Source organism: Streptomyces sp. NPDC021096 (assembly GCF_040641275.1).
In the GTDB taxonomy this organism is placed as follows: Bacteria; Actinomycetota; Actinomycetes; order Streptomycetales; family Streptomycetaceae; genus Streptomyces.
The window spans coordinates 1-115,343 of the sequence record NZ_JBFADG010000011.1 but is presented as its reverse complement, the minus strand read 5'-3'; the positions used below and the strand labels follow the sequence as shown (position 1 = coordinate 115,343).

Below are 115,343 nucleotides of genomic sequence, written 5' to 3'. Positions count from 1 at the left end.
GGCGCCACCGGCGCCGTCGGGACGGTCATGCTGGAGATCCTCTCCCGGCACGCGGACATCTGGGGCGAGATCCGTCTCATCGCGTCCGCGCGCTCGGTGGGGCGGAAGCTGACCGTCCGTGGCGAGGAGGTCGAGGTCGTCGCGCTGAGCGAGGAGGCGTTCGAGGGCGTCGCCGTCGCGATGTTCGACGTGCCCGACGACGTGGCCGCGCGCTGGGCGCCGATCGCGGTGGCCAAGGGCGCGGTCGTCGTGGACAACTCGGCGGCGTTCCGGATGGACCCGGACGTTCCGCTGGTGGTCCCCGAGGTGAACGCGCACGCCGCCCGGGTCCGCCCGCGCGGCATCATCGCGAACCCCAACTGCACCACGCTCTCGATGATCGTCGCGGTGGGCGCGCTGCACGCGGAGTTCGGGCTGAGCGAGCTGGTCGTCTCCTCGTACCAGGCGGTCTCGGGCGCCGGCCAGGCCGGCGTGGACGCGCTGCGGGCGCAGCTGACGGCCGTGGCCGGTACGGACCTGGGCACGCGGCCCGGCGACGTGCGGCGCACGGTCGGCGACGCGACGGGGCCGTTCCCGGCGCCGGTGGCGCTGAACGTGGTGCCGTGGGCCGGCTCGCTGATGGCGGACGGCTGGTCCTCCGAGGAGCTCAAGGTGCGCGCGGAGTCGCGCAAGATCCTCGGGCTGCCGGAGCTGAGGGTGAGCGCGACCTGTGTGCGCGTACCGGTGATCACGACGCACTCGCTGAGCGTGCACGCGCGCTTCGAGAACGAGGTGACCGTCGAGCGGGCGCACGAGATCCTGGCCAACGCGCCGGGGGTGGTGCTGTGCGACAGCCCGGCCGAGGGCGAGTTCCCCACGCCGGCCGACGCCGTGGGCACCGACCCGACGTGGGTGGGACGGGTGCGGCGCGCGTTGGACGACCCCCGTGCGCTGGAGCTGTTCGTCTGCGGCGACAATCTCCGCAAGGGCGCGGCGCTCAACACGGCACAGATCGCGGAAGTCGTGGCGGCGGAGCTGACCGCTCGGTGATACTGGGGAATACATGGGGGATGTGTGAAGGTTCTGTGATCAACTCGTTGGTCCAGACCTCTTGAACTGGGCAGATGATCTGTTCGACTATTCGCTCCCTGTCCCGCCGCAACCGCGGCCGAGGTGGGGAGCGTCTTTGTTGCCGTCTCTCGCGGCGGTACCAAAACCGGGGCATTAGGAAGAGCTGGTACGCATGAGGGCAAGGGGCGCGTCGTCCGGCGAAGCGTCGTCAATCGCAACCGCGATGCCTAGCGCGTACAACCCTGACGGGGGGAAGCGTGTCCAACAGGCGTGGCAGAGGTCATCAGCATCGCAACCGTCCCGCGGCGCGGCAGCGCCGCGGTGCGCCCGCGTTCCGGCACACCGGGCGGTATGCCGGTGATCGCTCCCTGGTCCCAGATCCCCCCGCAGGCGTCCCCGGCGTCCGCCGCCCCGGCCACCTCGCCGGCGTCCGCTCCGATGGCCCCGCCGACGGCGTCGCCGTGGGGGGACGCTGACCAGGCGATGGCAGCGGGCACCACAGTCGACCACCTCACCGAGACCTACCGGGCGCACTACCGGTCGCTGCTCGGTCTCGCAGCCCTGCTCCTCGACGACACGGCCTCCTGCGAGGACGTGGTGCAGGAAGCCTTCATCCGGGTGCACTCCGCGCGCAACCGCGTGCGCGACCCGGAAAAGACCCTCGCCTATCTGCGGCAGACCGTCGTCAATCTGTCCCGCTCCGCGCTCCGTCGCCGCATCCTCGGGCTGAAGCTGCTGTCCAAGCCGATGCCCGACATGGCGAGCGCCGAGGAAGGGGCGTACGAACAGCTGGAGCGCGACCAATTGATCAAAGCCATGCGTGGACTTCAGCGCCGCCAGCGTGAAGTCCTCGTCCTGCGCTACTTCGCCGACATGACCGAGGCCCAGGTCGCCGAGACCCTGGGCCTCTCGCTCGGCTCGGTCAAGGCATACGGCTCGCGCGGCATCGCGGCGCTCCGGGTCGCCATGGAGGCGCCGGTATGAGCCACCCCCCCAGCCACGACGGTCACCGCGACGGCGACTGTCACTCGTCCCCCCTGCCCGGCGCCGACCTCGACGAGCAGGCGCTGCGCCGCCTGCTGCAGGGAGCCGTCGGCGACCTCGAACCCTCCACCGACGCGCTGGAGCAGCTGCGCCGCGCCGTGCCGGCCCGGCGCACCCGCCGACGGCAGGCCGCCGTCGGCGTCGCCGCCGCGGTGATCTTCGGGATCGCGGCCATGCCCGCGCTCATCCACGTCGCCACGACCGTCGGCACCGCCGACGACCGCCCGGCCAACGCGGCCAGCAGCCGCCAGCGCACGCACGAGATGTCCGACGGACGGCACGGCGGCCGCGACGAGGACGGCAGGCCCGGGGAGAGCACCGCCGGGCCGGACGCCGGCAGCCACGAGGAGGACCGGCACGGCGAGGAGGGCAGGAAGGACGGCAGCACCGCCGGCCCCACGGGCTCCCCGGGCGCCGCCGCCCCGGCCCCCGGCCCCACGCTCGCCGCGTCCTCGCCCACCTGCGACCGCAAACAGCTCGGCAAGGGCGCCGGCAGCGTCGCCCCCGCGGACAAGGACGGCCGCGTCTACGGCGCCTTCCGCGTCGTCAACGTCTCCAGCACCGTCTGCGCCGTGGCCGGCAGCGCGGGCGTGGTGGCCGCCCAGGCCCAGGGCAGCGCCGAGAGCTCGCGGGTCACGGTCGTGGACCACACGGTCGGCGACGCGGCGACGGGCCTGCCCGACCCGGCCACCGAACCGACCCAGGTGATCCTCCAGCCGGGCCAGGCGTACGAGATCAAGTTCGCCTGGGTCCCGTCCGCCGACGGCGGCCCCAGCGGCTGCTCCAAGCCCACGGCCCCCTCTGCCGCCCCGCCGGCCAGCCCCTCCTCCCCGGAGTCCGGGACGGCCGCCAAGGCCGAGGAGGGCACGCAGACCACCCAGGACACCGCCCCGGCCAAGCCCCCGGCGAGCGTCGTGCTCAGCCACACCCCGGACGCGGGCGAGCCCAAGGCCGCCGACACGACGATCCCCGACGCCTGCGCCGGCACGATCTACCGCACCGGAGCCCTGGCCGCGAACCCGGCACCGTAGCCCCGCGCCGCCCCGCCGGACGGCTGTCGTGGCGTTGCCCGTACCGTGGTGGTGTGTATCGGTTCCTGCTGACTCCCCGCTGGTGGGGAATCAACGTCTTCGCGGTGCTGGCCATCCCCGTGTGCCTGTTCATGGGCAGCTGGCAGCTCAGCCGCTTCGAAACGCGCGTCGACTCCCATCGCGACCAGCAGACCCAGGCCGACGCGGCCCGCACGGCCGACTCCGCGCCGCTGGCCGATCTGCTGCCCGTGAGCACCGAGACCTCCGGCCGCCGGGCCACGGCGACCGGACGCTACGACACCGGGCACCAACTGCTCGTACCCGACCGGGACCTGGACGCCCGCAAGGGCTTCTACGTCCTGACCCTGCTGCGCACCGACGCGGGCAAGGCCCTGCCCGTCGTCCGCGGCTGGCTGCCCGGCGACGCCGGCTCGAAGGACGACACCGCGAAGATCCCGGCCCCGCCGTCCGGCCGGGTCACCGTGGCCGGCGCCCTCCAGGCCTCGGAGAGCCCCTCCTCCAAGGGCGTGCGGACCTCCGGCGGGCTGCCGCAGGGACAGCTCGGCGTGATCAGCGCCGCCTCGCTGGTGAACCTCGTGCCGTACGGGGTGTACGACGCGTGGATCACCGTGAGCGAGGCGGCCGCCCCCCTGACCGCGGTGCCCGCGGCCGCCGCCCCCAACAGCGGCCTGGACCTCAAGGCCTTCCAGAACCTCGGCTACACCGGCGAGTGGTTCGTCTTCGCGGGCTTCGTCGCCTTCATGTGGGTCCGGCTCTACCGCCGCGAGGCCGAGGCCGCCAGGGACCTGGCGCTGGGCATCACGCCCGGTCCGGACGGCCCAGATGACGCTCCGCAAAAGCGATCTCCAGCCGAAGCTGCTTGATCCGCTCCTCCACCACCAGCGAGCCGTGCCCCGCGTCGTAGCGGTACACCTCGTGCGGATGCCCGCGCCGCTCCAGCCGCTCCACGTAGTTCTCCACCTGACGGATCGGGCAGCGCGGGTCGTTCATCCCGGCGGAGATGTAGACCGGCGCCCGCACCTGGTCGACGTACGTCAGCGGTGACGAGGCCGCGAACCGCTCCGGTACCTCCTCCGGGGTGCCGCCGAGCAGCGTGCGGTCCAGGGCCTTCAGCACCTCCATCTCGTCGTGGTACGCCGTGACGTAGTCGGCGACCGGCACGGCCGCGAGCCCCAGCGTCCATGCCCCGGGCTGGGTTCCCAGGCCGAGCAGCGTCAGATAGCCGCCCCACGACCCGCCGGCCAGCACCAGCCGCTGCGGGTCCGCGAGCCCCGACGCCACGGCCCACTCCCGCACCGCCCCGATGTCCTCCAGCTCGATGAGCCCGACCCGGTGCTTGAGCGCGTCCGTCCAGGCCCGCCCGTAGCCCGTGGAGCCGCGGTAGTTGACGCGCACGACCGCGAACCCGTGGTCCACCCAGGCCGCCGGCCCGGCGGCGAACGCGTCGCTGTCGTGCCACGTCGGACCGCCGTGGATGTCGAAGACCGTCGGGAACGGCCCCTGGCCCGCGGGCTTCTGCACCAGCGCGTGGACCGTGCCGCCCGGGCCGTCGACCCAGATGTCGGACACCGGCACCGAGTCCGGCGCCTGCGCTATGCCGTGGGACACCGCGGGCGCGCTCAGCACCGTGTGCCCGGCCGTGGACCGCACCACCGGAGGCTTGGCGGCCGAGGACCAGAGGAACTCCACCGTCCCGTCGGGCCGCGGCAGCGCCCCCGACACCGTCCCGGCCGGGGTCTCCAGGCGGGTCAGCCGGCCGTCCGCCAGTTCGTAGCGCCACAGCTCGCTGCGCGCCTGGTAGCTGTGGTCGACCAGCAGGGCACTGCCGTCCGGGAACCAGGCCGCGTCCAGGTCGCCCGGCAGGTCGACGGTGAGCACCGTCTCCTCGCCCGTGACGGCGTCCCACAGCATCGGCTCCCAGCGGCCGCGCCGCTGGTGGCCGACGAGCAGCCGGGAGTCCCCGTCGACGGGCGCGAACCCCATCACGGCCAGGCCCAGCTCCTCGGTGCCGCCCCGGGTGTCGTCCAGCTCGCCGACGACCGAGCCGTCGGTCGTGACGACCCGGATCGCGTAGTGCATGGCGTCGCCGTGCTCGGTGTGCTCGACGGCGATCAGAGAACCGTCGTGGGACAGGTCCCCCACGCCCGCCGACTGCTGGTGCCGGTAGATCTCCACCGGCTCGCCGCCCGGGCGCACGACGTGGACCGTCGAGCCGCCCTTGTCCGTGGACCGGCCGATGACCGCCGTGCCGTCGCGGCCCAGCGCCAGCCCGTCCGGGTACGAGGGCTCGAGGCCCGGCGCGGCGGGCTCGTCCCGCCCACCGTGGAACGGCTGGCGCACCCATACGCCGAACTCGTCGCCGTCGGTGTCGGAGAACCACCAGATCCACTCGCCGTCCGGCGACAGCTTCCCGCCCGACGTCCCGTTCGGCCGGTCCGTGACCTGCCGCTGCTCGCCCGTGGCCCGGTCCCAGGCGTACAGCTCGAAGGTCCCCGTCGCGTTGGAGGTGAACAGCGAACGGTCCGGAGCGCCCTTGGCCCACTTCGGCAGCCCCACCCGCGGCGCCCGGAAGCGCTTCTCCCAGTCAGGCATCTTGCTCTCAGTCATGCCCCCCATTCTGCGCCGCCCGGACCGCGACCCGGCGGGGCGGAGCTCACTCCTTGCGGGCGGCGACGTACTGCGCGACGGCCGTGAACGCGGCCAGGACCGCGGCGGCGATCGCGAGCATGCCGCCCGCGGGTGCCAGCAGCTCCGCCGAGTCCGACGACGTCGCCATCAGGTTGAACAGCCGGTTGACCGGCGGCATCCCCTTGGCGAAGAGCGCGCCCATCACCAGGGCGAGGGCGGCCACCAGCGCGTACCCCTGCCGCCGGAAGACCAGCCGCGAGCACAGCACACCGATGGCGATGCCCACCAGCGCGCAGGTGAGCTGCGCCTCCATGCCCAGCAGCAGGTCGACCGGCGTGACGTCGTAACTGCCCACCCACAGCGGGAAGAACAGTCCGAAGACCATCAGGGCCAGACAGCTCAGCAGAGCCGTACCGATCACCGCCAGCAGAACCTTGAGGGACCGGCCGGAACTGACGACGACGATCGCCCGCTGCGTCGCGTCGTCCAGGCTCATCAGCGCGATGGTCAGCCACGTCGAGCAGACGAACAGCGCGCCGGCGGAGGAGGCGTAGGCCGGGGGAAGCGGGCCGCTGCCGTTGACGGTCAGCACGCCCATCAGCCCCGTGAACAGGAGCACCGGGGCGAGATAGCGCTGCGTGTGCAGCACGGTGGAGAAGGTGTAGCGGATGAGCGCGATCACCGCAGGCCTCCGTTCAGGGTGGCGTCGGTCGTGCGGTCGTCGTGGGCCGTGCCCGTCACCTGCAGGACGGACCAGCCGTGCTGCAGGGCGGTGTACAGCAGGGAGTCGGTGGCCTCGCGGGCCACGGTCATCGTGACCCGCGTGGCCTGGCGGCTCACCGCCAGCACGCCGTCCAGCGCCTCCCAGGGGAGGTCCTGGGGCGCGGGTCCCGTCTGTGGGCCGGACAGGACGACGTCGGCGGCGGGCCGGTACGCGGCCGCCGCCGGCTCCGGACCGCGCAGGGAGACCCGCCCCTCGGTGACGGTGTAGGTCCGGGAGGCGCGGGCCCGGGTGACCGACTCGCGGTGGTCGGTGAACAGCACCGTGCCCCCGCCCTCGGACACCTCGGTCATGATCTCGGCCAGGACGCCGTGGGCGTCGGCGTCCAGCCCCGACCACGGCTCGTCCAGGACGAGCAACCCGGGCTCGACCAGCAGGGCCTGGGCGAGCGCGACCTTCTGCGCGTTGCCCTTCGACAGGCTCCGCAGCGGCGCCTCCTTGCCGCCCACCAGCGCCAGCCGGTCCAGCAGCCGGTGGGCCCGTGAGGAGGCCGCCGACGTGGTCAGCCCCCGGACGCGGCCCATGTGCGTCAGATACGCCACGGCCGACATGCGCTCGTTGGGGGAGAAGCGGTCGGGGACGTAGCCGATGACCGGGGGCCGCCCGGCCACCGCGCCGCGCGTCGGCCGGGACAGCCCGACCGCTATGCGCAGCAGCGTCGACTTTCCCGAACCGTTTCCGCCCGCGAACGCCACGACTTCGCCGGCGGGGGCCTCGACATCGACGTCCCTGAGAATCCAATCGCCTCTGCCGTAGCGCTTGCTCACCGCTTCAAGACGCAACAAGTGGACTCCTCGCCGGACGCGCTGATCTCCAGATGCGTGCAGGCTACAACGCCTGTTGTTCGGGCCGTGTCAACTCCGTGGCGGGAACGCATGGGTCCGCGTCCTCTCCGTGCGCAGACCGGCCGCCGCGGTGGTGTCGGCGCAGCCGGCCAGCGTCATGTTCTCGCCCAACTCGGTGCGCAGCAGGTCCAGTACCCGCTCCACGCCCTGCTCCCCGCCCGCCGCCAGGCCCCACAGGACCGGCCGGCCGAGGAGGACGCCGCGCGCGCCCAGGGCCAGTGCCTTGAGCACGTCCGTGCCGTCGCGCACCCCGCTGTCCAGCAGGACCTCGCAGTCGCCGGAGACGGCCTCGGCCACGGCGGGCAGCGCGCGGAGGCTGGGCACGGCACCGTCCAGCTGGCGGCCCCCGTGGTTGGAGACCACGATGCCGTCGGCGCCGGCGTCCACCGCCGCACGGGCGTCCCGCGGGTCCAGGATTCCCTTGACCACCAGCGGCAGCGACGTCCTGGCGCGCAGTTCCGCCAGGTCCCGCCAGGACAGGCCCGGTGCGAACGCCGCGCTGGTGTGCACGGCGAGCGCCGAGGCGCCGCCGAAGCTTTGGTGCGCCTCGGTCCCCGGGCCGGTGTCGAGGTTGGCGGCCCGCACGTGGTCCGGGAGCGCGAAGCCGTTGCGCACGTCCCGCAGCCGGCGGCCCATCACCGGCACGTCGACGGTGACCATCAGGGCCTCGCAGCCGGCGGCCTCGGCCCGGGCGACGAGTTCGTGGTTCTTGCCCCGGTCGCGCAGGCAGTACAGCTGGAACCAGGTGGTCGCTCCGGTGGCGGCGATGTCCTCCATCCGGTGGCTGCTCAGGGTGCTCACGACGTAGGGGATGCCCGCCGTGCGCGCCGCCCGCGCGGCGGCGAGCTCGCCGTCCTCGTGGAACAGGCGCTGGTACGCCATGGGGGCGACGGCGACGGGCATGGCGGCGTCGCTGCCGAGCAGCTTGGCGCCGGTGTCGGCGGCGGTGACACCGGTGAGCACCCGGGGCACGAGCGCGACGTCGGCGAAGGCGGCGCGGTTCGCGGCGAGCACCGCCTCCGTACCGCTGCCGCCCTCGGCGAAGTCCCGGACGGCGGGCTCAAGCACGGCCTCGGCGGCCGCCCGGACATCGTCCAGGCACACCGCCGTCATGGCCGGGTTCGCCTCGGCGGCGGTCATCCCAGCTGCTCCGCTTCGACCGCTTCGTACAGGGCCTTGATGTTGCCGCTGCCGAAGGTCGTGGCCCCGGCGCGCTCGATGACCTCGAAGAAGAGCGTTTTGCGGGGGTGCACCGACCTGGTGAAGATCTGGAAGAGCTGCCCCGCGTAGTCCTCGTCGGCCAGGATGTTCAGGGCGGCGAGTTCGTCGGTGGAGTGCCGGACCAGCCGCAGGCGGTCGCCCAGCATCCGGTAGTAGGCGGCGGGGGTGTTCAGGAACTCCACGCCCCGGGCGTGCATCGTGCCCACCGAGCGCACGACGTCCTCGGTCCGGAAGGCGATGTGCTGGACGCCCGCGCCGCCGTGGTTCTTGACGAAGTGGTCGATCTGCCCGGGCTCCCGGGAGGTGTCGGGCTCGATGAGGGTGAGCGTCACGGTGCCGGAGGGGTTCTGCACCACCTCCGAGTCCATCGCCTGCGCACCGACGACGATCTTCTCCGTGAAGGTGTTGCGGAAGCCCAGGACCTCTTCGTAGAACGCGACGGCGGGCCGGAGCCCGCCGGGCTCGAGGCACACCGCGAAGTGGTCGATCTCCAGCAGCCCGGTCGGTGCGGCGGGCTCCTGGCCGTGCGCCGGCACGAACCCCGGGAGCCGGTCCTGCGGGATCCCCTCCCGACGCTGCACGAAGGTGTGCAGCACGTCGCCGAAGGCCCGCACCGAGGCCGTGATCACGCCCTCGTGCTCGACCGGCTCCGCGACGGGCACCGCGCCGCGGTGGACGGCCCCGGCGAAGGCGGCCGCGGCGTCGGCCACCGTCAGGGCGATGTCGGCGACGCCCTCGCCGTGCTGCCGCGTGTACACGGCGGCGGGGTGGTCCTCGGCCGAGGCCTCGGTGAGCACCAGGCGTATCCGCTCACGGCCGACCGCGGCCGAACGCGCCCCGTCCCGCGCCGCGGCCGTGGCGTACACCTCGAAGCCGTAGGTGCGCGCGAGCTCGCCCACCTTCGCGTCGAGGTCCTCGACGTACAGCGTCACATGGTCGATGGACAGTTCTTGGAAGTCGGTCTTCGGTCGTGCGTTCACAGCCGCGTTCTCCTGAGTGCCTTTTCGTTCCCCGCCGGTGCGCGTGCGCTACGCCGCGTCGGCGTCCATCGCCGTGACCAGGCTGGTGGGGCGCATGTCCGTCCAGTGCTCGCCCACGTAGTCCAGGCACGACTGGCGGCTGTCCTTGCCGAACACCGCTGTCCAGCCGGCCGGTACCTCGGCGAAGGCCGGCCAGAGGGAGTGCTGTCCCTCGTCGTTGCGCAGCACGAAGTAGCTGCCGTTCTCGTCGTCGAAGGGGTTGGTCGCCATGTGTTCTCCGTGTCCTTTCGTGATCACGAGCCGTCGGCCCGCGGTTCCCGGTCGTCCGCCAGGCGGGCGCCGGCCATCTTCCGGGCCAGTACCGGGCCGATGTCGGCCAGCGGCCCGGGCCGGGTCATCTCCTCGTGGCCGCAGGCCACGCGGTGTCGTTCCACCTGTCCGCCGACGTGCGGCAGCCACAGCCGGGTCGTCAGCGTCGAGGTGGCGTCCTGTTCGGCGGCGAAGTGCACGAGGTCGCCCTCGAAGACGCCCGGGGTGAACGCGCGCGCCGCCCGGGTGTTGCCGAGGTAGACCGAGACGAGCCTGTCCGCCGTCGCGTCGTCGAGGTCGTGCCCGCCGGCCTGGCCGCGGACCGCCTCGGCGACCTCCGCCCGGTCCGGCGCCGGCACGACCGTGCCCACCAGCGGGTAGGCGTCCAGGACGGCCAGCAGCGCGACCTCGGCGCCCGCGGCCCGCAGGCGCACGGCCATCTCGTGGGCGATCAGGCCGCCGACCGACCAGCCGACGAGGTGGTACGGGCCGTCCGGCTGCACCTCGCGGATCCGGTCCACGTACAGCGCGGCCGTCTCCTCGACCGTGGCGGGAAGGTCCCGCGGGTCCGACAGGCCCGGTGACTGCAGCGCGTACAGCGGGTGCCGGTCGGGGATGTGCCGGGCGAGCCCGGCGAACGACCAGCCCACGCCGCCGGCCGCGGGGACGCAGAACAGCGCCGGCCCCCCGGTCCCGCGCCGCAGCGGCAGCAACCCGTCAAAGGCGCCGGCCCCGTCGACCGTGTCCCGGCCGGGGCCGGCCTCCAGCCGTTCGGCGAGCTCGGCGACCGTCGGGGCCTCGAACAGGGCGCGCAGCCCGATCTCGACGCCGAGCGCCTCGTGCAGCCGGCCGATGAGTCCGGCCGCCAGCAGCGAGTGGCCGCCCAGGGCGAAGAAGCCGTCGTCGATCCCGACTTCGGGCACGCCGAGCGCCTCCGCGAACAGCTCGCACAGCAGTTCCTCGCGCGCAGTGCGCGGCCCGCGGCCGGACGGCGCGGCGAACCCCGGGGCAGGCAGCGCCTTGCGGTCGAGCTTGCCGTTGGGCGTGAGCGGGAACCGCTCCAGCGGTACGACGACCGCCGGCACCATGTGACCGGGCAGCGCCGCGGCGACGTGCCGGCGCAGCGCCCCGGCGTCCACCGTGCGCCCGGCGCCGGGCACGACGTAGCCGGTCAGCGTCCGTCCGCCGCGCCCGTCGTCGTAGAGGGCCACGGCGGCCTGAGTCACGTCCGGGTGCGCGAGGAGCACCGCCTCGATCTCGCCCGGCTCCACGCGGAAGCCGCGCACCGAGAGCTGGTGGTCCGCGCGCCCGGCGAAGTGCAGCCGGCCGTCCCGGTCCCAGTGCACGAGGTCGCCCGTGCGGTACATGCGGGCCCCCGCCGGGCCGTGCGGGTCGGCCACGAACCGCCCGGCGGTCAGCCCCGGCCGCCCCGCGTACCCGCGGGCCAGACCGGGCCCGCCGACGTACAGTTCGCCGGTCACGCCCGGCGGCACGGGGCGCAGCCGGTCGTCCAGGACGTAGGCGCGGGCCCCGTCCAGGGGCCGGCCGATCGACGGTGCGTCGGCGCCGGAGAGCGGCTCGCTCATCGTGGCGCAGACGGTGGCCTCGGTCGGCCCGTAGGCGTTGACGAGCCGGCGGCCCGTTCCCCACCGGCCCACCGCGTCCCGGGGCAGCGCGTCGCCCGCCGTGATCAGCGTGGTCACGGACGCCAGCGCGTGGGGGGGCAGCAGCGGCAGGGCGACGGGCGGCAGCGTCACATGGGTGATCGCGTGCCGGGTGAGCACCTCGGCCAGCGGCCGGCCCGGGGTCAGCTCGTCCTTGTCGGCCAGCACCAGTTCCGCGCCGGAGAGCAGCGCCATGCACACCTCGGAGAAGGCCGCGTCGAAGCTCGGGGACGCGAACTGCAGCACGCGGTCCCCCGGCCGGACCCGGAACCGCTCGATCTGCCGGGCCGCAAGGTTCGCCGTGCCGGAGTGGGTGACGAGCACGCCGTTGGGGCGTCCGGTGGAGCCCGAGGTGTAGATGAGGTACGCCGGGTGGTCCCGCAGCAGGGGCGCGGTCCGGTCGGCGTCCACCGGGTCGGTGGACGGCGCGGCGGCGATCCGGGCGGCGGCCTGCGGGCTGTCCACCGTCAGGACGGCGGTGTGCTCGGGCAGTTCTCCCGCGAGCTCGTCGTGGATCTCCCGGAGGGTGAGCACCAGGGCCGGGCGGGCGTCGCCGAGCATGGTCCGGATCCGCTCGGCGGGGTAGCCGGGGTCGACCGGAAGGTAGGCGGCGCCCGACTTGAGCACCGCGAGCAGGGCGGTGATCTGCTCGGCCGAGCGGGGCAGCGCGAGCGCCACCACGCTCTCCGGCCCGAGGCCGAGGCCGATCAGCGTGTGCGCCAGCCGGTTCGCCCGCCGGTTCAGCTCCGCGTACGACACGGTCGTCGCGCCGGAGCGCAGCGCCACGGCGTCCGGGGAGCCCGCCGCCCGGCTCTGGAACAGCTCAGTGACGGTGCCCTCCGGCACGCGCGCCCCCGTTCCGCTCCAGCCGGCGACGGCCCGCTGCTCGTCCGGCAGCAGTACGTCCGCGGCGCTGATCGGCTTGTGCGGGGCGGCGGAGAGGTCCTCCAGGAGTCGTGCCAGGCGGGCCACGATCCCCGTCGCGGTGGCCTCGTCGAAGAGGTCGGCGCTGTAGCGCAGCTCGATGCCGATGCCGGCGGGCTCCGTCGCGTCGTCGAAGGCCTCGCCGAAGGTGAACTCCAGGTCGAACTTGGCGACGCCCGGGTCCACGCCCGCCTCGGCCATGGTCAGGCCGGTCAGGTCGGCGCGCGGCGGCCGGTAGTTGCGCATCGTCGCCAGCACCTGGAACAGCGGGTGCCGGGACATGCTGCGCTCGGGGTTGAGCGCCTCCACCAGCCGCTCGAACGGCACGTCCTGGTGGGCGTAGGCCGCCAGCGCGGTCTGCCGCACCCGCCGGACGAGGTCGCCGAACGCGGGGTCGCCGGAGGTGTCGGTGCGCAGCACCAGGGTGTTGACGAAGAAGCCGACGAGGTCGTCGAGCGCCTCGTCGTCGCGTCCGGCGACGGGGGTGCCGACGGGGATGTCGGTGCCCGCGCCGAGCCGGGTGAGCAGGGCGGCGAGCCCCGCCTGCAGCACCATGAAGGGGGTGGCGCCGCTCTCCCGGGCCAGCTCGCGCAGCCGGCGGTGCAGGCGCGCGTCCAGGTCCGCCGTCACCGTGCCGCCGCGGTGGCCGGCCACCGCCGGGCGCGGCCGGTCGGCCGGCAGCGCCAGCTCCTGCGGCATCCCGGCCAGGGCCGCGCGCCAGTAGGCCAGCTGGCGGGCGCCGAGGCCCTGCGGGTCGTCCTCCTCGCCCAGCACCTCGCGCTGCCACAGGGTGTAGTCGGCGTACTGGACGGGCAGCGGACGCCAGTCGGGGGCCGCGCCGGAGCGCCGCGCCCGGTAGGCCGTCGCGAGCTCCCGGGCCAGCGGGGCGAGCGAGGTGCCGTCGCACGCGATGTGGTGCAGCACCAGCAGGAGCACGTGCTCGGTGGGGCCGAGCCGGAACACGGTGGCCCGCAGCGGGAGGTCGCGGGTCAGGTCGAAGCCGCGCCCCGCCGCCTCGGCGAGCGCGCCGGGCAGCCGGTCCTCGGCGGTGTCGACCAGGGCCGTCCGGGGTGCGGCCCCGGCGGCCTCCCGCACCAGCTGGTGGGGGACCCCGCGGACCTCCGGGTAGAGAGTGCGCAGCGTCTCGTGCCGGCCGACCACGTCGGCCAGGGCGGCCCGCAGCGCCTCCAGGTCGAGGTCTCCGGTCAGCCGCAGCGCCATCGGCACGTTGTAGGTCGCGCCCGTGCCGTCCAGCCGGTTCAGCAGCCACAGCCGCTGCTGGGCGTACGAGAGCGGGATCCGCTCCGGCCGTTCGGCCCGGCCCAGGGGCGCGCGGGCCGCACCGGCCCCGGCGAGCCGCTCGGCGAGCCCGGCGGGCGTGGGCGTCTCGAAGACGGCCCGCAGGGCCAGTTCGGCGCCGAAGGCCGTACGGACGGCGTTGACCAGCCGGGTGGCCAGCAGGCTGTGTCCGCCGTGGTCGAAGAAGCTGTCGTCGGGGCCGACGGAGGGCACGCCGAGGACGTCCGCGAAGAGCGCGCACATGAGCTCTTCCGCAGGGGTGCGCGGGGCGCGTGCCGTCTCGGACGCCTGGAAGTCGGGTGCGGGCAGGGCTTTTCTGTCGAGCTTGCCGTTGGCGTTGACGGGGAGGGTGTCCAGGACCACGGTCGCGGCCGGTGCCATGTAGTCGGGCAGCGTGGCGGTGATGTGGCGGGTCAGTTCCTCGTGCGAGGGATGGGTGCCCGCCGCCGTGGTGACGTAGGCGACGAGTTTGTGATCGCCGGCGGGGGTGGTGTGGGTGGTGACGGTGGCGTGGGTGATGTCGGGGTGCCGGGAGAGAACGCTCTCGATCTCCCCGAGCTCGATACGGAACCCACGGATCTTGACCTGGTGGTCGGCCCGGCCCAGGTAGTGCAGCACGCCGCTCTCGTCCCAGCGGGCCAGGTCACCTGTGCGGTACATCCGCGAGCCCGCCGGACCGTGCGGATCGGCCACGAAGTGACGGGCGGTCAGGCCCGGTCGGCCCAGGTAGCCGTCGGCGACCTTGGGACCGGCAAGGTACAGCTCGCCGGCGACCCCGGCCGGGACCGGGAGCAGCCGGGAGTCGAGGACGTAGGCGCGGGTGCCGGACAGCGGCTGCCCGATGGGCGGTGCGCACACCTGGCCGGGGGCGGTCTCGTACCAGCCGGTGGCGTAGACGGTGGATTCGGTCGGCCCGTACAGGTTGGCTATCCGCACCCCGGGGGCCTGGTGCCGCAGCCTGCGCACCAGCTGCTCGGGCAGTGCCTCGCCCGCGAGCGCGATCTGGTCGCAGTCCAGGGGCGTGCCGGCCTCCAGCAGGGCCGAGAAGACCGAGGGCACACCGCTGATCAGCGACCCGGACCACGGCCGTTCGGCCAGTGCCAGCAGGTCGGGCACCACCTCGATGCTGCCACCGGCCAGCAGGGGCGCGAAGATCTCGAACACCGACACGTCGAAGGAGAGCGACGTCGACGCCAGGACCCTCGCCAGGTCCCGTTCGCCGAAGCGCTCCACGGCCCAGGACAGGAACACCGACATGGACCGGCGGGAGACCACCACGCCCTTCGGCTTCCCCGTCGACCCCGACGTGTAGATCACGTAGGCGGGGGAGGCGGCCGTGGCCGGCCCCTGGGAGGCGAGCGGCGCATCGGGCAGTCCCGCGAGCTCCGCGACGGTCCGCGCGTCGTCCAGGACGAGGACCGGCGTCCCGGCGGCGGGCAGGCGGTCGGCGACCGACCGCTCCGTCAGCACCAGGCCCGGGGCGGCGTCGGCCAGCATGAACGCGATACGGTCCGCCGGGTATCCCGGGTCGACCGGCACGTAGCCCGCGCCGGCCTTCAGCACCGCCCATACGGCCACGACCATCTCGGCGGACCGCGGCACCGCCACGGCCACCAGGTCGCCCGGGCGCACTCCGCGCGAACGCAGGAGCCGCGCCAGCCTGTCGGCCCGGCCGTTCAGCTCCGTGAAGGACAGCGTGACGTCGCCGCAGACCACCGCCGTGGCCCGCGGCGAGCGCGCGGCCCGCGCCTCGAACGCCGTCACCACGTCCACGGCGGTCTCCGGGCCGGCCGTGCCGCCCCACACCTCGACGATCCGCTCCCGCTCGTCCCGCGAGAGGACGTCGACGGCACCGAGGGGCAGGTGCGGGTCGGCGGCGACGGCTTCCAGCAGGCGGACGAGCCTGCGCGTCATCAGGGCGACCGTGTCCCGGTCGAAGAGGTCGGCGCTGTAGGCGACCTGCCCGGCGATGCCGGCCGGGGCGCCGCGTTCCTCGAAGCGCTCGCCCAGCTGGAAGTCGAGGTCGAACTTCACCGAGGTGGACTCGACGTCGGGCACGCTCACCCGCAGCCCGGGCAGGCGCAGTTCGGGCTCCGCCGTGTTCCGCAGCGCGAGCATGACCTGGAAGAGGGGGTGCCGGCCCAGGGAACGGGCCGGGTTGAGCACCTCGACCAGCCGCTCGAAGGGCACGTCGGGGTTGCCGTAGGCCGCCAGGTCCGCTTCGGCCACGCGGCCGACGAGCCCGGCGAAGTCCGGGTCCCCGGAGGTGTCGGTGCGCAGCACCAGGGTGTTGACGAAGAAGCCGACGAGGTCGTCGAGGGCCTTGTCGTCCCGGCCGGCGATCGGGGTGCCGATGGGGATGTCCGTACCGGCGCCGAGCTTGGTCAGCAGGGCGGCGAGGCCGGCCTGCAGCACCATGAACAGGCTCGCGCCGTGCTCCCGCGCCAGGCGGGAGAGGCGGTCGTGGAGGACGGGAGCGATCTCGAAGGGCACCGCCCCGCCGCGGTAGCTGAATTCCGCCGGCCGGGGCCGGTCCGTGAGCAGGGCCAGCTCCTCGGGCAGCCCGGCGAGGGCCTCGCGCCAGTGGGCCAGCTGTCCGGAGATCCGGCTGTCCGGGTCCTGTTCGTTGCCGAGCACCTCGCGCTGCCACAGGGCGTAGTCGGGGTACTGGACGGCCAGCGGCGTGAAGTCCGGTGCGCGGTTCTCGGCGCGGGCGGCGTAGGCCGTGGCGACGTCGCCCGCGAGCGGTGCCATGGACCAGCCGTCGCCCGCGATGTGGTGCAGCACGACCAGGAGGATGTGCTCGTCCGGTGCCGTCGCGAACAGGGTCGCGCGCAGGGGGAGTTCGGCGGTGAGGTCGAAGCCGCGCCGGCATGCCTCGGCCAGGGCGCGGTGCGCGTCCTTCTCGTCGACCTCGACCACGTCGAGGCCGACCGTGACGGCGGACGGGTCGTGCACGAGCTGGCTCGGCTCGTCCCCGGCCTCGGGGAACGTGCTGCGCAGGCTCTCGTGCCGGGCCACCACGTCTTGCAGCGCGGCGGTCAAGGCCCGCCGGTCCAGTGCGCCGGACAGGCGCAGCGCCACGGGGATGTTGTAGGCGCCGCTCGGTTCCCCGAGGCGGTTGAGGAACCACAGGCGTCGCTGGGCGTACGACAGCGGCACCACGTCCGGCCGGTCCACCGGGACCAGCGGGGGCCGGCCGTGGCCGGCGTCGCCCAGGCGCTGGGCCAGCTCCGCGACGGTCGGGGCCTCGAAGACCGCGCGCACGGTCAGCTCGACGCCCAGGGCGGCGCGGACGGCGTTGACCAGGCGGATCGCCAGCAGCGAGTGGCCGCCCAGCTCGAAGAAGCCGTCGTCGATCCCGACGCCGGGCACTCCCAGCACCTCGGCGAACAGGCCGCAGAGGGTCTCCTCCCGCGGTGTGCGGGGGGCGCCGCCGCGTACTTCACCGATCAGGTCCGGCATCGGCAGCAGGGCGCGGTCGAGCTTGCCGTTCTCGGTGACGGGCAGGGAGTCGAGCACCACGAACGCGGCGGGGATCATGTAGTCGGGCAGCCACTCGCGCAGGTGGTCGCGCAGGGAGGCGTTCAACTGCCCGGACTCGCGGAAGGCGACCGGGTCGTTGGTGAGGCCGCCCGCGTACGTCTTGTCGTCGTCACCGGCGGCGTGCGTGGACAGGGGGTCGGACGCGGAGGCGGCCGAGGCGGCCACGAACAGCGCGTCCAGCCGGCCGTCGGCGTCGCCCTCGGTCCAGGTCAGTACGGTCCGGTAGCCGAGTTCCGTGCCCAGCGCGACGAGGTCCTCGGGGTCCACTCCGCGGGCGCCGTCGTAGGCCTCCCGTACGCGGGCGAGGTCCTCGCCCGCCACCAGGGACCGGGCGGCCGCCGCCTCGGCGGCGGTGCGGGCGTTCGGCACGCCCGTCACCCGGACGCTCTCCGGCCGGTCGCGGTCGAGTCGGGCCCGCAGCGCGGGCAGGCCCGCGACGTCGTCGGCCCAGCTCCACACGGGTCCCGCGGCGAAGGCGACCAGGTCCTCGGGCCGCTTGCGGTGCAGGACGACGTCGTAGCGGTACCGGCTGAGCTCGTTGTGGTGCCGGCCGCTCTTGACCCGGACGTCCACGCCGCCCACCTGGGGGTTGCCGGCGCTCAGGCGGTGGAAGAAGGCGGGCGCGACGAGGAGTTCCTTCTCCTTCAGCACGCGCCGGTCGACGTCCCGGCGCAGCGCGTCCGCGCTCTCGGGGTCCGGTGTGCGCGCGAGGGCGACCGCCGTGTGGAAGCCGCGCAGGAGCGTGAGGTTGCGTACGTCGCCGATGAACACCGCGCCGCCGGGGACGACCAGGTCGACGGCCTTGGCCAGCACGGACTCCAGGTAGCCGGCGTGCGGGAAGTACTGGGTGACCGAGTTGATCACGACGGTGTCGAAGTGGCCCTCGGGGAGGCCGTCGAAGTCGTCGGCGGCCTGGACGCGCAGTTCGACGCGGTCCTCGAGCGCGGGGTGGCGGCCGAGCTCGTCCCGGAGCGAGGCGATCGCCTCGGCGGAGAAGTCGGTCGCCCAGTAGGACTCGCAGTCCCCGGCGAGCCGGCTCAGGATGAGCCCGCTGCCGACGCCGATCTCCAGGACGCGGCGGGGGCGCAGCGCACGGACGCGCTCCACGATGGACTCGCGCCACTCGTGCATCTGCTCCAGGGGGAGCGGTTCGCCGTCGTAGCTGCTGTCCCAGCCGGAGAAGTCCTCGCCGAACCCGGCGTCGGAGGTGCGGCCGTACATGCCGTCGTAGATCTGCTGCCACTCGGTGACCTGCTCGCGGGTGCCCGTCTCGAGGCGGTCGGTCAGCCGCTGCCAGTCGGCGACCACATAGCCGACGAGCTGCGTCTCGCCCCGGTGGTCGGGGCGGGCGAGCACCTCGGCCTCGCGGACGTCCGGGTGCTTGGCGACGGCCGCGGCGATCTCGCCCGGCTCGATGCGGAAGCCGCGGATCTTGACCTGGTGGTCGGCGCGTCCGGCGAACTCCAGCTGCCAGTCGGCGTTCCAGCGTGCCAGGTCCCCGGTGCGGTACATCCGGGCCCCGGGCGGGCCGAAGGGGTCGGCGACGAACTGTTCGGCGGTGCGGCCGGGGAGGTTGAGGTAGCCGCGGGCGAGGCCGGCGCCGGCGAGGTAGACCTCTCCCGTCACGCCCTGGGGCACCGGCCGCAGGTGCGCGTCCAGGACGTAGGTCCGGGTGTCGGCGAGCGGGCGCCCGATCGGCACGGCCGCGCCGGCGGTGTAGGGGGCGCGCACCTCGTGCTGGGTCGCGCAGAGGGTGGCCTCGGTGGGCCCGTACAGCTGACGGACGACCGCGCCGGGGGCGTGTTCGAGGACGCGCTGCACCGCGACCGGCGAGACGACGTCGCCGCCGGTGAGGACTTCCCGCACGCCCGCGAGGGCGCCGGGCGCGTCCTCGGCGAGCACCCGGAAGAGGCCCGCGGTGAAGTGCACCGCGGTGATCTGCTCCTGCCGGATCAGGCGGGTGAGCGCGGCGGTGTCCAGGCGGCCGGGCGGGGCGAGCACGACCAGCCCGCCGGCCAGGAGGGTCACCCACAGCTCGTAGTCGGAGATGTCGAAGGCGTACGGCGCGTGCAGCAGGACGCGCTCGTGGTGTCCGGTGTCCCAGCACGGGTCGCAGGCCAGCGCGAGGAGCTCGCGGTGCGCGACGGCCACGCCCTTGGGGGTGCCCGTGGAGCCGGAGGTGTACATGATGTAGGCGAGCTGGTCCGGGTGGACCGGCACCGCCGGGTCGTGGGAGGGCTCGTGGGCCAGGGCGGGGTCGTCGTCGAGGACGACCACCGTCGCGTCGTGCTCGAAGCCGCGCGCGAGCATGGCCCGGTCGGTGAGCAGCACGCTCGACCCGGTGTCGGCCATGACCCACTCGAGCCGCTCGGCGGGGAACGCCTCGTGCAGCGGTACGTAGGCGCCGCCGGCCTTGAGCACGGCGAGGACGGCCACCGCCAGCTCCGGCGAGCGCTCCAGGAACACGGCGACCCGGGTCTCCGGGCCGACGCCGAGCCCGATGAGGCGGTGGGCCAGCCGGTTGGCCTGCTCGTCCAGCTCGCGGCGGGTCAGCTCGCGGTCGCCCGCGCGGACGGCGGGGGCGTCGGGTCCGGCGGCGGTGACCTGGGCGAGCCGCCGGTGCACGGTGGTGGTGGGACGGCCCCGCTCGCTCCAGGTGCCCAGCAGCCGCTCGCGCTCCTCGGCGGCCAGGACGTCGATGGCGCCGAGGTGCTGGCGGGGGTCGCGGGCGACGGAGGCGAGCAGCCGGGTGAACCGCTGTGCCATTGCCGCGGCGGTGTCCCGGTCGAAGAGGTCGGTGCTGAACTCCAGGACGCCGGTGACCCCGCCCGGGGTGTGCCCGGCGCCGAAGGTCTCCGTGATGTTGAACGCCAGGTCGAACTTGGCGGGCCGCAGGGCGTCCGGCTCCACCGCCACGCCCAGGCCGGGGAGCGTCAGCTGGGCCTCGGCGTTGTTCTGCAGCGCGAGGAAGACCTGGAACAGGGGGTGCTGGGAGAGCGAGCGCACCGGGTTGAGCAGCTCCACCAGCCGCTCGAAGGGCACGTCCTGGTGGCTGTAGGCCGCCAGGGCGGTCTCGCGGACCCGCCGCAGCAGGTCGCTGAAGCGCGGGTCGCCGGAGGTGTCGGTGCGCAGCACGAGGGTGTTGACGAAGAAGCCGACCTGCTCGTCGAGCGCGGCGTCCGTGCGGCCCGAGATGGGGCTGCCGACGGGGATGTCGGTGCCCGCGCCCAGCCGGGTGCACAAGGTGGCGACGGCGGCCTGGAGCACCATGAACAGGCTGACGTTGTGGCGCTGGGCGAGGTCGAGGAGGCGTGCGTGCAGCGCGGCGTCGAGCTCGATGTCCACGGTGTCGCCGCGGAAGCTGAGCTTGCGCGGCCGCGGCCGGTCGGTGGGCAGGGCCAGCTGCTCGGGCAGAGCGCGCAGCGTGCGGCGCCAGAAGTCGGTCTGGGCGCTCAGGGCGCTGTCCGGGTCGTCCTCGTGGCCCAGCACCTCGCGCTGCCACAGTGTGTAGTCCGCGTACTGGACGGGCAGCGGCGCCCAGTCGGGGCTCGCTCCGCCGAGCCGGGCCGCGTAGGCGGTCCCCAGGTCGCGGGCGAGCGGTGCCATGGACCAGCCGTCGCCGGCGATGTGGTGCAGGACCAGCAGCAGGACGTGTTCGTCGGGGCCGAGCGGGAAGAGGTGGGCCCGCAGGGGGAGTTCGGTGGTGAGGTCGAAGCCGAGCGCCGAGGCGGCCGCGAGGGCTTCGGGGAGCCCGTCCTCGGTCGTGGGCGTGACGGTCAGCGTGGGGCGGGCGGTGGCGGTGTCGAGGATCCGCTGACGGGGTTCGCCGCCGGCCTCGGGATAGACGGTGCGCAGCGATTCGTGCCGGGCCGCCAGGTCGGCCAGGGCCGCGTCGAGCGCGGCGCGGTCGAGGCGGCCGGTGAGCCGCAGCGTCGCCTGGATGTTGTAGGCGGCCCCGCCGTCCTCCATCCGGTTGAGGAACCACAGGCGCCGCTGGCCGTGGGAGAGGGGGAGCTCGGCGGGCCGGTCGGCGGGGGCGAGGGCCGGGCGGGCCCGGTCGCCGCCGGCGAGGCGGGCCGCGAGCTCCTGGACGGTGGGCGCCTCGAAGACGGTGCGCACCGGGAGCTCGACCCCGAGCCGGGAGCGGATGCCGTTGGTCAGACGGGTGGCCAGCAGCGAATGGCCGCCCGTGTCGAAGAAGTTGTCGTCGACGCCGACGGTGGGCACCCCGAGCACCTCGGCGAACAGGCCGCACAGGATCTCCTCCTGCGGCGTGCGCGGTCCGCGGCCGGTGGTCGTGGCGGCGAAGTCGGGGGCGGGCAGGGCCCTGCGGTCGAGCTTGCCGTTGGGGGTCAGGGGCAGCGCGTCCATCGAGACGATCGCGGCCGGCACCATGTACGAGGGGAGCCGTTCGGCGAGGTGGGCGCGGAGCACGGCCGGATCGGCCGCGTCCGGGCCGGGCACCACGTAGGCGACCAGCCGCTTCTCGCCGGCCGGGTCCTCGTGCACCACGACGGCGGCCCGGTGGACGGACGGGTGCCCGTTCAAGGCGCCCTCGATCTCGCCGAGTTCGATGCGGAAGCCGCGGATCTTGACCTGGTGGTCGACCCGGTCGAGGAATTCCAGCTGTCCGTCGCAGCGGCGGCGCACGAGGTCGCCGGTGCGGTACATCCGGGCGCCCGCCGGGCCGTAGGGGTCGGCCACGAAGCGCTGGGCGGTGAGCCCGGGCCGGTTCAGGTAGCCGCGGGCGACGCCGGAACCGGAGAGGTAGAGCTCGCCCGCCACGCCGTCGGGCACCGGCCGCAGGCCGCCGTCGAGCACGTACGCACGGGTGTTGGCGAGCGGCAGGCCGATGGGCGGCCGTCCGGCGTCCTCCTCGCCCAGGGGTGCCGCGGTGGACCAGATCGTCGTCTCGGTCGGCCCGTAGACGTTGGTGACCTCCCGCGCGGACGCCCGCAGCGCGCGCGAGAGCGGCTCGGGCAGCGCCTCGCCGCCGACCAGGACCCTGAGCTGTTCGGCGTCCTCGGGGTGCCCGGCGGCCAGCAGGCTCTGCCACAGCGCGGGGGTCGCCTGCATCACGGTGGCGCCCGAGGCGGAGATGAGCTTGCCCAGGGCGTACGGGTCCCCGCTCGCCTCCTTCGGCGCGAGCACGAGCCGCCCGCCGCTGACGAGCGGCAGGAGCAGCTCGAGGTTGGCGATGTCGAAGCCGAACGTCGTCACCGCCAGCAGGCGGTCCCCGGGCCCGAAGGAGAGCCGGTCCCGGAAGTCCGAGAGCAGGTTGACGAGGTTCTCGCCGGTGACGACGGTTCCCTTGGGCGCCCCGGTGGACCCGGAGGTGTAGATGACGTAGGCGGGACGGGCGCTATTGCTCTGCTCGAGCGGCATTCTTCAAATCCTCGTCGCGATGCGTGCGATGCGCTGCTTGCTCAGCCGGGCGGTTCGCTGGTTCAGCGGCGGGTGAAAAGGGTGGCGGGCAGCCGCACGGGGCCCAGCACACCAATCGACTCGTGGAACTCCACGGAACTGTCCCGGGCGATTTCCACGCGCTCGGAGCGGCACAGCAGCGTTTCCATGGCGATACGGGTTTCCAGCCTGGCCAGTGGTGCGCCCAGGCAGTAGTGGATTCCCTTTCCGAACGCAAGGTGACGTCCGGAATTACGGCGGATGTCGAATGTGTCGGGATTTTCGAAACGCAGGGGGTCGCGATGTGCCGAGGCCAGCCACACACAGACCATGGAACCGGCGGGGATGGTGCGTCCGCCCAGTTCCGCATCGCATGTGGTGAGGCGCTGGTCGCGGACCAGCGGCGGCCGCCAGCGCAGTACTTCCTCGATCGCCCCGGGCAGGAGTTCCGGATCCCGGCGTACTTCGGCCAGCGCGGCGGGGTGCTCGTCGAGCGCCATCACGGTATTTGCGGTCAATACGGATGCGGGCAGATATCCGGCGATCAGGAACATGCCGATGACGCCGACGATCTCCTCGTCGTCCAGCATCTGGCCGTCGACCTCGGCCGTCGCGAGCCTGCTCGTGAGGTCGTCCTGGGGCCGGGCGCGCCGCTCGCGGATGTGGTGCACCAGGTACTCGCTCGCCCGCCGCACGAGGTCGGCCACGTTCTGCATGGCGGCCTCGTCGGCGACGCTCAGCTCTCCCGCGGGGCGCGAACCCAGCAGGGCTTTGGCCCACTCCGAGATCATCGGGTGGTCGTCCTCGGGGATGCCGAACAGCTCCGCGATGACGATCGCGCTCAGCGGTCCGGCGAACTCGCCGACCAGGTCTATGGGGGCCGCGGGGCCGCGCTCCTCGACGACGGCGTCCAGGAGCCGCTCGGCGATCAGTGCGATGCGGGGCTCCAGCGCCGCGGTGACCCGCGGCGAGAAGGCCTGGCTGACGATGGCGCGCAGCTGGGTGTGGTCCGGCGGGTCGATCCCGACGAAGTTGCCCCGGGCCGCGCGCGCCAGCTGGCGCTGCTCCTCGGGGATGAAGTGGTTCATGTCGCTGGAGAAGGTCCGGAAGTCGCCCAGGACCTGCACCGCCTCGTCGTGGCGGAAGACCTCCCAGACGCCCGGCTCCCGGCTCTCGCCGACCGCCTCGACCTCGCGCCGGCCGCCCAGATACGCGAAGAATTCTTCGATGCGCCTGTCGAATGGCAGGCGGGTCAGTGCCGCGAAATCGGTCAACGGAATCCCCCAGAATGCGCGCGCAAAACCGGCGCCATTAATGGCGGCGCGAAAAGGGATATCCCAAGCTGAAGCACCCCCCGGTACGCCCCGCCCGAACTTGTAGCCTTCAGCAATGACGGAACGTCCGGGACGCTACCTTGATCATTTTGCGGCTGTCAAGGAGGTGATCGACTGCTTGTCGGCGGCCGCCGCGGGAAGGGGGCGGTGACCGGCGGGTGCGCCGCCGGCCGGGGCGCGGGTGATCGTCGTCACAGGGAAAGGGGGCGGCAAAATTCCTTCTGGCGCGCGCAGTTGGTTCGTGTATTGTCGCCCAGACGCTCGACCATGCTTGGGCGTCCAACGGGGGGAACCGGGGGGTTGTAATCGTTTTGCAGTATTCAGGGGGAATCTGCCTGCGGGCTTCCTCCTGCCCTTCCGCGGCCACTGATGTGGGCGCCGCATCCCTTACGTATTCATTCTGAATGGTCGGCGCCGATTCGGCTCCGCTACGTGACGGAACCGGCGCGCCGGCAGCGACCGCGAAGGAACGATCATGTCCGCTTCTCCGGACCGGCAGCTCGCCCTGACCTCGGCTCAGAGCGGGATGTGGCTCGCGCAGCGCTTTGCCGCCGGCCGCCTCGACTACAGCATCGCCCAGTACGTCGAGATCCGGGGCGCGCTGGACACCGGCCTGTTCCTGCAGGCGGCACGGCGCGCCTTCGACGAGGCCGACGCCTCCCACGTGCGATTCGCCGAGACCAGCGGCGACCCCGTGCAGATCCTCGGCGCCGACCGGGCGTGCGCGGTGCCGTACCTGGACCTCACCGACCGGCCCCGTCCGGCGCAGGCGGCACGGCAGTGGATGGACGAGGAGCTCGAGCGGCCGCTCTCGCTGGAGGACGGCCGCACCCTCTCCCTCGCCCTGCTCAAGGTCTCCGACGAGATCCACTACTGGTACCTGCGCGCCCACCACGCGGTGTACGACGGCTTCAGCGGCTCGGTCGTCGTGCGACGGGCCGCCGACATCTACACCGCCCTCGTCGAGGGCCGCCCCGTCGGGGAATCCCCCTACGGAAGTCTCGAAGACCTGCTGGACTACGACCGCGACTACCGCGACTCCGCCGCCTTCGCCGCCGACCGCGCCCACTGGGCCGCCACTTTGACGGACCGTCCGGCCCCCGTCTCCTTCGGGCAGGCCGGCTCCGGCCGGACGCCCGGCCGCATCCGGGTGTCGGCCCACCTGGAACCGGAGCGCATCGACGCCCTGCGGCGCGTGGCCCAGAGCTGCGGCGTGCCCCTGCCGGCCCTGTTCGTCGTGGTCGAGCTGCTCCACGTCGCCCGCCTGACCGGGGAACGGGACGTCATCCTGGGCCTGCCCGTCACAGCCCGCTCCAAGGCCGTGCGCCGCACCCCCGGCATGGTCTCCAACGTCGTGCCGCTGCGCCTGGCGGTCGACCCGGACGAGAGCCTGTCCGGCCTCCTGGCCCGGACCTCCGCCGCGATGCAGCACGCCCTCGGCCACCAGCGCTACCGCTACGAGGACATACGCCGCGACCTGAAGCTGAGCGAGGCCGGCGAGCCGCTGGTCGGACCGCACGTGAACCTGCAGATCTTCGACTACGCACTGGACTTCGCCGGCTCCCGGGCGAGCGTTCACAACCTCACCAACGGCCCCGTCGAGGACCTGGCGTTCATCGTCTACAGCGGAACCGAGGACACGCCCTGGCGCGTGGACCTCGACGCCAACGCGGAGCTGTACACCACGGCGGACCTGGCCGTTCACCAGGAGGCCGTGCTGCGGATCATCGACGGCCTCGCCGGCGCGGACGCCGGCCGGGCCGTCGGAGCCTTCGACGTCCTCGCCCCCGAGGAGGGGCGACGCCTGCTCACGGAGTGGAACGACACCGCACGCCCGTACCCCGCAGCGACCCTGCCCGAGCTCTTCGAGGCCCAGGCGGCGCGCACACCCGCCGCCCCCGCGGTCGTCTACCAGGGCGAAGCGCTCTCGTACGGCGAACTCGACGCCCGCGCCGACGCCCTGGCGCACGTACTGCGCGGGCTGGGCGCCGGACCCGAGCGCCTGGTGGCCCTCGCCGTCCCCCGCTCCGCCGAGTTGATCGTCTCGCTGCTCGCGGTGCTCAAGACCGGCGCGGCCTATCTGCCGATCGACCCCGACTACCCGGCCGACCGCATCGCCGCCATGCTCGCCGACGCCCGGCCGACGGCGCTGATCAGCACCGCCGACACCGTCGGCCACCTGCCGGGCACCGACGGCATGCCGCTGCTGCTGCTCGACGACCCCACGACGGCGGCCGGCCTGCGCGAGGCACCCGGCCCCCGCCCGTACGCCGACGGCGCCCGGCCCGTACTGCCCCGCAACCCCGCCAACGTCATCTACACCTCGGGTTCGACGGGCACCCCCAAGGGCGTTGTCAACACCCACGAGGGCCTGGTCAACCGCCTGCTGTGGATGCAGGACCAGTACGGGCTCGACGCCACCGACCGGGTCCTGCAGAAGACCTCGTGCGGCTTCGACGTCTCCGGCTGGGAGTTCTTCTGGCCGCTCATCACCGGGGCCGCCCTGGTGGTCGCCGAGCCGGAGCGGCACAAGGACCCCGCCTACATCGCCGAGCTCATCGCCGGGCAGGACGTCACCACCGTGCACTTCGTGCCGTCCATGCTCAAGGGCTTCCTCGCGGAACCCTCCGCCGGCCGGTGCCGCTCCCTGCGCCGGGTGATCTGCAGCGGCGAGGCGCTCCCGGCCGAACTGGCGGCCCGCTTCCACACCGTCCTGGCCTGCGAACTGCACAACCTCTACGGGCCGACCGAAGCGGCCATCGACGTCACCGCGTTCGCCTGTGCGCCCGACGCCGCGGCGGACTCCGCCCCGCCGATCGGCGCCCCCATCGCCAACACCCGCGTCTACGTCCTCAACCGTGCCCTGCAGTCGGTGCCCGTGGGCGTGATGGGCGAGCTCTACCTCGCCGGCACCGGCCTGGCGCGCGGCTACCTCGACCGCGCCCCGCTCACCGCCGAGCGCTTCGTGGCCTGCCCCTACGGCCCGGCCGGCTCCCGCATGTACCGCACCGGCGACCTCGCCCGCTGGAACACCGACGGCCAGCTGGTCTACATGGGCCGCGGCGACGACCAGGTGAAGATCCGCGGCGTGCGCATCGAGCCCGCCGAGGTCGCCTCCGCACTCGGCCGGCACCCGGACGTGGGCGAAGCCGAAGTGATCACGCGCGACGACGGCCCGGGTGGAAAGCACCTGGTGGGCTATGTGGTGCCGGACTGGCAGTCGCTCTCCGACCGCCTCGAACGGGGCCGGCGGGAACAGGTCGAGCAGTGGGAACAGCTCTACCAGACCATGTACGACTCCACGCCGCTGACCGACTTCGGCGAGGACTTCACCGGCTGGGACAGCAGCTACGACGGCGAGCCGATCCCCCTCGACGCCATGCGCCACTGGCGCGCGGACGCCGTGGAGCGCATCCAGGCCCTGGAGCCCCGCCGGATCCTGGAGATCGGCGTCGGCAGCGGCCTGCTGCTGTCCCGGCTCGCCGGCACCACCGAGGCCTACTGGGCGACCGACTTCTCCGCCGCGGTCATCGACAGGCTCCGCCGGCAGACGGCGGCCCGGCCGGAGCTCGCGGACCGGGTCGAGCTGCGCGCCCGGCCCGCCCACGACTTCGACGACCTGCCCACGGGATTCTTCGACACCGTCGTCATCAACTCCGTGGTGCAGTACTTCCCCAACGCCGACTACCTCACCTCCGTGCTCCGGGGCGCCCTCGACCTGCTGGCGCCGGGCGGCGCCCTGTTCGTCGGCGACGTACGGAACCTGCGGCTGAAGCGGGCGCTGGACACCGCCGTGCAGCTGGCCCGCAGCGGCACGGACGCCGACTCCGCGGCCGTCCGCCGGGCGGTGGACCAGCGGGCGACCCAGGAGAACGAACTCCTGGTCGACCCCGCGTTCTTCCACGCCCTCGCCCAGGCGGACGACGCCGTCGACATCCGGGTCAAGTCCGGCCCGTACGACAACGAGTTGAGCCGGTACCGCTACGACGTGGTCATCCGCAAGCAGCCCGCGCGGGCACCCGTCTCCGCGGCCGGGACACCGCACTGGCAGTGGGGCGAGGACGTCACCACCGCCCGCGACCTCGCCGACCGGCTCGCCGCCGAGCGCCCGGCCCGGCTGCGCGTGACGGGCGTGCCCAACGCCCGTACGGCACACGAGGCCGCGGCCGCGCGCGCCCTGTTCGCCGGCGGCTCCCTCGCCGAGGTCCGGGCCGAACTGCGCCGCGCCGCCGGCCCGGCCCCGACCCCCGACGCGCTCCACGACCTGGGCGAAGCGCTCGGCTACCAGGTGGCCGTCACCTGGTCGTCCGAAGGGGCGGACGGAGAGCTGGACGCCCTCTTCCTCCCGGGCGGCACCGGCGCCCTGACCGACGTGTTCCTGCCCCGGGACGCACAGGCCGCCGACCGGCCGCTCACCAACAACCCCGCCCTCGGCCGCATGGCCGGCGAGCTCGGCGCGGCCCTGCGCAGCCACCTGCGCGACGTCCTGCCGGACTACATGGTGCCGTCGGCGGTCGTGGTGCTGGACTCCCTGCCGGTGAACGCGAACGGCAAGCTGGACAGGAAGGCCCTGCCCGCACCCGACTTCCAGGCCGAGGTCACGGGCCGCGCCCCGCGCACCGCCCCCGAAGAGGTGCTGTGCGGCCTGTTCGCCGAGGTGCTGGGCCTGCCCGCGGTCGGCATCGACGACAGCTTCTTCGACCTCGGCGGCGACAGCATCAGCTCCATCCAGCTCGTCAGCCGGGCCCGCAAGGCGGGCCTGGCCATCTCGCCCCGCGACGTCTTCCGCCACAAGACCGTCACCGCGCTGGCCGAGGTCGCCCAGCCCGTCACCACGGCCGCGGCCGAGCACCACGCGTCCGGCGTGGGCGAGGTGCGGCCGACACCGATCGTGCACCACCTGCACGGGCTGAACGGCCCGGTGCGGCGCTTCCACCAGTCCATGGCCCTCCGTGCCCCGGCCGGCCTGCGCGAAGCCCTGCTCGTGGACGCGCTGCAGTCGGTCGTCGACCATCACGACGCCCTGCGCCTGCGCCTGCGGGACGGCAGGGAGTGGACGCTCGAGGCCACCGCACCGGGAACGGTCGACGCCCGGAATCTCGTGCGCCGCGTCGACGTGTCCGCACTGAGCGGCGACGAACGCAAGGCCGTGCTGGAGGAGGAGACCGCCCGTGCGGTGGACCGGCTCGATCCCGAAGCGGGGGTCGTGCTGCAGGCCGTGTGGTGCGACGCCGGTCCGCGGGAGTCCGGTCATCTGCTGCTGGTGATCCACCACTTCGCCGTCGACGGCGTCTCCTGGCGCGTCATCGTCCCCGACCTCGCCCAGGCGTACGAGGCCCACGCCGCCGGACAGCGCCCCGCACTCCAGCCCGTGGGCACCTCGGTGCTCCAGTGGGCCGAGTCACTGCACGAGCTGGCCCACGCCCCGGAGCGCGTGGCCGAACTGCCGCTGTGGTCCCGCATGTTCGAAGGTCCGGATCCGCTGCTGGGGCGGCGGGCGCTCGACCCGGAGCGGGATCTCGTATCCGGTCGCCGCACGCTGTCGTCGACGTTGTCGGGTGCGTGGACGGCTGAGGTGCTGACGGGGGTGACCAAGGTCTTCCACGCCGAGGTCAACGACGTGCTGCTGACCGCGATGGGGCTGGCCGTGGAGGACTGGCGGCGCCGCCGGGGTCTGCGGGGCGGTGCGGTCGTCCTCGACGTGGAGGGCCACGGCCGCGAGGACGTGGTGGAAGGGGCCGACCTGTCCCGTACCGTCGGCTGGTTCACCAGCCTCTTCCCGGTGCGCGTCGAGCCGGGCGTGAGCGACTGGGACGAGGTCTGGGCCGCCGGACGGGCTGCCGGGGCGGCGCTGAAGCGGGTGAAGGAGCAGGTACGGGCCATTCCCGATCACGGCATCGGCTACGGCCTGCTGCGCTACCTCAACCCGGCCACGGCGGCGGAGCTCGCTTCGTCCCCCACGCCGCAGATCGGGTTCAACTACCTGGGCCGGTTCGCGGCGTCGGGTGCGGCGGACTGGGAGCCGGACCTTGAGTTCGGTGGTTTCTCGGGCGGTGCGGATCCGGGTCTGCCGTTGGCTCATTCGCTGGAGCTGAACGCGTTGACGGAGGACGGTCCGCAGGGGCCGCGGCTGGTCGCGCACTGGTCCTGGGCGGACGGGATCTTCACCGAGGAGGAGATCCAGGACCTGGCGGACACGTGGTTCAGGGCCCTGGAGGTACTGGCCACCCACGCACAGAACCCCGACACCGGCGGCCACACCCCCTCCGACCTGCCCTTCGTGACCCTGACCCAGGAAGAGGTCGACCAGCTGGAGGGCGCCACCCCCGGCCTCGTCGACGTGCTGCCGCTGACGGCGTTGCAGCAGGGACTGGTGTTCCACGCGGCCTACGACGAGCAGTCCCCGGACGTGTACAACGTGCAGCTGGGCATCGACCTCGACGGCGCGCTGGACGCCGAGGCGCTGCGGCTGGCCGCCGAAACGCTCCTGCAGCGCCACGGCAACCTGCGGACCGGCGTCCGGCAGGCCGACCGGGCGGGCGCGGTCCAGGTCGTCCAGTCCCACGTCCCCCTGCCCTGGGCCGTGATCGACGTCGCCGACGAGGCGGAGGCCGACCGGATCGCCGACGAGGACCGCTCCCGCCGCTTCGACCTGGCGGCGGCGCCGCTCCTGCGCTTCACCCTGCTGCGGCTCGGTGCGGAGCGGCACCGCTTCTTGTTCACCACCCACCACCTGCTGCTGGACGGCTGGTCCATGCCGCTGGTGATGCAGGAGCTCTTCACGCTCTACGGCAGCCGCGGCGACACCCGGGCCCTGCCACCGGCGGTGCCGTACGAGGACTACTTCCGCTGGCTCACCGCGCAGGACGACGACGCGGCGAAGGAGGCGTGGCGGGCGGCCCTGTCGGGCCTGGAGGAACCCACTCGGCTGGCCCCCCAGGCCGACGGCCACGCCTCGGTGACCCCCCACCACCGCGTCGAGCGCGTGCCGCGCGAGCTGACCGATGCCGTCACACGTCAGGCACGCCGTCACGGCCTCACCCTGAACACCGTCGTGCAGGCGACGTGGGGCCTGCTGCTGGCACGGCTCACGGGCCGGGACGACGTGGTCTTCGGCACCACGGTGGCGGGCCGCTCCCCGGAGGTCCCGGGCGTCGAGACGATGGTCGGTCTGTTCATCAACACCCTGCCGGTACGGGTGCGGCTGGAGCCCTCCGAGCCCCTGCTGGGCCTTGCGGCCCGACTGCAGCAGGAGCAGGCGGAACTCTCCGCCCATCAGCACCTGGGCATCGCCGACATCCAGCGGCTGACGGACGTCGACGGCGAACTCTTCGACACCCTCACCGTCTTCGAGAACTACCCCCTCGACCCCGACGCCCTCTCCGGGGCGCACGGCCTGCGCGTCGCCGGTCTGCGGACCCACAACGACGTCCACTACCCGCTGGCCCTGATCGCCCTGCCCGGCGACGAGCTGACGCTGGACTTCGGCTACCGCCCGGACCTGTTCTCCCCGGACGACGTCGAGCGCCTCATCGAGCGCTTCCTCCACCTCCTGCGGACCTTCGCCGAGGCGACCCCGCACCTCCTCGCCCACGACGTCGACGTCCTCTCGGACGGTGAGCGGGAGCGCGTGCTCGAGGTGTGGAACGCGTCCGCGCGGGCGGTGCCCGTGACGGGTGTGGTCGAGGGCTTCGAGGGCGTGGTGGCCGCTTCGCCGGACGCCACCGCCGTGGTGTGCGGCGATACGGAGCTCTCGTTCGCGGAGCTGGACGCCCGGGCCAACCGCCTGGCGAGGGCCCTGCGTTCGCGGGGCGTCGGACGTGGCGATCTGGTGGCCGTGGCGGTGCCGCGGTCGGCGGACATGGTCGTGGCCGTGCTTGCGGTGCTGAAGGCCGGCGCGGGCTACGTGCCGGTCGACCCGGGGTATCCGGCGGACCGGATCGCGTTCATGCTGGCCGACGCCTCACCGCGCCTGGTGGTGACCACGGAGGCGGTGGCCGGCGCCCTGCCCGGCACCGGCGTCGCGGTCCTCGTCCTGGACGACGCGCGGTGCGCGGACGAGCTGGCACGGGCGGGCGATGCCTCGTTGACGCCCGGCGAGCCGGTGCCCGACGGCGCGCCGGCGTATGTGATCTACACGTCGGGGTCGACGGGGAAGCCGAAGGGCGTGGTGGTCTCCCGCCGGTCCATGTCGGTGTTCCTGTCCTGGGCGGTGGAGCGCTTCGGTCCCGGGGGCGGTCTGTCGAAGGTGCTGGCGTCGACGTCGTTGTCCTTCGACGTGTCGGTGTTCGAGATCTTCGCGCCCCTGCTGGCCGGTGGCCGCATCGAGGTGGTGCCCGACCTGCTGGCGCTGGCCGAGCGGCGCTGGTCCGGGTCGTTGATCAGTGGCGTGCCGTCGGTGGTCTCCGCACTGCTGGAGGCCGGCGCTCCGCTGGGCTGCGAGCGGATCGTGCTCGCGGGCGAGGCACTGCCGGAGCAGCTGATGCGCCGGCTGCGGACGGACGCGCCGGGTGTGCGCGTGGCGAACCTGTACGGGCCGACCGAATCCACCGTCTACGCCACCGGCTGGCACGAGAGCGATCCGGGCGAGGTGCTGGCTCCGCCGATCGGGCAGCCCCTGCCCGGTACGCGGGCGTACGTGCTCGACGGGCGGCTGCGGCCGGTGCCGGCAGGGGTGACGGGCGAGCTGTACCTTGCCGGGCCCAAGGTCGCCGACGGCTACCTGGGCCGACCGGGCCTGACCGCTCGTCACTTCGTGGCCGATCCGCACGGTCCGGCGGGCTCGCGGATGTACCGCACGGGTGACCTGGCCCGCTGGGACGAGAGCGGCGTGCTGCACTACCTGGGCCGGGCCGACCACCAGGTCAAGATCCGTGGGTTCCGTATCGAGCTCGGGGAGATCGAGAGCGTTCTCTCCCGGCACCCCGACATCACCCACGCCACCGTCACCACCCACACCACTCCCGCCGGCGATCACAAGCTCGTCGCCTACGTCACCACGGCGGCGGGCACCCATCCCTCGCACGAGGAACTGACCCGCCACATCACCGCCACGCTGCCCGACTACATGGCACCGGCCGCGACCGTGGTCCTGGACACCCTCCCCGTCAACGCCAACGGCAAGCTCGACAGAAAGGCCCTGCCCGCACCCGACTTCCAGGCCGGAACGTCCGGGCGGGCGGCCCGCACCGTTCGCGAAGAGGTGCTGTGCGGCCTGTTCGCCGAGGTGCTGGGCCTGCCCGCGGTCGGCATCGACGACAGCTTCTTCGACCTCGGCGGCGACAGCATCAGCTCGATCCAGCTCGTCAGCCGGGCCCGCAAGGCGGGCCTGGTCATCACCCCGAAGGACGTCTTCCACCGCAGGACCGTGGCAGGGCTGGCCGAGGTCGCCGACGCCACCGCCCTCGCGACCGCCGAGCGCCCCGAGGACGGAGTGGGCGACGTGGAGCCGACGCCGATCGTGCACCACCTGAGGGACCTGGGCGGGCCGGTGCGCGGGTTCCACCAGTCGATGGTGGCCCGGGTCCCGGCCGGCCTGCGCGAACCCCTGCTCGCCGACGCGCTGCAGTCGGTCGTCGATCACCACGGCGCGCTGCGGATGCGACTGCGCGCGGACGGAGAGTGGACGCTCGAGGTCACCGCGCCGGGAACGGTGCCGGCCGGGCACCTGCTGGGCCGGGTGGACGTGGCGGGGCTGGGCCCCGCCGCGCGCAAGGCCGTGCTGGAGGAGGAGACCGCCCGTGCGGTGGACCGGCTCGATCCCGGGGCGGGGGTCGTGCTGCAGGCCGTGTGGTGCGACGCCGGGCCGCGGGAGTCCGGTCATCTGCTGCTGGTGATCCACCACCTGGCCGTCGACGGCGTCTCCTGGCGCGTCCTGCTGCCGGACCTCGCCCAGGCGTACGCGGCCCACGCCGCGGACCGGCAGCCGGACCTGGAACCGGTCGGCACCTCACTGCGCCAGTGGGCCCTGCGGCTCGGGGAACTCGCCCGGAGCCCCCAGCGGGCGGGCGAGCTGAGCCTGTGGTCCTCGATGCTCGAGGGCCCGGATCCGCTGCTGGGACGGCGGGCGCTGGACCCGGAGCGGGACGTGTTCGCGCGGCGCCGCACGTTGTCGTCGGCGTTGTCGGGTGCGTGGACGGCTGAGGTGCTGACGGGGGTGACCAAGGTCTTCCACGCCGAGGTCAACGACGTGTTGCTGACCGCGATGGGGCTGGCCGTGGAGGACTGGCGGCGGCGCAGGGGTCTGCAGGGTGGTTCGGTCGTCCTCGACGTGGAGGGCCACGGCCGCGAGGAGATCGTGCCGGGCACGGACCTGTCCCGCACCGTCGGCTGGTTCACCAGCCTCTTCCCCGTCCGGATCGAGCCCGGGGTCTGGGACTGGGACGAGGTCTGGGCCGCGGGCCCCGTCGTCGGGGCGGCGCTGAAGCAGGTGAAGGAGCAGGTGCGGGCCATCCCCGACCACGGCATCGGCTACGGCCTGCTGCGCTACCTCAACCCGGCCACGGCCCCGGCACTCGCCCGGGCCGACCGCCCGCAGATCGGGTTCAACTACCTGGGCCGGTTCGCGGCGTCGGGTGGTGCGGGGGACTGGGAGCCGGACCTTGAGTTCGGTGGTTTCTCGGGCGGTGCGGATCCGGGTCTGCCGTTGGCTCATTCGCTGGAGCTGAACGCGTTGACGGAGGACGGTCCGCAGGGGCCGCGGCTGGTCGCGCACTGGTCCTGGGCGGACGGGATCTTCACCGAGGAGGAGGTCCAGGACCTGGCCGATACGTGGTTCAGGGCCCTCGAGGCGCTGGCCACCCACGCGCAGAACCCCGACACCGGCGGCCACACCCCCTCCGACCTGCCCTTCGTGGCCCTCACCCAAGACGACATAGACCAGTTCCAAGAGGAGCTCGACGAAGAGTGGGAGATCTGACGGTGCGGAAGACGGTACGGAACAAGCCCAGGATCGAGAACGTCCTGCCGTTGACGGCGCTGCAGGAAGGGCTGGTGTTCCACGCGGCCTACGACGAGCAGTCCCCGGACGTGTACAACGTGCAGCTGGGCATCGACCTCGACGGCGCGCTGGACGCCGAGGCGCTGCGGCTGGCCGCCGAAGCGCTCCTGCAGCGCCACGGCAACCTGCGCATCAGCGTGCGCCGCCGCGCCCAGGGCGACAGCGTCCAGGTCGTCCAGTCCCACGTCCCCCTGCCCTGGACCTTCGCGGAGGTCGCCGGCGAGGCGGAAGCGGACGAGATCGCTCTCGAGGACCGCTCCCGCCGCTTCGACCTGGCGGCGGCACCGCTCCTGCGCTTCACCCTGCTGCGGCTGGGTGCGGAGCGGCACCGTTTCCTGTTCACCACCCACCATCTGTTGCTGGACGGCTGGTCGATGCCGCTGGTGATGCAGGAGCTCTTCACGCTCTACGGCAGCCGAGGCGACGCGCGCGTCCTGCCGCCGCCCGTTCCCTACGAGAACTACTTCCGGTGGCTCGCCGCGCAGGACGACGACGCGGCGAAGGAGGCGTGGCGGGCGGCCCTGTCGGGCCTGGAGGAACCGACGCGTATGGCCCCCCAGGCCGACAGCCACCGGTCGGTCACCCCCCGGCACCGCGTCGTGCGCCTGTCACGGGAACTGACCGAGGCCCTGACCCGGCAGGCGCGCGGCCATGGGCTGACGCTGAGCACCGCGGTGCAGACGACGTGGGGCCTGCTGCTGGCACGGCTCACGGGCCGGGAGGACGTGGTCTTCGGCACCACGGTGGCGGGCCGGCCTCCGGAGGTCCCCGGCATCGAGTCCATGGTGGGCCTCTTCATCAACACCGTGCCCGTACGCGTACGGCTGGAGCCCTCCGAGCCGCTGCTGGGCCTTGCGGCCCGGCTGCAGCGGGAGCAGGCCGAACTCGCCCCGCACCAGCACCTGGGCATGGCCGACATCCAGCGGCTGACCGATGTCGGCGGCGAACTCTTCGACACCCTGACCGTCTTCGAGAACTACCCCCTGGACGCGGACGGCCTCTCGGAGGCGCACGGACTGCGCGTCGCCGGTCTGCACTCCCACAACGACGTCCACTATCCGCTCGCCCTGATGATCCTCCCCGGCGACGAGCTGACGCTGGACTTCGGCTACCGCCCCGACCTCTTCACCGAACCCGACGTCGACCTCCTCGTCCAGCGCTGCGTCCGGCTCTTCACCGCCTTCGCCGAGGCCACCCCGCAGCTGCTCACCCACGACGTCACCGTCCTCACCCCCGAGGAGCGGCACCGGGCCCTGGAGGGCTGGAACGACACCGCCCGCCCGGTGCCCGCCGCCGGAGTCGCCGAGCTGTTCGAGGCACAGGCGAAACGTTCACCCGGGTCCACCGCGGTGGTCTTCGAGGACGAGGAGATCTCGTACGCCGAGCTGAACGAGAAGGCGGACGCGCTGGCCCACACACTGCGCGCCCGGGGCATCGGCCCCGAAGGGATCGTGGCGCTGGCCGTCCCCCGCTCCGTGGAGATGGTGACGTCCATGCTCGCGGTACTCAAGACCGGCGCGGCCTACCTGCCGATCGACCCCGACTACCCCTCCGACCGCGTCGCCTACATGCTCGCCGACGCCCGCCCGCAGCTACTGATCACCACCGAAGCCACCCGGCACCTGACGGAGGCCGAGGACACGGAGTGCCTCCTCGTGTGAGGTGCCCGCACCGGCCGGAGAACGGGGGCCCGGCCCCCGTTCTCCGGCCGGTGTGTCCTACATCACCCGAGGGGCTGCGGGGCCCGGTTTTCCGTGATCCACTCCCCGCGGGCTCCGGTTGCGCCCGGAAACGAGTCGAGGCCTGATTCTCGATGAGAATCAGGCCTCGACCTTGTGCAACCAAGTCGGGGTGGCGGGATTTGAACCCACGACCTCTTCGTCCCGAACGAAGCGCGCTGCCAAGCTGCGCTACACCCCGGTGCAACGAGCTCTACTTTAGCGGACTGGAGCCGGGAGGTGAAATCCGCTTCCCGGGGAGGCGCAGGTGAGGGGCGGGCAGGCCCCCGTCCGCGCCTCTCCAGGCCGCCGCCGGAGGATCAGTCGCGGGCGACGAGGGTGAGCAGGGTGGCCTCGGGCGGGCAGGCGAAGCGGACCGGGGTGTAGCGGTTGGTGCCGCAGCCCGCGGAGACGTGGAGGTAGGAGCGGTGGCCGTCGGCCTCGTGGGTGGAGAGGCCCTTCACGCGCCGGGTGTCGATGTCGCAGTTGGTGACCAGCGCCCCGTAGAAGGGGATGCAGAGCTGGCCGCCGTGGGTGTGCCCGGCGAGGATCAGCGGGTAGCGGTCGGCGGTGAAGGCGTCGAGCACCCGCAGGTAGGGGGCGTGGACGACGCCGAGGGAGAAGTCGGCGCCCTCCTGCGGGCCGCCGGTGACCTGCTCGTAGCGGTCACGCTTGATGTGCGGGTCGTCGAGGCCGGTGAGGGCGATCTCCATGCCGTCGATCTTGAGCGAGCCGCGCGTGTTGGTGAGGTTGACCCAGCCCGCCGCGTCGAAGCCGTCGCGCAGCTCCTCCCACGGGTTGTGGATCGCGCCGACGACCGGGGCGTTGCCGTTCAGGCCGTGCCGTCCGCTGGCCTTCTCCAGGAGGTAGCGGGCGGGATTGCGCAGCTTGGGGCCGTAGTAGTCGTTGGAGCCGAAGACGTAGGCGCCGGGGAAGCGCATCAGCGGGCCCAGCGCGTCGAGCGTCTCGGGCACGCCCTCCGGGTCGGAGAGGTTGTCACCGGTGTTGATCACGAAGTCGGGGCGCAGCCCGGCGAGCGACTGGAGCCAGCGCTGCTTCTTGCGCTGTCCGCCGACCATGTGGATGTCGGAGACCTGGAGCACCCGCAGCGGCCGCATGCCCTGCGGCAGCACGGGCACGGTGACCCGCCGCAGCCGGAAGGAACGGACTTCGAAGCCGGCGGCATAGGCGAGGCCTGCCGCGCCGACCGCGGTGATTCCCAGGGGTACTCCGTATCGCGCACGCATGGTGCCCATCGTCGCAGACCGCGACGGGTGCGCTGTCACGGGCCGGGGAACGCAAGGGAGTTACCGACGAGTGGGCGCCGTCGGGGCCTCGCGGGCCCCGCGCGCGGCCGTCGCCGGGCGGCGCCCGGCGGTTAATCCGGGGCGCGCGCCGGGGTGGGATGCGAAGATTGCGGCATGACCACGCTGAAGTCCAAGCTCCACGACGACCTCACGGCCGCCATCAAGGCGCGCGACGAGCTGCGCTCCTCCACCCTTCGCCTCACCCTCTCCGCCGTCGCCTACGAGGAGACCTCCGGCAAGGTCGCCCGTGAGCTCTCCGACGACGAGGTGCTGACGGTGATCGCCCGCGAGGCGAAGAAGCGCCGCGAGGCCGCGGAGGCCTTCGACATGGGCGGCCGGGCCGAGTCGGCGCAGCGCGAGCTCGCCGAGGGCGAGGTGCTCGCCGAGTACCTGCCGAAGCAGCTGTCGGACGAGGAGCTCTCCGCGATCGTCGCCGGGGCTGTGGCCGAGGCCACGGCCGGTGGTGCGGAGGGCCCGAAGGCCCTGGGCGCCGTCATGAAGATCGTGAAGCCGAAGGTGGCGGGCCGCGCCGAGGGCGGCCGGGTGGCCGCCGCGGTGAAGGCCGCGCTCGCGGGCTGAGCACGGGTACGTACGTAAAAGGGGCGCCCGGACCGTAACGGTCCGGGCGCCCCTTTCTGTGCGGATTTCTGTACGGGCCAGGAGCCCTAGGGCTCCCGTGAGGGCTACTGCTGGTCTTCGGCGGGGGCGCCTTCCGCGCCGCCGATGAATCCGGGCGGGATGATGCCGCCGGGCACCGCGGCGTCGGGCTTGGCGTCGCCCGGCTTGTTGCCGGGCTTGGTGTTGCCCGGCTTGTTGTTCCCCGGCTTGTTCGTGCCGGGCTTGTTGGTGCCGGGCTTGCGGGGGTTGCGGCCGGGCTTGTCGCCCTTGTTGCCCGAGCCCTTGTCGGCGTCCGCGATGGGGGAGCCGCCGAAGGTCGGCGCGTCGTGGCCCTCGAGGGCACCGGACATGGCGTCGCGCCAGATGGGGCCGGGGGTGTCGGCGCCGTAGACCTTGTCGTGGTAGACGCCGCCGATGGTGATGTTCTCCATCTCGACGCCCTTGGCGCCCGGGCCGCCGACCCAGACGGCGCCGGCGAGGTTGGGGGTGTAGCCGACGAACCAGGCGGCCTTGCGCTCGTCCGTCGTACCCGTCTTGCCCGCGCTGTCGCGGCCGGAGAGCCCGGCCTCCTTGCCCGTACCGTCCTCGACCACACCCTGGAGCAGGGCGTTGACGGTGTCGGCGGTCTGCTCGGACATCGCCCGCGAGCACTTCGTCTTGGGCACCCGCAGCTTCTCGCCGTTGGGCCCGACGGCCGACTCGACGATGACGGGGGTGCAGTACGTGCCCTTGTTGGCGAACGTGGCGTAGGCGGAGGCCATGGTGAGCGGGGACATGCCCTCGGTGCCGAGGGCGATCGACGGCACCTGCTTGATCTTGCCGCCACCGGCGGGCTCGATGCCCATCTTGGCCGCCATCTTCGTCACGGGGCAGACGCCGATGTCCTCGATCATCTGGACGAAGTAGGTGTTGACCGACTTCGCGGTCGCCTCCTTCATGCCGTACGGGCCGATCTCGCTGCGGTTCTCGTTCTGGACCGTGTCCCCGCTGTTCTTCCAGGGCTTGCCGCAGGTCTCCACCTCGTCCGGATAGGGCATCCGGAACGGCGAGGAGTAGGACTTGTACGGCGAGACGCCCTCTTCGAGGGCCGCGGCGGCGACGATCGGCTTGAAGGTCGAGCCGACCTGGAAGCCGTAGTTCGAGCCGCCCATGTCGTGGTCCGCGGAGAGGTTGATCTGCGTCTGGTACTCGCCGAAGCCGTACGGGCGGGACTGGCCCATACCGAGGACCTTGCCGCTGCCGGGCTGGACGATCGACACGGCGGTGGCCACCGAGTCCTTCTGGTAGACGTGATCGGTGATCGACTTCTGGACGGACTTCTGGGTCTGCGGGTCGAGGGTGGTGCGGATGGTCATGCCGCCCTCGTTCCACCGCTTGGCCCGGGCTTCCTTCGTCTTGCCGAAGACCGGGTCGTTGAGGAAGGTCTCGCGGACGTAGTCGCAGAAGAAGCCGGCGCCGTTGACGGCGGTGATGCAGCCGCTCTTGGGCCTGCTGACGTTCAGCTTGAGCGGCTTGGCCTGCTCGGCGGCGGCCTCGGCCGGGGTGATGTGCTTCAGCTCGGCCATGCGCTGCAGCACGGTGTTGCGCCGCTTGGTGGCCTCCTTGGGAGCGTTGACCGGGTCGTAGCGGCTGGGGGACTGGACGAGGCCGGCCATCAGGGCGGACTCGCCGAGGGTGAGGTCCTTGGCGTGCTTGCTGAAGTAGCGCTGGGAGGCGGCTTCGACGCCGTAGGCCTGCTGCCCGAAGAAGGTGATGTTCAGATAGTTGTTGAGGATCCGCTCCTTGCCGAGTTCCTTCTCGACCTGGATGGCGAACTTCAGCTCCTTGACCTTGCGGCCGAGGGTCTGCTGCGTGGCCTCGGCGACCTTGTCCGGGTCGTCGCCGGCCTCCTCGACGAAGACGTTCTTGACGTACTGCTGCGTGAGGGTGGAGGCGCCTTCCGAGACGCCGCCGGACTGGGCGTTCTTGTTGACCGCGCGGAGCACGCCCTTGAGGTCGATCGCGCCGTGCTCGTAGAAGCGCGAGTCCTCGATGTCGACGATCGCCTTGCGCAGGTAGGGGGAGATCTCGTTCAGCGGCACCACGGTGCGGTCGCGGGAGTAGACCTTCGCGATCTCGCCGCCCTCGGAGTCGAGGATGGTGGTGCGCTGGCTGAGCGGGGGTGTCTTGAGGTTTGCGGGGATCTCGTCGAAGCCCTCGACCGAGCCCTTGGCCACTAGGCCGAACGCACCAATGCCCGGTAGGGCCAGACCCGCCAGGACGACTCCGGAGAGCACGCTGACGCCGAGGAATTTCGCGGCCTGCCGGGTCACGTTGGGACCCTCGCCCGAGGACTTCATAGCCATGGGAGGAAGCCTACGTTCTCATTCGGCGGACAGACGCAGGTGTGTTCGCCTACGCTGTTTCACGCCAGTCACAGCGATGCCATTCAGCATCACCTCTGACCTCACTCTTGTGAGTGATGAGACGTGTCCGTATTGCCGTCTGTGTCACCGGCTGCCCGTCACGACACGGGCGAATCGCCACCATGCGGGCAGAAAGTCCGTAATGTCGCCAGCTCACTCCGTTGGGTGATCTGCCGCGTACGCATAGTCCGTTCGGGCCATCCAAGATTGGGCCCGAAGGGGGTGTTGCCCCCTGCCCGCCTTCCGTAACGTCCTCAACTGGCAACGGTGAATATGCCGCTGCCGCCGTGGGGGAGCCTCGATTCGGGAGAGGACGGCGCCAGCATGGGCTGGGTAACCGACTGGAGTGCGCAGGCCGCCTGCCGCACTACCGATCCGGATGAACTATTCGTTCAGGGCGCAGCGCAGAACAGGGCGAAGGCGGTCTGCACAGGCTGCCCGGTACGGACCGAGTGTCTGGCCGACGCGCTCGACAACCGCGTCGAGTTCGGCGTGTGGGGCGGAATGACCGAGCGCGAGCGGCGGGCCCTGCTCCGGCGCAGGCCGACGGTCACCTCGTGGCGCAGGCTCCTGGAGACGGCTCGTACGGAATACGAGCGCGGCGCCGGCATCCTGCCGCTGGGCGACCCCGAGTACGACGAGTACGCGGCCGTGGGTTAGCCACCGGCCCCGGCTCCGCCTCCACGACGGGGCTTTGACGACGGGGCTTTGACGGCGGGGCCTTGACGGCGGGCACCGTCCGTACGGCTCTCCACGGCCCGCTGCGGCGACCGCTCGTAGCGCTCTGCCTGCGCGGCTGCGCACGGGCCTGCCTACGGGCCGCGTAGGGGCTCGGCACGGCTCTCCGCGGCGAGGCCGGTCACGTCTCCACGGAGGCGTCCTCGGCGCCCTTCGCGGGTGCGGGCACGGCCGCACGGTCCGCCGGGCAAATCCGGTCCCGGTGAGCCGACTGATCGGCGAGGCGCTCGGCGATCGCCCGCAGCCCCGCCAGGTCGTGCACATCGCCGGGCAGTGCGGCCACCTCCGCCACCCGCACCTCGGGGTGCAGAGCGGTGAAGCGATCACGCGTGCGCTGCTCGCGGGCGAGCACCTGCATGCGCTCGGCGTGCAGCCGCAGCAGCCCGGCGGCGAGCTGTGCAGAGGATTCCCCGACCCGTGCTGAAGGTCCTTCCATCGACACGGATCGTTCCGCCGAGGCGCCCGGGGCCGTCGCTCCTGAGGACGCGGGCTGGGGGAAGCCGCTCTCGGGAGAGGATGTGTCCGTGGGAGTGAGGGTGCCAGGGTCGTCAGCGGTACGTGAGCCAGCCTGCCCGCTGTCACGATCCACAATGCCGGCACCGTCAAGATTTTCTGCGTATTCGGATGTTCCGCTCGTGAGGGCCTCGGCGGCGGCCAGAGCCCGCTCCGCGGAGAGCCGCGCCGCCCCGCTGCCGTGCACCCGGTTCAGCACGAGACCGGCCAGCGGCATCCGCTCCGCTGCCAGCCGTTCCACGAAGTAGGCGGCCTCCCGCAGGGCGTCCCGCTCGGGCGCCGCGACGACGAGGAAGGCCGTGCCCGGCGCCTGGAGCAGCCGGTAGGTCGCATCGGCGCGGGTACGGAAGCCGCCGAACATGGTGTCCATCGCGGCGACGAACGTCTGTACGTCCCGCAGGAGCTGTGCCCCCATCAGTTTGTTCAGGGGGCCGCTCATCACGGACATGCCAACGCCCAGGAACTTCATCCCCGCCCGGCCGCCGATCTTCGCCGGTGCCATCAGCAGCTTGATGAACTTCCCGTCGAGGAAGGAGCCCAGCCGGCTCGGCGCGTCCAGGAAGTCCAGCGCGGACCGGCTCGGCGGGGTGTCCACGACGATGAGGTCCCAGTCGTCGCCGGCGCGCAGCTGGCCGAGCTTCTCCATGGCCATGTACTCCTGCGTGCCCGCGAAGCCGGCCGACAGGGACTGGTAGAAGGGGTTCTCCAGGATCGCGCGGGCGCGGTCCCCGTCGGCGTGCGCCTCGACGATCTCGTCGAAGGTGCGCTTCATGTCGAGCATCATGGCGTGCAGTTCGCCGCCGGCCGAGTCGTCGATGCCGTGGACGCGCCGCGGGACGTTGTCGAGCTCGTCGATGCCCATCGACTGGGCGAGGCGGCGGGCGGGGTCGATGGTCAGGACGACGACCCGGCGGCCGCGCTCGGCGGCCCGTACGCCCAGGGCGGCCGCGGTCGTGGTCTTGCCGACGCCCCCCGATCCGCAGCACACCACGATGCGGGTGCGCGGATCGTCCAGGACGGGGTCTATCTCGAGCGGTTCCGCCGAATCCAGGCTCACCCTGCCACTCCTTGCTTCCGCAGTTCGCGCGCCATGCGGTAGAGACCCGCCAGGTCGACGCCGTCCCCGAGCAGCCGGAGTTCGTACGTGGGCAGACCGAGCCGGGCCACGTCGGCGCGGCCGCGGTGCTCGAGCGCGAGCCGCTCGGTGTGCTCGCGCGCCTCCTGCAGCAGGGGTTCGACGAGCGGCTCCGCAAGCCCCGCGCGCCGTGCGCTGCCGGAACCGGTGCGCTCCAGGGCGTGCGCGAGCGAGCGCGCCACCTCCTCGCGCCGGCCGTTCGCGGCGGCCTCCACGGCCGCCTCGTCGAGTATCGCGGGCCGCACCATGTTGATGACGACGCCGCCCACCGGCAGCCCTGCGGCCCGCAGGTCCGCGATGCCGTCGGCGGTCTCCTGGACGGGCATCTCCTCCAGCAGCGTGACGAAGTGCACCGCGGTCTCCGGCGACTTGAGCACCCGCATCACCGCCTGCGCCTGATTGTGGATCGGGCCGATCCGGGCCAGCCCCGCCACCTCGTCGTTCACATTGAGGAAGCGCGTGACCCGCCCGGTGGGAGGCGCGTCCATGACGACGTAGTCGTAGACGAAGCGACCCGTACGGTCCTTCCTGCGCACCGCCTCGCACGCCTTGCCCGTCAGCAGGACGTCCCGCAGACCCGGTGCGATGGTCGTCGCGAAGTCGATCGCGCCGAGCTTCTTCAGGGCCCGCCCGGCGCTGCCGAGCTTGTAGAACATGTGGAGGTAGTCGAGAAGCGCCTGCTCGGCGTCGATGGCGAGCGCGAACACCTCGCCCCCGCCCGGAGCCACAGCGATCTTCCGTTCCTCATAGGGCAACGCCTCCGTCTCGAAGAGCTGCGCGATGCCCTGCCGGCCTTCGACCTCGACCAGCAGAGCGCGCTTCCCCTCGGCGGCGAGGGCGAGCGCGAGGGCCGCGGCGACGGTGGTCTTGCCGGTACCGCCCTTGCCGCTGACGACATGGAGCCTGCTCATGGCTCGGAGCCTAACCAGTCGCCCCGCGGGCTACGCACGAGGCTGTCGGTGTGAGGCATTACAGTCGGGCCCATGACCAAGTGGGAATACGCGACCGTGCCGCTTCTGGTGCACGCGACCAAGCAGATTCTGGACACCTGGGGCGAGGACGGCTGGGAGCTCGTCCAGGTCGTGCCGGGCCCCAACGACCCGTCGCAGCTCGTGGCGTACCTCAAGCGGGAGAAGCCGTGAGCGCCGTCGAGGACAAGCTCGCCTCGCTGGGCCTGACCCTGCCGGAGGTCGTGCCGCCGCTGGCCGCGTACCAGCCGGCCGTGCGCAGCGGTGCCTACGTGTACACCGCCGGCCAGCTGCCGATGGTCAAGGGTGCCGTTCCGGCCACCGGCAAGGTCGGTGCCGAGGTCAGCCCTGAGCAGGCCAAGGAGCTGGCGGGCATCTGCGCGCTCAACGGCCTGGCCGCGGTGAAGTCCGTCATCGGCGACCTCGACAAGATCGTGCGGGTCGTGAAGGTCGTGGGCTTCGTGGCCTCCGCGCAGGACTTCACCGGTCAGCCGGGCGTCATCAACGGCGCGAGCGAGCTGCTGGGCGAGGTCCTGGGCGAGAAGGGCGTGCACGCCCGTTCGGCCGTCGGTGTGGCCGTGCTGCCGCTGGACGCGCCGGTCGAGGTCGAGTTCCTCGTGGAGGTCCGGGACTGACCGCCTCCCGGTCGATCCTGTCGTGAGGGCCCGTCCCCGGGTCCTCTCGAACATCCGCGCGTGAGCGCATAGCATCCGGCCATGTCGACTTCGAACGGCCAGTGGTACCCGCCGGAGTGGCCGGACCGGATCAGAGCGCTCGCCCGCGGCGAGCTCCGGCCCGTGGCGCCCCGGCGCGCCGCGACCGTCCTGCTGCTGCGCGCCACGGCGGGCGGGCTCGCCGTTCACATGCTGCGCAGACGCGCCTCCATGGCCTTCGCCGGAGGCGCGTACGCGTATCCGGGCGGCTCGGTGGACCCGCGCGACGAGCGGGACGTGCCCTGGGCCGGCCCCTCGCGTACGGACTGGGCGACGCGGCTGGGGACGGACGCCGCCACCGCCCAGGCCATCGTCTGCGCCGCCGTCCGCGAGACCTTCGAGGAGTCGGGCGTCCTGCTGGCGGGCCCGGCGCCGGACACGGTCGTCGCGGACACCACGGGCGAGCGGTGGGAGGCCGACCGGGCCGCGCTCGTCAGCCGCGAGCTGTCCTTCGCCGACTTCCTCGAGCGGCGCGGCCTGCTGCTGCGCAGCGACCTCCTGGGCCCCTGGGCGCGCTGGATCACCCCCGAGTTCGAGCCCCGCCGCTACGACACCTGGTTCTTCGTCGCCGCCCTTCCCGAGGGCCAGCGCACCCGCAACGCCTCCACGGAGGCCGACCGCACGGTGTGGACCGCACCCGCCGCGGCGGCCGCCGGCTACGACCGGGGCGATCTGCTGATGATGCCTCCGACCATCTCCACGCTGCGCTCGCTGCTGCCGTACGCCGGGCCCGCCGAGGCTCTCGCGGCCGCGCGTGAGCGGGATCTCACGCCCGTACTGGCGCAGGCGCGGCTTGACGGGGAAGAAATCGTGCTGAGCTGGCCGGGGCACGACGAGTTCACCAAGCACATCGCCCAGGACAGCGCCCAGCACCTCACTCCAGGAAACCCGAGCACCACAGGACCCGCGGGAGCCGACGCATGACGCACGCAACCGACCTGCCCGGACGGCCGCGCCCAGGCGCCCTCGGCGGCCCCGCGACCACCCGTGCGACCTGTGTCCTCGCGCCCAACCCGTCCGCGATGACGCTGCAGGGCACCAACACCTGGATCCTGGCCGAGCCGGACTCCGACCTCGCTGTCGTCGTCGACCCCGGCCCGCTGGACGAGGCCCATCTGGGCAACGTCCTCGCCACGGCCGAGGCGGCGGGCAAGCGCGTCGCCCTGACCCTCCTCACCCACGGCCACCCCGACCACTGCGACGGCGCGGCCCGCTTCGCCGAGCTGACGGGTACGCACGTACGGGCGCTGGACCCCGCGCTGCGGCTGGGCGGGGAGGGCCTCGGGGTGGGCGACGTCGTCACCACCGGAGGCCTGGAGCTGCACGTCGTCGCGACCCCCGGGCACACCGCCGACTCCCTGTGCTTCCACCTCCCGGCGGACCGCGCGCTCCTGACCGGTGACACGGTGCTGGGGCACGGCACCACGATCGTCGCCCACCCCGACGGGCGGCTCGGCGACTACCTCGACTCGCTGCGCCGGCTGCGGGCGCTCACGGTCGAGGAGGGCGTGGACACGCTGCTGCCGGGCCACGGCCCCGTACTGGACGACGCGAAGGGCGCGATCGAGTACTACCTGGCGCACCGGGCCAAGCGTCTGGCCCAGGTCGAGACGGCGGTCGAGAACGGTCACCGCACGCCGTCCGAGGTCGTGGCGGCCGTCTACGCGGACGTCGACCCCCGCCTGTGGCCCGCGGCCGAGCTCTCGGTGCGCGCGCAGCTGGACTATCTGGACGAGCACGGGCTGATCTGAGCCGGCCCGTCCTCGCGGGCGGCACGACCGAGGGCCCCGGCGTGTGCCGGGGCCCTCGGTGCGTGTGCGGTGCGTGCGCGTCAGCGGGAGCGCTTGGCCAGCCGCTCGACGTCCAGCAGGATGACCGCGCGGGCCTCCAGGCGGAGCCAGCCGCGGCCGGCGAAGTCCGCCAGCGCCTTGTTGACCGTCTCGCGGGAGGCGCCGACCAGCTGGGCCAGCTCCTCCTGGGTGAGGTCGTGCACGACGTGGATGCCCTCTTCGGACTGCACGCCGAAGCGGCGCGACAGGTCCAGCAGGGCCTTGGCGACACGGCCGGGAACGTCCGAGAAGACGAGGTCCGACATCGAGTCGTTGGTGCGGCGCAGCCGGCGTGCGACGGCGCGCAGCAGGGCGGTGGCCACCTCCGGGCGGGCGTTGAGCCAGGGCTGGAGGTCGCCGTGGCCGAGGCCGAGCAGCTTGACCTCGGTGAGCGCGGTCGCGGTGGCGGTGCGCGGTCCCGGGTCGAAGAGGGACAGCTCGCCGATGAGCTCGCCGGGGCCCAGGACCGCCAGCATGTTCTCGCGGCCGTCGGGGGAGGTGCGGTGGAGCTTCACCTTGCCCTCGGTCACCACGTAGAGGCGGTCGCCCGGGTCGCCTTCGTGGAACAGGGCGTCGCCCCTTGCGAGGGTGACCTCGCCCATGGAGGCGCGCAGCTCAGCGGCCTGCTCGTCATCGAGCGCCGCGAAAAGCGGGGCGCGCCGCAGAACGTCGTCCACGAGTTCTCTCCTTGTCGACATGCACAGAGGACCGTGGTCCCCATGATGCCCGTCGGTAAAACTGTGTGATCAAACACAAGTGTGGCGCATCGTCGCCCGAAGCCCTACGGCAGGGGTCCGATTGGGCTGTGGTTTTCCTGCGGCCGGGGCGGATGTCAGTGCTGGGCTTTAGTCTGGCCGGGTGTCCAATACGCCGGTGAGAGCACAGGGCAAGGGGGCTGGGAGGGTGACGTCGGCCCGTAATTCCGCTGTGGGCGAACGCCCCCCAGCGAAGAAGGCAAAAGCGGCAAATAGGAAAGAATCCTCGGCCGGGGCGGGGGCCGCCGCCGGGGTCGCAGCCGCGAAGTCCGAGTCGCGGACCGCGCTCGTCCGCCGGGCGCGCCGGATCAACCGCGAGCTCGCCGAGGTCTACCACTACGCCCACCCCGAGCTGGACTTCGAGAACCCCTTCCAGCTCCTGGTCGCCACGGTCCTCTCCGCCCAGACCACCGACCTGCGCGTCAACCAGACCACCCCCGCCCTCTTCGAGGCCTACCCCACCCCGGAGGACATGGCGGCGGCCGACCCCGAGACGCTGGAGCAGCTGATCCGGCCGACCGGCTTCTTCCGGGCCAAGACCAGGTCCCTGATCGGTCTGTCCGCCGCCCTGCGCGACCGCTTCGACGGTGAGGTGCCGGGGCGCATAGAAGACCTGGTCACTCTTCCGGGCGTCGGCCGGAAGACCGCCAACGTCGTGCTGGGCAACGCCTTCGGCGTCCCGGGGATCACCGTCGACACCCACTTCGGCCGTCTCGTGCGGCGCTGGAAGTGGACCCAGGCGGAGGACGCGGAGAAGATCGAGGCCGACGTCTGTGCCCTGTTCCCCAAGAGCGAGTGGACGATGCTCTCGCACCGCGTGATCTTCCACGGCCGCCGGGTCTGCCACTCCCGCAGGCCCGCCTGCGGCGCGTGCCCCATCGCCCCGCTCTGCCCGTCCTACGGAGAGGGCGAGACGGACCCGGAGAAGGCCAAGAAGCTGCTCAAGTACGAGATGGGTGGCCGGCCCGGCCAGCGGCTGAAGCCCCCGCCGGACTATCCGGGCCTGCCCGCGAGCCCACTGGGAGCCGAGTGAGCGAGCGCACGCCCGACGAGAGCCGCACCGACGCCGAGGAAGACCGGGAGAAGCACATGGCCGGCACGTACGGCGAAGAGATGAAAGAGATCACGGTCAGCGCCGAGGGGCTGCCCGAGTGGCTCGAGCCGGTGGCGCGCGCCGCCCTGACCATCGAGCCGCACCAGCTCAGCCGCTTCCTCCCGCCGGAGACCGGCGGCCGCCAGTCCGCCGTGCTCGTCCTCTTCGGCGAGGGCGAGCAGGGCCCCGAGCTGCTGCTCCTGGAGCGCGCCGGAACGTTGCGCTCGCACGCCGGCCAGCCGTCCTTCCCCGGCGGCGCCCTCGACCCGGAGGACGGCGATCCGGAGGACGGCGGCCCGGTGCGGGCCGCGCTGCGCGAGGCCGAGGAGGAGACCGGGCTCGACCCGTCCGGCGTCCAGGTCTTCGGCGTGCTGCCCCGGCTCTACATCCCCGTGAGCAGCTTCGTCGTAACGCCCGTGCTCGGCTGGTGGCGCAAGCCCAGCCCCGTCTCGCCGGTCTCCCCGCAGGAGACGGCCCGGGTGTTCACCGTCCCCGTCACGGAGCTGACCGCTGCCGAGAACCGCGCCATGGCCGTCCACCCCAGCGGTCACCGGGGTCCGGCGTTCCGGGTCGGCCCGGCGCTGGTGTGGGGATTCACCGCCGGGGTAATCGACCGGATCCTGCACTACGCCGGATGGGAGCGGCCCTGGGACCGCGAGCGGGAGGTCCCGCTGGACTGGCGCTCCTGACGGGCATGAGACGGTGGCCCCCGCTGGCCACGACAACTGCAATGCGAGGCATCTTTCGGTGAACGTGCTGGACATCGTGCTGCTGATCGCCGCCGTGTGGTTCGCGGTCGTCGGCTATCGCCAGGGCTTCGTCGTCGGCGTGCTCTCGGTGATCGGTTTTCTCGGCGGCGGCCTCGCTGCGCTCTACGCACTGCCCGTGATCTGGGACAGCGCCACCGACGACGCCGAGCCGGGCACGGTCGCGGCCATCGCGGCCGTCGCCATCATCATCCTGTGCGCCTCCGTGGGCCAGGCCGCCACCACCCACCTCGGCAACAAGCTGCGCCGCCACATCACGTGGTCCCCGGCGCGGGCGCTGGACGCCACGGGCGGCGCGCTCGTCAACGTCGTGGCGATGCTGCTGGTCGCCTGGCTGATCGGCTCCGCCCTCGCCGGGACGACGCTGCCGACGCTGGGCAAGGAGGTCCGCAGCTCCAAGGTGCTGCTCGGCGTCGCCCGGGTGGTCCCGGCACAGGCCAACACCTGGTTCGCGGACTTCAGCACGATCCTCGCGCAGAACGGCTTCCCGCAGGTCTTCGCGCCCTTCTCCACCGAGCCCATCACCTCCGTGCCCGCCCCCGACCCCGAGCTCGCGGGCAGCCCGGTCGCCGTGGCCGCCCAGCGCAGCATCGTCAAGGTCGTCGGCAACGCCCCCAGCTGCGGCAAGGTGCTGGAAGGCACCGGCTTCGTCTTCGCCCCCCACCGGGTGATGACCAACGCCCACGTCGTCGGCGGCGTGGACGAGCCCACCGTGCAGATCGGCGGCCAGGGCCGGCTCCACGACGCCAAGGTCGTGCTCTACGACTGGAAGCGCGACATCGCCGTCCTCGACGTGCCGTCGCTCGACGCCCCCGTGCTGCGGTTCGCGGGGGACGACGCGGAGACCGGCAAGAGCGCCATCGTCGCCGGCTTCCCCGAGAACGGTTCGTACGACGTGCGCGCCGCCCGCGTCCGCAGCCGCGTCCAGGCCAACGGGCCGGACATCTACCACCGCGGCAACGTCCGGCGCGACGTCTACTCCCTCTACGCCACCGTGCGGCAGGGCAACTCCGGCGGGCCCCTGCTCACCCCCGACGGCAAGGTCTACGGAGTGGTCTTCGCCAAGTCCCTCGACGACGCCGAGACGGGGTACGCCCTGACGGCCGACGAGGTGCGTGAGGACGCCACGAACGGCCGTACGGCCTCGGGCAGGGCGGACACCCAGGAGTGCGCGCTCTGACCCACCCTGCGGGGCTCAGGCGGCCGTACGGACGGCATCCCGGGTGCGTACGGGCGTTCGATGCGGGGTGTGGGGCGGGGGCGGTCAGCGGCTACGGGGATGCCGCAGCCGCGCCGACACCCAGCGGGCGCGGCGCCGGATGATCCGGGGAATGCCGATACGGGGGTCGGGTCCGGCCCCCGGCCGGTGTTCGCCCCACTCGGGTGCCTCCGTCACGGCAAGCGCGGCATCACCCTCGGTGCCGTGCTCCTGAGTCACGTCGGTCACGTCACGGTAGTCGTGCGTCCAGCCCATACCAAAAGCTCTGCCCGGGCCCAAAGGTCGGTAATCGCCTATGGGTCCGGCAATTGGCCTATGCGCGCGGCAATTGGCCGTTCGGGTGAACGGACGTTCCCTTCCGCGCCCGTGACTCCTAGCGGTCCGGCTCGGGATCCTTGAGCCAGCCGATGAGCTCCGCCGAGAACGCCGCCGGGTCCTCCTCGTGCGGGAAGTGCCCCAGGCCGTCGAAGAGCCGCCAGCGGTAGGGCGCTTCCACGTACTCCCCGGAGCCCGCGGCGCTGCGCGTGCGCATCACCGGATCGAGCGAACCATGCAGGTGCAGCGTCGGCACGCGGACCGGCCGCTTCATGCGGCGGTTGAACTGGATGCCGTCGGGGCGGGCCAGCGAGCGCACCATCCAGCGGTACGGCTCGATGGAGCAGTGCGCCGTGGAGGGGATCGACATGGCCTGCCGGTAGACGTCCACGTCCTCGTCGTCGGGCAGCCGGGGCCCGGACCAGTCCCGGATCAGCCGGCCCACCAGCGCCGCGTCGTCCGCGACCAGCCGCCGCTCGGGCAGCCATGGACGCTGGAAGCCCCAGATGTGCGAGCCCGCGGCGCTCTGTTTGAGGTCGGCGAGCATCGCCGAGCGCCAGCGGCGCGGGTGGGGCATCGAGGACACGGCGAGCCGGCGCACCAGCTTGGGCCGCATGACGGCCGCCGTCCAGGCGAGGTAGCCGCCCAGGTCGTGGCCGACCAGCGCGGCGTCCGGCTCGCCGAGGGAGCGGATGACGCCGGTGATGTCGAGGGCGAGGTTCGCCGGGTCGTAGCCCCGGGGCGTACGGTCGCTGCCGCCGACGCCGCGCAGGTCCATCGCCACCGCACGGAAGCCCGCGTCGGCGAGCGCCGGCAGCTGATGCCGCCACGTCCACCAGAACTGCGGGAAGCCGTGCAACAGCAGCACCAGCGGTCCCTCGCCCATCTCGGCGATGTGGAACCGAGCCCCGTTCGCCGCGACCTCCCGGTGGGTCCAGGGGCCGTCCGGCCGTACGACCGCGGCGGGCGAGGCGCCCGACGGGCCGGCCGGCGCGGCCGGTGCCTTCCCGCTCACGGGCTTGCCGGGCTCGGGGGACGCGGGCGCTTCGGGGGTATCGGGCACCGTCATACGGACGAGCGTGTCACAGATGCGTCGACGGGGCTCGTGTCGGCCACCGGCCGGGGGTGCGGCTTGACGGTGCCCAGCACGGCCGCCGTCTCCTTCGCCGACGCGATGCTCTTCTCGGGCTTCGAGATCTTCTTGAACTTGGCGACCGCCAGCAGGCCGAGCACCGCCGCGAGCAGCAGGAACGCGGCGCCGGTGATCAGGAACGACCAGGCGAGGCCGAGGCCGAGGTTGTGGATGCCGTACGCCGCCGCGAAGCTCAGGACGGGCAGGGAGAAGAGTGCCAGGACACCCGCGGCGGCGATGGCGCCGCCGCCGATGCCCAGCCGCCGGGCGTCCTGTCGCAGCTCGGCCTTGGCCAGCGCGATCTCGTCGTGCACCAGCGCGGACAGCTCCGTGGTGGCCGTCGCCACCAGCTGGCCGAGGCTGCGGTTCGCGCCGTCGTCGGCTGCGCTCATCGCCTGCTCCCTCATCGTCATCAGCTTCGTCGTCCGCGGAACGCTCCCCTCCGGGGTCCGGTCGCCCGGTTTTCCCGCTCTCCGGGGGCGGTACCGCAGGGGTAAAGACTCTCAGATCATGCCGGACCGTCGCCCTGGGTGGTGCGCTCCGAGGCGACTTCCGCCAATTTGCGGTGTGCGGCTGCCTTCGCTTCGTACCTGGCGGCCATACGCAGGTGGTAGTCGGGGTTGTCCTGTTCGTAGACGTCCGGGATGCCGTCCTCGTCGTCGTCCCGGTCCTCCTCCTCGCAGAGCTTCTTGTACTTGTTGTCGCGGAGCTTGAGGAGGGTGCTCGCCAGGATCGCCGCGATCAGCGAGCCGACCAGGACGGCGGCCTTGATCTCGCCGACGAGCACCGCGTCGTCGGCGAACGCGAGCTCACCGATCAGCAGGGACACGGTGAAGCCGATGCCGGCCAGCGAGGCGACGGCCAGGACGTCGGGCCATTTGAGGTCCGGATTGAGCTCCGCCCGGGTGAAGCGGGCCGCCAGCCACGTACCGCCGAAGACGCCGATCGCCTTGCCCAGCACGAGGCCGAGGACGACGCCGAGCGTCTCGGGCCTGCTGAAGACGTCCGACAGCGCCCCTCCGGAGAGCGCCACACCGGCCGAGAAGAGCGCGAACAGGGGAACCGCCAGCCCCGCCGACAGGGGGCGGACGAGGTGCTCGATGTGCTCGCCGGGGGAGGACTTCTCGTCGTCGCGGCGGGTGCAGCGCAGCATCAGGCCCATGGCGACGCCGGCGATGGTCGCGTGGACGCCGCTGTTGTACATCAGCGCCCAGTTGACGAAGGCCAGCGGTACGTAGACGTACCACCCGCGCACGCCCTTGCGCAGCAGCAGCCAGAAGACCGCGAGGCCCAGCACGGCGAAGCCGAGGGCGGCGAAGTTCAGGGTGGAGGTGAAGAAGATCGCGATGATCAGGATCGCGAAGAGGTCGTCGACGACCGCCAGCGTCAGCAGGAACGCGCGCAGCGCGGACGGCAGGGACGTGCCGATGACGGCGAGCACGGCGAGCGCGAAGGCGATGTCGGTGGCGGTGGGCACGGCCCAGCCGGCGAGCGAACCGTGGCCGGCGGAGGCGACGGTGAAGTAGACGAGCGCGGGGACGGCCATGCCGCAGACCGCGGCGACGACGGGGAGGATCGCGGCCTTGGGATCGCGCAGCTCGCCCGCCACGAGCTCGCGCTTGAGCTCGATGCCGGCGACGAAGAAGAAGACGGCGAGCAGTCCGTCGGCCGCCCAGTGCTGGAGGGAGAGGTTCAGGCCGAGGCCGGAGGGGCCGATGTGGAAGGAGCGGACGGTCTCGTAGCTCTCGCGGATCGGGGTGTTGGCCCACAGCAGCGCGGCCACGGCCGCGACGAGCAGGAGTACGCCGCCGACGGTCTCGGTACGCAGCGCGTCCGCGAGGTAGTTCCGCTCGGGCAGCGGAAGTCTGCCGAGGAAGACGGAACGGCGGTTCTTGGGCGCGGCCACGGTGGTGGACCTCCTGGGCTCGACTGTCGACTGCGTGCACGTGCGTACACGTGTCCTGTGTGCCGACCAGACTTCCCGGCGCGCCCTTGATTCTTGTCGCGATCTTTACGCGACGGGTACTTACTGTAGCCGGAAAGAGTGAAGGGCACCCGGCGGGAGCCGGGTGCCCTTCACCGGCAGCCACCCCAGCGGGCCTGCCGTGGAGCGGTCAGTCCTCGCTGGAGGAGGCCGGGAGCTGGGTCTGGATGAGGTCCATGACCGAGGAGTCGGTGAGGGTCGTGACGTCCCCGAGGGTGCGGTTCTCGGCCACGTCGCGCAGGAGCCGGCGCATGATCTTGCCGGAGCGGGTCTTGGGCAGTTCGGCGACCGGCAGGATCCGCTTGGGCTTGGCGATCGGGCCGAGCTGCTTGGCCACGTGGGCCCGCAGCTCCTCGACCAGGCCCTCCTCCTCGCTGTTCACATTGCCGCGCAGGATGACGAAGGCGCAGATGGCCTGGGTGGTCTGCGGGTCGTTGGCGCCGACGACCGCCGCCTCGGCGACCTTGGGGTGCGAGACGAGCGCGGACTCGACCTCGGTGGTGGAGATGTTGTGGCCGGAGACGAGCATGACGTCGTCGACGCGGCCGAGCAGCCAGATGTCGCCGTCCTCGTCCTTCTTGGCGCCGTCGCCCGCGAAGTAGCGGCCCTCGAAGCGGGACCAGTAGGTGTCGAGGTAGCGCTGGTCGTCGCCCCAGATGGTGCGGAGCATGGACGGCCACGGCTCGGTCAGCACGAGATAACCGCCGTGGCCGTCGGGCACCTCGTGTCCCTCGTCGTCGACCACGGTCGCGGCGATGCCGGGCAGCGGAGTCTGGGCCGAGCCCGGCTTCGTCTCGGTCACGCCCGGCAGCGGGCTGATCATCATGGCGCCGGTCTCGGTCTGCCACCAGGTGTCGACGACGGGGGTGGCGTCGGCGCCGATGTGCTTGCGGTACCAGATCCACGCTTCGGGGTTGATGGGCTCGCCGACCGAGCCCAGGATGCGCAGGCTGGAGAGGTCGAACTTCGCCGGGATGTCGTCGCCCCACTTCATGGCGGCCCGGATCGCGGTGGGCGCGGTGTAGAGGATCGTGACGCCGTATTTCTGCACGATCTCCCACCAGCGGCCCTGGTGCGGGGAGTCGGGGGTGCCCTCGTAGAGCACTTCGGTCGCGCCGTTGCTCAGCGGTCCGTAGACGATGTACGAGTGCCCGGTGACCCAGCCGACGTCGGCGGTGCACCAGAAGACGTCCGTCTCGGGCTTGAGGTCGAAGACGGCGTGGTGGGTGTACGAGGCCTGGGTGAGGTAGCCGCCGGTGGTGTGCAGGATGCCCTTCGGCTTACCCGTGGTGCCCGAGGTGTAGAGGATGAACAGCGGGTGCTCGGCGTCGAACGCCTGAGGGGTGTGCTGGTCGGACTGGCCCTCGACCAGGTCGTGCCACCACACGTCGCGGCCCTCGGTCCAGGCGATGTCCTCCTGGCCGGTGCGGCGGACGACGAGGACGCTGCGGACGTTCTCGGTGCCGGGGCGGGTGAGGGCCTCGTCGACGGCCGGCTTGAGCGCGGAGGGCTTGCCGCGCCGGTAGCCGCCGTCGGCGGTGATGACGACGCGGGCGTCGGCGTCGTTGATGCGGGTGGCGAGGGCGTCGGCGGAGAAGCCGCCGAAGACGAGGGAGTGCGGGGCGCCGATGCGGGCGCAGGCCAGCATCGAGACGACCGCCTCGGGGATCATCGGCAGGTAGATGGCGACCCGGTCGCCGGCCTGAACGCCCAGCTCGGTCAGGGCGTTGGCGGCCCGGGAGACCTCACGCTGCAGCTCGGCGTAGGTGATCGAGCGGGTGTCGCCCGGCTCGCCCTCGAAGTGCAGGGCCACCCGGTCGCCCAGGCCGTTCTCCACATGGCGGTCGACGCAGTTGTACGCCACGTTGAGCTTGCCGTCGGCGAACCACTTGGCGAACGGCGGGTTCGACCAGTCCAGGGTCTCGGTCGGCTCGGTCTCCCAGCTCAGGCGGCGGGCCTGTGCGGCCCAGAAGCCCAGCCGATCAGCCTTCGCCTGCTCGTACGCCTCCGCGGTGACGTTGGCCTCGGCGGCCAGGCCCGCAGGCGGTGCGAAGCGGCGTTCCTCCTTCAGGAGGTTGGCCAGGCTTTCGTTGCTCACGACATCTCCCTTTCCCAGGGGCCTCGTTGCGTCCCGGTGCCATAGCTCATCAGCCCGGGGCACACCCTGACAAGGGGTGTGGACAATTATTGGTTTAGACCTGTCCTTTTCATGGGTCGGCCGAGGTCAGAGGGGGTGGTGCGGCCCCGCCGGGCGCGCCGGGGCCGTAGGTCGTCGGAGGGTGGGCGTGCGGGGCGTCACACCGCGTCGAGGACCTCCGGGCGGACGGCGGTGAAGGTCCGCGAGCGACGGTCCAGGACGTAGGCCTGGGCCTCGGCGACGTGGAAGTACATCCCCTGCAGATGGAGCGAGCCTTCGGCCACCCGCCGGGCGACGCAGGCGTGGGCCATGAGGTGGTCGAGCTGCTGCAGTACGTTGACGAGCGCCAGCCGCTCGACGTCGTCCGCCACGGGCCGCTCGGCCAGCGCGACCTCGCCGCGCCCCAGCCGGCCGATCCGCTGCATACGGGCCAGGCTGGGCCGCCCGTGCCGCAGCCAGCGGGTGAGCGGCGTCAGGCCGTCCGGCGCGAGCCCCTGGCCGGCGGGGGAGGCGGCGATGTCCAGAAGTGCCTGCATGGCACCGCATCCCGAATGTCCGCACACGGTGATGCTGGCGACCTTCAGGACCTCCACCGCGTATTCCACGGCCGCGGCCACGGAGTCGCAGCCGCCCTCGTTGTCGGGTGGCGGCATCAGATTGCCGACGTTGCGCACGGTGAACAGGTCGCCCGGTCCACTGGAGGTGATCATGCTGGTGACCAGCCGGGAGTCGGCGCAGGTCAGGAAGAGCTGGCTGGGCCGCTGGCCCTCCCGGGCGAGCCGTGCCAGCTCGTCGCGGACGAGCGGTGCGGTGTTGCGCTGGAAGGCGCTGACCCCGCCGAGCAGCTGACGCCCGCCGACCGGATCGGCGCCGGTCTCGGCCGGCCGGGTGCAGTGGTGGTTGCGCCAGGGCGTCCAAGGGCGGCAGGTGTGGGTGCTGACGGGCTCGGCGATCGGGCGTCCGTGGCGGCCCCGCAGGGTGACCCATCCGCCGCGTGCCCGGTGTGCGTTGGACCAGGAGTGCAGCGCGTCGTAGGCGGCGTGGTCCATGAACGAGCCGCCCAGCTCGACCACGGCGTTCGCCTCGTCCGGCACTTGCCCGAGCGCCCGGCTCAGCCGGGGCACCGCCAGGAACGTCAGCTGTCCATTGACCCGCACCCGGTGGCAGGCCTGCTCCTCGGTGACGGTGATCCGGGTGTGGGTGAGCCGGCGCAGCGAGAGGAGGGCGGCGACCGCGACGCCCACCGCGACCCCCTGGAGCACGCCGAGCAGAACCACGGAGGCGAGCGTGGCGGCGTACATCGGGAACTCCCGGTGCCGCTGGACGTGCTTGATGTGGGCGAAGCTCACCATCCGCACACCGACCGCCATGACGAGCGCGGCCAAGGCGGCCAGCGGGATCACCTCGAGCGCGGCCGTGAGCAGGCCCGCGCAGACCAGCACCCAGACCCCGTGCAGCACGGTGGACTTGCGGGACGTGGCACCGGCCGCGATGTTGGCGGAGCCGCGGATCGCCCCGCCGGCGATCGGCAGGCCGCCCAGCAGCCCGGACACCACGTTCGCCGCGCCCTGCCCGGCGAGCTCTCGGTCCAGCTTGGTGGTGGCGGCCGCCTGCTCGTCGGACCGCTCGGCGTGCAGCCGCTCCATCGCGACGGCGGACAGCAGGGACTCCATGCTCGCCACGAGCGTGACCGTCAGAACGGCCGCGAAGATACCGAGCACCGGCCCGTCGGGCAGCGTGGGCAGCGCCTGCACCTCCCAGTCGGGCAGCGAGACCCGGGGCAGCTCCATGCCCAGGCTCGCCGTCGTGGCGAGTGCCACGGCCGCCAACGGCGCCGGGAGCAGGCGTGCCCAACGTCCCGCCTGCCCGGGCAGATGCGGCCAGGCGAGCAGCACTCCCACCGTGACCGCGCCGATCAGCAGCGCGGGCGGGTGCGGATGCATGAGCTGGGAGGGCAGCGCCCCGAGGTTTTCCAGCGCCGAGAGGCTCGGGCTGTCGCCCAGGACGACATGCAGCTGGCCCAGTGCGATGGTGACGCCGATGCCGGCGAGCATCCCGTGCATGATCGCCGGGCTGATGGCCAGCGCCGCACGGGCCACGCGCGCGGCGCCGAGCGCGAGTTGGGCCAGGCCGGCGAGCGCGGTGATCGCGCAGGTGGCCCGCCAGCCGTAACGCTGCACCAGCTCGGCCGTCACGACCACCAGGCCCGTGGCGGCCCCGCTGACCTGCAGTGGGGAGCCGCCCAGCAGGCCGGCGACGATGCCACCGACCGCTGCCGCGATCAGGCCCGCCTGGAGCGGAGCCCCCGTGGCGAGCGCGATCCCCAGGGAGAGGGGAACGGCGATCAGGAAGACGACGAAGGAGGCGGACAGATCCCGCCGCCAGCCCGATCGCGGGCGTCCGCCCGGCTCGGGCGGTGCGTCCTGTCCTGGCGCGGAAGACGGTGGATACGTCTGAGTCGGCTGAGCGTGCATGGTCGTTCCCGTCTTCGTCGGGCAGCGCGAGCGCGTGGAACGCGCACGTGGGTCACGGCGGGCAGCGGCGGGAGCGGCTGCGTTGGCGGGGCATTTCTCAACTCTCGGTAAACGAATCGTAATGGAGAGTAAAGGGATGGCGAAGGGGTGCGGGCGGGCTTCGCTCGATCGAGTGAATAGGTATTTCTCTGCGCTTGTCCCGTATTGCCCTGCGGCTTTGTGGCCCTGAGCGCCCCGGCTCCGGGCCCGGCCGCAGGCGCGACGCGGTCGACCGGGCAGGGCGCCGTCCGAACGTTCAAGGCCCCGCCCAACGCGCCGAGTTGTGAACACGGCGGTTGGGCGGGGCCCTGGGAGAGGTGGCGCGGGGTCCGTCGGTGTCAGGCGGGCTGAGGGGCGGCCAGGAGCCGCTCGTCCAGAACGAAGGCCGGGTCGACCTGAGCCGCCAGGTCGGCGCCGGTCTTGGCGTTGCCCCAGCTCTCCGCGTTCTTGAGGTGGAAGTGCACCATCTGGCGGGTGTAGCGCTGCCAGTCGCGCTCCTCGTAGGCGCCGTCCGCCGTCTCGCGCAGGGTGCGCAGGGCCTGGCGGTTGGCCTCCTCCAGCAACTCGAAGCGGGGCGGGCGGCCCTTCTCCATGGCGCGCACCCAGTCCGAGTGCCCGACCGTGGTGAGCAGGTCGTCGCCGACCTCGGCACGCAGGAAGTCGAGGTCGTCGGCGCCGTGAACCTTGTTGCCCACGACCTTCAGGCCGATGCCGAAGTCCCGCGCGTACTCCTTGTACTGGCGGTAGACCGAGACGCCCTTGCGGGTGGGTTCGGCGATCAGGAAGGTCATGTCGAAGCGGGTGAACATCCCGGACGCGAAGGAGTCGCTGCCCGCCGTCATGTCGACCACGACGTACTCGCCGGGGCCGTCGACGAGGTGGTTCAGGCACAGCTCGACCGCTCCGACCTTGGAGTGGTAGCAGGCCACGCCGAGGTCGGAGTCGGTGAACGGGCCGGTCGCCATCAGCCGAACGGCCGCGTCGTCGTCCAGGGGGACGGTGCGGGCGCAGGCGTCGTAGACCGGATTGTCCTCGTCGACGCGCAGCAGCCGGGAGCCCTCTCCCGGCGGGGTCGTCTTGATCATGGTCTCCGCGGAGGCGATGCGCGGGTTGGTGCCGCGCAGATAGTCCTTGATCAAGGGCAGCTGCGCACCCATCGCGGGCAGCCCGGCGCTCTCCGCCTCGTCGAGCCCGAGCGCCGCGCCCAGATGCTGGTTGATGTCCGCGTCCACGGCGATGACGGGGGCCTGGGCGGCGGCGAGATGGCGGATGAACAGGGAGGACAGCGTGGTCTTTCCGCTGCCGCCCTTCCCTACGAAAGCGATCTTCATGTTCACCAAGAGTAGGTGCGAGGGTGCGCTGAGTGAGAGCGGTGAGTGAAGAGGACCACTCTTTCGGGGGGTGTAGAGCCGAAGTGCGTAGTGTCGTACCCATGAGTACGACAGCCGATCCGCTTGCCGTTCTGGGCTCCCTCCCGGGGGTGGCCGACTCCGTGGACTCCGTACGCAAGGCGGTGGACCGGGTGTACGGCCACCGGGTGATGCGCCGCCGCAGCAATGAGGTCACCTCCGAGGCCGCCCTGCGCGGCGCGCGGGGCTCGGCCGCGCTCTCCGGCGCCGACTGGGCGCTCGAGGAGGTGCGCCGCCGCTCCGACTTCGGCAGCGAGGGCGAGCCGCGCACGGTGGGCGCGGCCCTGCGGCTGACCGCGGAGGCCGGCCAGCTGCTGAGCGTGTGGCGGCAGTCGCCGCTGCGGGTCCTGGCCCGGCTGCACCTGGTGGCCGCCGGCCGGGACCGCCCGGACGAGTCGGTGGGGCGCCCGCGGCTGCCGGGTGAGCCGGTGGTGGAACCGTTGATCGAACTGCCGGTTCCGGCGGCGGACGAGGTGTCGGGGCGGCTCGAAGGGCTGGCCGGGCTCCTGATCGCGGGCAGCGAGGCGCCCGCGCTGGTGACGGCGGCCGTGGTGCACGGCGAGCTGCTGGCCCTGCGGCCGTTCGGGTCGTACAACGGCCTTGTCGCCCGCACTGCCGAGCGGATCGTGCTGGTGGGCAGCGGGCTGGACCCGAAGTCGATCTGCCCGGCCGAGGTGGGTCACGCGGAACTGGGACGGGCGGCCTATCTGGCGGCGCTCGAAGGCTATGTGTCCGGGACGCCGGAAGGAGTGGCCGCCTGGATCGCGCACTGCGGCCGCGCCGTTGAACTCGGCGTGCGCGAGAGCACCGCGGTGTGTGAGGCCCTCCAGCGAGGCGCCGCCTGACGTGGGTCGTCGCGCCTGAAGTCGCCCCGCGTCACACCACCTGGAATTGCGGTGGGGAGCGACTTCGCGCGGACAAGGGTTGCGGCGGTACCCATACTGCTCAGGTACCGCCGCTGGCACGTCCGCCGGGTTACCATGCGTGCACGAAATTTGCCCATCAGGCCGGGACTTCGCCCGCCACCTGGTGCGGCTGGCCCGTAATCGACGGGTCGGCGTCGCGTGGGTGCCCGACTTTCATGCTGCGGTCCGTGGGGCCTTGGTGCGTGAAGGGCTTCCTCTCGGATGTCCCTGGTCTCGCGGGCCGTTAAGTCCTTTCTACTCCTGTCGCGGCGGAAGCGGAAGTCGAAGCCGCAGTTCTTTGCTTTTAGCTGCAAATGTGGGCAAGGCGGACGCGGTGCCACGGCGGCGGCTGGCGAGCCACAGCAGGCCCGCGGTGGCGGCGGCAGCACCGACCGCGGCGGCCGTGACCAGCGCCGGGCGCGAGGGCATGGACAGCGAAGAAATGCGTTGCTTAAGCCGAACGGGTCGACTGAAGGAGAGAACGGGCCACTCGCGGGCGATCGCCTCGCGTCGCAGCGCCCGATCGGGGTTGACGGCATGGGGGTGGCCGACCGCCTCCAGCATCGGGATATCGGTCGCGGAGTCGCTGTAGGCGTAGCAGCGGGCCAGGTCGTACCCCTCCGAGGCGGCGAGTTCCCTGACCGCCTCCGCCTTGGTCGGGCCGTAGGCGTAGTACTCGATTTCTCCGGTGAAGACTCCGTTCTCGACCACCATGCGGGTGGCGACGACGCGGTCGGCACCCAGCAGTTCGCCGATCGGTTCGACCACTTCGGCGCCCGAGGTGCTGACGATGACCACGTCGCGCCCGGCGGCGTGGTGCTCCTCGATGAGCGAGGCGGCCTCGTCGTAAATGATCGGGTCGATGAGCTCGTGCAGGGTTTCGGCGACGATCTCGCGCACCTGCTGGACATTCCAGCCCCGGCAGAGCGCGGAGAGATACTGGCGCATCCGCTCCATCTGATCGTGGTCGGCTCCGCCGGCCAGGAAGACGAACTGCGTATAGGCGGTGCGCAACGCGGCACGCCTGTTGATCAAGCCGCCTTGGTAGAAGGACTTGCTGAAGGTGAGCGTGCTCGACTTCGCAATGACCGTCTTGTCCAGATCAAAGAAGGCGGCTGTCCGAGGCAGGGAGTGGTTTTCCACTCCGCCGAGCATAGGGGCCCTCCATTCGGCGTAAGCTGAGGCGTGTGGGTTTGCCTGAGAAGGCTCTCGGGTACACCATGGAAGTCACGGATCGTTCGCGACCGTGTCTAACCCGGCCCGACTCCTCCCCCCCCGAGTCGGCCGTGGGGACGACCCCCGCTCTCCCCCCCGGCGGGGGTCGTCGCATGTCCGGATGCGTTTCGGGCATCGCCATCGGGCCTTCCCCTCGCTTGTGAGCCCCCTCGGGCGCGGCTCCTCACCCCTTGATACCTGTTACGCAGGGTAATCGGTGCGCTGCTCTCCGGAAGTCACCGGTATAGGTGAGCGGGATATTCACAACCGTTGAGTTGTCCACAGTTTTTGACCAAGATCCACACGATTTCCCAGTTCGCTGCACGGTGATTCCCCGCGAGTTCCGCGATGTTCGCGGATGCGAGAGCGCGTAGTGAGAGGGGAGGAGACCGTGACCGGATCCAATACATCCGATTGGCCCACTTCCGGGGAGCCGAGGCAGCGCGGCCCGCTGATCGTCACGGAGGACGAAGGACTGCTCGACGATCTGTTGCGGCTGTGTGCCGCTGCAGGAGCCGTTCCCGAGGTCGTCCACGGCACACCCGCCCGCAGGGGCGGCTGGGACAGCGCACCCCTCGTCCTCGTCGGCGACGACTGCGCGATGCGCATGGGCGGCGCCGCCCGCAGGGAGGGGGTGGTGCTCGTCGGCAAGGACCTCGACGATCCCGGCGTCTGGCGGCGGGCCGTCGGGATCGGCGCCCGCAACGTGGCGCTGCTCCCCGACAGCGAGAGCTGGCTCGTCGACCGGATCGCCGACGCCGTGGAGGGCGTGGGACGGCCGGCCCTGACCGTCGGGGTGATCGGCGGCCGCGGCGGTGCCGGAGCCAGCACCCTGGCCTGCGCCCTGGCCGTCGCGGCGGCGCGCACCGGGCGGCGCACGATGCTGATCGACGGCGACCCGCTGGGCGGGGGCCTCGACGTGATGCTGGGCGGGGAACGGGCCGAGGGGCTGCGCTGGCCCGCCTTCGCCGACTCGCGGGGCCGCGTGGCGGGCCGCGCGCTGGAGGAGGCGCTGCCCGAACTGCACTCCCTGCGCGTCCTGAGCTGGGACCGGGGCGAATGCGCGGCCGTTCCTCCCGAAGCGATGCGCGCCGTGCTGGCCGCCGCCCGCAGACGCGGCGGCGTGGTGGTCCTGGACCTGCCGCGGCGACTCGACGAAACGGCCATGGAAGCCCTCGAACAGCTCGACGTGGGCCTGCTGGTGGTGCCCGCCGAGCTGCGCGCGGTCGCGGCGGCCCACCGGGTCGCCTCGATGCTGGGAATGCTGCTGGGCGACCTCCGGGCGGTGGTGCGGGGCCCCTTCGGCTCCGGACTCGGTGGGGAGGAGATCTCCCGGCTCCTCGGGCTGCCCCTGGCCGGCGAACTGCCGCTCGAGCCCGGCCTGCCGGACGCGTTGAACTCCGGGCGGCCGCCGGGCGGTGGCGAGCGTGGACCGCTGGCCCGGTTCAGCGCGGAGTTCTGGGCACACGCACTGGCCGAAGGCGGAGGTGTGCCGGTATGAGCGCGGTGTTGCTGGACGCCGTGCGGCTGCGGCTGGCGGAAAGCGGAGCGGACCCCACGCCCGCGCGCGTGGCGGAGGCGCTGCGCCGGGAAGGGCGGCTGCTCGGCGACGCCGAAGTGCTCGGCGTGGCGGCCAGGCTGCGCTCCGAGCTGATCGGCACCGGCCCGCTGGAGCCCCTGCTCGCGGAACCGGACGTCACCGACGTCTTGGTCACCGCACCCGACCAGGTGTGGGTGGACCGCGGAGCGGGCCTGCAGCGCACGGAGGTGTCCTTCCCCGACGCGGCGGCGGTGCGCCGGCTCGCCCAGCGGCTCGCCGCCATCGCCGGGCGCCGACTGGACGACGCGCGGCCCTGGGTGGACGCCCGGCTTCCGGACGGTACGCGGCTGCACGCGGTGCTGCCTCCGGTGGCCGTCGGCTCGACGTGCCTGTCGCTCCGGGTGGTGCGGCCCCGTGCCTTCGCGCTGGAGGAGCTGGTGGCTGCGGGGACCGTGCCGCCCGGCGGCCAGCGGCTGCTGCGGGCGGTATTGGACGCCAGGCTGTCGTTCCTCATCAGTGGCGGTACGGGCTCGGGCAAGACCACCTTGTTGTCGAGTCTGCTGGGGCTGGTCGCGCCCGATGAGCGGATCGTGCTCGCCGAGGACTCCGCGGAGTTGCGCCCGGACCACCCCCATGTGGTCCGGCTGGAGACGCGGCCGGCCAATCAGGAAGGGACCGGCCTGGTCACCCTGCGGGATCTGGTGCGGCAGGCGCTGCGCATGCGCCCGGACCGGCTGGTCGTGGGCGAAGTGCGCGGACCCGAGGTCACCGATCTCCTGGCGGCTCTCAATACGGGGCACGAGGGCGGCTCCGGCACGGTGCACGCGAACGCCGCGGCGGACGTGCCGGCCCGGTTGGAGGCGCTGGGCTCCTCGGCGGGCCTCGACCGGGCGGCGCTGCACAGCCAGTTGGCGGCCGCGCTGTCGGTCGTGATCCATCTGGTGCGCGACCACGGCGGACGACGGCGCATCGCGGAAGTGCACGTGCTGGACCGGGATCCGGCCGGATTCGTGACGACCGTGCCGGCGGCCGTCTGGGGCGCGGAGGGCTTTGAGCGGGCCCCTGGGTGGGCACGGCTGGCGGCGCTGTGCGAGCGCGGCGGGGGTGCCTCATGACCGGCTGGGTACCGACTCCGTTGCCGCAGACGGTGACCTGGGGTGCGGCGCTGCTGTGCGCCTTGGTGGTGGCCGGACTGTGGGCGAGGCCGGGGCCGCAGGTGCGGCGGGCCCGGCTGCTGTTGGCCGGTGGCGGCGGTGGCCCTGCCGGGCTTGGAGCCGGTCCTGGCGGTGGCCCCGCGTGGGTGGCCCGGGCGGGGGAGTGGGCCGGGCGCCTGCGGCGGTGGGGACGGGAGAGGCGTGAGCTGCTCTGCCTGCCGCTCGCCTGTGGGGTGGCCCTGGTGGGCGAGTCGGTACTGCCGCTGATCGCGGGGGCGTTGGCCGTGCCGCTTGTACGGCGCTGGCTCGGGGTCCGGCGGCGGGAGCGCGAGCGGGAGCGACGGGAAGCCGCGGTGATCGAGATGTGTGGCACCGTCGCGGGCGATCTCAGGGCCGGGAGACAGCCCGGCGAGGCGATGGCCGGCCTGGCGCGGATGGAGTTGGGGCCGGGCTGGCCCGCCGTGCCCGCTGCGGCGCGGTTCGGCGGGGACGTGCCGGAGGCGCTGCGGAAGGCCGGACTGCAGCCGGGAGCCGAAGGGCTCAACGGCGTGGCCGCCTGCTGGCAGGTGGCGGTCGACGGAGGCGCGGGGCTTGCCTCGGGGCTGGAACGGGTGGCGGCGGCCCTGAGCGCCGAGCGGGACCAGCGGGACGAGCTGCGTGCCCAGTTGGCGGGCACGAGATCCACCGCCGCCATGCTCGCGCTCCTCCCCGTGCTCGCCCTCCTGATGGGCAGTGCGCTCGGCGCGGCACCGCTGCGGGTTCTGCTGCACACCCCGGCCGGGATCGGCTGCCTGGTCCTCGGCGGGCTGCTCGAGTGCGCGGGAATCGCGTGGACGCGACGGATCGTGCGGGCCGCCGAGGGGCCCGGGAGAGGACGGAAGGCGTGAGCGGGGAGCTTGTCCACAGCCTGTGGGCGGCGGCCCTGGCGGTGGTCGCGGGGCTGTGTGTGGCGGCCGTCGGCGGCGCGTCCCGCCGGAAGAGATCGATGCGGCGCCGGGCGGCCTCACTGTTCGCACGACGGGTGCCGGAGGGACCCGGGGGCGGCCCCAGGGGGTGGTTACGGGCCGCTGTGGCCGCCCGGGGCGGACGGCCTGCCGTCGTGGCGGGGATCGCCGGACTGGTCCTCGTCGGGCTCGCCGGAGGGGCCGTGGGATGTCTGCTGGCGGTCGCCGCCGCATACGGCGCGTGGCACCGGCGGCGGAAGGCGGAGCAGGCGGGCGCCGAGGCCTCGGCGGAGGAGGTCGGGTGCCAACTGCCGTTGGCGGCGGATCTGCTGGCCGCCTGCCTGGCCGCCGGTGCGGGGCCACGAGAGGCCGCCGAGGCGGTCGGGGGGTCGCTGGGCGGCCCGGTGGGCGACCATCTGGCCCAAGCCGCGGCGGAGGTGCGGCTCGGGGGCGAGCCCGGCACGGCGTGGGGGCGGCTGGGGAGCCTCCCGGGGGCTGCCAGTACGGCCCGCTGCCTGGAGAGGGCCCAGGCGACCGGGGTTCCGGCGGTGGAGCCCATGGGGCGGCTCGCGGCGCAGTTGCGCGCCACGCAGGCCAGGGCGGCGGGCGCCCGGGCACGACGAGCGGGCGTCCTGGCGACAGCCCCGCTCGGGCTGTGCTTCCTGCCCGCGTTCCTGACGGTCGGAGTGGTTCCGGTGGTGATCGGTCTCGCCGGCGGGCTCGTGCAGGGCGAATGACGGCGGTGACGACAGCGACGGCCGTGACGGCAGTGACAGCCGCGACGGCGACCTACGAAAGAGGAGGGCAGCGATGACGACTACGGCCATGACGACGACAGCGAAAACGACAGCGAAAACGACAGCGGCGACGACAACGATGGCGAGGGCGGCAATGGCGGCGACAGCGGCGACAGCGGCGACAGCGACAGCGACGGCACGGGCAACGAGGGCAGCTCTGCGGCTTCGAGGCCGCTGGAGGACCGATGACGCCGGTATGACCACGGCTGAGTACGCCGTGGGAACGCTCGCGGCGTGTGCTCTGGCGGCGGTGCTCTACAAGGTCGTCACCAGTGGGCCCGTCAGCGCGGCGCTGCAGCAGCTGATCGTGAAGGCGCTCCATGCGACGTTTTGATGGCGGCTATGTGACCGCCGAGGCCGCGGTGGTGTTGCCGACGCTGGTGCTCCTCACCATGACCCTGCTCTGGTCCCTGATGGCGGCCGCCGCGCAGATCCAGTGTGTGGACGCGGCGCGGGCGGGGGCGCGGGCGGCGGCTCGGTCGGACCCGCCGGCGGCGGCCGTCGCGGCGGCCCGGTCGGCGGCTCCGCGAGGGGCTGAGGTCGGGCTGGCGCGGGAGGGGGACCTGGTGCGGGTGCGGGTCGAGGCCCGCTCGGCGGGGCCGGGGCCGCTGGCCGTGCGGCTGAGCGGGGAGGCGGTGGCTCTTGCGGAGGAGACCGTGCGGTGAGACGGGTTCCGCGACGGTGTGGACGGCGGTCGTGGCGATGGCGTTCTGTGTCGTGCTGACGGCGCTGCTGGCGATGGGTCAGGCGGTGGTGGCCCGTCACCGTGCCGGTGGGGCGGCGGATCTGGCGGTGCTGGCCGCGGCCGACCACGCCCTGCACGGCGAGGACGCCGCCTGCCGCCTCGCCCGCGAGGTCGCCGCGGCCCAGGGGGCACGCGTGGTGCGGTGCGTGGTGAAGGGGGAGTTCGCGGAGGTGGCGGCCGAGGCGCGGGCCGGGCCGTACTCCGTGCGGGTGCGGTCCCGCGCGGGGCCCGGCGCCGTTCAGGGACCGCCGGGGGTGCCGTCCGGGGCCTCGTCGGCGGGGGCGCCGGCGAGGAGGCGGGTCAGCAGCCGGATGGCGCCCCTCTTGTCCAGCGGGTCGTTGCCGTTGCCGCACTTGGGGGACTGGATGCAGGAGGGGCAGCCGGTGTCGCACTCGCAGGCGGCGATCGCCTCACGGGTGGCGTTGAGCCAGCGGGCGGCGGTGTGGAAGGCCCGCTCGGCGAAGCCGGCGCCGCCGGGGTGGCCGTCGTAGACGAAGACGGTCGGCAGGAGTGTGTCGGGATGGAGGGGGACGGAGACGCCGCCGATGTCCCAGCGGTCACAGGTGGCGAAGAGCGGGAGCATGCCGATGGAGGCGTGTTCGGCGGCGTGCAGGGCGCCGCCGAGGATCTCGGGGTCGATGCGGGCGGCGTCGAGCTGGTCCTCGGTGACGGTCCACCACACGGCGCGGGTGCGCAGGGTGCGGGGCGGCAGGTCCAGCTTGGACTCGCCGAGCACCTCGCCCGTGATGAGTTTGCGGCGGAGGAAGGAGACGACCTGGTTGGTGACTTCGACGGAGCCGAAGCACAGGCGCGCGTCCCCCCAGGGGATTTCGGTGGTGGTCTCCAGGATGGAGATGGCGGTGGTGTCGCGGGCCGTCGTCGAGTAGGGCGGATCGGCCTGCTCGACCAGGGCCACGGACTCCTCCAGGTCGAGGTGGCGCACGAGGTAGGTGCGGCCCTGGTGGAGGTGGACGGCGCCCTCGTGGACGGTGGTGTGGGCGGCGGAGGCGTCCACCGTGCCCAGCAGGCGGCCGGTGCCCTCCTCCACGACCTGGACGGGGCGGCCGCCCCCGCCCCGGATGTCGGCGAGGTCGGCGGCCCGCTCGCGGCGGGTCCAGTGCCAGGCGGAGGCCCGGCGGCGGAGCAGCTTGCGAGCCTCGAGCCGGGTGATCACGACCATGGCCTCGGGGCCGAAGAGGGACAGGTCGGCCTCGGTGAGCGGTAGCTCCTCGGCGGCGGCGCACAGGTGGGGGGCGAGGACGTAGGGATTGTCGGGGTCGAGGACGGTGGATTCCACGGGCCGCTGGAAGAGGGCTTCGGGGTGGTGGACGAGGTAGGTGTCCAGCGGGTCGTCGCGGGCGATGAGGACGGCCAGGGCGCCCCGGCCGGTGCGTCCGGCGCGGCCGGCCTGCTGCCACAGCGAGGCGCGGGTGCCGGGGTAGCCGGAGAGGAGGACGGCGTCGAGGCCGGCGACGTCGACACCCAGTTCGAGGGCGGAGGTGGCGGACAGGCCGAGCAGTTCGCCGGTGTGCAGGGAGCGCTCGATGGCGCGGCGCTCCTCGGGGAGGTAGCCGCCGCGGTAGGCGGCGACGCGGGAGGGGAGGGAGCGGTCCACGGCGGCGAGGCGTTCCTGGGCGATCAGGGCCACGAGTTCCGCGCCGCGCCGGGAGCGGACGAAGGCGACGGTGCGCACGCCCTGGACGGTGAGGTCGGTGAGGAGGTCCGCGGTCTCGGCGGTGGCGGTGCGGCGGACGGGGGCGCCCCGCTCGCCGTGGAGCTCGGTGAGCGGGGGCTCCCAGAGGGCGAAGACGACTTCGCCGCGCGGGGAGGCGTCCTCGGTGATCTCCACGACCGGTACGCCGGTGAGCCGGCTCGCGGCGGTGGCGGGGTCGGAGGCCGTGGCGGAGGCGAGGAGGAAGACGGGGTCGGAGCCGTAGCGGGCGCAGATGCGCCGCAGGCGGCGCAGGACCTGGGCGACGTGGGAGCCGAAGACGCCCCGGTAGGTGTGGCACTCGTCGATGACGACGAAGCGCAGGGCGCGCAGGAAGGAGGCCCATTTGGGGTGGGCGGGCAGGATGGAGAGGTGGAGCATGTCGGGGTTGGTCAGCGCGTAATTGGCGTACTGGCGCACCCACTCCCGTTCCTCTATCGGCGTGTCCCCGTCATAGACGGCGGGCCGGATGCTCTTGCCGAGGGGCGCGGCCAGTTCCCGTACGGCGCGGCGCTGGTCGGCGGCCAGGGCCTTGGTGGGGGCGATGTAGAGGGCGGTCGCGCCGCGGCCGTTGGGGGCCTCGGAGCCGTCCAGCAGGGTGCTCAGCACGGGGGCGAGGTAGGCGAGCGACTTGCCGGAGGCGGTGCCGGTGGCGACCACGGCCGACTCGCCGCGCAGCGCGTGTTCGGCGGTGCGGGCCTGATGCGCCCAGGGCCGCTCGATGCCGGCCGCCCGGATGGCGTCGATCACTTCCGGCCGGATCTTCTCCGGCCAGGGGGCATGACGTCCGGGACGAGGGGGCAAGTGCTCCGTATGAGTGATGCGTGCAGCCCGGCCCGGCCCGCTGGCGAGTCGGTCGAGGACCGTCCGGGGAGAGGGGTGCACGCCCGCCTCCGGCGGGAGTTGATCGTTGGCCATCGACACCGAGTGTGTCACTGGCGTGACGGACAATGGCGCCAAGGCGTCGTGCGCGCCTGCCGGTAAGTGATTGAATGCCATCGCGGCTGCCGATCCATGGGGGGCGACCGCTCGATGCAAGGTGCTGGAGGATCCGTGGACCTGTCCCTGTCGACCGAGACCGTAGGCGACCGTACGGTTGTCCGGGTCGGTGGCGAGATTGATGTGTACACCGCGCCCAAGCTGCGTGAGCAGCTGGTCGAGCTTGTCAACGACGGCAGCTATCACCTCGTCGTCGACATGGAGGGCGTCGACTTCCTCGACTCCACCGGGCTCGGCGTCCTGGTCGGCGGACTCAAGCGTGTGCGTGCCCATGAGGGCTCGCTGCGGCTGGTCTGCAACCAGGAGCGCATTCTCAAGATTTTCCGTATCACCGGCCTGACCAAGGTGTTCCCGATCCACACCTCGGTCGAGGACGCGGTGCAGGCGACCGACTGACGCCGCCGGGCGGCACGGCGGCCGGTGTCCGGCCGGCCGCGGTCGCCGTCCGACGGACAACCGCACAGGCGAACAGCCGCACAGCCACGCCGGGGGGTAACGGGCTCGAGGGCCCGTCCCCTCTGCGAGTTCGCCCTTTTCCCGATGAGGGAAAGGTGCCGGCAGGTAACACCGAGGGGGATGGCATGGCCACCGTCGAACTGCTCTTCAGTGCCCTTCCCGAGCATGTCCGTACGGCCAGGCTCGTGGCGGCCGCGGTGGCGCGCCGGGCCGGGGTCGACGAGGCCGTGCTGGACGAGGTCCGGCTCGCGGTCGGCGAGGCGTGCTCGCGCGCGGTCGGCCTGCACAACAGCCAGGGGATCTCCACGCCGGTACGGGTCGTGCTGACCGAGGACGAGAAGAAGTTCTCCATCGAGGTCGCCGATGACGCGCCGCGCCCCGCCGCCGTGGCGGCGGCGGTGACCGCCGCGGCCAGAGCCGCGTCGAGTGCCGCGGCGTCCGGTGGCGCCGTGCCCGCGCCCCCGATGGAGGAGAGCGAGGACGACATGGGCCTCGCCGTCATCAGCGGGCTCGTCGACGACGTCGAGGTGACGGCCGACGAGAGCGGGGGCCTGATCCGTATGAGCTGGCCGACGACGCCCACGGCCCCGCAGCCGTAGCGCGTCTGCCCCCACTGCTGTAGTCCACCGCGCCTCACGTGCCGTAATGGCGATGGGTGAAGGCCCGGGACCGGCAGGGGCCGGGGAAATCCCCTGCGGAGGCGGCACGGAATGCCGTCGGTGGCTTCCGCGTCGGTCGAACGGGCTGTCGATCTTCGGCGGCGACCCCGGTGACTCCCCTCGAATGGATCACTGCGCCGGCCGGATTTTCCCGTCTCCAGGTGCCGATCAGGTGCGAGGCCTGCGAGAGGCGTCCGCGAAGCCTTCGCGACTCGCCCGCGGGGTATTCGCGGATCATCTCTGCGATCTTCACCTGGGAAGTCTTATTCCGTTTCCCGTGCTCTGTTTTGATCTCGCCATGCTCCCTACAATCCGTCCATCTTGAGCTCAGGACGCCTGAGCGTGGCGGCTGTTCCCGCGGTTGTCCTTCCGCCGCTGGTCGGCTACGCGCCCATGTGCCAAACGTCAAGGAGGACGAATGGCGGGGCCCCTTACCCCTGAACAGGTGGACTTCACTCAGAAACTCGCGGTCGAGCTGACCGACGGCAATCGCACCCTGGTGATGGTGATCGCCGCAGTGGCGATCGCGGCACTCGCGGTGGCCGTGGTGCTGGTGCGTCAGGTGCTCGCGGCAGGCGAGGGCACCGAGAACATGAAGAGAATCGCCGCGGCGGTGCAGGAAGGCGCGAACGCCTATCTCGCCCGGCAGTTGCGCACGCTCGGCGTCTTCGCCGTGGTCGTGTTCTTTCTGCTCATGCTGTTGCCCGCGGACAACGGCTCGCAGCGCATCGGACGTTCGCTCTTCTTCCTGGTCGGCGCCCTGTTCTCGGCGGCCACCGGCTATATCGGCATGTGGCTGGCGGTGCGCAGCAATGTGCGTGTGGCCGCCGCGGCGCGGGAGGCGACGCCTGCCGAGGGCGAGCCCGAGAAGGATCTGACGGCGGTCTCGCACAAGGCCATGAAGATCGCGTTCCGGACGGGTGGGGTCGTCGGCATGTTCACGGTGGGCCTCGGCCTGCTGGGCGCCTCCTGTGTCGTCCTGGTGTACGCGGCCGACGCGCCCAAGGTGCTGGAGGGATTCGGCTTCGGGGCGGCGCTGCTGGCGATGTTCATGAGGGTCGGCGGTGGCATCTTCACCAAGGCCGCGGACGTCGGCGCCGACCTCGTCGGCAAGGTCGAGAAGGGCATCCCCGAGGACGACCCGCGCAATGCCGCCACGATCGCGGACAACGTGGGCGACAACGTCGGGGACTGCGCGGGGATGGCGGCCGACCTGTTCGAGTCGTACGCGGTGACGCTCGTCGCGGCGCTGATCCTGGGCAAGGCCGCGTTCGGCGACGCCGGTCTGGCGTTTCCGCTGCTCGTGCCCGCCATCGGCGTGCTCACCGCGATGATCGGCATCTTCGCGGTGGCGCCGCGGCGCAGCGACCGTAGTGGGATGACCGCGATCAACCGGGGGTTCTTCATCTCCGCGGTGATCTCGCTGGTCCTGGTGGCGGTGGCGGTCTTCGCGTATCTGCCCTCCAGCTACGCGGACTTGGAGGGCATCGGGGACGCCGCGATCCGGGCGCACGACGGTGACCCGCGCGTCCTGGCGCTCGTGGCCGTCGCCATCGGCATCGTCCTCGCCGCGCTCATCCAGCAGCTCACCGGCTACTTCACCGAGACCAGCCGGCGGCCCGTGCGGGACATCGGCAAGACGTCCCTGACCGGCCCCGCGACCGTCGTCCTCGCCGGCATCTCCATCGGCCTGGAGTCCGCGGTCTACTCGGCGGTGCTGATCGCCCTGAGCGTGTACGGGGCGTTCCTGCTGGGCGGCACGTCGATCATGCTGGCGCTGTTCGCCGTCGCGCTCGCCGGCACCGGGCTGCTGACCACCGTCGGCGTCATCGTCGCGATGGACACCTTCGGGCCGGTCTCCGACAACGCGCAGGGCATCGCCGAGATGTCCGGCGACGTCCAGGGCGCGGGCGCGCAGGTGCTCACCGACCTCGACGCCGTGGGCAACACCACCAAGGCGATCACCAAGGGCATCGCCATCGCCACGGCCGTACTGGCGGCGTCCGCGCTGTTCGGTTCGTACCGGGACGCGATCGCCACGGCCGTCGGGGAGGTGCGTGCCGACCCCGGGGAGCTGGGGCTGAGCCTGGACATCTCGCAGCCCAACAACCTGGTGGGGCTGGTCCTGGGCGCGGCCGTGGTCTTCCTCTTCTCGGGGCTGGCCATCAACGCGGTCTCGCGCTCGGCGGGCGCGGTGGTCTACGAGGTGCGGCGGCAGTTCCGCGAGCATCCCGGGATCATGGATTACAGCGAGAAGCCGGAGTACGGCCGGGTGGTGGACATCTGCACCAAGGACGCGCTGCGCGAACTGGCCACGCCCGGTCTGCTCGCCGTCATGGCCCCCATAGCCGTCGGCTTCTCGCTCGGCGTCGGCGCGCTCGGTTCGTACCTGGCCGGCGCGATCGGCACCGGCACGCTGATGGCGGTCTTCCTCGCCAACTCCGGTGGTGCCTGGGACAACGCGAAGAAGCTGGTCGAGGACGGCCACCACGGCGGCAAGGGCAGCGAGGCGCACGCGGCGACGGTCATCGGCGACACGGTCGGCGACCCGTTCAAGGACACCGCGGGTCCCGCGATCAACCCGCTGCTGAAGGTGATGAACCTGGTGGCGCTGCTCATCGCGCCGGCGGTGGTGAAGTTCAGTTACGGGGCCGACGCCAACCGGGGCCTGAGAATCGGCGTCGCGGTACTGGCCGTTGTCGTCATCGTGGGCGCGGTGTACGTCTCCAAGCGGCGCGGCGTCGCCGTGGACGGTGACGACGGCAACGCCGAGCGGGCGGCGAAGCCCGTGGACCCGGCGGTGGTGTCCTGACGGCGTCTCAGCGTGAGGAACGACAGCACGGGAGCGCACCGCAGGCACCCGCTCCGGTCCGGCCGGGCACCGCGTCAGGTGCGGCGAACGCCACGCCTAGCTTGGTGCAAATGGCTTTAAAAGGGTGCGTAATGGGTGCATGCGGTGTGCTCGGCTCCTGGCCCCTCTCGCCTGGACGTGTAAGTTCCGGGGCCGAGAGCCATTGAAGGGACCAATCCGGTGAACAAGAAGCTTGTGGCGGCACTGTCCGGCGGGGCGGCACTTGTCCTGGCGCTGACGGGCTGCGGCGGCGGTGACGACGACGGCAAGAAGAAGCTCGACGACTGGGCCAAGAGCGTCTGCGACCAGATGCAGCCTCAGGTGAAGAAGATCACGGACGCCAACTCCGCGATCGCGAGCATGCAGACCGAGGAGGACTCGAAGAAGGTCCAGCAGACCGACTCGACGGCTTTCCAGGCCAACGCCGACGCCTACAAGGCGCTCGCCACCTCCGTGGACCGCGCGGGCGCGCCGCCCGTCAAGGACGGCGAGACGAGCCAGAAGAACGCCGTCAAGGCGCTCAACGACCTCTCGGGCGCGTACGCCGGGCTGAAGAAGCGGATCGACGAGCTGGACACCGGCGACAAGGCCAAGTTCGCCGAGGGCCTCAAGAGCATCGCCGGGGACATCGGCAAGCTCAGCAGCCGCAGCGACGAGGCACTCAAGAAGCTGCAGTCCGGGGACGTCGGCAAGGCGATGGCGAAGCAGCCGGGCTGCCAGAAGACGTCGGTCAGCCCCACGCCGACGAAGAAGTGACACCGGCGGAGAAGTAAGGCCGACGGAGCCGGGATTGGTTCCGGCCCGGCTCCGCGCCCCCGGGCGCGGAGCCGGGCTTTCGCCATTTGCCGCCGGCGCCCCCGACAATGGCCTGGTGAGTACGACGCACCTCCCCACCGCCGACCCGGCGCGCACCGCCCGACTGCGCGAGGCCCTGCTGGCCGCGGCCTTCACGGCCGACGGCCTCCTCGACCTGCTCGGCGCCTCCGCCTACGCCGCCCTCGCCCGCAGCGAGACCGTCCCCGCCCTGCGGGCCACCCGCGGCGACGGCCCGCTGGAGACGCTGGTCCGGCTCTTCCTGCTGCAGCGGTCCGTGCCGTACGCCCGCGCCGCCGCCGCGCTCCCCGTCGACGACTGCCTGGCCGACGGCTGGCTGGTGCGGGACGGGGCGGACGAAGGCCTCGTGCGGGCCGGCGTGGACGTACGCCCCTACGGCGGCCCCGAGGGGCAGGACTGGTGGATCGTCTCCGACCTGGGCTGCGCCGTCGGCGGTGCCGGCGGCATCGCCGGGGGCACCGGCGGTCCGGCCGGCGTGGAGCGCTCGGAGCTCGTGCTCGGCGTGGGCGGCGCGTCCACCACGCTCGCCGGGATCACGGTCCGCACTCCCGTCGGGAGCGCCCTCGACCTGGGCACGGGATCGGGCATCCAGGCGCTGCACGCCGCCCAGCACGCGGGCCGGGTCACGGCCACGGATCTGAACCCGCGCGCGCTGCACATCACGCGGCTCACACTCGCACTCTCCGGCGCACCGGAGGCCGACCTGCGCCAGGGCTCGCTCTTCGAGCCGGTCGCCGGGGAGACCTTCGACCTGATCGTCTCGAATCCGCCGTTCGTCATCTCGCCCGGCGCCCGTCTGACCTACCGCGACGGCGGCATGGGCGGCGACGACCTGTGCCGCACGCTGGTGCGGCAGGCGGCCGACCGGCTCAACGACGGCGGCTACTGCCAGCTGCTCGCCAACTGGCAGCACGTCGAGGGCGAGGACTGGCGGGAGCGGGTCTCCTCCTGGGTGCCGAGCGGCTGCGACGCGTGGATCGTCCAGCGCGAGGTGCAGGACGTCGCGCAGTACGCCGAGCTGTGGCTGCGCGACGCCGGCGATCACCGCACCGCTCCGCAGGAGTACGCGGCGCGCTACGACGCCTGGCTGGAGGAGTTCGAGGCCCGCAAGACCAAGGGCGTCGGATTTGGCTGGATCACGCTGCGTAAGTCTGGCTCGGACCGGCCGTCGGTGGTCGCCGAGGAGTGGCCGCACCCGATCGAGCAGCCGCTGGGGGCGACCGTACGGGCGCATTTCGAGCGGCAGGACTTCCTGCGCACGCACGACGACGCGGCGCTGCTGGCCGCGCGCTTCAAGCTGGCCGACGAGGTCGTGCAGGAACAGGTCGGACTGCCGGGCGCCGAGGACCCCGAGCACGTGGTGCTGCGCCAGAACCGTGGCATGCGCCGGGCCACCAAGGTGGACACGGTTGGCGCGGGCTTCGCGGGCGTCTGCGACGGGTCCCTGCCCGCCGGCCGCATCCTCGACGCGATCGCCCAGCTCCTCGGGGAGGACCCGGTGCTGCTGCGCGACCGTACGCCGGAGGCCATCCGCATGCTCGTCGAGCAGGGCTTTCTCACTCCGGTGGCCGGCTGACGCGGCCGGCGGGGCGCGCGGGGGGACGGGGGAGCAAGGGGTGGGCAGACCCATGAGAAGGGGAAAAGGAGGGGTCGTGATCGCGTCACATTCCTCTTTCCCCGGTCACCGGCCCCCTCCCGACCCGGCGCTCCACCAGGCGCCCCATACGGCCCACCGCTATGCCGCCGCCCCGCCCCGCCCGTCCTGTGACCGCACGTGTCAGCGCCGTCACACGCATGGTGTGACGGTCCGGGCGGCAGACAGGACGCTTGTCGGGTTACCGTTCGAGTGGCGTTGCGGGCTTTTTCCGTTTGACACGGGGGCGGGATGTACCGTCACACTCCGCAGCGTCACCGCAACGCCCACACCGAGTGTCGACCGGAAGAAGAGCGAAGTTGTCCCCGACCAGCGAGACCGCACAGGGCGGCCGCCGACTCGTCATCGTCGAGTCGCCTGCCAAGGCGAAGACGATCAAGGGCTACCTCGGCCCCGGATACGTCGTCGAGGCGAGCGTCGGGCACATCCGTGACCTGCCGAACGGGGCCGCCGAGGTCCCGGCCAAGTACAAGGGCGAGCCGTGGGCCCGTCTCGGCGTGAACGTCGACGCCGACTTCCAGCCCATCTACGTCGTCAACACCGACAAGAAGGACCAGGTCAAGAAGCTCAAGGAGCTGCTGGCCGAGTCCGACGAACTCTTCCTGGCCACCGATGAGGACCGCGAGGGCGAGGCCATCGCCTGGCACCTGCAGGAAGTCCTCAAGCCCAAGGTCCCGGTCCGCCGGATGGTCTTCCACGAGATCACCAAGGACGCGATCCAGGCCGCCGTCGCCAGCCCCCGCGAGCTGAACAAGAAGCTGGTCGACGCCCAGGAGACCCGCCGCATCCTCGACCGCCTCTACGGCTACGAGGTCTCGCCGGTGCTGTGGAAGAAGGTCATGCCCCGGCTGTCCGCCGGCCGGGTGCAGTCCGTGGCCACCCGTCTCGTCGTCGAGCGCGAGCGCGAGCGCATCGCCTTCCGCTCCGCCGAGTACTGGGACCTGACCGGCACCTTCGACACGGGCCGCGGCGGCGACGCCGGCGACCCCGCCACCTTCACCGCCCGCCTGACCTCGGTCGACGGCCGCCGGGTCGCACAGGGCCGTGACTTCGGCTCCACCGGGCGGCTCAAGGACGGCGCTCCGGTGCTGCACCTGGACGAGGCTAACGCCCGTGCGCTGGCCGCCGCCCTGGAGCAGTCGTCGTTCTCCGTGCGGTCCGTCGAGTCCAAGCCGTACCGCCGCTCGCCGTACGCCCCGTTCCGCACCACGACGCTGCAGCAGGAGGCCTCGCGCAAGCTGGGCTTCGGCGCCAAGGCGACGATGCAGGTCGCCCAGAAGCTGTACGAGAACGGCTTCATCACCTATATGCGTACGGACTCCACGACGCTGTCCGACACGGCGGTGAACGCGGCCCGTACTCAGGTCACCCAGCTGTACGGCGCCGACTACCTGCCGGAGAAGCCGCGCACGTACGCCGGGAAGGTCAAGAACGCCCAGGAGGCGCACGAGGCGATCCGTCCTTCGGGTGATCGTTTCCGCACTCCCGCGGAGACCGGTCTGACCGGCGACCAGTTCCGCCTCTACGAGCTGATCTGGAAGCGGACCGTCGCCTCCCAGATGAAGGACGCGACCGGCAACTCCGTCACCGTGCGCATCGCCGGCCGGGCGAGCGACGGCCGTGACGCCGAGTTCAGCGCGTCCGGCAAGACGATCACCTTCCACGGCTTCATGAAGGCCTATGTCGAGGGCGCCGACGACCCGAACGCCGAGCTCGACGACCGCGAGCGCCGGCTGCCGCAGGTCGGCGAGGGCGACCCGCTGACGGCCCAGGAGATCACCGCCGACGGCCACGCGACCAAGCCCCCGGCCCGCTACACCGAGGCCTCGCTGGTCAAGGAGCTCGAGGAGCGGGAGATCGGCCGCCCGTCGACGTATGCGTCGATCATCGGCACGATCCTCGACCGCGGCTACGTCTTCAAGAAGGGCACGGCGCTCGTGCCGTCCTTCCTGAGCTTCGCCGTGGTCAACCTGCTGGAGAAGCACTTCGGCCGGCTCGTCGACTACGACTTCACCGCCTCCATGGAGGAGGACCTCGACCGCATCGCCCGCGGCGAGGCCCAGGCCGTGCCGTGGCTGCGCCGGTTCTACTTCGGTGAGGGGCCGGAGGGCGGCGCCGCCGACGCGGGCAACGGCGACGGCGACCACCTCGGCGGTCTGAAGGAGCTCGTCACCGACCTGGGCGCGATCGACGCCCGTGAGGTGTCGTCGTTCCCGGTGGGCGAGGGCATCGTGCTGCGCGTCGGCCGCTACGGCCCGTACGTGGAGCGCGGTGAGAAGGACGCCGAGGGGCACCAGCGCGCCGATGTGCCGGAGGATCTCGCTCCGGACGAGCTGACGGTGGAGTACGCCGAGGAGCTGCTGGCCAAGCCGAGCGGTGACTTCGAGCTGGGCACCGACCCGGTCTCCGGTCACCCGGTCGTCGCCCGGGACGGCCGCTACGGCCCGTACGTCACCGAGGTGCTGCCCGAGGGCACCCCGAAGACCGGCAAGAACGCGGTCAAGCCGCGGACGGCCTCGCTCTTCAAGTCCATGTCCCTCGACACGGTCACCCTCGACGACGCCCTCAAGCTGATGTCGCTGCCGCGCGTCGTCGGCAAGGACGCCGAAGGCGTGGAGATCACCGCCCAGAACGGCCGCTACGGCCCGTACCTGAAGAAGGGCACGGACTCGCGGTCGCTGGAGACCGAGGACCAGATCTTCAACGTCACCCTCGACGAGGCCCTCGCGATCTACGCGCAGCCCAAGCAGCGCGGCCGTGCCGCGGCCAAGCCGCCGCTGAAGGAGCTGGGCACCGACCCGGTCAGCGAGCGTCCGGTCGTGGTCAAGGACGGCCGCTTCGGCCCGTACGTCACCGACGGCGAGACGAACGCGACCCTGCGCCGCGACGACGACGTCGAGACGATCACGCCCGAGCGCGGCTACGAGCTGCTGGCGGAGAAGCGCGCCAAGGGCCCGGCCAAGAAGACGGCGAAGAAGGCCCCGGCCAAGAAGACGGCGGCCAAGAAGGCCCCCGCCAAGAAGACCGCGGCGAAGAAGACGGCCGCCAAGAAGACGACCGCGACGAAGAAGACCGCCGCGGCGAAGAAGACGACGGCCACGAAGACGGCCGCCAAGAAGACGACGGCGAAGAAGACCGCGGCGGCCAACTCCGCCGCGGCTGCCGACGCCGAGTGATTCGGCCGACGCCGGGTTAGTCGGTAGGTCGTACTGGCGGGCAGGACAAATGGGGCGGTGGGCCGGATTCCGGTCCGCCGCCCCGGCCTTTTGTCCCGCTCGGTCGTTCGTCTTCCGTTCGCGCGCATGTTCGTGCATGTGTTCGGGGAGGCGTCTCGTATCGGGGCACTCCGGATAGGCTGGCAGGATGACGCGAGCCGAGCAGCCAACAGTGGACACCCCCACATCCGGCGCCCTAGCCGCGGACTCCCGCGAGCGTGCCGTACGAGCCCTGCTGCGCTTCCGTCCGCTCCGGCGGTTGTGGAGCGCCCAGTTCGCCGGCGGGGTCGGTGACGCCCTCGCCCTCCTCGTGCTCCTGCTGCTGGCGTTGCAGGCGGCGGTCGCATCGGGGTCGTTCGGCGGTGGTTACCGGGGCGCGGCCCTCGCCGTCGCCGCCGTGATCGGCGCGCGGCTGGTCGCCACGCTGCTCTCCGGCGCGGTCCTGCTGGGCCCGCTGTCCTCGCTCTTCGCGCCGGCCGGTCCGCTCGACCGCCGCTGGACGATGATCGGCGCGGACGGCGTCCGGCTCGCGCTGCTCGCCGTCGCGCCCACCTGGATCGTCTGGACCCCGGGCACGGCCCTCACCTGGCTGCTGGTCACGGCCTTCGTCCTCGGCGTCGCCGAGCGCGTCTGGACGGTGGCGAAGGACCAGGCGGTGCCCGCACTGCTGCCCACGGCACCGCCGGAGGGCGCGGCCGTGCGGCCGCTGCCGGACCACTACGAGGCCCTGCGGCGCCTGTCGCTGCGCACGACCTTCGTCGCGCTGCCCGTCGGCGCCGCGGCGCTCGTCGCCATCACGCTCGTGAGCAACCTCCTGGGCTCCGGGATCGACTGGTTCCACCAGCACCAGGCCGCCCTCGGCTCGTACCTCGCCGCCGGGCTCTTCGCGACGTCCCTCGCGATCCTGTACTTCCTCCACCTGCCCGGCCTGCCCAAGGGCGTGCAGGTCCCGCGCGTGCGCTCCCCGCTGGAGGGCCTGCGCCGCCCCAAGAACGCCCAGGGAGCGCCCGACAAGGGCCGTACGGGCGCGATCCCGGTGCTCGTCCTGGCGTGCGCGGCCATCGCGGGCGCGATCGCCGCGGGCGTCGGCGTCGCCACGCTGCAGGCCATGGACCTGGGCGGCGGCCCGGTGAGCTTCGGCCTGCTGGTCCTCGCGCTCTCCGGCGGCCCCGTCGTGGGCATCCGCGGCGCCCGGAAGGTGCTGCCCGGCTTCTCGCGGCGCCGCCTGCTCGCGCTGGCCCTCGCCCTGACGGGCCTGGCGCTGCTCGCCGCCGGCCTGGTGAACGACGCCACGACCGTGCTGCTGCTCGTCGTCCTGGCGGGCGTATCCGCCGGAGTCGTCGCCAACACCGGTCACTCCCTGCTCGACCAGGAGACCGAGGAGGACCGCCGGGCCCGTACGACCGACCACTTGCACGCGGTCGTCCGCGTCACGGTCGCCGTGGGCGCCGTCGCGGCGCCGCTGTTGGCCGCGGCCATCGGCCCGCACCGGATCGGGGACGGCAGCTTCGTCTTCGCGCACGGCGGGGCGGCGTTCACGCTGATGCTCGTCGGCGCGCTCCTGCTGCCCGTCGGCGCGCTGGTCCTGGGCCGGACGGACGACCGGCACGGCGTGCCGTTCCACAAGGACCTGCTGGACTCGCTGCGCGGCGGCGACCCGGTGGAGGGCGTCAGCGGCACCGGTTTCTTCATCGCCTTCGAGGGCGGCGACGGCGCCGGCAAGTCCACGCAGGTGCAGGCGATCGCGGAGTGGATCCGCGCCAAGGGCCACGAGGTCGTCGTCACCCGGGAGCCGGGCGCCACGGCCATCGGCAAGCGGCTGCGCGCGATCCTGCTGGACGTGGCGTCCGCCGGCCTGTCGGACCGCGCGGAGGCGCTGCTGTACGCGGCCGACCGCGCCGAGCACGTCGCCTCCGTCGTACGGCCCGCCCTGGAGCGCGGCGCGGTCGTCATCACGGACCGCTACATCGACTCCTCCGTCGCCTACCAGGGCGCCGGGCGCGACCTCTCGCCGACCGAGATCGCCCGCATCTCGCGCTGGGCGACGGACGGGCTCGTGCCGAACCTGACGGTGCTGCTCGACGTCTCGCCCGAGACCGCGCGCGAACGTTTCACCGAGGCGCCGGACCGGCTGGAGTCCGAGCCGGCGGAGTTCCACCAGCGCGTACGGGCCGGGTTCCTGACCCTGGCCGCCGCCGACCCCGCCCGCTACCTCGTCGTGGACGCCGGCCAGGCGCCGGAGGCCGTCACCACGCCCGTACGCCACCGCCTCGACCAGCTCCTTCCGCTCTCCGCGGCCGAGATCAAGGCCCGCGAGGAGGCCCGTGAGGCGGCCCGCAAGGCCGCCGAGGAGGAGGCCCGGCGCAAGGCCGAGGAGGAGGCCGCCCGCAAGGCGGAGGAGGCCCGGCTGGAGCGCGAGCGCCAGGAGCAGCTCGCCCGCCTGCGGGCGGAGGAAGAGGAGCGCAAGCGGCGCGAGGCCGAGGAGGCCCGCCGGCTCGAGGCCGAGCGCCAGGCGGAGGAGGCCCGTCAGCGGGCCGAGGAAGCCCGCCGCCAGGCCGAGGAGGAGCGCCGCCGCCGCGAGGCGGAGGAGCGCGCCCGGGCCGCCGAACAGGAACGTCTGCGCAAGCAGGCGGCCGAGGAGGCGCGCCTGCGCGCCGAGGCCGAGGAACGGCGCCTGGAGAAGCAGCGCAAGGCCGAGGAGGCCCTGCTGCGCGCCGAGCGCGCCCGACTGGCTGCGGAGGCCGCCGCGGCTGCCGCTGACGCGGTTACGGATGCGGTGCGTGGTGCTGCCGGTGCGGCTGCGGGCGGTGACGCGCCGACCGTGGAGACGCCGGTTCCGCGTGGGGGTGCCGCTGACGCGGGTGCGGTGAGTCGTGCTTCTGCCGGTGCCGCCGGCGGTGATGCGGCGACTGTCGAGACGCCGGCGCCGCGTGGGGGTGCCGCTGACGCGGCCGACGCGGCGGAGGCGCCGACGGTCGAGAGGCCGTCGCTGCGCAAGGACGCCGCGCGGGATGCGGAAGCGCGGGACGCCGAGGCGCGTGCGGGGCAGGACCGGGTCGCGGCCGCTCGTGACGCCGCCGATGCGCGGACGGTGGAGACGCCGGCGCCGCGTGCGGGTGACGTGAAGGATGCGGAAGCTCAGGACGCCGCCGCTCCTGGTGACGCGGATGCGCTGACCGTGGAGACGCCGGCGCCGCGTGTGGGCGACGAGGACGGTGCGGGGCGGGCTCCCGTGGTCGGGACGGCTTCGTTCCGTAAGCAGGCGCCGCGTCGTGCCGGGACGCCGGATCCGCGAGCCTCCCTCGCGGCCGACTCGGCCACCCGGACGGCTGCCGGTGCGCCCGCGCCGCGTGCCGGGGACGCGCCGACCGTGGAGACCCCCGCGCCGCGCCGCCCGGAGCGGGGCGAGGCCGAGGAGACCCAGACCGTTCAGACGCCGGTGGTGCACCGGCCCGACCCGCGTGACGCGGCTGCGGGTGCCGAGGACCGGACGGCGCTCCTCCCGCCCGTGCCGTCCGAGCCGTCCGAGCCGTCCGCGCCTGCGAGCGCCGAGGACGAGACGGCGCTGCTCCCGCCCGTGTCGCCCGCGGCGCCGGGTGCCGAGGACCGGACGGCATTGCTGCCGCCCGTGCCGTCCGAGCCGTCCGAGCCGTCCGCGTCTGCGAGCGCCGAGGACGAGACGGCGCTGCTCCCGCCCGTGCCGTCCGGGCCCCGGGCCGAGGACGAGACGGCCGTGCTGCCGCCCGTGCCGGTCCTCGGGCCGCTGGACCGGCAGCGCGTCACCTGGGGCGTCACCCCGCCTGAGGCCGAGGAGACCGCGGTGCTGCCGAAGCCGCCCGTGCGGCGGGAGCCGCCCGCGCGGGCGGAGAACCCGGCGGACCGGGTGCCGGACTGGCTGTTCCGGCCCGAGGACGAGGCGCCCGCCGAGCCGGAGGCCGAGCGCACGCGCGAGCTGCCGCCCGTCGCGGCGGACGGGACGGACGAGCAGGATCAGCCCGTACGGCGGCCGCGCCGCAGGCCCGAGTGGGCCGACGACGCGCCGACCCTCGCGGACGACCTCCTCGGCCGGCGCGACCGCGAGACCGGTCGTGAGAGCGACGGTAACGATGGTGAGGACGGTCCTCGCGACGGTCGGGGGCGCGGGCGCCGGTAGGGGCGCCGAACGACCGGACGCGGGCCGCGCTGTCAGTGGCGTGTCCCACAATGGGTAACCGCAGGACCGGACAGCGCGGAGGACAGCCATGGCGGTGTGGGACGACCTGGTCGGCCAGGACCGGGTGATCGAGCAGCTCTCCGCTGCCGCGCGCGACGCGGACGTGCTGGTCACGGGCGACGCGGCGGCCGCGGCGGCAGCCGCCGGCGCGTCCAGGATGACGCACGCGTGGCTGTTCACCGGCCCGCCCGGCTCCGGCCGGGCCACCGCCGCCCGGGCCTTCGCGGCCGCGCTGCAGTGCGTCAGCACGGACCGGACGTTCGGCGCCGCCCCGGGCTGCGGTTTCTGCGAGGGCTGCCACACGACGCTGGTGGGGACGCACGCCGACGTCGAGATCGTCCGCACGGACGTGCTGTCGATCGGCGTCAAGGAGACGCGTGACCTCGTCCGGCGTGCCCAGCTGTCCCCGGCGGGCGGCCGCTGGCAGGTGATCGTCCTGGAGGACGCGGACCGGCTCACCGAAGGCGCCGGCAACGTCCTGCTGAAGGCCGTGGAGGAGCCCGCTCCGCGCACGGTGTGGCTGCTGTGCGCGCCGTCCCTGGAGGACGTGCTGCCCACGATCCGGTCCCGCTGCCGGTCGCTGACCCTGCGGACGCCGCCCGTCGCCGCGGTCGCGGACCTCCTCGTCCGCCGGGACGGCATCGAGCCGGAGCTCGCCGCACAGGCCGCCCAGGCCACCCAGGGGCACATCGGCCGCGCCCGCCGCCTCGCCACCGACGAGCGCGCCCGGGCCCGCCGGGAGACCGTCCTGAAGATGCCGCTACGCGTCGCGGACATGGGCGGCGCCCTCAAGGCCGCCCAGGAGCTCATCGACGCCGCCGCCGAGGACGCCAAGCAGGTCGCCGAGGAGGTCGACACCAAGGAGACCGAGGAGCTGCGCGCCGCGCTCGGTGCCGCGGCCGGCACCGGCGGCCGTCTCCCGCGCGGCACCGCCGGCGCGATGAAGGAGCTCCAGGACCGGCAGAAGCGCCGCGCGACCCGTACGCAGCGCGACAGCCTCGACCTGGCCCTCACCGACCTCACCGGTTTCTACCGCGACGTCCTGGCGATACAGCTCGGCTCGCGCGTGGCCCTCGCCAACCCGGACGCCCGGGCCGCGCTGGAGCGCATCGCCTCCGGCTCCCGGCCGGAGGGGACGCTGCGCCGCATCGAGGCGATCTCCGCCTGCCGGCAGGCCCTCGACCGGAACGTGGCGCCGCTGCTCGCGGTCGAAGCCATGGCCGTCGCCCTGCGGGCCGGCTGATCGGGGAGCCCGGCCGCGAGTAGTACGGGTGAGGGTGGGCACACCGCAGGTTGGGTGATTCCTCACTCGTACGAGGACTAGTGGCCGGTAAGGCTGGCCAAGGCGGGTATCCGTCCGGATACGCTCCGTATGCCGTGTAAGTCCTGCGCCTTTACGTATGTACGACCGCTGTACGAGCGTGCGACATGCGTCCGCGTACGCCTCAGCGCCTCATGCCTGTCTGCCCACCTGTCTCCCACACAGAGGGACCAGCCTATGGACACCCGCCGCCTGCTCCGCACCTCCGGCACGCTGGCCGCGACCGCGGCCCTGCTGATCTCGGCCGCGGTCTCGGGAGGCGCGGCGCCGAGCGCGGCCGCGTCGGGCAGAGCGGGGGAGGAGGGGGCGCCCACCGCCCTGAGGCCGTACTACGAGCAGAAGCTCCGCTGGCACGCCTGCGCGGGCAAGCACCCCGGCTTCGAGTGCGCCACGCTGCGGGCGCCGCTGGACTACGACCGGCCCTCCGCCGGCGACGACCTCAAGCTCGCCGTATCCCGCAAGAAGGCGACCGGCCCCGGCAGGCACCTGGGCTCGCTCATGGTCAACCCCGGCGGCCCGGGCGGCTCGGCCATCACCTTCCTCCAGGGCTACGCGGCCGCCGCCTACCCCGCCCCCGTCCGCGCCCGCTACGACATGGTGGCGATGGACCCGCGCGGCGTGGCCGCGAGCGAGCCCGTCACCTGCCTGAGCGACGCGGAGATGGACGCCTTCACCAAGGTCGACGCGACCCCGGACAACGAGCGGGAGGTCGGCGAACTCACCGACTCCTTCAAGAAGTTCGCGAACGCCTGCGCGTCCCGCTCCGGGAAGCTGCTCCAGCATGTCTCCACCGTCGAGGCCGCCCGCGACATGGACGTCTTCCGGGCCGCCCTGGGCGACGACAGGCTGCATTACGTCGGCGCTTCGTACGGCACCTTCCTCGGCGCCACGTACGCCGGGCTGTTCCCCTCGCGGGTCGGCCGGCTCGTCCTCGACGGCGCGCTCGACCCTTCGCTCAGCGCGGAGCGGGTCAACCGAGACCAGACAGCGGGCTTCCAGACCGCCTTCGCCTCCTTCGCGGCGGACTGCGCCCGGCACGACGACTGCCCGATCGAGGGCGGCGGCCGCGCCGACGTCGCCGGCGTCCGGCTCAAGTCGTTCTTCGCCACCCTCGACCGCCGCCCGATTCCCACCGGCAAATCCCGCGAACTCACCGAAAGCCTCGCCACCACCGGTGTGATCTCCGCCATGTACGACGAGGCGTCCTGGCCCCTCCTGCGCAAGGCCCTGCACAACGCGCAGAACGGCGACGGCGCCCTGCTGCTGAGGCTGTCCGACGCCTACTACGAGCGCAACGACCGCGGCGTCTACACCAACCTCATGCCGGCCAACTCGGCCGTGAACTGCCTCGACCTCCCGCCCGCCTTCCGCGGCCCGGCCGGCGTCCGCCGCGCCCTCTCCGACTTCGAGAAGGCCTCCCCGGCGCTCGGCACGAGCTTCGCCTGGGCCGCTCTGAGCTGCGGATACTGGCCCGTCCCGGCCGTCGGCGCCCCCCACCGCATCACGGCGCCGGGCGCGGCCCCCATCCTCGTCGTCGGCACCACCCGCGACCCGGCCACCCCCTACCCCTGGGCCCGCGCACTGGCCGCACAGCTCTCCTCGGGCCGCCTGCTCACCTACGACGGCGACGGGCACACCGCCTACAACCGGGGCAGCGCCTGCGTGGACTCCGCGATCAACGACTACCTCCTCACCACCACCCCGCCCCCCGCCTCCCGCAGGTGCTCCTGACCCGGCCCCTGACCTGCGCGATCCCCTCCCGGAGCACCGTGTACGGAGCACCCCCGGAAACTGTGTAGACTTGGGCCCGCTGCTGATGCCAACCTTGGTTTCCGGCAGCGCGCCGCCTTAGCTCAGTTGGCCAGAGCAACGCACTCGTAATGCGTAGGTCTCGGGTTCGAATCCCGAAGGCGGCTCCGATGAAGCCCAGGTCAGTTCCTTGCTGACCTGGGCTTTTCGGTGTTCCGGGACAGCGGACGGATCGCCGGACGGAACATCGGACGCAGCACCGCCCGGGGTGCACCCCGGGCGGCGGGTCGGGTGCGGTCGATCAGGCCTGGTGGGCCGCTTCCGGGGCCTCCGCGCGCAGGCGCAGGGGGCGGTCCGGGGAGATGTCGAGGCGGGCCAGCACGGTGGGGACGGCGATGTTCGGCAGCAGGAGCTGGTAGAGCAGCGAGATCTCGCGGACGAGCTCGGGGGGCTCCGGCATGGCCTCGGAGATCAGCTGGACGCCCGTCCAGGCGCCCACGAGCAGGCGGGCGGTCTCCACCGGGTCGACGTGCGGCAGCGTCTCGCCCCGGCCCTTGGCGTCGGAGAGGAGCTCCGCCGCGACCGTGATCCAGTCGGGCCAGCTGGTGCCGAAGAGGGCACGCGCCCGCTGGTCGACGGAGAGCCGTATCGAGGCGCGCAGCATCGGCTCGCGGGGCAGCCGGTAGGCCAGGAGCAGTGAGGCGTCGAGCAGTTCCTGCAACTTGAACTGCTGCGGCACTACGCCTTCCATCGTCACGGCCTGACCGAGGACTCCGCGCGCCAGGTCCTCCTTGGAGCTGAAATGGAAGTACAGGGCACCGCGCGTGACATCGGCCCGCGCAAGGATCTGGGAAATGGTGGCCGCTTCGTAGCCGCACTCGTCGAAGACCATTCCGGCGGCTTCCAGAATCACCTGCCGGGTCCGGATTGCGCGCTCCTGCTGCGCCACGGATACCCCTCCTTCGTTTCAGCGGCCCCCGGTTGAAATGTACCAATAGGTAGGTATCTTTGGCGGCCAGTGTCTGTCTCGCTCAGTCCTACGCCTTGGCGCCCCAGGGGGGATCATGTCCGCAACTGTGCAGCAATCCTGCACGCTGATGCCCGGAATTCCGAAATCGGTGGGCTTCCCCGACCCGCTGGCAGTGCCGGCGCCCGTGCCGGACTCCGGGCGGACGCTCGTGGATTCGCCTGCCAAAGCGCCTGCGCCGTCCTCCGCACCGGCCTCCGGCCTGGGCGGGACGCGGGTTGCCAAGGAGCTCGTCCACTTCCGCGACGAGGAATCCGTGCTCGTCACCGACTGGGTCCGCCGGGGCCCTGCCGAATTCACGCTCGCCGTCGAGTGGCCGGGCAGTACATCGGGCAGCCGGCCCGATCCCGTGCTGGCTGCACAGACGGTCCGGCAGTGCGGACTTGCCATTTCCCATGCCGAGTTCGGGGTTCCTCTCGATCATCAGTCGCTGTTGCGGAACCTTAACTACAGCATTGACCCGACCCTGTCCACGGCCGGGAATGGGCCGTTGCGTCTCACCGTGGATCTGAGGTGTTCAACGGCGCGGAATGGGTGCGGTGATCGCCCGCTCGGGGCGGAAGCGATGGATTTCACCGTCCGGCAGGGCGACCATACGGTGATCCGCGCCCACTCGCGTTCGTCCTGGATTTCCCCCGGCGTCTATCGGAGGCTGCGCGGGGCGTATCTGTCGCCCGCCTGGGGCGAGTGGGAGGTGCCGCCGCCGGTGCCGGCGGCGAGTGTCGGCTGCCTGACGGCCTCGGAGGTCGCGCTGGCGGCCGCCGGGCGGCCCGGGAGCTGGCTGCTGCGCAACGACGTGGGGAACAAGGTCATGTTCGACCATCCCGTCGACCATGTGCCGGGGCTGGCTCTGCTCACCGCCGCCGGCCAGGCCGCCCAGGCGGTCGTCTCGCCCGGGATCCTGGTGCCGACCGCCGTGACCACGTCCTACAGCCGGTACGTGGAGTTCGACGCGCCCTGCAGGCTGGACGCGGTCGTGCTGCCCGCCGGCGCCCCCGGCCACGCCGCCGTCGAGGTCACCGGGGTGCAGAACGCGGAGGTGGCCTTCCGGATAGGCGTGCGGGGGCTGTTGCGCTGAGCGGTCGGCCGGCGCGGACGGGCCGCGCCGCGCGTCACTGGTTGACGAAGCCGCCGTCCACGGGCATCACCACGCCGGTGAGGAAGGGCGAGCGGTCGCTGAGCAGCCAGGCCGCCGCCTCGGCGATCTCCTCCGGGTCGGCCGTGCGGGCCTGCGGCGTCATGGCGTTGACCATGTCCTCCAGGCCCGGGTTGCGCGCGAACCAGTCGGCGGTGATCTCGCTGCGCGTGGTGCCGGGCGCCACCGCGTTGACCCTGATGCCCTGCTTGGCGTACTCGTCGGCCGCGGCCCGGGTCAGCCCGACCACGGCGTGCTTGGAGGCGATGTAGGGCGCGGCGGAGGGGATGGCGACGAGGCCGGCGACGCTGCTGTTGTTGACGATGGCGCCGCCCCCGCTCGCGAGCATCGCCGCCAGCTCGGGGCGCATGCAGTTCCACATGCCGCGGACGTTGGTCTCCATGATCGTGTCGTAGACGTCGTCGCCCATGAGGTGCATCGGGGTGCGGTCGCCGCCGATGCCGGCGTTGTTGAAGGCCGCGTCCAGCCGTCCGTACCGCTCGACCGCGAACTCCACCGCGCGCCGGGCGTCTTCGGCCTTGGTGACGTCGGCGACGACGTACGCGGCCTCGGCGCCCGCGGCGGTCAGCTCCTCGGCGAGGGCGGTCAGCCGGTCCTCCCGGCGGGCGGCCAGGACGACCGTCGCGCCCTCCCGTGCGAACACGCGGGCCGCGGCGGCGCCTATGCCGCTGCTGGCGCCGCTGATAAAGGTCACTTTGCCGGAAAGGAGATGATTTCTCGTGCTGGTCATGAGTGTGCAGTGTGCCAGCACGGCGCGCGCCCGGGGAGCGCGGGGCGGCGCCCGGCGCGGGGGTGGCCGCGGGGTCGCGGGGAGCGCTCGCGAGGGGCCCTCCGGGCCGGTTCCGTCCGCGGGGGACGAAACCGTGCATTCCGTCCCGTATGTGCCGCAACCATGTGCTTTCCATGGCATTCCTGGGGAATTCCTGTGGACTTTCCATGGCGTTCGATGGACGTCAGTTCAGTTTGTGGGGAAAAGTCCGCTCTTCGGGTGAACTTTCCGAGCATAGGTGTGGCGCGCTTCCCAATGCGGCATGCACTGGACATAAGCTGGCGCGCCTTTTCGGCGGCCCTGGGCATCGAGAACCGACGCGACTGGGAGGCCGTCATGGCGACACTGTGCAGACCGGCCATCGCCGTCCCGGAGCATGTGATCACGAGGGAAGAGACTCTCCACCTCGCACGCACGCTCCACGGCGATCATCCTCAGCTGGAGCTCGCGCTCCGGCTGATCGGCAACACCGGGGTGCAGAAACGACACCTCGTCCAACCGATCGAAGACACGCTCAAGCATCCCGGCTTCACCGTACGGAACGCCCGTTACGAACGCGAGGCCAAGGCACGGGTGCCCGACGTCGTCCGGCGGGCGCTGGACCACGCCGAGCTGACGCCGCGCGACATCGACCTCATCGTCTATGTGTCGTGCACGGGCTTCATGATGCCGTCGATGACCGCGTGGCTGATCAACACCATGGACTTCCGCAACGAGACCCGGCAGTTGCCGATCGCACAGCTCGGCTGTGCGGCCGGCGGTGCGGCCATCAACCGGGCGCACGACTTCTGTCAGGCCTACCCGGAGTCCAATGTGCTGATCGTGGCGTGCGAATTCTGCTCGCTGCTCTACCAGCCCACCGACCTGGGCGTGGGGAACCTGCTCTCCAACGGGCTCTTCGGCGACGCCCTGGCCGCCGCCGTGGTGCGCGGCGAGGGCGGTACGGGCGTGCGGATCGAGCGCAACGGCTCGCACCTGGTGCCCGACACCGAGGAGTGGATCTCCTACGGGGTCCGGGAGACCGGCTTCCACTTCATCCTGGACAAGCGCGTCCCGGGGACGATGGCCATGCTCGCGCCCGCCATGCGCGACATGGCGGAGCCGTACCAGTGGGACGTCTCCGAGCTCGACTTCTACATCGTGCACGCCGGCGGCCCGCGCATCCTGGACGACCTCAGCCGCTATCTGGGGCTGGCGCCGGAGACGTTCCGCTACAGCAGGGAGACGCTGACCGAGCGCGGCAACATCGCCAGCGCGGTCATCTTCGACGCCCTCGAGCGGCTCTTCGTGGACGGCGGCGCCGACCACGACGCCCGCGGCATCATCGCCGGGTTCGGTCCGGGCATCACCGCCGAGATCGCCCTCGGCCGGTGGACGGGCCCGGGCCCCGGCCGCGACCGCGCGGCCCGCGAGTCGGTCCCGCTGCCCGCCTGAGGGCCGCCACCCGCTCCCGGGAGCCGCTGCGGGCACGGGCGGGCTCCCGGGGTACGGGCCGCCCCGTGGCGGCCCGTACGGCGGCGGCCCGCCCCGTAGCGGCCGCCGCCGGGCCGCGCGCCCACCGTCGCCGGCCGCCGCGCTACGGGCTGTCGGTGACGACCAGGCCCACGACCCGGTCGTCCGCGTACCAGACCCGTACGCTCCCGGCGGCCCGGCCGCCCGCGAAGGCGGTGTGCACGGCCTGCCGTACTGCCGGGTCCGGGCTGTCGAGGCCGCGCCAGGCGCCGGCCACGAACAGCCGGAGCTGGGGCGGGCGCTCGGGCGGGTACGGGATGAGCTCGTCCCACAGGCGTTCGGCGGTGCCCGAGGCGACCGGTGAGGGCAGCAGCCGGCCGACGGCCGCGCGGACGTCCGGGCGGTTGCCGATCCGCTGGGACGCGGGGCGGCCCGGTGCGCCCTGCTGCGGCGTGCCGGTCGTCCGCAGCACCTCGCGGGCCCGTTCGGCGGTCAGCGGCTCCCGGCCGGCCGCCCTGAGCGCCCCCTGGACCGATGCCAGCGCCCCCACCACGATTGCCGAGGCCGCCGATGTGCCGCAGAAGACGTCCGTGTACCAGGCGTCCTCCTCGGCGCCGCCCTGGAGGTCGCCGGCCCCCTCCCCGTACCCGCCCGCCGTCGTGACCTCCACGCCCCAGCCCTGGGCGTCCAGCCGCGCCCCGAAGTTGGAGAAGGCGAGCCGCGAGCGGTCGGGGCCGTGGTCCCGCCCGTGCGTGCCCGGCGGCGGGGCGCCCGCGCCCACGAGGACCGCGCCGGAGGACGGGCCGCCGGGGCCGAACGGGTTGCGCCACCAGGACGGGAAGCCGTCCGGCCGCGCCTCGTACAGGGGGTCGTCCAGGCACTGGCCGCCGTTGCCGGCGGCCGCCACGACCACGACGCCCTTGGCCGTGGCGTAGCGGACGGCCGCGAAGTCGTCCGGCCACCATTCGAGGGGGACGCAGCCGCGCTGGTCGTCGCGGTCGCAGTAGCCGAACCGGGGGCCGGGCCGGTGCAGTGCGAGCAGGACGAGCCCGCCCGGCGGGAGCCGGTCGGCCGCGGCCCGCAGGGCGCGGGCGGAGCCGATGCCGGGGAGGGCCGCGGCGGCGGTCAGCGCGCCGGGGGCGATGCCGGTGATGCCGCGGCCGGTGCGGTCGCCGCCGACGACCCCGAGGGCGTTCGTGCCGTGATTGCGCCACGCCGGGTCCTCCAGCGGGGTGCCGGCGACGATGCCCGCGAGTTTGCGCCCCAGGTCCGCGTGGCCGAGCCGCCAGGCGCCCTCCACGGCGACGACGCCCACGCCCTCTCCCGTGCCGCCCGGCTGCGCCCAGGCCCAGCGTGCGTCGACGCCCTCCGGCGCGGGGGCCAGATAGCCCTGGCGGGGCGTGAAGTCCGGGGTGCGGCGGGCCGCGGGGGCGTCGGCCGCGGCGGTCGCCGTGGCACGGCGGGGACGGTCGGGAGGGTGGGTGTGGGGGTGCGGGTGGCCGGGGGCGTCGGGACCGTGGGCGGGCAGGGCGCCGGGTTTGACGTACGCGCCGTCGACGCCGGGCAGTGCGCTCAGCCGGGCGGCGAGCTCGTCGTGGTGGCGTTCCACGCCCCGTACGCGGTGGAACAGCGCCAGGTGCCGCCGGAGTTCGTCGCTCGCGGCGCCCCCGGGCCCATACCCGAAGAGGGGCTCCAGCGTGAGCCGTTCGTCGGTCAGGAAGCGGTTCAGCGGCGAGGTGTCGGTGCCGGTCGCGGAGCGTACGCCCGCGGGGTCCGCGCGCAGTGCGGCGTCGGGGTGCGCGACCACGATCAGTTCGCGGTCCGCCGGGAGATAGGTGAAGCCGCCCGCAACGGGGCGATGGCCTTGCCCTTGCCCGTCAATCATGGGCCCACAATCTGCTGTGGGACCGCGGCGCGTGGCAAGGCGGTCGCGTCGGACACGGCGGTCCGCGGACGCGCCGGGGGCCCGCGGGGGCGGGCGCAGGTCACCTCGTACGGACCGGGGTGACCTGCGCCCGCCGCGCTGCCGCGGCAGACGATTACCGGCCGGTTCCGAAAGGATCGGTGGCCTGATCAATGGCTTGATCAGTCAGTCGGCCGATGACGTCGCCGGGGGAACTCACAGATCGAATTCGGCCGGGTTGATGCCGAGGGCGAAGCAGGCCTCGCGGACGACGGCCTGTTCGGTCTTGTCGAAGTCGCCGTCGGCGCCGCCGATGACAATGCCGATCTGGATGACGGCACGCGCCTCGGTCGGCTTCTTCTGCACCTTGCCGATGGTCTGCAGGATGCTGACCTTGCCGAAGGCGAAATCGGTCGTCAACTTCTGGCAATAGTCGTTGAAACGCGCCTGCAGGTCGTCGGCGGGGAAGTTCTGCAGAACGTCGTTGGTGGCGATCAGCGCGGCGACGCGCTGCCGCTCGGAGGCGTCGATCGAACCGTCAGCCGCCGCGACCAGAGCGCACATTGCCATGCTCGCGTCACGGAATCCGCCGCTCTTCAGGTCGTTCTTCTTGGCTATCAGCTGGCCCTGCATCGTCGTCGCCGAATCCTTGAGCCGGTCCCAGAGCGCCATGTGCGTGTATCTCCTTGGTGAAATAGGGGTGCACCGGGAGAACTGTTCCGGGGGGTAAAGAAGTTCCCAAGGTGTCGGCCGACCTGATGCAGACCTGATTCAGCTCGCCATCGGATCCAGATGAAGTGGCTTGATCTTTCCCTCGATCATTGCGCCCAGCCCGATCACGGAACAGACGTCGGGCTGTTCGGCGATGCGCACGAACATGCCGGTGCCTTCTTCGATCATCGTGTCCAGACCGGGCAGCATCGCGGAGCCGCCCGCCAGCATGACCCCGCGCTCCGCGAGATCGGCCACCAGGTCGGGCGGGCACTCGCGCAGCACGCGCCCGATGGCGTCGAGCACGGCGGTGAGCGGGGTGTGGATGGCCTCGCGGACGTGGGCGGTGTTGACCAGGACCGTACGGGACAGGCCCGTCGCCACGTCCCGGCCGCGCACCTCCGCCTCCGTGCCGCTGCCGGAGCGGTCGAAGAGGGCCAGGTGCAGGGGGTGCAGGCCCTGGGAGGGCAGCATCAGTTCGTACTCGCTGCGCAGGTGCTGGATGACGGCGTAATCGATGGCGTCACCGCCGATCTGCACCTTCTCCGCCGCGACGATCGAGCCGATCGACAGGACCGCGACCTGTGTGGACGCCGCCCCGCACACCACGATCATCGTCGCCTCCGGCTGCTCGACCGGCAGTCCGCAGCCGACGGCGGCCGCGATGAGGGTGTCGACCAGCTCCACGCGGCGCGCGCCGAGCGCGCTGAGCACCTCGACGGCGGCGCGCTGGGCGATCGGCTCCGCGTCGTGCGGCAGGCAGACGGCGGCGCGCAGCAGTGGCTTGCGCCGCCAGGCCCGGCGGATCTTGTCGTCGACGAGGAAGCGCAGCATGCGCTGGGCCATCTCGATGTCGACGACCGTGCCGCCGGAGATGGGGCGTACGACGCGGATGTGGCCCGGCGTACGGCCCGCCATGCCTCCCGCGAGCTCACCGACCGCGATCAGCGAGCCCGTGCGGGTATTGACCGCGGCCAGACTCGGTTCGTCCACGACCAGGCCCGTGTCCTTCAGATAGACGCGCGTCCTGGCCGCTCCGAGGTCGACGGCGACGGTGCAGCGGCTCAGCTGATCGAGATTGAGGGTCATGGTGGTCCCTGCCCTGGGGGGTGCGGCGGACGGACCGTTCACTGACGGTCCTTCCGCCATCGTGCAAGGAGGCGCGCCGTGCTGCCCGCTGGAATGCGCCGCACGAGGGAGTGTCGGCATGACGCTGCGTCAGGGCTCGGGCCGCCGCTGCCCGGCGCCGGCCGGCGCGCGCATGGCGCGCGTACGGCCGATTCGTGCTCCGGGGCGGAGACGAACACCCCCGTCGCCCGTCTCCGCTCCCCGGATCACGGAAGTGAGTCTGCCATCAGGGTCTGACAATCGCGCTGACCTCGGCTTTCGGCGCGCGTGCGGGCGTTCGCGGGCCTACGCTCGAAGGTATGAGCGAGCCACTGACCTGGCAGGTCGCCGCCGACGTCGAGGGCCGTCCGGCCGATCGCGACTGCGCCCATCTGGGCGAAGCGCGCGAGGTGACGCCGAGCACGACGGAAGGCTGCGAGGACTGCCTGCGGATCGGGTCCACCTGGGTGCACCTGCGCGAGTGCCTGGTGTGCGGGCACGTGGGCTGCTGCGACAGCTCCCCGAACCGGCACGCGAGCGCGCACGCGAAGGCCGAGCCCGGCCACGATCTCGCCCGGTCCTTCGAACCGGGCGAGGACTGGGCCTGGTGCTACGCGGACGACCTCCTCCTGGTCCCGGCCTAGCGGCCCGTCCCGGGCCGTCCGAGGGGTAGGCGAGGCCTGCGTACCCGCCCTGCCCCGGGCTGAGCCGGCTCGGCACCGCCGGATACGTCGTGGGGGTTGCGCGCCGTCGCGGCGGGGTTTGCGGGCCGCATGGCGGCCCGCGCCCGGGCCTGACCGCTGTCGCGGCGGGCGGCCGGGGCCGCGTTCTCGCCGCGCGCCGTCGCGGCGGGGTGCGGCGGGCCCGCGTGTCGGCTCGCGTCCGGCCCACGCGCTGTCGCGACGGGCGGCCGGAGCCCGGGTTCTTGCCCCGCGCCATGCGCGGCTCGGCGGCCCGGCGGAGCCGGGGCCTGCCTTCCGCCCGCATCGCGGCGGGGAGGGCGGGGCCGACTCCCCGCCTCCCTGCGTGCCGGCGGCAGCCCAGGGGCTACCAGCTCGACTTCCGGACGCCCGGCAGGTACCCCGCGTGCGCCTGTTCGCGGAGGTTGACGCGGGAGAGGCCGAACGCGCGGAAGTAGCCGCGCGGGCGGCCGTCCACGGCGTCGCGGTTGCGGACGCGCGTGGCGCTCGCGTCGCGCGGCTGGCGGCACAGCTCGCGCTGGGCGGCCTCGCGCTCGGCATGGGGGGTGTGCGGGTTGCGGACGACCGCCTTGAGCAGGGCCCGGCGGGCCGCGTAGCGGGCGACCGTCAGGCGGCGCTGCTCGTTCTTCGCGATCTTGCTCTTCTTCGCCATCAGACGCTCTCCCCACGGGCGCGGATGCGGGCCACCGCGGCCTCGATGCCGATCTGATCCACGGTCTTGATCCCCTTCGCGCTCAGCCTGAGGTGGACGTGGCGGCCCTCGCTCGCGAGCCAGTAGCGCTTGCGCTGGACGTTGGGGTCGAAGCGGCGGCTGGTGCGCCGGTGGGAGTGGGAGATGGTGTTGCCGAAGCCGGGCTTGCGGCCGGTCAGTTGGCAGTGGGCGCTCATGGCGCGGACCTCCTAATGAAAATGGAAACCATTTCTGTATAGTAGCCCCCCATGGCCCGCAACGAACTACGTCCCGTCGTCAAGCTCCGGTCCACCGCCGGGACCGGCTACACCTACGTGACCCGCAAGAACCGCCGTAACGACCCCGACCGAATGGAACTGCGCAAGTACGACCCGGTCGTCGCGCGCCACGTGGTCTTCCGAGAGGAGCGCTGACCGCCATGAAGCCCGGAATCCACCCGCCGTACGGCCCCGTCGTCTTCCGCGACCGCGCCGCCGGGTTCGCCTTCCTCACCCGCTCGACCGCCACCAGTGACAAGACGGTCGAGTGGGAGGACGGCAACACCTATCCCGTCATCGACGTGGAGATCTCCTCGGCGAGCCACCCCTTCTACACGGGCACCGCCCGCGTCATGGACACCGCGGGCCGCGTGGAGCGCTTCGAGCGGCGCTACGGCAAGCGCGAGGGCGGCCGCTGATGTCCGCGGCGCGTGCCCTGCCCGTCGTCCTCGTCGGCGGGCTGCACGCCGACGCCCGCAGGACCGCCGTCGAGCGGCTGCTGCACACCGTGCCGGGCAGCGTCGCGCTGCACCACGACCTGTCCACCGCCACCACCGGCACGGTCCGCCGGACCGTACGGGACGCCTCCGGCCTCCTCGACCAGGGCGAGGCGCCCCTGGTCAACGACTGCGCCTGCTGCGCGCTGCGCGAGGACCTGGTGCCCGAGCTGGAGCGGCTCGCCGCGTCCGGGCTGTGCCGGCTCGCCGTCGTCGAGCTCTGGGATTCCGTCGAGCCCAAGGCCATGGCCGAGGTCGTGACCGCCCACTGCGGCGACGAGGCCACGCTGACGGGCGTGTTCACGGCCGTCGACCCGGCGCTGGTCCTGCCGGTCCTCGCCAACGGCGACGACCTCGCCGAGGCCGGCCTGGCGGCCGCCGCGACCGACCAGCGCACGGTCGGGGACACCTTCGCCCGGCAGTTGGAGTACGCCTCCGTCCTGGCCGTGGCCGAAGCCGCGGAAGCCGACGGGGCCGAGCGGGCCGACGCCGCCGACCACGCGCTGCTCGCCCAGCTCACCCCGGGCGCCCGGCAGGTCCCGGTCGACTCCGCCGACCTGGCGGCCGCAGCAGTCGCCGGCTTCGATGTCGAGGCGGCCGCGGCGCGCCAGCACCCCGCCTGCGCGCTGCTGCCGCAGGAGGCGGACGCGGACGGCGTCGCCACGCTCGTATGGCGCGGCAGGCGCCCGTTCCACCCTGGGCGGCTGTACGCGGCCCTGGAGGACCTGACGTGCGCGGCGGCGCGCAGCAGGGGCCGTTTCTGGCTCGCGGACCGGCCGGACACGCTGCTGTCCTGGGACGCGGCGGGCGGCGCCCTGTGCGTGGAGAACGCCGGCCCGTGGCTGGCCGCGCTGCCGGACGCGGCCTGGGAGATGGTGCCCGCGGAGCGCCGCGTGGCCGCGGCGCTGGACTGGCACCCGGAGCACGGCGACCGCGGTCAGTACCTGACCTTCACCTCGCCCGGGCTGGACGCCCGGGGGCTGCGCACGCTCCTGGAATCGTGCCTGCTCACCGACGCCGAATACGAGGGCGGGCCGGACTCCTGGCGACGGCTGTCCGCCGCATTCGACGTACTTCTCGATCCGGTTTCCTGACGCCCCGAAAGGATTTCTGGCCCATGAGCCGCCGCCCCGATCACCGCAAGAACCTCAAGCCGCGACCGAATCCCCTGGACGCGGCGGGAATCACCGTCATCGACTACAAGGACACCGACCTGCTGCGGAAGTTCATTTCCGACCGGGGGAAGATCCGCAGCCGCCGGGTGACGCGGGTCTCCGTGCAGCAGCAGCGGCAGCTGACGCGTGCGATCAAGAATGCCCGGGAGATGGCCCTGCTGCCCTATTCCTCTGGAGGTTCCCCTTCCGGGAAGAAGTCGTGATGTAGTGGCGGGAACACCCTGAGTGCACGTGCATCGGCTCATGCAGAGGCACATGAACGCGGCTATGATCCGGAGCAGTTGCCATCCTCGAAACCGCGTTCTGGGAGAGGATGCCCCCTGCAATGATCCGGGAGAGTCCAGTGCCCCAGGCGTACAACGGCATGGCCGCCTCGGACATCGATGATGTCGTCTGGCGAAAGAGCCGGCACTCCAACTCCCAGGGCTCCTGCGTGGAGTTCGCGAAGCTGCCGGGAGGCGGGGTCGCCGTGCGCAACTCCCGTCATCCCGACGGTCCGGCGCTGGTGTACACCCCCGCCGAGATCGAGGCGATGCTCCTGGGAATCAAGGACGGCGAATTCGACTACCTGATCTGCGAATAGTCCGATGGTCGGGGCGCGGCTCGCACGCGGGTACGGGCTGTCGTGCGGGCGCGGGCTGTCGTCCCCGGCGGTGTCGTCAGTCGCGCGGCAGGCGGAACAGCGCCCAGACGACCTTGCCGTGCAGCGCACCCGCCAGGGGGTGCCAGCCCCACGCGTCGCTGAACGACTCCACCAGGAACAGCCCGCGCCCGCACTCATCCCCCGCGGCGGCCTCCCCCGAGACCGGCCCCGCCTCACTTGGGTCGCGTACCGCACACACCAACCGCGACGTCCAGCGCATCAGGTGCAGACGTACGGATGGTTCGTACTCCGTGCCGACGAGCTCCGTCGGTACGGCGTAGCGCATCGAGTTCGTCACCAGTTCGGAGACGACCAGCGCGACGTCGTCGAAGAGTCCTCCCAGATCCCACTGATGGAGCGTGGCGCTGGTGAACTTCCGGGCGTTCCGCACCGCTTCGAAGCGCGGTGGCAGCGCACAGGACGCGGAGTGGGGGACGGTGGATGAGTCGATCGGGGACAACCCTCTCCATAAGGGAGAGAGCACAGTCGATCCTTCGGTACCCATCCGAGGCACTCCTGGCAATCGAGGACGTGACGTGCACGTGTGCGAGCTCCATGGTTGCCAATGCGCGGGGCGGATGCAAGGGCAGATGCACGTGCACGGGGGGGATTTGGGGGCGCACAAGGTGGTTGGGGAGCAATTCTCCCTACGCCCTCTGCCGTAGCGCTCCGGCAGTTGGCTTGTCTGCGTAACCGGACATGCACTCAACGGAGCCCGAAGATGGCAGACTTCGGCGCCGGGGGTAGCGGGGGTCGCCCTCAGAAGGGTGCGGAACAGACAAGACCGGAACAGGACCGGAAGAGGAAGGGTCGCAGAGATGGCCACGAACGAGTCGAGCGGTTCGGTGGTGCGACGCATACTCCTGGGCTCGCAGCTCAGGCGGCTGCGCGAGTCGCGTGGCATCACGCGCGAGGCAGCCGGGTACTCGATCCGTGCGTCCGAGTCGAAGATCAGCCGTATGGAGTTGGGCCGTGTGAGCTTCAAGGCGCGTGATGTGGAGGACCTCCTCACGCTCTACGGAGTCACCGACGGCGCCGAGCGCGAGGCGCTGCTCGGTCTGGCCCGCGAGGCCAATGTCGCGGGCTGGTGGCACAGCTACGGCGACGTGCTGCCCAGCTGGTTCCAGACCTACGTGGGCCTGGAGGGCGCCGCCTCGCACATCTCGATCTACGAGGTGCAGTTCGTGCACGGCCTGCTCCAGACCGAGGGCTACGCCCACGCCGTCGTCGTGCGCGGCCAGCCCCAGGCGGACGAGGCCGAGGTCGAGCGGCGCGTCTCGCTGCGCATGGAGCGCCAGAAGCTGCTGTTCTCCGAGCGTGCGCCACGGTTCCACGCCGTCCTGGACGAGGCGGCACTGCACCGCCCGTACGGTGGCGAAACGGTCATGCGCGATCAGCTCCAGCACCTCATCGACATCTCCGAGCAGGCCAACGTCACGCTGCAGGTGATGCCCTTCGCGCACGGTGGACACGCGGGCGAGAGCGGCGCCTTCACCATGCTGCGCTTCCCCGAGTCGGACCTGTCCGACGTGGTGTACCTGGAGCAGCTCACCAGCGCCCTCTACCTGGACAAATCCGAGGACGTCGCGCAGTACGAGCGGGTCATGGAGCGGCTGCACGCCGACAGTCTGTCCCCGGCCAGGAGCCGCGATCTCATCGGGCGCCTCCTTCAACTCCGCTGACACATCAGTACGATGACGTCGCATCAGGAGTAAGCACGCGCACCCACATCATTACGGGCGCCACGGGCGCCCCGCCTTTCGCAGACAGGATGGCGCAGCATGTCCTACGGCACCGGACCGGGCAGCGGCCCCGGCACATACGACTCCCTCTTCAGCGAGCTCGCCCACCAGTACATCGACGGTGAGTGGCGGGCCGGCAGCGGCTCCTGGGACATTGTGGACTTCAACCCCTACGACGGGGAGAAGCTCGCCTCCATCACCGTGGCCAGCGCGAAGGAGATCGACGACGCCTACCGCGCCGCCGAGCGCGCCCAGCCCGCGTGGGCCGCCACCAACCCGTACACCCGCCGGCTCGTCTTCGAGCGGGCGGTGCGCATCATCGACGACCGCGAGGCCGAGCTGACGGCCGCCATCACGGCGGAGTGCGGCGGCACGGCGCTCAAGGCCGCCTTCGAGCTGCACCTGGCCCGTGAGTTCCTGCGGGAGGCGATCCACCTCGCGCTGCGCGCCGAGGGGCGGATCCTGCCCTCCCCGGACGACACCAAGGAGAACCGGCTCTACCGGGTGCCGGTCGGGGTCGTCGGGGTGATCAGCCCGTTCAACTTCCCCTTCTTACTGTCGATCAAGTCCGTCGCGCCGGCGCTCGCCCTCGGCAACGCCGTCGTCCTCAAGCCGCACCAGAACACCCCGATATGCGGCGGCGGGCTGGTGGCGAAGGTGCTGGAGGAGGCGGGGCTGCCCGGTGGGCTGCTGAACGTCGTCGTCACCGACATAGCCGAGATCGGCGACGCGCTCATCGAGCACCCCGTGCCGAAGGTGATCTCCTTCACCGGCTCCGACAAGGTCGGCCGCCACGTCGCCACCGTCGCCGCCTCCCACTTCAAGCGCACCATCCTCGAGCTCGGCGGCAACAGCGCGCTGATCGTCCTCGACGACGCCGACCTCGACTACGCCGTGGACGCCGCGGTTTTCAGCCGTTTCATCCACCAGGGCCAGGTCTGCATGGCCGCCAACCGCGTACTGGTCGACCGGTCGGTGGAGCGTGAATTCACGGAGAAGTTCGTCGCCAAGGTGCGGACCCTGAAGGTCGGCGACCCCGGTGACCCGGCTACGCACATCGGCCCCCTCATCAACGCCGGCCAGGCGGAGGCGATCACCACGCTCGTGGAGCAGACCGTCGCGGACGGCGCCACCGCGCTCGTACGCGGCCGGACGGAGGGCACGCTGGTCGGCCCGTCCGTGCTCACCGGCCTGGCGGACGACGCGCCGATCCTGGGCCAGGAGATCTTCGGCCCGGTCGCGCTGATCATCCCCTTCGACGGCGAGGAGGAGGCGATCCGGCTCGCCAACGGCACCCCGTACGGCCTGAGCGGCGCCGTGCACACCGGGGACGTGGAGCGGGGCGTACGCGTCGCCAAGCGCATCGAGACGGGGATGGTGCACGTCAACGACGGGACGGTGCACGACGAGGCCATCGTGCCGTTCGGGGGCGAGAAGCACTCGGGGGTGGGACGGTTGAACGGCGATTCGATGGTGGAGGCGTTCACCACGACCAAGTGGATATCGATCCAGCACGGACGGAGCAGATTTCCTTTCTGAGAACGGGATTCCGGAGGGATATAGGACAGGGGTTGACCTACTCCCGTCCTACCGTTGGCCGTGTTCGGACGACGACGGCGAAAGGCGGATCCCATGCCCATCCACGTGATCGAGAAGAGCACCTCCGACGAGCGCGGCACCCTGCTGGACTTCCTGGAGGCGCAGCGCGGTGCGATCCGCCGGTCCGTCCTCGGCCTGACGGAGGAGCAGGTGCGGCGGAAGCCGAGCGCCAGCGAGCTGTCGCTGGGCGGGCTGCTCAAGCACGTGGCGGACGCCGAGCTCACCTGGCTGCGCCTGGCCCAGGGGCGGCCGGAGGACATCGAGCGCACGCCCGAGAACTGGGGCGAAAGCTTCCTGCTGCTGGAGGGCGAGAGCGTCGCCGGGCAGCTCGCCCTCTGGGAGAAGATCGCCACCGAGATGGAGGAGTTCATCCGTTCGGCCCCCAGCCTGGAGGACACCTTCGCGCTGCCCGAGGCGCCCTGGTTCCCGGCGTCCTCGCGGGTGTCGATGCGCTGGCTGCTGCTGCACCTCATCGAGGAGGTCGCCCGGCACGCGGGCCACGCCGACGTCATCCGCGAGTCGCTCGACGGCAGGACCGCCTTCGGGCTGGTGGACGAGGAGCGCGGCACCGGCGCCTAGGCTGGACAGCCTCAGCAAGGTCATGGCTTGAGGAGGCTGAGGCAGAAGATGTCGGCCATCCGGCTGCTGGTGCTGGGCGCGGTCCGCCGGCACGGGCGGGCCCACGGGTACCAGGTCCGCGGCGACCTGGAGTTCTGGGGCGCGGACGAGTGGTCCAACGCCAAGCCGGGGTCGATCTACCACGCGCTCAAGGCCATGGCCGGGCAAGGCCTGCTCATCGCGCACGACGTCGCGCCGAGCGAGGCGGGCGGCCCGCCGCGCACGGAGTACGAGCTGACCGGGGCGGGGGAGCGGGAGTACCTGCGGCTGCTGCGGGAGGCGCTCTCCTCCGTCGACCAGAAGGTCGACGTCCTCACGGCCGGCGTCGGCTTCATCGTCGACCTGCCGCGCGCGGAGGCGATCGCCCTGCTCAAGGAGCGGCTGGCCGGGCTGGAGGAGTGGCGCGACGACGTCCGCCGGCGCTGGGCCCCGGCGGAGGGCGAGGACTGGGGCCACATCGGCGAGATCATGGGGATGTGGCTGCACACCGCGGACAGCGGCGCGCAGTGGACGCGCGGGCTGGTCGAGCGGCTCGAAGGCGGTGCCTACGTCATGGCGGGCGAGGACGACCAGCCCGGGCGCCCTTCCTGAACGCCTACCCTTGCTTCCCGCTTTTTGCGGAAACCGCAAGAACCTTTGGCAACCGCCCCCGTCCGGGCGCATCGTCGGCTCACAGCAGGCGACGAGCGACTGGAACTGGAACAGGTGCGATGAACGATTTCGACTGGGCCGCGATGGCCGACATGCTCGAGCGCGAGGGCGAGACCCACAGCCCCTACGTGCGGCAGGCCTTCGAGGAGCTGGCCCACCTCACCCCCCGGCGGATCCTGGACATCGGCAGCGGCCCGGGCGTCGCGGCCTGCCGCCTGGCGCAGACGTTCCCGCAGGCCGAGGTCACCGCGGTGGACGGCTCGCCCGAGCTGCTGGAGCGGGCCGGGCGGCGGGCCGACCGGCTCGGCGTCCGGCTGCGGACCCAGGTGGCGGAGTTCCCGGAGGGGCTCGCGGGCCTGGACCCGGCGGACCTGATCTGGTCGGGGCAGGTCGTGCACCACGTGGGTGACCAGCAGGACGCGCTGGACCGGCTGGCCGGGCTGCTGGAGCCCGGCGGGCACCTGGCGATCGTCGAGGGCGGCCTGTCGCCCCACTGGCTGCCCCGCGACCTGGGCTTCGGGCGGCCCGGACTGCAGGACCGGCTGGCCGCGGCGATGGCGGAGCGCTTCAGCCGGATGCGGGCCGAGCTGCCCGGGACCGTGGCGGTGGTCGAGGACTGGCCCGGCATGCTGCGCGCCGCGGGCCTGGCCGACGTACGCAGCCGGACCTTCCTCGTGGACCACCCCGCTCCGCTGGCGGACGGCCCCCGGCAGTCGGTGCGGCAGGCGCTGGAGCGGCACCGCAAGACGCTCACCGAGGACCTGGACGCCGAGGACCTGGCGACGCTGGACCGGCTGCTCGACCCGGCCGACCCGGCGGGGGTCGACCGGCGGGCGGACCTGTTCCTGCTGACGGCGAAGACCGTGCACTTCGGCCGCCGGACAGACGGCTGACGGTCAGCCCAAGGCCGGCAGCGTGAGCGGGGTGCGGGCGCGCCACTGGGCCACGGCGGGTTCGAGCATCGGCCCCAGCTCGGGCATCAGCGGCACGGCGGCCAGCGCGCTCACCACCTGCAGCAGCCGCGCTCCCTCCATGACCTCCAGGAGGGCGCGGTCGACCCGGGTGCCGGAGGCGCGCTCGTACTCCTCGACGGCGCGCGGGCCGACGAGGGTCAGGTCCCACTCGACCGGGCCGCGCGTGACGTCCTCGAAGTCGCTGAAGAGGTGCCCGGTGGCGGTGCGCAGGAGGTTGTACGCGGGGGAGTCGCCGTGCAGGGCCTGCAGCCGGACCCCGGGGAAGTACGCGGGGAAGTCGCGGACGAGGGCTTCGAGCGCCGCGTACTCGCGTCCGGCCCGGTCGAGGTCCTCGGCGGTGAGGAACTCGGGCCGCGCCCGGGCCAGTTCGGTCAGTGCTTCGCCTATGGCGGGCACCAGCGGGGAGAGCGTCGGCAGCTCGCCGGGGTAGCCGGCGAGCGCGGCGTGCAGGCCGGCGGCCCAGCCGGTCTGTTCGACGAAGCGGTCCTCCAGGGCCTGCGGGTCGGACGCGATCGCCTCCGCGATGGGGTCGACCTCGTCGACGAACTCCCAGAACGTCAGCGAGCGGCCCTCGCACTCCACCGGCTCCCGCGGCACCAGCGGGCTCGGCCCCACCACCGGTGCCCCCGCGTCCGCCAGCCAGCCCGCCACGGCGAGCTCGCGCCGCTGCTTCGCCACCAGCGCGTCGGCGCCCATGAGGGTCAGGGACGGTACGCGCACGACGACCGGGTCGGGCGCGAGATGGACCAGGACGTTGAAGACGTCGTGCAGCACCCGGGGCTCGTCGGCGCGCAGCCCCAGTTGCCGGCCCGCCTCGACGGCGATGCGGACGGCTTGCTCGGCGCGGTTGCTCAGGCTCGTCATGGAGTGATCGTGACCTGGGCGCGGGAGGTTGTCGAAGCCATTTCGGGCGGGCAGGCGGTCGGATCAGAAGCGGACGCAGCGGAGTTCGTTGTTCCCGCCACGGACGCTGCGGCGGCCCGTCAGACAGAAGTCGTGGCTGCCGCGCATGATGGCGCGCATGTCGGCGATGTGCTGGTAGACGCGGGCGCGTTCGCGCTGGGGTACGGACAGGCGGTCGCACAGGCGGGGGATGTGGGCCTCTTCCGTCAGGAAGGTCGCGGTCTGTTCGCGGAGGACGGCGTGGACGTGGGTGATCGCCTGCTCGCGGGTGAGGCCCTGGGCCTGGAGGACGAGGACCATGTTGTCCGGGTCGCCGGCCGCCTCCTCCTCGGGGAGGGAGCGGACGTCCTGGGTGAGGCCGGTGACGCGGGCCGTGATGCGGCGCATGGCCTGCATGGGGGCGCTCTCCAGGATGTCCGGCGGGACCTCGTAGTGGCCGACGCGCTCGGCGAAGTCCAGGATCACCCACACCACGCCCGAGATGGCGCGCAGTTGCAGATAGTCCTCGATGCCCAGGGCGGTGCGCCGGCCGGGCCGGTGGCGGCGGTGGCGGTGGTCGCAGGCGATGGCGCACGTATGGAGGAAGCCCGCCCAGTGGCCGACCGCGCGGGCCCGCCAGGCCGGTGACATGCCCTGGCACTCCCTCGCCCACAGGTCGGCGAGCGCGGCCACGACGGGCTCGGCGGCGGGTACGGCGCCTCCCGGTACCCCGCCGGTCACCACGGCGACCAGGTCCGCGACCAGGCGCCGCACCCGGACCGTGTCGTGCCCGACGGGGCCGTCGAGCAGCTCGTCCAGGTGCGCCCACCAGCAGGCGTGGTCGGAGCAGAGGTCGAGGTCGGGGCCGGTGGCGTCGCCGAAGACGGAGGCGGCCCACAGCGGTATGTCGGGCCGGTCGTGGCGGTCGTCGCGGTGCCGGGCGCGCCCGTCGGGCAGCAGGCCCATCCGGTGCATCCAGGAGCGGGAGTGCGCGGCGGCGCGGTGCCGCTCCACGTCGGTCCTGGCTGCGAAGGGCAGGTCGAAGGGGCGCGTCATCCGGCGGGGAAGGAGAGGAGGGGGAAGGTTGGCCTCGCACCCCATGGCGATCACTGTCCCGTTCTGTGGCCAGGGCGAGCTCTCCCGCCCATCCCACACGCCCGGCCGGTGCGGCGCAGCCCCTGCGCCTTCGAACGGGTGACGGCGGCCGCCCGGTCCTCAGCCGGCGGGTGTGAACTGCTCGGTGCCGACGACCCGGAGCAGCGCGAGGCGGTCGGCCGTGTCCGTGCCGGGCGGCGGGGTGAGCAGGACGACGCGCTGGTCGCCCTCCGGGGCGAGGAGGACCTGGCAGTCGAGGTCCACCGGGCCGATCACCGAGTGGAGCACCCGCATGCGACTGCGGCGGCGCACGGCGACCTCGTGCAGCTCCCACAGGGCGGCGAACTCCTCGCTGGCGCCCCGCAGCCGCTCCACCAGCCGGGTGGCGGCCGGGTCCCCGGCCCGGCGGCCCACGGCGGCCCGCAGGTCCGCGACGTGGACGCGGCTGTAGTGGTCGTGTTCCTCGGCCGGGTACGCGTCGCGGGCGGCAGGGTCGGCGAACCAGCGCCAGACGATGTTGCGGCCGTGCTCGGACACCGTGCACACCCCGCCCAGCAGGGACCGGGCCATGTCGTTCTGGGCCAGGACGTCGCCCAGGTCGCTGATCACCTGGGCCGGGGTGCCGGGCAGCTGGTCCAGCAGGTGCAGCAGCCCCGCACTGACCTGGTCGCCCGCGACGCGGCCGGCGGGCGGGCGGTGCCCGGCGAGCAGGTGGAGGTGGTCGCGCTCGTCGTCGCTGAGCCGCAGGGCCCGGGCGAGCGCGGCGAGCATCTGCGGCGACGGCTGCGGGCCCCGGGCCTGCTCCAGCCTGATCAGGTAGTCGGCCGACATGCCCGCGAGGTGGGCGACCTCCTCGCGCCGCAGCCCCGGTGTGCGCCGCCTGGGGCCCGCGACCAGCCCCGCGTCCTGCGGGCGCACCCGCTCGCGCGAACGGCGGAGGAAGTCGGCGAGCTCACGGCGGTCGATCGTCATGAAGATCATCCTGCCGGAGGGCTCCGCGATGTATCCAGGGACTCCCGGTCCCAGGGTCGACGGGGCTCTCCCGCCCCCGCTGACCAGGCGGAAGTGTGGGCGTTGCCGGAGCGGACGCCCCGGCGCCCACCACCCCAGGAGGAGAAGCCATGTCCACCACCATGTCCGCCGCTGCTGCGTCCGCCACCGTGACCGTCGCCGACGCCCGCGTCCACTACGAGCGCACCGGCTCGGGCCCCGCCCTCGTCCTCGTCCACGGCACCGGCTCCGGCGGCGCCGCGGTGAACTGGGGCAGCACCGTCCCCCGCTTCACCGCCGGCCACACGGTGATCACCCCCGACCTGTCCGGCACCGAGCGCACCACGGACGACGGCGGCCCGCTGACCGTGGAGGGCCTGGCCGCGCAGGTCATCGCCGTCATCGAGGACGCGGGCGAGGGCCCGGTGGACCTGCTGGGCTTCTCCATGGGCGCCACGGTCTCCGCGGCCGTCGCCGCCCTCCGTCCCGACCTCGTGCGCCGCCTGATCCTGCTCGCCGGATGGGCCCACACCGACGGCGACGAGTACCTGCGCAACTACTTCACCCTGTGGCAGCAGATCGGCACCTCCGACCCGGCCGCCTTCGGCCGTCACGTCGCCATGACCGGCTTCAGCCGCGGCTTCCTCAACGCGATCGGCCGCGACCAGGTCGAACTCCTCATCCCCAACATGCCGCCCACCCCCGGCACCCTGCGCCACGTCGACCTCGACCTCCGCGTCGACATCCGTGACCTCCTGCCGCGCGTGAAGGCCCCGACCCTCGTCATCGGCTGCACCCAGGACGTCTGCGTCCCGGTCGAGAACAGCCGCTTCCTGCACGCCGCGATCGAGAACAGCACGTACGCCGAGATCGACGCCGGGCACGTCGCGTTCTTCGAGAAGGAGGACGAATTCGTCAAGCTTGTCGACGAGTTCACCCGGTGACCGTGTCGAGCAGCAGCTTCGCGGCCACCTCCGCCCCGTCGGTACGGATCGCGCCGGCCACGGCAGCCGCTCGTGCGTGGGTCTCGGGGGCCAGGGCCGTCTTGAGCGTGGCCGACAGGGACTCGGCGGTCGGCACCGGGCCGTCGTGTGCCGCGCCGATGCCCAGCTCGGCCACGCGGCCGGCCCAGTACGGCTGGTCGCCCATCTGGGGGACCACCACCTGCGGCGCGCCGGCCCGGGCGGCCGTCGTCGTGGTGCCCGCGCCGCCGTGGTGCACGACGGCGGCCACCCTACGGAACAGTGCCTGCTGGTTGACCTCGCCGACGGCGAAGCAGTCGTCCTGGTCGTCGACCAGGGCCAGGTCGGCCCAGCCGCGGGAGAGGAGTACGCGGCAGCCCTGTGCGCGGACCGCCTCGACGGCCGCCCGGGTGACGTCCTCCGCGTCGCGCACGGCCATGCTGCCGAAGCCCACGAACACCGGTGGGGTGCCGGCGTCCAGGAACGCCTCCAGATCGGCCGGAAGGGGGCGTTCGTCCTCCCGTATCCATGCGCCGGTCTGTACGACCTCGAGGTCCGCCGGCTCCGGCCACGGGCCCAGGGTCGGGTCCGCCGCCAGCCACGGGCGGTCGGTCAGGACGTAGTCGCGGAAGCTGTCCACCAGCGGCAGGCCGATCGACGCCCGGTGGGCGTTGAGCCCCGTACCGAACACCACGTTCATGGTCTCGACGTCCAGGTCCCACAGCGCCCGGTTGTCGGTCACACCCGGCGGGAACGGCCGGCCCGGAATCTCGAACGGCGGGTGATGCGGCGACGGCAGATAGGTCGGGAAGTACGCCACGAACACATAGGGGATGCCCAGCCCCTCGGCCACCGACCGCGCGGCGGCCGCGGCCGGGAAGATGCCGGTCCCCACCACCGCGTCACATCCCTCGGCCACCGCGGCGACCGTGTCGTACGCCATGGCGACCAACCCGGCCGCGAGCTCGGGCAGGCTCTCCGCCAGCGGCGGAATCTCTCCCGTCGCCTCCGCGGTCGCCAGCTCGCGCAACGACGGCCCGAGCGGCACCAGCGGCAGGCCGAACCCGTCCAGCAGCTCCGCGAAGTCCGGCGGCGCGCACACCTGCACCTCCGCGCCACGTGCCCGTAACCGCACCGCGAGTCCCACCAGCGGTTCGATGTCCCCGCGCGACCCGTACGCCACCAATAACACGCGCATCTCGCGACTCTCAGTCTGTAGATCCGGGTTGGTGCCGCCGATTGTGCGGTACGACCCGGCTCTCGCTGCAAGCCCGGTTTCACCGTTCCTTCATCGTGAGGAACGAGTCCCGGCCAGCCCGGCCGGCCGCCCGGAGTTCGACCGGAGTTCGACCGGTGCTGCGTTGTCAGTGGTGGGTGCCAGACTCCGGGCATGACTGAAACCGTGAAGGGCCCCGCCAGCTATTTCCCGTCGATCGAGAAGAAGTACGGCCGGCCGATAGCGGAGTGGAAGGACCTCATCCGTGCGTCGCCTCTGGCCAAGCACATGGAGCTGGTCGCCTGGCTCAAGGCCGAGCACGGCCTGGGGCACGGTCACGCCAATGCCCTTGTCGCGCACACCTTGGCGGAGGACAGCGGCAAGTAGGGGGCTCGGGCGCGTCAGCGTTTCTTCGTGGCGAGGAACGCATCCCGGCCGGTCCGGCTGGCCGCCCGTACGGCCGCCGCGCGGGAACGGACGTCGACCGGTGGTGGCTCGGCGGCTTGCTGCTGAGCAGCGTGTTCGCCGTGGCAGGCGCGGCACAGGCCGCCGGAGAGCGCTTCCGGGCGGCCCGGTGTGCCGCAGCCGGTGCACTCCATCATGCGGCGCCGCACCGGGGCCGGGGCCGGCTCGGGCAGTGGCTCCGGCGGCATCTTGTCCTTCAGGCGCCTACGGGCGAAGGCCCCCGGGACGTGGACGTTCTCCGGCAAGTCCGTCGTGAGGGCCCGGACGATGTGCTCTCGCGGTACGCCCCGGGCCAGCCACTCCGCCGCGAGCGGCTCCAGCTCCTCGCACTCGGATGCCGAGAGCGTCATTCGGGCGTCGGTGCGGCCCAGCGCGGCGAGGGCCTCGTACGCCTCGGAGCGGGGCGCTCGGGCGCGCGGCTGCGCCGGTGCTTTGGCCTGTGCCTCTGCCGGTGCCTCTGGCTCTGCCTCTTTCGGGACGTCGCCCTGCAGGTGGCGCGCCCACCAGGCGTCGCTGCGCGGCGTGCGGGAGAAGTGCGTGCGGAACACCCACTGCGTACGCCCGTCGCCGACCGTTTCGCGCTCACGGCGCAGGTGCCCGGCAGTTGAGAGCGCGTTGAGGGCCGTGCCGATGGCTTGCTGGCCGTACAGGGGCAGCTCTTTGGCCAGCGTCTTCACGTCCATGGCCGCGCCCTCGGGCAGACGGTCGATGTGGGAGGCGATGTACGCCTCGCGCTGGGGCAGATGAGCGAAGGTGTCGGCTTTGCGCGGCGCCTGGTCCGGTGCGGATTTCTTTCCGTAGCCGGGTGAGGCCATTGGGGGGTCGTAGGGGCGAGGGGCGACGATAGGGTTGGCTACAGCCACGGGATCGCTCGATTCGATCTTGGTGGTCAGACCCCCGTCTGGTGTTGGTAGCACCGGCGGGGGTTGCTTGTTGCTGCGCACGCTACAGGGCGAGTGCGCGGTGTGGCGACTCGGTTGCGGAAAGTCATCCGCGTGTGCTTACGCGGGAGTTGGGAGGGTGGGTGGGTTGTCCCAACCCACCATTCATTACATAGGGGGCTCGACCCTCGACCCCCGAAGCTCGGCTGTGAAGGCGGCCCAGGTGGCGGGCGAGATTGTTATTCGGGGATGGCCGTTTGCCGACCCGAGCTTCGAGTCCCGGACGTGGACCGTGCCGTTGGGGATGGCGACCTCTACGCAGTCGTGGCCGCCGCCGTCGCTGTAGCTGGACTTGAACCAGGTGACTTCGGCGCTCATAGCTCCGCCATTACCTTTCCGATGAACTGTGCCGATTCCGCGTTGCTCAGTGCCTGCCTGCTGATCATGTCTAGGTACTTGGTGAGGGTGCTCACGGTCTCCGTGTCCGAGTGGAGAACGTAGGTGCCCTGGCCCTCCACGTAGGCGTAGTGCTCGTGTTGAGCGGTCTCCACCAGCACGAGCGAACCATTGAGGTGGGATGGCGCGTAGCCGCCGACGGGGAGCACCTGGATGGAGATGTTGCGCATCTGGCCTGCATCGATCAGGTGGGCCAACTGGGCTTTCATGACGGCCGGTCCGCCGACTCCGGTGTGTAGAGCCGCTTCGTAGACCACGTAGGTGAAGATCGCCGCGGGCTTGCGCGTCAGGTTCTCCTGCCGCTTCAGTCGGCGCGATACGCGCTCTTCGATCGTCTCATCATCCGCTGGCGGCCAGTGGCTGTTCATCAGAGCCCGCGCGTAGTCCTCGGTCTGCAGCAGGCCCGGGATGAGGAGAGGAGCGTATGAGGCCAGCGAGATGGCCTCAGCCTCGGCGGCGGCGAATTCGACGAACTGTGTGGCGATTTTCTCCGGCTGCAGATAGTCCCGCGCCGCCAGCAGCAACCCGTTCGCCCCGCACATCTCGTCCGCGATCTGCAAGAGCCGCAGGCTCGGCCGTCGCCGACCCTGTTCCATGGACTTGAGGCTCTCGTAACCGTAATTGGCCTCTTGCGCCAACTGCTCCCGGCTCACGCCGGCTTGCGCGCGCCAGAGCTTGATCTGGTTGCCGCAATAGCGCCAGGCCATCGGCGGTTGTGAGCTCTCGGTCGACACTGCGCTTGCCCCCTCCCGAGCCCATGCCGGGGACGGCAGGGCCCCGTACCCACGTCGATACTGCCGATTCTGCTCCCGCAACAGCACCCTTTGAGCCTTGAACGCCGAAAACTCCCCGCTCACGAGCGACGCTCGCGCACCAAGGACACCGATGACAGCCGTGCGACTCGACGCCCCGCCCACATACGTCTGGTGGCGGTTCACCCGCCACCCCCGCAGTGTCGGCGCAGCCCGGCGGCTGCTGCGCGAGCAGGCCCGCTCGTGGCGGGCACCGGAGGAGGCGGCCGAGACGGCGGTGCTGCTGCTCAGCGAGTTGATGACGAACGCGTGCAGGCACGGGCGGGTGTCGCCGGGGCGGGAAATCCACGTGCTGTGCATCGTGGCCGACGGAAACCTGCGCATCGAGGTGTCGGACGCGGGCGACGGGATCCCCCGGCGCTGCCGGGCGTCGGTCGACGAGGAGGCGGGGCGGGGCCTGCGGCTCGTGGCCGCGCTTGCCGAAAGGTGGGGCTTCTGCCCCCGCCCGCACGGCATCGGCAAGACGGTGTGGTGCGAGCTGCCGCTTGCGGCGAGCCGCTGAACTGGGGCGTGGCGGTCAGATCTTGATCAGGTTGCGGAGATCGATCTCGATGGGGAACGGCACAGTCGTCTTGAGGGTGCCGACGTGCGTACGGCGTTCGGGGCTCGGGACGAAAAGGCCTGCCTCGGCGTCTCGCCAGAACTCGTGCACCTCAGGAGCGATGTCCGGTCCTCGCTCCACTCGCCAGTAGTAGTCGATGCCCACGCTGGCGTAGATGGTGGGCTTGTAGAGCCGGTCCTCCGAGACGGAACCGGGCGAGACGACCTCGATGGCGAGGACGGCGTTCTCGACGGGGATGCAGTCCACGGTGCCGACGTCGAGGCCGGTCTTGTCGAAGACCAGGACATCCGGCCGTGGCGCGTTGCGCTTGTCCACGAACAGTGCCTGCTCGGCCTCGACGGTGTAGGGCTCCTGCAGAAGGTCGTCGATCCGTGTGTACAACCGGTTCCGCACACGGTTGTGCCACCACCTGGTTTCTCCTCGTACCACGATCTTCCCGCCCAGTAGTTCCCAGTCACATGGCAGGACCAGCTCCTTCACCTGGTCGTACGTCCAGCCGTCGGCCGGCGGGTACATCCAGTTCTCCGGCGTGGCCCGCTCCGGCTGCTGATACCTGGCTTCTGCGGCCATCACTGCTCCCATGGACCGGATCGTGTGCGAGGTCGTGGACGGGTGTCTCCAGCTCGACGGTAGCGCCACCCGGTCGGGTGAGGGGGGACCGTTTCTCCGACGCGTCGTCCATTGTCAGAGGCTGCTGGCAGCATCGCCGCTATGAACCACATCCGTACCACTCCGCCGCGGCCGCTCGACGTCGCCGCGCTCTTCCCTGAACTGGCTCCGCTGGCACGCACGGCGATCCGGTTGCATCCGCGCCCCGGGTCTCCGTCGCCGCAGGACAGTTCGGTCGGTGGGCCGTTGCTGTGGCCCGCCGACGAGCCGTGGCCGTACTGCGACGAGGTGCACGGGCTGTACGACAGTTCGACCGACGAGGAGTACGAGGGTCCGAACCCCATGGTGCCCGTGGTCCAGCTGTACGTGCGCGACGCACCCCTGCTGCGACCGCCGGGAGGGGCCGATCTGCTCCAGGTGCTGTGGTGTCCCTGGGAGCACGAGCCGGATTTCAAGCCTCCGACCGTGCTGGTCTGGCGATCCGCCGCCGAGGTCGCCGACATCCTCGCCACGCCGCCCGAGTCGACTGAGGGGGAATACGAGGGCTACATGCCGGTGCCGTGCTTGCTCGCGCCGGAGCGGATCACCGAGTACCCCAACTACTTGGAGTTGGGCAAGGAGTTGCAGCAGCCGCTGAAGGACTGGGACAGGTGGCAGGCGGCGGACGCCGGTGTGGACAGCTCCTACGAGCCCTACCCGGAGGCGTTCTACTCGAGCGCTCTGTCCGAGGCCCCGGGCTGGAAGGTCGGCGGCTGGGCCCCGTGGGGCCTCACCGATCCTGTCGCCCGGTTCTGCGCCGACTGTGGCGCCGGGATGGTCCCGCTGCTGACCATAGCCTCGGTTGAATGGGACAGCGGCAACAAGAGTTGGGTCCCGTACGAGGATCGAGACCTCGCTGAGTCCGGCAACGGTGGCGTGTCGAGCCCGCCCAGGGTCCACATCTCCAGGACCAACAATCTGCAGCTCTACGTCTGCCCGGAGTCCCCGGAGCATCCGCACACCGACCTGATCCAGTGAGCCATTGGTGAAGTCCACCCGGCCGCTCACAGGCTGCGGGCGGTGATGTTGCCGTAGGAGGTGGTGGCGGTGATGTTGAGGCCGGCGGCGTTGCCGTCGGTGTTGTTGAGGGTGTTGTGGATGCGGCCGTAGGCGGTGCCGGCGTCGAGGGTGGCGGAGATTCCGCGGGCGGCGCCGACGGAGATGTCGCCGTGTTCGGTGCGCAGGGTGACCGTGCCGTGCAGGGCTTCGGTGATGTTCAGGTTGCCCTTCTGGGTGCGGATGTCCGCGGCGCCGTTCAGGCGGCCGACGGTGATGTCGCCGGCCTGGAGGGTGAGGCGGGCGCCGGCGGTCTCGTCGAGCTTGACGGTGGCCTGCGCGCCCTCGAAGGCGACGTCGCCGAGGCGTCCGACGCCGCGGAGTTCGGCGAGGGCC

The 115,343-nt window shown here is 72.4% G+C and carries 87 protein-coding genes, 2 tRNA genes and 1 pseudogene (1 of these 90 running past the window's edge); 50 read left to right on the top strand and 40 right to left on the bottom strand.

Annotated features, from left to right (window positions below; translation table 11 throughout):
* The 4 genes from AB0G59_RS17265 to AB0G59_RS17250 all read left to right on the top strand — a co-directional run.
* Nucleotides 1-1,029 carry the 3' portion of an aspartate-semialdehyde dehydrogenase gene (locus AB0G59_RS17265; RefSeq protein ID WP_360912383.1) on the top strand. Its footprint begins 126 nt before the window's first position, so only the last 1,029 of its 1,155 coding nucleotides appear in the window; its start codon lies beyond the left edge, outside the window; it ends in the stop codon at nt 1,027-1,029.
* Between the two features lie 291 nt (nt 1,030-1,320).
* Nucleotides 1,321-2,034, top strand: a complete 714-nt coding sequence (locus tag AB0G59_RS17260; protein ID WP_360912381.1) for a SigE family RNA polymerase sigma factor — start codon at nt 1,321-1,323, stop codon at nt 2,032-2,034.
* On the top strand, nt 2,031-3,125 hold the full coding sequence (locus tag AB0G59_RS17255) for a hypothetical protein (protein ID WP_360912379.1): 1,095 nt from the start codon (nt 2,031-2,033) through the stop codon (nt 3,123-3,125). The genes AB0G59_RS17260 and AB0G59_RS17255 overlap by 4 nt, the downstream gene beginning before the upstream one ends.
* 53 nt (nt 3,126-3,178) lie before the next feature.
* Nucleotides 3,179-4,009 carry an SURF1 family protein gene (locus AB0G59_RS17250; protein ID WP_360912377.1) on the top strand — a complete coding sequence of 277 codons (831 nt, stop codon included), beginning with the start codon at nt 3,179-3,181 and terminating at the stop codon, nt 4,007-4,009.
* Here AB0G59_RS17250 and AB0G59_RS17245 read toward each other — a convergent pair.
* From AB0G59_RS17245 to AB0G59_RS17210, 8 genes are all read right to left on the bottom strand, one after another.
* Complete coding sequence (locus tag AB0G59_RS17245) at nt 3,945-5,738, bottom strand: prolyl oligopeptidase family serine peptidase (protein WP_360912493.1); 1,794 nt, start codon at nt 5,736-5,738, stop codon at nt 3,945-3,947. The two genes, AB0G59_RS17250 and AB0G59_RS17245, sit on opposite strands and share 65 nt — an antisense overlap.
* Before the next feature lie 61 nt (nt 5,739-5,799).
* Complete coding sequence (locus tag AB0G59_RS17240) at nt 5,800-6,456, bottom strand: hypothetical protein (protein WP_360912375.1); 657 nt, start codon at nt 6,454-6,456, stop codon at nt 5,800-5,802.
* On the bottom strand, nt 6,453-7,337 hold the full coding sequence (locus AB0G59_RS17235) for an ABC transporter ATP-binding protein (RefSeq protein ID WP_360912491.1): 885 nt from the start codon (nt 7,335-7,337) through the stop codon (nt 6,453-6,455). Before AB0G59_RS17235 ends, AB0G59_RS17240 begins: the two co-directional genes overlap by 4 nt.
* 72 nt (nt 7,338-7,409) lie before the next feature.
* On the bottom strand, nt 7,410-8,540 hold the full coding sequence (locus tag AB0G59_RS17230) for an alpha-hydroxy acid oxidase (RefSeq protein WP_360912373.1): 1,131 nt from the start codon (nt 8,538-8,540) through the stop codon (nt 7,410-7,412).
* Nucleotides 8,537-9,601: a 4-hydroxyphenylpyruvate dioxygenase gene (gene hppD, locus AB0G59_RS17225; protein ID WP_360912370.1), complete on the bottom strand. Its 1,065-nt coding sequence runs from the start codon at nt 9,599-9,601 to the stop codon at nt 8,537-8,539. The genes AB0G59_RS17230 and hppD overlap by 4 nt, the downstream gene beginning before the upstream one ends.
* Before the next feature lie 48 nt (nt 9,602-9,649).
* A complete protein-coding gene (locus AB0G59_RS17220; RefSeq protein WP_360912364.1) occupies nt 9,650-9,871 on the bottom strand; it encodes an MbtH family protein in 222 nt (73 codons plus the stop codon).
* Nucleotides 9,872-9,894: 23 nt separating this feature from the next.
* Entirely contained in the window at nt 9,895-22,728 is a 12,834-nt protein-coding gene (locus AB0G59_RS17215) for an amino acid adenylation domain-containing protein (RefSeq protein WP_360912360.1), read from the bottom strand.
* 62 nt (nt 22,729-22,790) lie between these two features.
* Nucleotides 22,791-24,020 (bottom strand): cytochrome P450, encoded by a 1,230-nt coding sequence (locus tag AB0G59_RS17210; protein ID WP_360912358.1) that lies wholly within the window; start codon nt 24,018-24,020, stop codon nt 22,791-22,793.
* 535 nt (nt 24,021-24,555) lie between these two features.
* Between AB0G59_RS17210 and AB0G59_RS17205 the strand changes: the two genes are divergently transcribed.
* Together AB0G59_RS17205 and AB0G59_RS17200 are read left to right on the top strand one after the other, a co-directional pair.
* Nucleotides 24,556-34,998 carry an amino acid adenylation domain-containing protein gene (locus tag AB0G59_RS17205; RefSeq protein WP_360912356.1) on the top strand — a complete coding sequence of 3,481 codons (10,443 nt, stop codon included), beginning with the start codon at nt 24,556-24,558 and terminating at the stop codon, nt 34,996-34,998.
* A complete protein-coding gene (locus tag AB0G59_RS17200) occupies nt 34,986-36,740 on the top strand; it encodes a condensation domain-containing protein (RefSeq protein WP_360912354.1) in 1,755 nt (584 codons plus the stop codon). Before AB0G59_RS17205 ends, AB0G59_RS17200 begins: the two co-directional genes overlap by 13 nt.
* 185 nt (nt 36,741-36,925) lie before the next feature.
* Here the strand turns inward: AB0G59_RS17200 and AB0G59_RS17195 are convergent.
* Together AB0G59_RS17195 and AB0G59_RS17190 are read right to left on the bottom strand one after the other, a co-directional pair.
* Nucleotides 36,926-36,999, bottom strand: a tRNA-Pro gene (locus AB0G59_RS17195).
* Between the two features lie 118 nt (nt 37,000-37,117).
* A complete protein-coding gene (locus tag AB0G59_RS17190) occupies nt 37,118-38,044 on the bottom strand; it encodes a metallophosphoesterase (RefSeq protein WP_360912351.1) in 927 nt (308 codons plus the stop codon).
* 174 nt (nt 38,045-38,218) lie between these two features.
* Between AB0G59_RS17190 and AB0G59_RS17185 the strand changes: the two genes are divergently transcribed.
* Nucleotides 38,219-38,683, top strand: coding sequence for a GatB/YqeY domain-containing protein (locus tag AB0G59_RS17185; RefSeq protein ID WP_360912349.1), 465 nt, complete (start codon nt 38,219-38,221; stop codon nt 38,681-38,683).
* Between the two features lie 104 nt (nt 38,684-38,787).
* On the opposite strand, the gene AB0G59_RS17180 is transcribed toward AB0G59_RS17185, so the two are convergent.
* Nucleotides 38,788-41,067 (bottom strand): transglycosylase domain-containing protein, encoded by a 2,280-nt coding sequence (locus tag AB0G59_RS17180; RefSeq protein ID WP_360912347.1) that lies wholly within the window; start codon nt 41,065-41,067, stop codon nt 38,788-38,790.
* A 384-nt stretch (nt 41,068-41,451) separates the two neighbouring features.
* Here AB0G59_RS17180 and AB0G59_RS17175 point away from each other — a divergent pair, with 384 nt between their 5' ends.
* The gene (locus AB0G59_RS17175; protein ID WP_177338024.1) at nt 41,452-41,787 is read left to right on the top strand and encodes a WhiB family transcriptional regulator; all 336 of its coding nucleotides are present in this window, start codon (nt 41,452-41,454) and stop codon (nt 41,785-41,787) included.
* A 199-nt stretch (nt 41,788-41,986) separates the two neighbouring features.
* Here AB0G59_RS17175 and AB0G59_RS17170 read toward each other — a convergent pair whose 3' ends face one another.
* Both AB0G59_RS17170 and AB0G59_RS17165 read right to left on the bottom strand, forming a co-directional pair.
* A complete protein-coding gene (locus AB0G59_RS17170; RefSeq protein WP_360912344.1) occupies nt 41,987-43,435 on the bottom strand; it encodes an ArsA family ATPase in 1,449 nt (482 codons plus the stop codon).
* A complete protein-coding gene (locus AB0G59_RS17165; RefSeq protein WP_360912342.1) occupies nt 43,432-44,424 on the bottom strand; it encodes an ArsA-related P-loop ATPase in 993 nt (330 codons plus the stop codon). Before AB0G59_RS17165 ends, AB0G59_RS17170 begins: the two co-directional genes overlap by 4 nt.
* A 72-nt stretch (nt 44,425-44,496) precedes the next feature.
* On the opposite strand from AB0G59_RS17165, the gene AB0G59_RS17160 reads away from it, so the two are divergent.
* The 4 genes from AB0G59_RS17160 (at nt 44,497) to AB0G59_RS17145 (ending at nt 46,945) form a co-directional block, all read left to right on the top strand.
* Nucleotides 44,497-44,655, top strand: coding sequence for a DUF4177 domain-containing protein (locus tag AB0G59_RS17160; protein WP_071963877.1), 159 nt, complete (start codon nt 44,497-44,499; stop codon nt 44,653-44,655).
* On the top strand, nt 44,652-45,116 hold the full coding sequence (locus tag AB0G59_RS17155; protein WP_360912340.1) for a RidA family protein: 465 nt from the start codon (nt 44,652-44,654) through the stop codon (nt 45,114-45,116). The genes AB0G59_RS17160 and AB0G59_RS17155 overlap by 4 nt, the downstream gene beginning before the upstream one ends.
* 81 nt (nt 45,117-45,197) lie before the next feature.
* Nucleotides 45,198-46,118, top strand: coding sequence for an NUDIX hydrolase (locus AB0G59_RS17150; RefSeq protein ID WP_360912338.1), 921 nt, complete (start codon nt 45,198-45,200; stop codon nt 46,116-46,118).
* Nucleotides 46,115-46,945 (top strand): MBL fold metallo-hydrolase, encoded by an 831-nt coding sequence (locus tag AB0G59_RS17145; RefSeq protein WP_360912336.1) that lies wholly within the window; start codon nt 46,115-46,117, stop codon nt 46,943-46,945. Before AB0G59_RS17150 ends, AB0G59_RS17145 begins: the two co-directional genes overlap by 4 nt.
* A gap of 80 nt (nt 46,946-47,025) precedes the next feature.
* On the opposite strand, the gene AB0G59_RS17140 is transcribed toward AB0G59_RS17145, so the two are convergent.
* Nucleotides 47,026-47,700, bottom strand: coding sequence for a Crp/Fnr family transcriptional regulator (locus AB0G59_RS17140; protein ID WP_004939715.1), 675 nt, complete (start codon nt 47,698-47,700; stop codon nt 47,026-47,028).
* Nucleotides 47,701-47,926: 226 nt separating this feature from the next.
* Here AB0G59_RS17140 and nth point away from each other — a divergent pair, with 226 nt between their 5' ends.
* From nth to AB0G59_RS17125, 3 genes are read left to right on the top strand one after another with little or no spacing between them, the layout of a single operon-like run.
* Entirely contained in the window at nt 47,927-48,811 is an 885-nt protein-coding gene (gene nth, locus AB0G59_RS17135) for an endonuclease III (protein ID WP_360912333.1), read from the top strand.
* A 56-nt stretch (nt 48,812-48,867) separates the two neighbouring features.
* Nucleotides 48,868-49,560 carry a CoA pyrophosphatase gene (locus tag AB0G59_RS17130; protein ID WP_071963927.1) on the top strand — a complete coding sequence of 231 codons (693 nt, stop codon included), beginning with the start codon at nt 48,868-48,870 and terminating at the stop codon, nt 49,558-49,560.
* A 58-nt stretch (nt 49,561-49,618) separates the two neighbouring features.
* A complete protein-coding gene (locus AB0G59_RS17125) occupies nt 49,619-50,818 on the top strand; it encodes a MarP family serine protease (RefSeq protein ID WP_071963872.1) in 1,200 nt (399 codons plus the stop codon).
* 84 nt (nt 50,819-50,902) lie between these two features.
* Here the strand turns inward: AB0G59_RS17125 and AB0G59_RS17120 are convergent, their stop codons facing one another.
* From AB0G59_RS17120 to AB0G59_RS17090, 7 genes are all read right to left on the bottom strand, one after another.
* Nucleotides 50,903-51,112 (bottom strand): hypothetical protein, encoded by a 210-nt coding sequence (locus AB0G59_RS17120; protein ID WP_071963871.1) that lies wholly within the window; start codon nt 51,110-51,112, stop codon nt 50,903-50,905.
* A gap of 118 nt (nt 51,113-51,230) precedes the next feature.
* Entirely contained in the window at nt 51,231-52,241 is a 1,011-nt protein-coding gene (locus tag AB0G59_RS17115; protein WP_360912329.1) for an alpha/beta hydrolase, read from the bottom strand.
* On the bottom strand, nt 52,238-52,696 hold the full coding sequence (locus AB0G59_RS17110; protein ID WP_360912327.1) for a phage holin family protein: 459 nt from the start codon (nt 52,694-52,696) through the stop codon (nt 52,238-52,240). Before AB0G59_RS17110 ends, AB0G59_RS17115 begins: the two co-directional genes overlap by 4 nt.
* 116 nt (nt 52,697-52,812) lie before the next feature.
* Nucleotides 52,813-54,210 carry a Na+/H+ antiporter NhaA gene (nhaA, locus tag AB0G59_RS17105; protein WP_360912324.1) on the bottom strand — a complete coding sequence of 466 codons (1,398 nt, stop codon included), beginning with the start codon at nt 54,208-54,210 and terminating at the stop codon, nt 52,813-52,815.
* A gap of 208 nt (nt 54,211-54,418) precedes the next feature.
* Nucleotides 54,419-56,386 (bottom strand): acetate--CoA ligase, encoded by a 1,968-nt coding sequence (gene acs, locus AB0G59_RS17100; RefSeq protein ID WP_360912321.1) that lies wholly within the window; start codon nt 56,384-56,386, stop codon nt 54,419-54,421.
* A gap of 197 nt (nt 56,387-56,583) precedes the next feature.
* On the bottom strand, nt 56,584-58,899 hold the full coding sequence (locus AB0G59_RS17095; protein ID WP_360912318.1) for a SulP family inorganic anion transporter: 2,316 nt from the start codon (nt 58,897-58,899) through the stop codon (nt 56,584-56,586).
* A gap of 377 nt (nt 58,900-59,276) precedes the next feature.
* Nucleotides 59,277-60,269 carry an ATP-binding protein gene (locus tag AB0G59_RS17090; protein WP_360912315.1) on the bottom strand — a complete coding sequence of 331 codons (993 nt, stop codon included), beginning with the start codon at nt 60,267-60,269 and terminating at the stop codon, nt 59,277-59,279.
* Between the two features lie 101 nt (nt 60,270-60,370).
* Here AB0G59_RS17090 and AB0G59_RS17085 point away from each other — a divergent pair, with 101 nt between their 5' ends.
* Nucleotides 60,371-61,192 carry an oxidoreductase gene (locus tag AB0G59_RS17085; RefSeq protein WP_360912313.1) on the top strand — a complete coding sequence of 274 codons (822 nt, stop codon included), beginning with the start codon at nt 60,371-60,373 and terminating at the stop codon, nt 61,190-61,192.
* A gap of 315 nt (nt 61,193-61,507) precedes the next feature.
* Here AB0G59_RS17085 and AB0G59_RS17080 read toward each other — a convergent pair whose 3' ends face one another.
* Nucleotides 61,508-62,407, bottom strand: a complete 900-nt coding sequence (locus tag AB0G59_RS17080) for an HAD family hydrolase (RefSeq protein WP_360912310.1) — start codon at nt 62,405-62,407, stop codon at nt 61,508-61,510.
* Nucleotides 62,408-62,858: 451 nt separating this feature from the next.
* Here AB0G59_RS17080 and ssd point away from each other — a divergent pair, with 451 nt between their 5' ends.
* The 7 genes and pseudogenes from ssd to AB0G59_RS17045 form a co-directional block, all read left to right on the top strand.
* Nucleotides 62,859-63,968: a septum site-determining protein Ssd gene (gene ssd, locus AB0G59_RS17075; protein ID WP_360912307.1), complete on the top strand. Its 1,110-nt coding sequence runs from the start codon at nt 62,859-62,861 to the stop codon at nt 63,966-63,968.
* Nucleotides 63,965-65,122 (top strand): TadA family conjugal transfer-associated ATPase, encoded by a 1,158-nt coding sequence (locus AB0G59_RS17070; RefSeq protein ID WP_360912305.1) that lies wholly within the window; start codon nt 63,965-63,967, stop codon nt 65,120-65,122. The genes ssd and AB0G59_RS17070 overlap by 4 nt, the downstream gene beginning before the upstream one ends.
* The gene (locus tag AB0G59_RS17065; RefSeq protein ID WP_360912303.1) at nt 65,119-66,048 is read left to right on the top strand and encodes a type II secretion system F family protein; all 930 of its coding nucleotides are present in this window, start codon (nt 65,119-65,121) and stop codon (nt 66,046-66,048) included. Before AB0G59_RS17070 ends, AB0G59_RS17065 begins: the two co-directional genes overlap by 4 nt.
* Complete coding sequence (locus AB0G59_RS17060) at nt 66,045-66,842, top strand: type II secretion system F family protein (protein ID WP_360912301.1); 798 nt, start codon at nt 66,045-66,047, stop codon at nt 66,840-66,842. The genes AB0G59_RS17065 and AB0G59_RS17060 overlap by 4 nt, the downstream gene beginning before the upstream one ends.
* A 154-nt stretch (nt 66,843-66,996) precedes the next feature.
* Nucleotides 66,997-67,236 carry a DUF4244 domain-containing protein gene (locus AB0G59_RS17055; RefSeq protein WP_360912489.1) on the top strand — a complete coding sequence of 80 codons (240 nt, stop codon included), beginning with the start codon at nt 66,997-66,999 and terminating at the stop codon, nt 67,234-67,236.
* Nucleotides 67,223-67,567 (top strand): TadE family type IV pilus minor pilin, encoded by a 345-nt coding sequence (locus AB0G59_RS17050; protein ID WP_071963862.1) that lies wholly within the window; start codon nt 67,223-67,225, stop codon nt 67,565-67,567. Before AB0G59_RS17055 ends, AB0G59_RS17050 begins: the two co-directional genes overlap by 14 nt.
* Nucleotides 67,545-67,865: pseudogene (locus tag AB0G59_RS17045) on the top strand (Rv3654c family TadE-like protein); the annotation flags it as partial. The gene AB0G59_RS17050 and the pseudogene AB0G59_RS17045, both read left to right, overlap by 23 nt.
* 20 nt (nt 67,866-67,885) lie before the next feature.
* Here AB0G59_RS17045 and AB0G59_RS17040 read toward each other — a convergent pair.
* A complete protein-coding gene (locus AB0G59_RS17040) occupies nt 67,886-70,357 on the bottom strand; it encodes a DEAD/DEAH box helicase (RefSeq protein ID WP_360912297.1) in 2,472 nt (823 codons plus the stop codon).
* Nucleotides 70,358-70,411: 54 nt separating this feature from the next.
* On the opposite strand from AB0G59_RS17040, the gene bldG reads away from it, so the two are divergent.
* From bldG to AB0G59_RS16990, 10 genes are all read left to right on the top strand, one after another.
* Nucleotides 70,412-70,753, top strand: a complete 342-nt coding sequence (gene bldG, locus AB0G59_RS17035) for an anti-sigma factor antagonist BldG (RefSeq protein ID WP_030367299.1) — start codon at nt 70,412-70,414, stop codon at nt 70,751-70,753.
* Nucleotides 70,754-70,938: 185 nt separating this feature from the next.
* The gene (locus AB0G59_RS17030) at nt 70,939-71,412 is read left to right on the top strand and encodes an ATP-binding protein (RefSeq protein ID WP_360912295.1); all 474 of its coding nucleotides are present in this window, start codon (nt 70,939-70,941) and stop codon (nt 71,410-71,412) included.
* A 478-nt stretch (nt 71,413-71,890) separates the two neighbouring features.
* On the top strand, nt 71,891-74,284 hold the full coding sequence (locus AB0G59_RS17025) for a sodium-translocating pyrophosphatase (RefSeq protein ID WP_360912293.1): 2,394 nt from the start codon (nt 71,891-71,893) through the stop codon (nt 74,282-74,284).
* A 219-nt stretch (nt 74,285-74,503) separates the two neighbouring features.
* On the top strand, nt 74,504-75,079 hold the full coding sequence (locus AB0G59_RS17020; protein WP_360912290.1) for a small secreted protein: 576 nt from the start codon (nt 74,504-74,506) through the stop codon (nt 75,077-75,079).
* Nucleotides 75,080-75,194: 115 nt separating this feature from the next.
* Nucleotides 75,195-76,733 carry a methyltransferase gene (locus tag AB0G59_RS17015; protein WP_360912288.1) on the top strand — a complete coding sequence of 513 codons (1,539 nt, stop codon included), beginning with the start codon at nt 75,195-75,197 and terminating at the stop codon, nt 76,731-76,733.
* 377 nt (nt 76,734-77,110) lie between these two features.
* Nucleotides 77,111-79,987, top strand: a complete 2,877-nt coding sequence (gene topA, locus AB0G59_RS17010) for a type I DNA topoisomerase (protein WP_360912286.1) — start codon at nt 77,111-77,113, stop codon at nt 79,985-79,987.
* 187 nt (nt 79,988-80,174) lie between these two features.
* A complete protein-coding gene (gene tmk, locus AB0G59_RS17005; RefSeq protein WP_360912284.1) occupies nt 80,175-84,179 on the top strand; it encodes a dTMP kinase in 4,005 nt (1,334 codons plus the stop codon).
* Between the two features lie 88 nt (nt 84,180-84,267).
* The gene (locus AB0G59_RS17000; protein ID WP_360912282.1) at nt 84,268-85,482 is read left to right on the top strand and encodes a DNA polymerase III subunit delta'; all 1,215 of its coding nucleotides are present in this window, start codon (nt 84,268-84,270) and stop codon (nt 85,480-85,482) included.
* A 255-nt stretch (nt 85,483-85,737) separates the two neighbouring features.
* Nucleotides 85,738-87,291 (top strand): alpha/beta hydrolase, encoded by a 1,554-nt coding sequence (locus AB0G59_RS16995; protein ID WP_360912280.1) that lies wholly within the window; start codon nt 85,738-85,740, stop codon nt 87,289-87,291.
* 111 nt (nt 87,292-87,402) lie between these two features.
* Nucleotides 87,403-87,476: transfer RNA gene (locus AB0G59_RS16990), tRNA-Thr, on the top strand.
* A 134-nt stretch (nt 87,477-87,610) separates the two neighbouring features.
* Here the strand turns inward: AB0G59_RS16990 and AB0G59_RS16985 are convergent.
* Nucleotides 87,611-88,258 carry a ScbR family autoregulator-binding transcription factor gene (locus tag AB0G59_RS16985; protein WP_071963849.1) on the bottom strand — a complete coding sequence of 216 codons (648 nt, stop codon included), beginning with the start codon at nt 88,256-88,258 and terminating at the stop codon, nt 87,611-87,613.
* A 115-nt stretch (nt 88,259-88,373) separates the two neighbouring features.
* Between AB0G59_RS16985 and AB0G59_RS16980 the strand changes: the two genes are divergently transcribed.
* Nucleotides 88,374-89,414 carry a ScbA/BarX family gamma-butyrolactone biosynthesis protein gene (locus AB0G59_RS16980; protein WP_360912278.1) on the top strand — a complete coding sequence of 347 codons (1,041 nt, stop codon included), beginning with the start codon at nt 88,374-88,376 and terminating at the stop codon, nt 89,412-89,414.
* Between the two features lie 34 nt (nt 89,415-89,448).
* Here the strand turns inward: AB0G59_RS16980 and AB0G59_RS16975 are convergent, their stop codons facing one another.
* Nucleotides 89,449-90,222 carry a glucose 1-dehydrogenase gene (locus AB0G59_RS16975; RefSeq protein ID WP_360912275.1) on the bottom strand — a complete coding sequence of 258 codons (774 nt, stop codon included), beginning with the start codon at nt 90,220-90,222 and terminating at the stop codon, nt 89,449-89,451.
* A gap of 375 nt (nt 90,223-90,597) precedes the next feature.
* Between AB0G59_RS16975 and AB0G59_RS16970 the strand changes: the two genes are divergently transcribed.
* Entirely contained in the window at nt 90,598-91,695 is a 1,098-nt protein-coding gene (locus tag AB0G59_RS16970) for a type III polyketide synthase (RefSeq protein ID WP_071963922.1), read from the top strand.
* Nucleotides 91,696-91,837: 142 nt separating this feature from the next.
* Here the strand turns inward: AB0G59_RS16970 and AB0G59_RS16965 are convergent, their stop codons facing one another.
* The 3 genes from AB0G59_RS16965 to AB0G59_RS16955 form a co-directional block, all read right to left on the bottom strand.
* Entirely contained in the window at nt 91,838-93,598 is a 1,761-nt protein-coding gene (locus AB0G59_RS16965) for a S8 family serine peptidase (RefSeq protein WP_360912272.1), read from the bottom strand.
* Nucleotides 93,599-93,832: 234 nt separating this feature from the next.
* The gene (locus AB0G59_RS16960; protein WP_360912270.1) at nt 93,833-94,288 is read right to left on the bottom strand and encodes a TerB family tellurite resistance protein; all 456 of its coding nucleotides are present in this window, start codon (nt 94,286-94,288) and stop codon (nt 93,833-93,835) included.
* 99 nt (nt 94,289-94,387) lie between these two features.
* Nucleotides 94,388-95,416, bottom strand: a complete 1,029-nt coding sequence (locus AB0G59_RS16955; RefSeq protein WP_360912267.1) for a rod shape-determining protein — start codon at nt 95,414-95,416, stop codon at nt 94,388-94,390.
* Between the two features lie 338 nt (nt 95,417-95,754).
* Here AB0G59_RS16955 and AB0G59_RS16950 point away from each other — a divergent pair, with 338 nt between their 5' ends.
* Entirely contained in the window at nt 95,755-96,078 is a 324-nt protein-coding gene (locus tag AB0G59_RS16950) for a UBP-type zinc finger domain-containing protein (RefSeq protein ID WP_360912265.1), read from the top strand.
* 403 nt (nt 96,079-96,481) lie between these two features.
* On the opposite strand, the gene rpsN is transcribed toward AB0G59_RS16950, so the two are convergent.
* Both rpsN and rpmB read right to left on the bottom strand, forming a co-directional pair.
* Nucleotides 96,482-96,787, bottom strand: coding sequence for a 30S ribosomal protein S14 (gene rpsN, locus AB0G59_RS16945; RefSeq protein ID WP_360912263.1), 306 nt, complete (start codon nt 96,785-96,787; stop codon nt 96,482-96,484).
* On the bottom strand, nt 96,787-97,023 hold the full coding sequence (rpmB, locus tag AB0G59_RS16940) for a 50S ribosomal protein L28 (RefSeq protein WP_360912260.1): 237 nt from the start codon (nt 97,021-97,023) through the stop codon (nt 96,787-96,789). Before rpmB ends, rpsN begins: the two co-directional genes overlap by 1 nt.
* A gap of 51 nt (nt 97,024-97,074) precedes the next feature.
* Between rpmB and rpmG the strand changes: the two genes are divergently transcribed.
* The 5 genes from rpmG (at nt 97,075) to AB0G59_RS16915 (ending at nt 99,338) form a co-directional block, all read left to right on the top strand.
* The gene (rpmG, locus tag AB0G59_RS16935) at nt 97,075-97,239 is read left to right on the top strand and encodes a 50S ribosomal protein L33 (RefSeq protein WP_071963843.1); all 165 of its coding nucleotides are present in this window, start codon (nt 97,075-97,077) and stop codon (nt 97,237-97,239) included.
* A gap of 5 nt (nt 97,240-97,244) precedes the next feature.
* Nucleotides 97,245-97,502 (top strand): type B 50S ribosomal protein L31, encoded by a 258-nt coding sequence (locus AB0G59_RS16930; RefSeq protein ID WP_071963842.1) that lies wholly within the window; start codon nt 97,245-97,247, stop codon nt 97,500-97,502.
* Entirely contained in the window at nt 97,502-98,674 is a 1,173-nt protein-coding gene (locus AB0G59_RS16925) for a GTP-binding protein (RefSeq protein WP_360912258.1), read from the top strand. Before AB0G59_RS16930 ends, AB0G59_RS16925 begins: the two co-directional genes overlap by 1 nt.
* Before the next feature lie 23 nt (nt 98,675-98,697).
* Nucleotides 98,698-98,958, top strand: coding sequence for a 30S ribosomal protein S18 (gene rpsR / locus AB0G59_RS16920; RefSeq protein WP_071963840.1), 261 nt, complete (start codon nt 98,698-98,700; stop codon nt 98,956-98,958).
* 140 nt (nt 98,959-99,098) lie between these two features.
* Nucleotides 99,099-99,338, top strand: coding sequence for a DUF397 domain-containing protein (locus AB0G59_RS16915; RefSeq protein WP_104531642.1), 240 nt, complete (start codon nt 99,099-99,101; stop codon nt 99,336-99,338).
* 76 nt (nt 99,339-99,414) lie between these two features.
* Here the strand turns inward: AB0G59_RS16915 and AB0G59_RS16910 are convergent, their stop codons facing one another.
* Nucleotides 99,415-99,903 carry an ATP-binding protein gene (locus AB0G59_RS16910; RefSeq protein WP_360912256.1) on the bottom strand — a complete coding sequence of 163 codons (489 nt, stop codon included), beginning with the start codon at nt 99,901-99,903 and terminating at the stop codon, nt 99,415-99,417.
* Nucleotides 99,904-100,216: 313 nt separating this feature from the next.
* Here AB0G59_RS16910 and AB0G59_RS16905 point away from each other — a divergent pair, with 313 nt between their 5' ends.
* The 5 genes from AB0G59_RS16905 to AB0G59_RS16885 all read left to right on the top strand — a co-directional run bounded on the left by AB0G59_RS16905 (nt 100,217) and on the right by AB0G59_RS16885 (nt 104,901).
* Nucleotides 100,217-101,080 carry a helix-turn-helix transcriptional regulator gene (locus AB0G59_RS16905; protein ID WP_360912254.1) on the top strand — a complete coding sequence of 288 codons (864 nt, stop codon included), beginning with the start codon at nt 100,217-100,219 and terminating at the stop codon, nt 101,078-101,080.
* Between the two features lie 99 nt (nt 101,081-101,179).
* Complete coding sequence (locus AB0G59_RS16900; protein ID WP_360912251.1) at nt 101,180-102,679, top strand: aldehyde dehydrogenase family protein; 1,500 nt, start codon at nt 101,180-101,182, stop codon at nt 102,677-102,679.
* A gap of 93 nt (nt 102,680-102,772) precedes the next feature.
* A complete protein-coding gene (locus AB0G59_RS16895; protein WP_360912248.1) occupies nt 102,773-103,318 on the top strand; it encodes a DinB family protein in 546 nt (181 codons plus the stop codon).
* A 48-nt stretch (nt 103,319-103,366) separates the two neighbouring features.
* The gene (locus AB0G59_RS16890) at nt 103,367-103,948 is read left to right on the top strand and encodes a PadR family transcriptional regulator (protein ID WP_360912487.1); all 582 of its coding nucleotides are present in this window, start codon (nt 103,367-103,369) and stop codon (nt 103,946-103,948) included.
* Nucleotides 103,949-104,067: 119 nt separating this feature from the next.
* Nucleotides 104,068-104,901, top strand: a complete 834-nt coding sequence (locus tag AB0G59_RS16885; protein ID WP_360912245.1) for a methyltransferase — start codon at nt 104,068-104,070, stop codon at nt 104,899-104,901.
* A gap of 3 nt (nt 104,902-104,904) precedes the next feature.
* Here the strand turns inward: AB0G59_RS16885 and AB0G59_RS16880 are convergent, their stop codons facing one another.
* From AB0G59_RS16880 to AB0G59_RS16870, 3 genes are all read right to left on the bottom strand, one after another.
* Nucleotides 104,905-105,846, bottom strand: a complete 942-nt coding sequence (locus tag AB0G59_RS16880) for a phosphotransferase (RefSeq protein WP_360912243.1) — start codon at nt 105,844-105,846, stop codon at nt 104,905-104,907.
* Between the two features lie 63 nt (nt 105,847-105,909).
* On the bottom strand, nt 105,910-106,920 hold the full coding sequence (locus tag AB0G59_RS16875) for a hypothetical protein (protein WP_360912241.1): 1,011 nt from the start codon (nt 106,918-106,920) through the stop codon (nt 105,910-105,912).
* Between the two features lie 159 nt (nt 106,921-107,079).
* Nucleotides 107,080-107,940 (bottom strand): helix-turn-helix transcriptional regulator, encoded by an 861-nt coding sequence (locus AB0G59_RS16870; RefSeq protein ID WP_360912238.1) that lies wholly within the window; start codon nt 107,938-107,940, stop codon nt 107,080-107,082.
* A 140-nt stretch (nt 107,941-108,080) separates the two neighbouring features.
* Between AB0G59_RS16870 and AB0G59_RS16865 the strand changes: the two genes are divergently transcribed.
* Complete coding sequence (locus AB0G59_RS16865) at nt 108,081-108,893, top strand: alpha/beta hydrolase (protein WP_360912236.1); 813 nt, start codon at nt 108,081-108,083, stop codon at nt 108,891-108,893.
* On the opposite strand, the gene AB0G59_RS16860 is transcribed toward AB0G59_RS16865, so the two are convergent.
* The gene (locus AB0G59_RS16860) at nt 108,883-110,109 is read right to left on the bottom strand and encodes a glycosyltransferase (protein WP_360912234.1); all 1,227 of its coding nucleotides are present in this window, start codon (nt 110,107-110,109) and stop codon (nt 108,883-108,885) included. The two genes, AB0G59_RS16865 and AB0G59_RS16860, sit on opposite strands and share 11 nt — an antisense overlap.
* A 192-nt stretch (nt 110,110-110,301) precedes the next feature.
* Between AB0G59_RS16860 and AB0G59_RS16855 the strand changes: the two genes are divergently transcribed.
* Nucleotides 110,302-110,514: a DUF4287 domain-containing protein gene (locus AB0G59_RS16855; RefSeq protein ID WP_360912231.1), complete on the top strand. Its 213-nt coding sequence runs from the start codon at nt 110,302-110,304 to the stop codon at nt 110,512-110,514.
* Nucleotides 110,515-110,528: 14 nt separating this feature from the next.
* Here the strand turns inward: AB0G59_RS16855 and AB0G59_RS16850 are convergent, their stop codons facing one another.
* From AB0G59_RS16850 to AB0G59_RS16840, 3 genes are all read right to left on the bottom strand, one after another.
* A complete protein-coding gene (locus tag AB0G59_RS16850) occupies nt 110,529-111,407 on the bottom strand; it encodes a hypothetical protein (RefSeq protein ID WP_360912229.1) in 879 nt (292 codons plus the stop codon).
* Between the two features lie 234 nt (nt 111,408-111,641).
* Nucleotides 111,642-111,851 (bottom strand): DUF397 domain-containing protein, encoded by a 210-nt coding sequence (locus AB0G59_RS16845; protein ID WP_360912227.1) that lies wholly within the window; start codon nt 111,849-111,851, stop codon nt 111,642-111,644.
* A complete protein-coding gene (locus tag AB0G59_RS16840) occupies nt 111,848-112,663 on the bottom strand; it encodes a helix-turn-helix transcriptional regulator (protein WP_360912225.1) in 816 nt (271 codons plus the stop codon). Before AB0G59_RS16840 ends, AB0G59_RS16845 begins: the two co-directional genes overlap by 4 nt.
* 151 nt (nt 112,664-112,814) lie before the next feature.
* Between AB0G59_RS16840 and AB0G59_RS16835 the strand changes: the two genes are divergently transcribed.
* Nucleotides 112,815-113,243, top strand: coding sequence for an ATP-binding protein (locus tag AB0G59_RS16835; RefSeq protein ID WP_360912222.1), 429 nt, complete (start codon nt 112,815-112,817; stop codon nt 113,241-113,243).
* Nucleotides 113,244-113,258: 15 nt separating this feature from the next.
* Here the strand turns inward: AB0G59_RS16835 and AB0G59_RS16830 are convergent, their stop codons facing one another.
* On the bottom strand, nt 113,259-113,885 hold the full coding sequence (locus AB0G59_RS16830; RefSeq protein ID WP_360912220.1) for a Uma2 family endonuclease: 627 nt from the start codon (nt 113,883-113,885) through the stop codon (nt 113,259-113,261).
* Nucleotides 113,886-114,014: 129 nt separating this feature from the next.
* Here AB0G59_RS16830 and AB0G59_RS16825 point away from each other — a divergent pair, with 129 nt between their 5' ends.
* On the top strand, nt 114,015-114,929 hold the full coding sequence (locus AB0G59_RS16825) for a hypothetical protein (protein WP_360912218.1): 915 nt from the start codon (nt 114,015-114,017) through the stop codon (nt 114,927-114,929).
* A 26-nt stretch (nt 114,930-114,955) separates the two neighbouring features.
* Here AB0G59_RS16825 and AB0G59_RS16820 read toward each other — a convergent pair.
* On the bottom strand, nt 114,956-115,343 hold a 388-nt coding region (locus AB0G59_RS16820), incomplete at its 5' end, for a DUF4097 family beta strand repeat-containing protein (RefSeq protein WP_360912216.1).

Excerpts from the sequence above, each read along its gene's own strand:
- AB0G59_RS16830 (WP_360912220.1), bottom strand. The coding sequence starts at position 113,885 with ATGGGAGCAGTGATGGCCGCAGAAGCCAGGTATCAGCAGCCGGAGCGG.
- AB0G59_RS17185 (WP_360912349.1), top strand. The coding sequence starts at position 38,219 with ATGACCACGCTGAAGTCCAAGCTCCACGACGACCTCACGGCCGCCATC.
- AB0G59_RS17095 (WP_360912318.1), bottom strand. The coding sequence starts at position 58,899 with ATGCACGCTCAGCCGACTCAGACGTATCCACCGTCTTCCGCGCCAGGA.
- AB0G59_RS17085 (WP_360912313.1), top strand. The coding sequence starts at position 60,371 with ATGAGTACGACAGCCGATCCGCTTGCCGTTCTGGGCTCCCTCCCGGGG.
- AB0G59_RS17080 (WP_360912310.1), bottom strand. The coding sequence starts at position 62,407 with ATGCTCGGCGGAGTGGAAAACCACTCCCTGCCTCGGACAGCCGCCTTC.
- AB0G59_RS17160 (WP_071963877.1), top strand. The coding sequence starts at position 44,497 with ATGACCAAGTGGGAATACGCGACCGTGCCGCTTCTGGTGCACGCGACC.
- AB0G59_RS16880 (WP_360912243.1), bottom strand. The coding sequence starts at position 105,846 with ATGACGAGCCTGAGCAACCGCGCCGAGCAAGCCGTCCGCATCGCCGTC.
- AB0G59_RS17090 (WP_360912315.1), bottom strand. The coding sequence starts at position 60,269 with ATGAAGATCGCTTTCGTAGGGAAGGGCGGCAGCGGAAAGACCACGCTG.
- AB0G59_RS16900 (WP_360912251.1), top strand. The coding sequence starts at position 101,180 with ATGTCCTACGGCACCGGACCGGGCAGCGGCCCCGGCACATACGACTCC.
- AB0G59_RS16890 (WP_360912487.1), top strand. The coding sequence starts at position 103,367 with ATGTCGGCCATCCGGCTGCTGGTGCTGGGCGCGGTCCGCCGGCACGGG.
- AB0G59_RS16980 (WP_360912278.1), top strand. The coding sequence starts at position 88,374 with ATGTCCGCAACTGTGCAGCAATCCTGCACGCTGATGCCCGGAATTCCG.
- AB0G59_RS17130 (WP_071963927.1), top strand. The coding sequence starts at position 48,868 with ATGGCCGGCACGTACGGCGAAGAGATGAAAGAGATCACGGTCAGCGCC.
- AB0G59_RS17050 (WP_071963862.1), top strand. The coding sequence starts at position 67,223 with ATGCGACGTTTTGATGGCGGCTATGTGACCGCCGAGGCCGCGGTGGTG.
- AB0G59_RS16995 (WP_360912280.1), top strand. The coding sequence starts at position 85,738 with ATGGACACCCGCCGCCTGCTCCGCACCTCCGGCACGCTGGCCGCGACC.
- AB0G59_RS16930 (WP_071963842.1), top strand. The coding sequence starts at position 97,245 with ATGAAGCCCGGAATCCACCCGCCGTACGGCCCCGTCGTCTTCCGCGAC.
- AB0G59_RS17025 (WP_360912293.1), top strand. The coding sequence starts at position 71,891 with ATGGCGGGGCCCCTTACCCCTGAACAGGTGGACTTCACTCAGAAACTC.
- AB0G59_RS16965 (WP_360912272.1), bottom strand. The coding sequence starts at position 93,598 with ATGATTGACGGGCAAGGGCAAGGCCATCGCCCCGTTGCGGGCGGCTTC.
- AB0G59_RS16970 (WP_071963922.1), top strand. The coding sequence starts at position 90,598 with ATGGCGACACTGTGCAGACCGGCCATCGCCGTCCCGGAGCATGTGATC.
- AB0G59_RS16975 (WP_360912275.1), bottom strand. The coding sequence starts at position 90,222 with ATGACCAGCACGAGAAATCATCTCCTTTCCGGCAAAGTGACCTTTATC.
- tmk (WP_360912284.1), top strand. The coding sequence starts at position 80,175 with ATGACGCGAGCCGAGCAGCCAACAGTGGACACCCCCACATCCGGCGCC.
- AB0G59_RS16960 (WP_360912270.1), bottom strand. The coding sequence starts at position 94,288 with ATGGCGCTCTGGGACCGGCTCAAGGATTCGGCGACGACGATGCAGGGC.
- AB0G59_RS17255 (WP_360912379.1), top strand. The coding sequence starts at position 2,031 with ATGAGCCACCCCCCCAGCCACGACGGTCACCGCGACGGCGACTGTCAC.
- AB0G59_RS17175 (WP_177338024.1), top strand. The coding sequence starts at position 41,452 with ATGGGCTGGGTAACCGACTGGAGTGCGCAGGCCGCCTGCCGCACTACC.
- AB0G59_RS17205 (WP_360912356.1), top strand. The coding sequence starts at position 24,556 with ATGTCCGCTTCTCCGGACCGGCAGCTCGCCCTGACCTCGGCTCAGAGC.
- AB0G59_RS16825 (WP_360912218.1), top strand. The coding sequence starts at position 114,015 with ATGAACCACATCCGTACCACTCCGCCGCGGCCGCTCGACGTCGCCGCG.
- AB0G59_RS17040 (WP_360912297.1), bottom strand. The coding sequence starts at position 70,357 with ATGGCATTCAATCACTTACCGGCAGGCGCGCACGACGCCTTGGCGCCA.
- AB0G59_RS17000 (WP_360912282.1), top strand. The coding sequence starts at position 84,268 with ATGGCGGTGTGGGACGACCTGGTCGGCCAGGACCGGGTGATCGAGCAG.
- AB0G59_RS17220 (WP_360912364.1), bottom strand. The coding sequence starts at position 9,871 with ATGGCGACCAACCCCTTCGACGACGAGAACGGCAGCTACTTCGTGCTG.
- AB0G59_RS16845 (WP_360912227.1), bottom strand. The coding sequence starts at position 111,851 with ATGAGCGCCGAAGTCACCTGGTTCAAGTCCAGCTACAGCGACGGCGGC.
- AB0G59_RS16905 (WP_360912254.1), top strand. The coding sequence starts at position 100,217 with ATGGCCACGAACGAGTCGAGCGGTTCGGTGGTGCGACGCATACTCCTG.
- AB0G59_RS16835 (WP_360912222.1), top strand. The coding sequence starts at position 112,815 with ATGACAGCCGTGCGACTCGACGCCCCGCCCACATACGTCTGGTGGCGG.
- AB0G59_RS17150 (WP_360912338.1), top strand. The coding sequence starts at position 45,198 with ATGTCGACTTCGAACGGCCAGTGGTACCCGCCGGAGTGGCCGGACCGG.
- AB0G59_RS17120 (WP_071963871.1), bottom strand. The coding sequence starts at position 51,112 with ATGGGCTGGACGCACGACTACCGTGACGTGACCGACGTGACTCAGGAG.
- AB0G59_RS16875 (WP_360912241.1), bottom strand. The coding sequence starts at position 106,920 with ATGACGCGCCCCTTCGACCTGCCCTTCGCAGCCAGGACCGACGTGGAG.
- AB0G59_RS16855 (WP_360912231.1), top strand. The coding sequence starts at position 110,302 with ATGACTGAAACCGTGAAGGGCCCCGCCAGCTATTTCCCGTCGATCGAG.
- AB0G59_RS17230 (WP_360912373.1), bottom strand. The coding sequence starts at position 8,540 with ATGACCGCCGCCGAGGCGAACCCGGCCATGACGGCGGTGTGCCTGGAC.
- AB0G59_RS17165 (WP_360912342.1), bottom strand. The coding sequence starts at position 44,424 with ATGAGCAGGCTCCATGTCGTCAGCGGCAAGGGCGGTACCGGCAAGACC.
- AB0G59_RS16925 (WP_360912258.1), top strand. The coding sequence starts at position 97,502 with ATGTCCGCGGCGCGTGCCCTGCCCGTCGTCCTCGTCGGCGGGCTGCAC.
- rpsR (WP_071963840.1), top strand. The coding sequence starts at position 98,698 with ATGAGCCGCCGCCCCGATCACCGCAAGAACCTCAAGCCGCGACCGAAT.
- AB0G59_RS16910 (WP_360912256.1), bottom strand. The coding sequence starts at position 99,903 with ATGGGTACCGAAGGATCGACTGTGCTCTCTCCCTTATGGAGAGGGTTG.
- AB0G59_RS17055 (WP_360912489.1), top strand. The coding sequence starts at position 66,997 with ATGGCGGCGACAGCGGCGACAGCGGCGACAGCGACAGCGACGGCACGG.
- AB0G59_RS17030 (WP_360912295.1), top strand. The coding sequence starts at position 70,939 with ATGGCCACCGTCGAACTGCTCTTCAGTGCCCTTCCCGAGCATGTCCGT.
- AB0G59_RS17065 (WP_360912303.1), top strand. The coding sequence starts at position 65,119 with ATGACCGGCTGGGTACCGACTCCGTTGCCGCAGACGGTGACCTGGGGT.
- AB0G59_RS16870 (WP_360912238.1), bottom strand. The coding sequence starts at position 107,940 with ATGATCTTCATGACGATCGACCGCCGTGAGCTCGCCGACTTCCTCCGC.
- AB0G59_RS16955 (WP_360912267.1), bottom strand. The coding sequence starts at position 95,416 with ATGACCCTCAATCTCGATCAGCTGAGCCGCTGCACCGTCGCCGTCGAC.
- AB0G59_RS16860 (WP_360912234.1), bottom strand. The coding sequence starts at position 110,109 with ATGCGCGTGTTATTGGTGGCGTACGGGTCGCGCGGGGACATCGAACCG.
- AB0G59_RS16850 (WP_360912229.1), bottom strand. The coding sequence starts at position 111,407 with ATGGCCTCACCCGGCTACGGAAAGAAATCCGCACCGGACCAGGCGCCG.
- AB0G59_RS17070 (WP_360912305.1), top strand. The coding sequence starts at position 63,965 with ATGAGCGCGGTGTTGCTGGACGCCGTGCGGCTGCGGCTGGCGGAAAGC.
- AB0G59_RS17110 (WP_360912327.1), bottom strand. The coding sequence starts at position 52,696 with ATGAGCGCAGCCGACGACGGCGCGAACCGCAGCCTCGGCCAGCTGGTG.
- AB0G59_RS17115 (WP_360912329.1), bottom strand. The coding sequence starts at position 52,241 with ATGACGGTGCCCGATACCCCCGAAGCGCCCGCGTCCCCCGAGCCCGGC.
- rpmG (WP_071963843.1), top strand. The coding sequence starts at position 97,075 with ATGGCCCGCAACGAACTACGTCCCGTCGTCAAGCTCCGGTCCACCGCC.
- rpsN (WP_360912263.1), bottom strand. The coding sequence starts at position 96,787 with ATGGCGAAGAAGAGCAAGATCGCGAAGAACGAGCAGCGCCGCCTGACG.
- AB0G59_RS16950 (WP_360912265.1), top strand. The coding sequence starts at position 95,755 with ATGAGCGAGCCACTGACCTGGCAGGTCGCCGCCGACGTCGAGGGCCGT.
- AB0G59_RS17180 (WP_360912347.1), bottom strand. The coding sequence starts at position 41,067 with ATGGCTATGAAGTCCTCGGGCGAGGGTCCCAACGTGACCCGGCAGGCC.
- AB0G59_RS17215 (WP_360912360.1), bottom strand. The coding sequence starts at position 22,728 with ATGCCGCTCGAGCAGAGCAATAGCGCCCGTCCCGCCTACGTCATCTAC.
- AB0G59_RS16865 (WP_360912236.1), top strand. The coding sequence starts at position 108,081 with ATGTCCACCACCATGTCCGCCGCTGCTGCGTCCGCCACCGTGACCGTC.
- AB0G59_RS17190 (WP_360912351.1), bottom strand. The coding sequence starts at position 38,044 with ATGCGTGCGCGATACGGAGTACCCCTGGGAATCACCGCGGTCGGCGCG.
- AB0G59_RS17145 (WP_360912336.1), top strand. The coding sequence starts at position 46,115 with ATGACGCACGCAACCGACCTGCCCGGACGGCCGCGCCCAGGCGCCCTC.
- rpmB (WP_360912260.1), bottom strand. The coding sequence starts at position 97,023 with ATGAGCGCCCACTGCCAACTGACCGGCCGCAAGCCCGGCTTCGGCAAC.
- AB0G59_RS17245 (WP_360912493.1), bottom strand. The coding sequence starts at position 5,738 with ATGCCTGACTGGGAGAAGCGCTTCCGGGCGCCGCGGGTGGGGCTGCCG.
- AB0G59_RS16885 (WP_360912245.1), top strand. The coding sequence starts at position 104,068 with ATGAACGATTTCGACTGGGCCGCGATGGCCGACATGCTCGAGCGCGAG.
- AB0G59_RS16895 (WP_360912248.1), top strand. The coding sequence starts at position 102,773 with ATGCCCATCCACGTGATCGAGAAGAGCACCTCCGACGAGCGCGGCACC.